General features: G+C 46.9%; 96 protein-coding genes, 6 tRNA genes, 1 other RNA gene, 2 pseudogenes and 1 riboswitch. Of the genes and pseudogenes, 57 read left to right on the top strand and 48 right to left on the bottom strand.

Annotation, left to right across the window (positions count from 1 at the left end):
- Nucleotides 1-46: 46 nt before the first annotated feature.
- From BQ5809_RS10150 to BQ5809_RS02030, 3 genes are all read right to left on the bottom strand, one after another.
- Nucleotides 47-178 (bottom strand): GpE family phage tail protein, encoded by a 132-nt coding sequence (locus BQ5809_RS10150; RefSeq protein ID WP_038320346.1) that lies wholly within the window; start codon nt 176-178, stop codon nt 47-49.
- A 34-nt stretch (nt 179-212) separates the two neighbouring features.
- Nucleotides 213-503, bottom strand: coding sequence for a phage tail assembly protein (locus BQ5809_RS02035; protein WP_003786198.1), 291 nt, complete (start codon nt 501-503; stop codon nt 213-215).
- Nucleotides 504-640: 137 nt separating this feature from the next.
- Nucleotides 641-1,156 carry a phage major tail tube protein gene (locus BQ5809_RS02030; RefSeq protein WP_032827647.1) on the bottom strand — a complete coding sequence of 172 codons (516 nt, stop codon included), beginning with the start codon at nt 1,154-1,156 and terminating at the stop codon, nt 641-643.
- Between the two features lie 51 nt (nt 1,157-1,207).
- Between BQ5809_RS02030 and BQ5809_RS02025 the strand changes: the two genes are divergently transcribed.
- The 4 genes from BQ5809_RS02025 to BQ5809_RS10650 are packed head-to-tail and all read left to right on the top strand — an operon-like array spanning nt 1,208 to nt 3,214.
- Nucleotides 1,208-1,417, top strand: coding sequence for a phage portal protein family protein (locus BQ5809_RS02025; protein ID WP_003786202.1), 210 nt, complete (start codon nt 1,208-1,210; stop codon nt 1,415-1,417).
- A 4-nt stretch (nt 1,418-1,421) separates the two neighbouring features.
- Nucleotides 1,422-2,324, top strand: coding sequence for a phage head morphogenesis protein (locus BQ5809_RS02020; protein ID WP_003786204.1), 903 nt, complete (start codon nt 1,422-1,424; stop codon nt 2,322-2,324).
- 1 nt (nt 2,325) lies between these two features.
- A complete protein-coding gene (locus BQ5809_RS02015; protein ID WP_003786206.1) occupies nt 2,326-2,769 on the top strand; it encodes a phage virion morphogenesis protein in 444 nt (147 codons plus the stop codon).
- The gene (locus tag BQ5809_RS10650) at nt 2,759-3,214 is read left to right on the top strand and encodes a hypothetical protein (RefSeq protein ID WP_143452381.1); all 456 of its coding nucleotides are present in this window, start codon (nt 2,759-2,761) and stop codon (nt 3,212-3,214) included. The genes BQ5809_RS02015 and BQ5809_RS10650 overlap by 11 nt, the downstream gene beginning before the upstream one ends.
- Nucleotides 3,215-3,341: 127 nt before the next feature.
- Here the strand turns inward: BQ5809_RS10650 and BQ5809_RS02005 are convergent.
- The 5 genes from BQ5809_RS02005 to BQ5809_RS01985 all read right to left on the bottom strand — a co-directional run bounded on the left by BQ5809_RS02005 (nt 3,342) and on the right by BQ5809_RS01985 (nt 6,621).
- A tRNA-Pro gene (locus BQ5809_RS02005) sits at nt 3,342-3,418 on the bottom strand.
- Between the two features lie 36 nt (nt 3,419-3,454).
- On the bottom strand, nt 3,455-3,775 hold the full coding sequence (locus BQ5809_RS02000) for a hypothetical protein (RefSeq protein ID WP_003788685.1): 321 nt from the start codon (nt 3,773-3,775) through the stop codon (nt 3,455-3,457).
- Complete coding sequence (locus tag BQ5809_RS01995) at nt 3,753-4,061, bottom strand: integration host factor subunit alpha (protein ID WP_003788688.1); 309 nt, start codon at nt 4,059-4,061, stop codon at nt 3,753-3,755. Before BQ5809_RS01995 ends, BQ5809_RS02000 begins: the two co-directional genes overlap by 23 nt.
- A 143-nt stretch (nt 4,062-4,204) precedes the next feature.
- Nucleotides 4,205-5,767 (bottom strand): TerC family protein, encoded by a 1,563-nt coding sequence (locus BQ5809_RS01990; RefSeq protein WP_003788691.1) that lies wholly within the window; start codon nt 5,765-5,767, stop codon nt 4,205-4,207.
- A gap of 80 nt (nt 5,768-5,847) precedes the next feature.
- Nucleotides 5,848-6,621 carry an amino acid ABC transporter permease gene (locus BQ5809_RS01985; protein ID WP_003788693.1) on the bottom strand — a complete coding sequence of 258 codons (774 nt, stop codon included), beginning with the start codon at nt 6,619-6,621 and terminating at the stop codon, nt 5,848-5,850.
- 155 nt (nt 6,622-6,776) lie between these two features.
- Here BQ5809_RS01985 and ribF point away from each other — a divergent pair, with 155 nt between their 5' ends.
- Genes ribF through rpiA form a run of 4 tightly spaced genes read left to right on the top strand, consistent with a single transcriptional unit; the run spans nt 6,777 to nt 9,212 of the window.
- Nucleotides 6,777-7,709, top strand: coding sequence for a bifunctional riboflavin kinase/FAD synthetase (gene ribF / locus BQ5809_RS01980; RefSeq protein WP_003788695.1), 933 nt, complete (start codon nt 6,777-6,779; stop codon nt 7,707-7,709).
- Nucleotides 7,710-7,751: 42 nt separating this feature from the next.
- Nucleotides 7,752-8,018 (top strand): hypothetical protein, encoded by a 267-nt coding sequence (locus BQ5809_RS01975; protein ID WP_003788697.1) that lies wholly within the window; start codon nt 7,752-7,754, stop codon nt 8,016-8,018.
- Nucleotides 8,015-8,497: a 2-C-methyl-D-erythritol 2,4-cyclodiphosphate synthase gene (gene ispF, locus BQ5809_RS01970; protein WP_003788699.1), complete on the top strand. Its 483-nt coding sequence runs from the start codon at nt 8,015-8,017 to the stop codon at nt 8,495-8,497. Before BQ5809_RS01975 ends, ispF begins: the two co-directional genes overlap by 4 nt.
- Before the next feature lie 46 nt (nt 8,498-8,543).
- Nucleotides 8,544-9,212, top strand: coding sequence for a ribose-5-phosphate isomerase RpiA (gene rpiA / locus BQ5809_RS01965; RefSeq protein WP_003788700.1), 669 nt, complete (start codon nt 8,544-8,546; stop codon nt 9,210-9,212).
- Between the two features lie 167 nt (nt 9,213-9,379).
- Here rpiA and prmC read toward each other — a convergent pair whose 3' ends face one another.
- Together prmC and obgE are read right to left on the bottom strand one after the other, a co-directional pair.
- Entirely contained in the window at nt 9,380-10,189 is an 810-nt protein-coding gene (gene prmC, locus BQ5809_RS01960; RefSeq protein WP_003788702.1) for a peptide chain release factor N(5)-glutamine methyltransferase, read from the bottom strand.
- A 79-nt stretch (nt 10,190-10,268) separates the two neighbouring features.
- Nucleotides 10,269-11,420 carry a GTPase ObgE gene (gene obgE / locus BQ5809_RS01955; RefSeq protein WP_003788703.1) on the bottom strand — a complete coding sequence of 384 codons (1,152 nt, stop codon included), beginning with the start codon at nt 11,418-11,420 and terminating at the stop codon, nt 10,269-10,271.
- Between the two features lie 294 nt (nt 11,421-11,714).
- Between obgE and BQ5809_RS01950 the strand changes: the two genes are divergently transcribed.
- From BQ5809_RS01950 to BQ5809_RS01935, 4 genes are all read left to right on the top strand, one after another.
- Nucleotides 11,715-12,725 (top strand): factor H binding protein domain-containing protein, encoded by a 1,011-nt coding sequence (locus BQ5809_RS01950; RefSeq protein WP_003788705.1) that lies wholly within the window; start codon nt 11,715-11,717, stop codon nt 12,723-12,725.
- A 94-nt stretch (nt 12,726-12,819) separates the two neighbouring features.
- Entirely contained in the window at nt 12,820-14,355 is a 1,536-nt protein-coding gene (locus BQ5809_RS01945) for a surface lipoprotein assembly modifier (RefSeq protein ID WP_111694414.1), read from the top strand.
- A gap of 232 nt (nt 14,356-14,587) precedes the next feature.
- Nucleotides 14,588-15,061, top strand: coding sequence for a preQ(1) synthase (gene queF, locus BQ5809_RS01940; RefSeq protein WP_003788708.1), 474 nt, complete (start codon nt 14,588-14,590; stop codon nt 15,059-15,061).
- Nucleotides 15,062-15,102: 41 nt separating this feature from the next.
- Nucleotides 15,103-15,148: riboswitch (PreQ1 riboswitch) on the top strand.
- Nucleotide 15,149: 1 nt separating this feature from the next.
- Nucleotides 15,150-15,833 (top strand): 7-cyano-7-deazaguanine/7-aminomethyl-7-deazaguanine transporter, encoded by a 684-nt coding sequence (locus tag BQ5809_RS01935; protein WP_003788710.1) that lies wholly within the window; start codon nt 15,150-15,152, stop codon nt 15,831-15,833.
- 63 nt (nt 15,834-15,896) lie between these two features.
- Here the strand turns inward: BQ5809_RS01935 and BQ5809_RS01930 are convergent, their stop codons facing one another.
- From BQ5809_RS01930 to BQ5809_RS01910, 5 genes are all read right to left on the bottom strand, one after another.
- On the bottom strand, nt 15,897-16,202 hold the full coding sequence (locus BQ5809_RS01930; protein ID WP_003788712.1) for an SPOR domain-containing protein: 306 nt from the start codon (nt 16,200-16,202) through the stop codon (nt 15,897-15,899).
- A gap of 102 nt (nt 16,203-16,304) precedes the next feature.
- The gene (gene xseA / locus BQ5809_RS01925; protein ID WP_003788714.1) at nt 16,305-17,654 is read right to left on the bottom strand and encodes an exodeoxyribonuclease VII large subunit; all 1,350 of its coding nucleotides are present in this window, start codon (nt 17,652-17,654) and stop codon (nt 16,305-16,307) included.
- Between the two features lie 69 nt (nt 17,655-17,723).
- Nucleotides 17,724-18,182 carry a protein-export chaperone SecB gene (gene secB, locus BQ5809_RS01920; RefSeq protein WP_032827885.1) on the bottom strand — a complete coding sequence of 153 codons (459 nt, stop codon included), beginning with the start codon at nt 18,180-18,182 and terminating at the stop codon, nt 17,724-17,726.
- Between the two features lie 32 nt (nt 18,183-18,214).
- Nucleotides 18,215-18,475 (bottom strand): glutaredoxin 3, encoded by a 261-nt coding sequence (gene grxC / locus BQ5809_RS01915; protein WP_003788717.1) that lies wholly within the window; start codon nt 18,473-18,475, stop codon nt 18,215-18,217.
- Nucleotides 18,476-18,583: 108 nt separating this feature from the next.
- Nucleotides 18,584-19,267 carry an OmpA family protein gene (locus BQ5809_RS01910; protein ID WP_003788718.1) on the bottom strand — a complete coding sequence of 228 codons (684 nt, stop codon included), beginning with the start codon at nt 19,265-19,267 and terminating at the stop codon, nt 18,584-18,586.
- A 336-nt stretch (nt 19,268-19,603) separates the two neighbouring features.
- Between BQ5809_RS01910 and BQ5809_RS01905 the strand changes: the two genes are divergently transcribed.
- From BQ5809_RS01905 to ruvB, 3 genes are read left to right on the top strand one after another with little or no spacing between them, the layout of a single operon-like run.
- On the top strand, nt 19,604-20,551 hold the full coding sequence (locus BQ5809_RS01905; RefSeq protein WP_003788720.1) for a LysR substrate-binding domain-containing protein: 948 nt from the start codon (nt 19,604-19,606) through the stop codon (nt 20,549-20,551).
- Nucleotides 20,551-21,783, top strand: coding sequence for a YihY family inner membrane protein (locus BQ5809_RS01900; protein WP_003788723.1), 1,233 nt, complete (start codon nt 20,551-20,553; stop codon nt 21,781-21,783). The genes BQ5809_RS01905 and BQ5809_RS01900 overlap by 1 nt, the downstream gene beginning before the upstream one ends.
- Nucleotides 21,784-21,840: 57 nt before the next feature.
- On the top strand, nt 21,841-22,875 hold the full coding sequence (ruvB, locus tag BQ5809_RS01895) for a Holliday junction branch migration DNA helicase RuvB (protein WP_003788725.1): 1,035 nt from the start codon (nt 21,841-21,843) through the stop codon (nt 22,873-22,875).
- A gap of 64 nt (nt 22,876-22,939) precedes the next feature.
- Here the strand turns inward: ruvB and BQ5809_RS01890 are convergent, their stop codons facing one another.
- Nucleotides 22,940-23,455, bottom strand: coding sequence for a hemerythrin domain-containing protein (locus BQ5809_RS01890; RefSeq protein ID WP_003788727.1), 516 nt, complete (start codon nt 23,453-23,455; stop codon nt 22,940-22,942).
- A gap of 267 nt (nt 23,456-23,722) precedes the next feature.
- On the opposite strand from BQ5809_RS01890, the gene rng reads away from it, so the two are divergent.
- Both rng and BQ5809_RS01880 read left to right on the top strand, forming a co-directional pair.
- Nucleotides 23,723-25,219 carry a ribonuclease G gene (gene rng / locus BQ5809_RS01885; protein WP_003788729.1) on the top strand — a complete coding sequence of 499 codons (1,497 nt, stop codon included), beginning with the start codon at nt 23,723-23,725 and terminating at the stop codon, nt 25,217-25,219.
- Nucleotides 25,220-25,538: 319 nt separating this feature from the next.
- The gene (locus BQ5809_RS01880) at nt 25,539-27,560 is read left to right on the top strand and encodes an OPT family oligopeptide transporter (RefSeq protein WP_003788731.1); all 2,022 of its coding nucleotides are present in this window, start codon (nt 25,539-25,541) and stop codon (nt 27,558-27,560) included.
- 111 nt (nt 27,561-27,671) lie between these two features.
- Here BQ5809_RS01880 and BQ5809_RS01875 read toward each other — a convergent pair whose 3' ends face one another.
- Entirely contained in the window at nt 27,672-28,979 is a 1,308-nt protein-coding gene (locus tag BQ5809_RS01875) for a replication-associated recombination protein A (RefSeq protein ID WP_003788735.1), read from the bottom strand.
- Between the two features lie 130 nt (nt 28,980-29,109).
- On the opposite strand from BQ5809_RS01875, the gene BQ5809_RS01870 reads away from it, so the two are divergent.
- The 3 genes from BQ5809_RS01870 (at nt 29,110) to BQ5809_RS01860 (ending at nt 31,626) form a co-directional block, all read left to right on the top strand.
- Entirely contained in the window at nt 29,110-29,484 is a 375-nt protein-coding gene (locus BQ5809_RS01870) for a hypothetical protein (RefSeq protein ID WP_003791490.1), read from the top strand.
- 68 nt (nt 29,485-29,552) lie between these two features.
- Nucleotides 29,553-30,965 carry a threonine synthase gene (gene thrC, locus BQ5809_RS01865; protein ID WP_003788740.1) on the top strand — a complete coding sequence of 471 codons (1,413 nt, stop codon included), beginning with the start codon at nt 29,553-29,555 and terminating at the stop codon, nt 30,963-30,965.
- 268 nt (nt 30,966-31,233) lie between these two features.
- Nucleotides 31,234-31,626 carry a YccF domain-containing protein gene (locus BQ5809_RS01860; RefSeq protein ID WP_003788741.1) on the top strand — a complete coding sequence of 131 codons (393 nt, stop codon included), beginning with the start codon at nt 31,234-31,236 and terminating at the stop codon, nt 31,624-31,626.
- Between the two features lie 135 nt (nt 31,627-31,761).
- On the opposite strand, the gene BQ5809_RS01855 is transcribed toward BQ5809_RS01860, so the two are convergent.
- Together BQ5809_RS01855 and dnaX are read right to left on the bottom strand one after the other, a co-directional pair.
- Nucleotides 31,762-33,594, bottom strand: a complete 1,833-nt coding sequence (locus BQ5809_RS01855) for an LTA synthase family protein (protein ID WP_003788742.1) — start codon at nt 33,592-33,594, stop codon at nt 31,762-31,764.
- Entirely contained in the window at nt 33,591-35,378 is a 1,788-nt protein-coding gene (gene dnaX / locus BQ5809_RS01850) for a DNA polymerase III subunit gamma/tau (protein WP_032827890.1), read from the bottom strand. Before dnaX ends, BQ5809_RS01855 begins: the two co-directional genes overlap by 4 nt.
- Before the next feature lie 315 nt (nt 35,379-35,693).
- On the opposite strand from dnaX, the gene BQ5809_RS01845 reads away from it, so the two are divergent.
- Both BQ5809_RS01845 and BQ5809_RS01840 read left to right on the top strand, forming a co-directional pair.
- Nucleotides 35,694-36,581 carry a substrate-binding periplasmic protein gene (locus tag BQ5809_RS01845; protein WP_003788747.1) on the top strand — a complete coding sequence of 296 codons (888 nt, stop codon included), beginning with the start codon at nt 35,694-35,696 and terminating at the stop codon, nt 36,579-36,581.
- Nucleotides 36,582-36,840: 259 nt separating this feature from the next.
- Entirely contained in the window at nt 36,841-37,032 is a 192-nt protein-coding gene (locus tag BQ5809_RS01840; RefSeq protein ID WP_019389842.1) for a type 2 periplasmic-binding domain-containing protein, read from the top strand.
- 129 nt (nt 37,033-37,161) lie between these two features.
- Here BQ5809_RS01840 and BQ5809_RS01835 read toward each other — a convergent pair whose 3' ends face one another.
- Nucleotides 37,162-37,599 (bottom strand): protein tyrosine phosphatase family protein, encoded by a 438-nt coding sequence (locus BQ5809_RS01835; protein ID WP_003791502.1) that lies wholly within the window; start codon nt 37,597-37,599, stop codon nt 37,162-37,164.
- 153 nt (nt 37,600-37,752) lie between these two features.
- A complete protein-coding gene (locus BQ5809_RS01830; RefSeq protein WP_003788751.1) occupies nt 37,753-39,498 on the bottom strand; it encodes a M61 family metallopeptidase in 1,746 nt (581 codons plus the stop codon).
- Between the two features lie 277 nt (nt 39,499-39,775).
- On the opposite strand from BQ5809_RS01830, the gene ccoN reads away from it, so the two are divergent.
- Genes ccoN through ccoP form a run of 4 tightly spaced genes read left to right on the top strand, consistent with a single transcriptional unit; the run spans nt 39,776 to nt 43,006 of the window.
- Nucleotides 39,776-41,224 (top strand): cytochrome-c oxidase, cbb3-type subunit I, encoded by a 1,449-nt coding sequence (gene ccoN / locus BQ5809_RS01825; RefSeq protein WP_032133264.1) that lies wholly within the window; start codon nt 39,776-39,778, stop codon nt 41,222-41,224.
- A 20-nt stretch (nt 41,225-41,244) separates the two neighbouring features.
- Nucleotides 41,245-41,856, top strand: coding sequence for a cytochrome-c oxidase, cbb3-type subunit II (gene ccoO / locus BQ5809_RS01820; RefSeq protein ID WP_003788755.1), 612 nt, complete (start codon nt 41,245-41,247; stop codon nt 41,854-41,856).
- Between the two features lie 6 nt (nt 41,857-41,862).
- Nucleotides 41,863-42,039, top strand: coding sequence for a cbb3-type cytochrome oxidase subunit 3 (locus BQ5809_RS01815; protein ID WP_003788757.1), 177 nt, complete (start codon nt 41,863-41,865; stop codon nt 42,037-42,039).
- A 1-nt stretch (nt 42,040) separates the two neighbouring features.
- On the top strand, nt 42,041-43,006 hold the full coding sequence (gene ccoP / locus BQ5809_RS01810; RefSeq protein ID WP_003788758.1) for a cytochrome-c oxidase, cbb3-type subunit III: 966 nt from the start codon (nt 42,041-42,043) through the stop codon (nt 43,004-43,006).
- Between the two features lie 169 nt (nt 43,007-43,175).
- Here the strand turns inward: ccoP and BQ5809_RS01805 are convergent, their stop codons facing one another.
- The 3 genes from BQ5809_RS01805 to BQ5809_RS01795 form a co-directional block, all read right to left on the bottom strand.
- Complete coding sequence (locus tag BQ5809_RS01805) at nt 43,176-45,113, bottom strand: MacB family efflux pump subunit (protein WP_003788760.1); 1,938 nt, start codon at nt 45,111-45,113, stop codon at nt 43,176-43,178.
- 78 nt (nt 45,114-45,191) lie between these two features.
- Nucleotides 45,192-45,524: a hypothetical protein gene (locus BQ5809_RS01800; RefSeq protein ID WP_003788763.1), complete on the bottom strand. Its 333-nt coding sequence runs from the start codon at nt 45,522-45,524 to the stop codon at nt 45,192-45,194.
- Nucleotides 45,525-45,552: 28 nt separating this feature from the next.
- Nucleotides 45,553-46,725, bottom strand: coding sequence for an efflux RND transporter periplasmic adaptor subunit (locus tag BQ5809_RS01795; RefSeq protein ID WP_003791514.1), 1,173 nt, complete (start codon nt 46,723-46,725; stop codon nt 45,553-45,555).
- Between the two features lie 316 nt (nt 46,726-47,041).
- Here BQ5809_RS01795 and BQ5809_RS01790 point away from each other — a divergent pair.
- Together BQ5809_RS01790 and BQ5809_RS01785 are read left to right on the top strand one after the other, a co-directional pair.
- Nucleotides 47,042-47,117 (top strand) — tRNA-Val (locus BQ5809_RS01790).
- Nucleotides 47,118-47,152: 35 nt separating this feature from the next.
- Nucleotides 47,153-47,229: transfer RNA gene (locus tag BQ5809_RS01785), tRNA-Asp, on the top strand.
- Nucleotides 47,230-47,384: 155 nt separating this feature from the next.
- Here the strand turns inward: BQ5809_RS01785 and BQ5809_RS01780 are convergent.
- From BQ5809_RS01780 to BQ5809_RS01755, 6 genes are all read right to left on the bottom strand, one after another.
- Nucleotides 47,385-47,936: a hypothetical protein gene (locus BQ5809_RS01780; RefSeq protein WP_003788770.1), complete on the bottom strand. Its 552-nt coding sequence runs from the start codon at nt 47,934-47,936 to the stop codon at nt 47,385-47,387.
- Nucleotides 47,937-47,994: 58 nt separating this feature from the next.
- Nucleotides 47,995-48,070, bottom strand: a tRNA-Ala gene (locus BQ5809_RS01775).
- Between the two features lie 45 nt (nt 48,071-48,115).
- Nucleotides 48,116-48,192: transfer RNA gene (locus tag BQ5809_RS01770), tRNA-Met, on the bottom strand.
- A gap of 20 nt (nt 48,193-48,212) precedes the next feature.
- Nucleotides 48,213-48,289 (bottom strand) — tRNA-Met (locus BQ5809_RS01765).
- A 63-nt stretch (nt 48,290-48,352) separates the two neighbouring features.
- Complete coding sequence (locus tag BQ5809_RS01760) at nt 48,353-49,714, bottom strand: FAD-binding oxidoreductase (RefSeq protein WP_003788772.1); 1,362 nt, start codon at nt 49,712-49,714, stop codon at nt 48,353-48,355.
- Nucleotides 49,715-49,716: 2 nt separating this feature from the next.
- Complete coding sequence (locus BQ5809_RS01755) at nt 49,717-50,175, bottom strand: low molecular weight protein-tyrosine-phosphatase (RefSeq protein ID WP_003788774.1); 459 nt, start codon at nt 50,173-50,175, stop codon at nt 49,717-49,719.
- A gap of 235 nt (nt 50,176-50,410) precedes the next feature.
- On the opposite strand from BQ5809_RS01755, the gene dapD reads away from it, so the two are divergent.
- The 13 genes and pseudogenes from dapD (at nt 50,411) to rpsI (ending at nt 62,292) form a co-directional block, all read left to right on the top strand.
- Entirely contained in the window at nt 50,411-51,232 is an 822-nt protein-coding gene (gene dapD / locus BQ5809_RS01750) for a 2,3,4,5-tetrahydropyridine-2,6-dicarboxylate N-succinyltransferase (protein ID WP_003788778.1), read from the top strand.
- 225 nt (nt 51,233-51,457) lie between these two features.
- A pseudogene (secA, locus tag BQ5809_RS01745) lies at nt 51,458-53,906 on the top strand (preprotein translocase subunit SecA); the annotation flags it as partial.
- Between the two features lie 119 nt (nt 53,907-54,025).
- Nucleotides 54,026-54,229, top strand: a pseudogene (locus BQ5809_RS11510) (SEC-C metal-binding domain-containing protein); the annotation flags it as partial.
- 79 nt (nt 54,230-54,308) lie between these two features.
- Nucleotides 54,309-55,391 carry a bifunctional diaminohydroxyphosphoribosylaminopyrimidine deaminase/5-amino-6-(5-phosphoribosylamino)uracil reductase RibD gene (gene ribD / locus BQ5809_RS01740; protein ID WP_003788782.1) on the top strand — a complete coding sequence of 361 codons (1,083 nt, stop codon included), beginning with the start codon at nt 54,309-54,311 and terminating at the stop codon, nt 55,389-55,391.
- 288 nt (nt 55,392-55,679) lie between these two features.
- The gene (locus BQ5809_RS01735) at nt 55,680-56,789 is read left to right on the top strand and encodes an ABC transporter ATP-binding protein (RefSeq protein ID WP_003788784.1); all 1,110 of its coding nucleotides are present in this window, start codon (nt 55,680-55,682) and stop codon (nt 56,787-56,789) included.
- 15 nt (nt 56,790-56,804) lie between these two features.
- On the top strand, nt 56,805-57,764 hold the full coding sequence (locus BQ5809_RS01730; protein WP_003788786.1) for an ABC transporter permease subunit: 960 nt from the start codon (nt 56,805-56,807) through the stop codon (nt 57,762-57,764).
- Nucleotides 57,764-58,636: an ABC transporter permease subunit gene (locus BQ5809_RS01725; protein ID WP_003788787.1), complete on the top strand. Its 873-nt coding sequence runs from the start codon at nt 57,764-57,766 to the stop codon at nt 58,634-58,636. The genes BQ5809_RS01730 and BQ5809_RS01725 overlap by 1 nt, the downstream gene beginning before the upstream one ends.
- Nucleotides 58,637-58,772: 136 nt before the next feature.
- The gene (locus tag BQ5809_RS01720) at nt 58,773-59,762 is read left to right on the top strand and encodes an NAD(P)H-dependent glycerol-3-phosphate dehydrogenase (protein ID WP_032827892.1); all 990 of its coding nucleotides are present in this window, start codon (nt 58,773-58,775) and stop codon (nt 59,760-59,762) included.
- A gap of 45 nt (nt 59,763-59,807) precedes the next feature.
- Nucleotides 59,808-60,809, top strand: coding sequence for a coiled-coil domain-containing protein (locus BQ5809_RS01715; RefSeq protein ID WP_111694464.1), 1,002 nt, complete (start codon nt 59,808-59,810; stop codon nt 60,807-60,809).
- Nucleotides 60,806-61,108 (top strand): cell division protein ZapA, encoded by a 303-nt coding sequence (locus tag BQ5809_RS01710; protein WP_003788793.1) that lies wholly within the window; start codon nt 60,806-60,808, stop codon nt 61,106-61,108. The genes BQ5809_RS01715 and BQ5809_RS01710 overlap by 4 nt, the downstream gene beginning before the upstream one ends.
- 9 nt (nt 61,109-61,117) lie before the next feature.
- Nucleotides 61,118-61,300: non-coding RNA, 6S RNA (gene ssrS, locus BQ5809_RS01705), on the top strand.
- A 153-nt stretch (nt 61,301-61,453) separates the two neighbouring features.
- Entirely contained in the window at nt 61,454-61,885 is a 432-nt protein-coding gene (gene rplM, locus BQ5809_RS01700; RefSeq protein ID WP_003788795.1) for a 50S ribosomal protein L13, read from the top strand.
- A 14-nt stretch (nt 61,886-61,899) separates the two neighbouring features.
- Nucleotides 61,900-62,292: a 30S ribosomal protein S9 gene (rpsI, locus tag BQ5809_RS01695; RefSeq protein ID WP_003788797.1), complete on the top strand. Its 393-nt coding sequence runs from the start codon at nt 61,900-61,902 to the stop codon at nt 62,290-62,292.
- 136 nt (nt 62,293-62,428) lie between these two features.
- Here the strand turns inward: rpsI and BQ5809_RS01690 are convergent, their stop codons facing one another.
- Both BQ5809_RS01690 and nadE read right to left on the bottom strand, forming a co-directional pair.
- Complete coding sequence (locus BQ5809_RS01690; protein ID WP_003788798.1) at nt 62,429-63,241, bottom strand: Cof-type HAD-IIB family hydrolase; 813 nt, start codon at nt 63,239-63,241, stop codon at nt 62,429-62,431.
- On the bottom strand, nt 63,238-64,029 hold the full coding sequence (gene nadE / locus BQ5809_RS01685) for an NAD(+) synthase (protein ID WP_003788800.1): 792 nt from the start codon (nt 64,027-64,029) through the stop codon (nt 63,238-63,240). The genes BQ5809_RS01690 and nadE overlap by 4 nt, the downstream gene beginning before the upstream one ends.
- A gap of 215 nt (nt 64,030-64,244) precedes the next feature.
- On the opposite strand from nadE, the gene BQ5809_RS01680 reads away from it, so the two are divergent.
- Nucleotides 64,245-65,156 carry a metal ABC transporter solute-binding protein, Zn/Mn family gene (locus BQ5809_RS01680; RefSeq protein ID WP_003788803.1) on the top strand — a complete coding sequence of 304 codons (912 nt, stop codon included), beginning with the start codon at nt 64,245-64,247 and terminating at the stop codon, nt 65,154-65,156.
- 59 nt (nt 65,157-65,215) lie between these two features.
- Here the strand turns inward: BQ5809_RS01680 and BQ5809_RS01675 are convergent, their stop codons facing one another.
- Complete coding sequence (locus BQ5809_RS01675; RefSeq protein WP_003788805.1) at nt 65,216-65,692, bottom strand: c-type cytochrome; 477 nt, start codon at nt 65,690-65,692, stop codon at nt 65,216-65,218.
- A 93-nt stretch (nt 65,693-65,785) separates the two neighbouring features.
- On the opposite strand from BQ5809_RS01675, the gene BQ5809_RS01670 reads away from it, so the two are divergent.
- From BQ5809_RS01670 to BQ5809_RS01640, 7 genes are all read left to right on the top strand, one after another.
- Nucleotides 65,786-66,643, top strand: a complete 858-nt coding sequence (locus BQ5809_RS01670) for an SDR family NAD(P)-dependent oxidoreductase (protein ID WP_003788807.1) — start codon at nt 65,786-65,788, stop codon at nt 66,641-66,643.
- Nucleotides 66,644-66,755: 112 nt separating this feature from the next.
- Nucleotides 66,756-67,022, top strand: coding sequence for an oxidative damage protection protein (locus BQ5809_RS01665; protein WP_003791548.1), 267 nt, complete (start codon nt 66,756-66,758; stop codon nt 67,020-67,022).
- A gap of 164 nt (nt 67,023-67,186) precedes the next feature.
- Nucleotides 67,187-67,420: an acyl carrier protein gene (gene acpP, locus BQ5809_RS01660; RefSeq protein WP_003788810.1), complete on the top strand. Its 234-nt coding sequence runs from the start codon at nt 67,187-67,189 to the stop codon at nt 67,418-67,420.
- A gap of 102 nt (nt 67,421-67,522) precedes the next feature.
- Entirely contained in the window at nt 67,523-68,770 is a 1,248-nt protein-coding gene (gene fabF, locus BQ5809_RS01655) for a beta-ketoacyl-ACP synthase II (protein ID WP_003788812.1), read from the top strand.
- Between the two features lie 202 nt (nt 68,771-68,972).
- Nucleotides 68,973-70,349 carry an MATE family efflux transporter gene (locus tag BQ5809_RS01650; protein ID WP_003788814.1) on the top strand — a complete coding sequence of 459 codons (1,377 nt, stop codon included), beginning with the start codon at nt 68,973-68,975 and terminating at the stop codon, nt 70,347-70,349.
- 23 nt (nt 70,350-70,372) lie between these two features.
- The gene (gene murB / locus BQ5809_RS01645; RefSeq protein ID WP_003788816.1) at nt 70,373-71,413 is read left to right on the top strand and encodes a UDP-N-acetylmuramate dehydrogenase; all 1,041 of its coding nucleotides are present in this window, start codon (nt 70,373-70,375) and stop codon (nt 71,411-71,413) included.
- Nucleotides 71,414-71,510: 97 nt separating this feature from the next.
- Nucleotides 71,511-72,704, top strand: coding sequence for an amino acid aminotransferase (locus BQ5809_RS01640; RefSeq protein WP_032827893.1), 1,194 nt, complete (start codon nt 71,511-71,513; stop codon nt 72,702-72,704).
- A 68-nt stretch (nt 72,705-72,772) separates the two neighbouring features.
- Here the strand turns inward: BQ5809_RS01640 and lpxA are convergent, their stop codons facing one another.
- From lpxA to rseP, 7 genes are all read right to left on the bottom strand, one after another.
- Complete coding sequence (gene lpxA / locus BQ5809_RS01635) at nt 72,773-73,549, bottom strand: acyl-ACP--UDP-N-acetylglucosamine O-acyltransferase (protein ID WP_003788820.1); 777 nt, start codon at nt 73,547-73,549, stop codon at nt 72,773-72,775.
- Nucleotides 73,550-73,797: 248 nt separating this feature from the next.
- Nucleotides 73,798-74,247: a 3-hydroxyacyl-ACP dehydratase FabZ gene (gene fabZ / locus BQ5809_RS01630; RefSeq protein WP_003788823.1), complete on the bottom strand. Its 450-nt coding sequence runs from the start codon at nt 74,245-74,247 to the stop codon at nt 73,798-73,800.
- Nucleotides 74,225-74,458 carry a hypothetical protein gene (locus tag BQ5809_RS01625; RefSeq protein WP_003788826.1) on the bottom strand — a complete coding sequence of 78 codons (234 nt, stop codon included), beginning with the start codon at nt 74,456-74,458 and terminating at the stop codon, nt 74,225-74,227. Before BQ5809_RS01625 ends, fabZ begins: the two co-directional genes overlap by 23 nt.
- A gap of 1 nt (nt 74,459) precedes the next feature.
- On the bottom strand, nt 74,460-75,494 hold the full coding sequence (lpxD, locus tag BQ5809_RS01620; RefSeq protein WP_080561243.1) for a UDP-3-O-(3-hydroxymyristoyl)glucosamine N-acyltransferase: 1,035 nt from the start codon (nt 75,492-75,494) through the stop codon (nt 74,460-74,462).
- 72 nt (nt 75,495-75,566) lie between these two features.
- The gene (locus BQ5809_RS01615; RefSeq protein WP_003788830.1) at nt 75,567-76,073 is read right to left on the bottom strand and encodes an OmpH/Skp family outer membrane protein; all 507 of its coding nucleotides are present in this window, start codon (nt 76,071-76,073) and stop codon (nt 75,567-75,569) included.
- 83 nt (nt 76,074-76,156) lie between these two features.
- Nucleotides 76,157-78,688: an outer membrane protein assembly factor BamA gene (gene bamA, locus BQ5809_RS01610; protein ID WP_038319086.1), complete on the bottom strand. Its 2,532-nt coding sequence runs from the start codon at nt 78,686-78,688 to the stop codon at nt 76,157-76,159.
- A 4-nt stretch (nt 78,689-78,692) separates the two neighbouring features.
- On the bottom strand, nt 78,693-80,051 hold the full coding sequence (gene rseP / locus BQ5809_RS01605; protein ID WP_003788834.1) for an RIP metalloprotease RseP: 1,359 nt from the start codon (nt 80,049-80,051) through the stop codon (nt 78,693-78,695).
- 210 nt (nt 80,052-80,261) lie between these two features.
- Between rseP and BQ5809_RS01600 the strand changes: the two genes are divergently transcribed.
- The 3 genes from BQ5809_RS01600 to frr all read left to right on the top strand — a co-directional run bounded on the left by BQ5809_RS01600 (nt 80,262) and on the right by frr (nt 83,651).
- Entirely contained in the window at nt 80,262-81,437 is a 1,176-nt protein-coding gene (locus BQ5809_RS01600; protein WP_032827895.1) for an HlyD/EmrA/EmrK family protein, read from the top strand.
- Between the two features lie 12 nt (nt 81,438-81,449).
- Nucleotides 81,450-82,976 (top strand): DHA2 family efflux MFS transporter permease subunit, encoded by a 1,527-nt coding sequence (locus tag BQ5809_RS01595; protein WP_003788839.1) that lies wholly within the window; start codon nt 81,450-81,452, stop codon nt 82,974-82,976.
- A gap of 117 nt (nt 82,977-83,093) precedes the next feature.
- Complete coding sequence (frr, locus tag BQ5809_RS01590; RefSeq protein WP_003788843.1) at nt 83,094-83,651, top strand: ribosome recycling factor; 558 nt, start codon at nt 83,094-83,096, stop codon at nt 83,649-83,651.
- Between the two features lie 168 nt (nt 83,652-83,819).
- On the opposite strand, the gene waaA is transcribed toward frr, so the two are convergent.
- The 3 genes from waaA to BQ5809_RS01575 form a co-directional block, all read right to left on the bottom strand.
- On the bottom strand, nt 83,820-85,082 hold the full coding sequence (waaA, locus tag BQ5809_RS01585) for a lipid IV(A) 3-deoxy-D-manno-octulosonic acid transferase (protein ID WP_003788845.1): 1,263 nt from the start codon (nt 85,080-85,082) through the stop codon (nt 83,820-83,822).
- A gap of 132 nt (nt 85,083-85,214) precedes the next feature.
- Nucleotides 85,215-85,853 carry an azurin gene (azu, locus tag BQ5809_RS01580; RefSeq protein ID WP_003788847.1) on the bottom strand — a complete coding sequence of 213 codons (639 nt, stop codon included), beginning with the start codon at nt 85,851-85,853 and terminating at the stop codon, nt 85,215-85,217.
- 153 nt (nt 85,854-86,006) lie between these two features.
- The gene (locus BQ5809_RS01575; protein WP_003788849.1) at nt 86,007-86,423 is read right to left on the bottom strand and encodes a DciA family protein; all 417 of its coding nucleotides are present in this window, start codon (nt 86,421-86,423) and stop codon (nt 86,007-86,009) included.
- Nucleotides 86,424-86,536: 113 nt separating this feature from the next.
- On the opposite strand from BQ5809_RS01575, the gene glmS reads away from it, so the two are divergent.
- Complete coding sequence (gene glmS / locus BQ5809_RS01570) at nt 86,537-88,381, top strand: glutamine--fructose-6-phosphate transaminase (isomerizing) (RefSeq protein ID WP_003788851.1); 1,845 nt, start codon at nt 86,537-86,539, stop codon at nt 88,379-88,381.
- A gap of 61 nt (nt 88,382-88,442) precedes the next feature.
- On the opposite strand, the gene BQ5809_RS01565 is transcribed toward glmS, so the two are convergent.
- Nucleotides 88,443-89,402: a glycosyl transferase family 90 gene (locus BQ5809_RS01565; RefSeq protein WP_003788854.1), complete on the bottom strand. Its 960-nt coding sequence runs from the start codon at nt 89,400-89,402 to the stop codon at nt 88,443-88,445.
- A gap of 185 nt (nt 89,403-89,587) precedes the next feature.
- Nucleotides 89,588-90,304: a UMP kinase gene (pyrH, locus tag BQ5809_RS01560; RefSeq protein ID WP_003788856.1), complete on the bottom strand. Its 717-nt coding sequence runs from the start codon at nt 90,302-90,304 to the stop codon at nt 89,588-89,590.
- A gap of 277 nt (nt 90,305-90,581) precedes the next feature.
- Here pyrH and uppS point away from each other — a divergent pair, with 277 nt between their 5' ends.
- The 4 genes from uppS to hemB all read left to right on the top strand — a co-directional run bounded on the left by uppS (nt 90,582) and on the right by hemB (nt 94,017).
- Entirely contained in the window at nt 90,582-91,334 is a 753-nt protein-coding gene (gene uppS / locus BQ5809_RS01555; RefSeq protein ID WP_003788861.1) for a polyprenyl diphosphate synthase, read from the top strand.
- Nucleotides 91,335-91,392: 58 nt separating this feature from the next.
- Nucleotides 91,393-92,187, top strand: a complete 795-nt coding sequence (locus BQ5809_RS01550; protein ID WP_003788864.1) for a phosphatidate cytidylyltransferase — start codon at nt 91,393-91,395, stop codon at nt 92,185-92,187.
- Between the two features lie 108 nt (nt 92,188-92,295).
- Nucleotides 92,296-92,937 (top strand): TetR/AcrR family transcriptional regulator, encoded by a 642-nt coding sequence (locus BQ5809_RS01545; protein WP_032827897.1) that lies wholly within the window; start codon nt 92,296-92,298, stop codon nt 92,935-92,937.
- A 75-nt stretch (nt 92,938-93,012) separates the two neighbouring features.
- Nucleotides 93,013-94,017 carry a porphobilinogen synthase gene (hemB, locus tag BQ5809_RS01540; RefSeq protein WP_032827899.1) on the top strand — a complete coding sequence of 335 codons (1,005 nt, stop codon included), beginning with the start codon at nt 93,013-93,015 and terminating at the stop codon, nt 94,015-94,017.
- A 265-nt stretch (nt 94,018-94,282) separates the two neighbouring features.
- On the opposite strand, the gene BQ5809_RS01535 is transcribed toward hemB, so the two are convergent.
- The 3 genes from BQ5809_RS01535 to BQ5809_RS01525 all read right to left on the bottom strand — a co-directional run.
- Nucleotides 94,283-95,149 carry a hypothetical protein gene (locus tag BQ5809_RS01535; protein WP_003788869.1) on the bottom strand — a complete coding sequence of 289 codons (867 nt, stop codon included), beginning with the start codon at nt 95,147-95,149 and terminating at the stop codon, nt 94,283-94,285.
- A 77-nt stretch (nt 95,150-95,226) separates the two neighbouring features.
- A complete protein-coding gene (locus BQ5809_RS01530; RefSeq protein ID WP_003788871.1) occupies nt 95,227-97,332 on the bottom strand; it encodes an HAD family hydrolase in 2,106 nt (701 codons plus the stop codon).
- Nucleotides 97,332-98,057: hypothetical protein (locus BQ5809_RS01525; RefSeq protein WP_234982864.1), on the bottom strand; the 726-nt coding region annotated here is incomplete at its 5' end. The genes BQ5809_RS01525 and BQ5809_RS01530, both read right to left, overlap by 1 nt.

The raw sequence follows: 98,057 nt of genomic DNA, 5'->3' as shown, positions 1-98,057 counted from the left end.
ATTTACAGCACGAAATTGCTGCCGAACGTGAGCGCAACGCCTAATCCTATTTCTGATACTTCGCCTTAATTTGCCGATTGACTTCATCTAGCCAGTCGGCAAATTCATCTAATGGCAAATCGTAAATTTCTTGAACGCTCCACCCAAACCACCACGCCACATCGGCACACGCTGCCAATAGCTGTTTGTGAAATAGCTGCTGACTGGGTGCGTTAAACTGCTTCTTCTTCGGTGCGAAAGGTGGCTTGCAATGCCTCCAAATCTTTCAAATCCAACTCGTCTAAATCTTCTGGCACTAAACCCGTTACACGCGATACCAACATCAAGCCTTGCTCGGCTTCATTTTCAATGTGCATCACAGCGCGTAAATCGCCTACTTTGGGACGGCGCACCGTTACTTTTTGCAGGGTTTCGCCTGTGGCAAGACGAACGGGGTATTTCAGGGTTACGATGGTTTGTACGCCTAAATCTTGTTTGATTTGCTGTGCTGGATTAACAGACATTTTGGTTCTCCTAAACGAGGTTGATGAAAGTGGCAGTTTAAGTGCAGGCTGCTTTGCTGACTTTTAACGCGCATTAAAAAACCAATCTTTGCCGATGTTGGGAAAGATTGGTTTTGTTGTTGCAGGCTAACCGAAAGTTATGCGCCGATGTTTTTGCGGAATTGGCTCAATGCGTCCGAACCGTTTACGCGATAAGTATTGGTAAAGGCGTTGTAATACAGATATTCGCGCCCATCAATCACGACACGGCATTCAGCTGATTGGAATGTGGTCGGATGCTCGGATTTCTCTTTCGGCTTAAACGTGCCAAGGGCATTTTTGCTGAACATCGCGCTGACTGTAATCACAACAGGCACTTCGGTTTTTAAGCCTTGCGCGTTAAAAGTTTGCAAATTGCCGCGCACCATCAACTGTGCGGCTTTGAATGGGTTGTACGCTTTGTTTGCCCATTCAGGGTTAATGCTGTTCCAAGTGATTTCGCCCTCCAATGCTTCCACGCCGCTTGGCAACTTGATTTGTCCCACCAAGCCCAAGCCGTCAAAGTCTTCTTGTTTGATTTCAATTTCAGGCATTTTGAACTCTCTTGCCTGACCCAATAAATTCACGCCGTCAATATAGACATTGGCGTTGTAAATCGCGTTTACTGAACTAATGTTTTATCTCTTTCTTTCAAGCTGCCTTGCCCTTTTGTCCAAATCTTTGATTTGGGTATAAAAGGGTATGCCGTAGGCGGTAAAGCTGATTTCACAAATACATTTGTTCAGAATTTACAAAACGGTGCAACGCCCGAAATCGTGTTACATCAATTAGCCGAAAATTATCCAAACATGAACGACCAAGCCCTACAAGATGAATTGGCACGACTGATTTTCTTGGCGGATTTAGTGGGGCGTTTGGAAGTGCAAGCGGAGTGAAATCATGACCGCCGAAGACATCAAAGTCATTTTTGGAATGCAGCCTGAAAATGCGATTGCCTATTTAAAGCAAAAGCGCGTGGACGTGTCGTGGGATTGGCAAGAGATGCTTGATGACGCACACGTTTCCGCGTTTACCGTTGCGAAAACGGCGGGCATGGACGTAGCGAACGACATTCATCAAGCGGTGGTTAAGGCAGCCGAACAAGGGCAAACATTCAAAGATTTTGAACGCGAACTCACGCCTGTATTACAAAGTAAAGGCTGGTGGGGCAAACAAGAACGTCCAAACCTCGACACAGGCGAAATTCAAAACGTACAACTTGGCAGCCCATACTGCCTGAAAACGATTCATTTAACCAATTTGCAATCCGCTTACATGGCAGCTCGATACGCGGAAATGGTTGCCGCAAAAGACACGCACCCCTATTGGCAATATGTCGCCATCAACGACAAACGCACACGCGAAACACACAGAAAATTGCACGGTCGCGTGTATTCGGCTGATGACGCTGTTTGGGGGAGTTTGTATCCGCCGTTGGATTTTCGTTGCCGTTGTCATGTTCGTCCTTTATCGCGTGAGCGTGGCGAAAGCCAAGTATTACCCAGCCCAAAACTGGAAACCATTACCGTAGATATTGGCGAAAACAAATCCACAGGTGAACAGCGTTACGCCCAACGCACAGGCATTCGCGTGGACAGACAGTTTAATGCAGGATTTAACGCCAATCAAGGCAAGACGTTTTTGCAACGCACCGCACAAATGGCGATAAACAAAGCGCAAAACGTACCACCCGAATTGGCTCGTGTGGCGGTCAAAGAAATGATGTTGCAGGAAAAATTCCGCAATGCTTTGACTTTGGCACAGCTGGCGTGGGTAGCTGAATTATTGGGATTGGGAGCGTAAGATGTTGCAAATCAGTTTAGACACAAGCGATTTTGACAGGGGCATGGCACGGTTGCTGCAAAACGTAGAAAACCGCCGCCCGATGATGTCTAGCATAGCGGTGGAATTGTTGAGCATGTCCGAAGACAATTTTGAAAGCGAAAGCTGGGGCGGTCAAAGTTGGCAGCAAAGCAAACGAGCTGCAAAAGACGGTGGCAAAACGCTACAATTAAGTGGTCAGCTTGCCGCGAGTTTGACTACGCAGTCGGGTAATGATTTTGCACGGATTGGGTCTAATAAACCGTATGCAGCAATTCATCACATAGGTGGGCAAGCAGGGCGTGGGCGTAAAGTTCACATTCCTGCTCGTCCTTATTTACCGATTGATGGTTCAGGGGTGTTGCAGTCTGGCGGCGAGAAGCGTTTGCTGGATATTGTGAAAGCGTCGTTGGCTCGTGGATTGTGATTTGCTCAAAAATGCGAAAAGCGGACGATGTTGTCCGCTTTGTTTTTTTGTTTCACTGTGTGAAATGGCGTTGCAGTTTTTAATCCCACTTTGTTTTGAATTGTCCCGTTTTATCCTGTTTATCTTGCTTGGGTGTGGGTATTTATATTGGTGGGGTTCAGTAACTGTTATGGATAAAATGACTCAAAAATTACAGTTCGCCGATCAATTAAAGGTTACAATGCAAGCAAAAGGCTATGCACCAAAGGCTTCGATTTTGGAACGTGAATTTAATTTACGCTACTTTGGTAAACCGATTACCTTGCACGCTGCTGGTAAATGGTTGCGTGGTGAAGCGATTCCGCACAATGATAAGGTGGTAAAGTTGGCTAAATGGCTTGAAGTGCAGCCTGCAAATTTGGTTTATGGCTTGGATTTGCGTGATGAAATTGACAGATTAAGTTAAGTATTCCATTTCCATTTAATAATGGCCAGATGGTAAGTAAAAAAAATCTTTTATACAAAGTTTTATACAATTTTGGCGCAAAAAGGAAAAGGACTTAACCGATAAATGGTTAAGTCCTTAAATCTATTGGTCGGAGTGAAAGGATTCGAACCTTCGACCCCTTGCACCCCATGCAAGTGCGCTACCAGGCTGCGCCACACTCCGACTCAAAGAAAGTCGCGAATTATAATTTTGTTTGCTTTAATTAGCAAGCGTCTTGTCTATTTGTGTCAGCAAGGCGGTTAGTCTGTCGCGCATTTCGTTGGCGCTAATCACTGGATTGCCTTCACTATCCAATGCTTCTCGCGCGAAATAATCGCTAATGCCATATTGCAACTGGCGCAATTTCAACACATCCAATCGGGTTAGAGTTTGGCCGCCTTTGCCCAAAATGCCGCCAGATTGGCGTTGCCATCCCAGCAGTTGCTCGGGTTGAACGCCAATTACATCGCAGGCTTCTTCCAGACTAAAATAACGCTTGGCTGGAATCGTCTGTGGGTTAGCGTGCTTGTTGTTTTTCATAATAATGTTCTACCATGCCCTTGAGTTTTTGGCTTGCATGGAACGTTACCACGCGACGTGCGGTAATGGCGACTTCTTCGCCTGTTTTAGGGTTGCGTCCTGGGCGTTGCGGTTTGTCGCGCAGTTGGAAATTGCCAAAACCTGAAATTTTAATCTCTTCGCCTTGTGCCAATGTGGTGCGAATTTCTTCAAAAAACAATTCTACAATCTCTTTTGCGTCATTTTTGCCAAGATTGCTGACTTTATCTACTAAAATATCGGCCAATTCTGCTTTTGTTAGTGTCATGTTTATATTACCTATTATTGATGAGAATTAAGGGTCGCTATTATCCCTAATAGTGCGTTTTAATTCAAGTGAATAGTAGAAAAATCATAACAAAATTAAGTGCAGGCTGCTTTTGAATGGTTAAAAAGCAGCCTGCACTTTGTTCACTCTTGCGATTCAGGCACGCACTCAATTTTGACACGCTCAATTTTGTGTCCGTCTTTTTCTAGCACTTCAAATCGCCAGCCGTGAAATTCAATCGCATCGCCCACTTCGGGCAAGTCGCCCATTTCTTCCAGCACCAAGCCTGCCACGGTGTGAAATTCCATGTCATCAGACGGTGCAGGCAAACCCAACTGCGGTGCGAGTTCGACATATTCCAACGCGCCATCAACGGTTACGCTGTTGTCTGACCATTCTTGCATGGTGGGCTCGTCTTGGCGTTCAAATTCTTCGGGGAACTCGCCTGCAATCGTTTCCAGCAAGTCTTTCATGGTTACCATGCCCAGCACTGCGCCAAATTCGTCCACCACCAAAGCGTAGTCCGCGCTGTGTTTGCGAAACAATTCAATCGCTTGCAAGGCGGTTGCGCTTTCTGGCAGCATTAGCGGTTGCTTCAAAGCAGCCTGCACATTGAGTTCGCCGTCTTTTAACACATGGTTGAGCAAATCTTTTTTGTTGATGTAGCCCAGCGGTTCGTCCACGCCTGCTTTGCCGACTACCAGCATTCGTGAATAGGGCGATTCCATTAACTTGGCGCGTTGTTCGTCTTTGCTTTGCGAAATGTCCAAGCGTTCGATGTCGCTGCGTGGAATCATCACGCCAAAAATCGGGCGTTCGGCAAGCGTGAGTACGCTGCGAATCATGGATTTTTCGTTTTCTTCAAAGTGTTCATTGTCGTCTGTGGGGGCGCCGTTGGTGGCGAGCAGGCTTTCGCGTATGCCCATCATGCCCAACACGTTTTCGGCGGTGCGTTGTCGCCACGAGCTGTTGATGTATTCGTTTTTCTTGCTGTTTTTTTGCGATACTTGGTTGAAAATTTCAATCAAAATAGAAAAACCAATCGCGGCATACAAATAGCCTTTTGGAATGTGGAAATGGAACGCTTCGGCAATTAAGCTAAATCCAATCATCAACAAAAAGCCCAAACACAACATCACGACTGTTGGGTGCTTGTCCACAAACTCGGTTAGCGGTTTGCTGGCGGTTATCATGACTGCCATGGCGACAACGACGGCTGCCATTGCCACGACAATATGTTCCACCATTGCTGCGGCGGTAATCACGCTATCAATGGAAAACACGGCATCGAGTACCAAAATTTGTCCAACCACGCCCCAAAATGCGGCGTGTTTTTTGTTGGTGTCGGCAACTTGAAAGTGGTTTACGCCTTCCAAGCGTTCGTGCAATTCGGTGGTGGCTTTGTAGAGCAGGAAAATACCGCCTGCAAACATAATCATGTCTTTGCCCGAAATCGCCATGCCAAATAATTGCATCAACGGCGATGTGAGCGTCATGATTTTTGCCATAGACGCGAGCATGATAATGCGAATAATCACTGCCAACGCCAAACCTGTGAGCCGTGCTTTGTCGCGCAATGACGGTTTGACTTTATTGGCTAAAATCGCGACAAAAACCAAGTTGTCTATGCCCAGTACGACTTCTAGTATGAACAAAGTTACAAAACCTATCCAAGTTTGTGGTTCGGCAAGCCAGCTTATGCCCATTGTGTTGTTTTCCTTGTGGGGTGAATGATGTGAGTAGAAAAAGCAGCCTGCACTCTATATTTGCAGGCTGCTTTGCCATTTTAACGATGATGTGCGGTGTTGTATTTCTTTTCCAAAGACGAGAATACCCAGCCCAGCACGATAGACATCACCAAATAAATCAGCGCAACAGTATAAAGCGGTGCTTCATAAATAGAATAACGCCCCGAAATCGTACTTTGTACATACGCCAATTCCGCCACTGCAATCGCCGACACCAGCGAGCTGTCTTTGAGCAGCGTGATAAATTCGTTTGCCAACGGCGGCAACATTCGGCGCAAGGCTTGCGGCAAAATCACATGGCGCATGGCTTGTGGATAAGTCAAACCCAGCGAGCGAGCGGCTTCCATTTGTCCTTTATCAATAGACTGAATGCCTGCGCGGAAAATTTCGGTGATGTACGCGCCTGCGTTTACGGTCAAAGCCAACGCGCCTGCCACCAACGCGGCGTGATTACGGCGGATTTCGCTTGCCAAGTCGCCACTAATCAACCAACCGTCTGTGGGATTAATCAGCGCGGTCGACCAAACAAAGTGCCAAATAAAAATCTGCACATACAACGGTGTGCCACGAAACAGGGTAACGTACAAGCCCGATAGCGTTCGCAATAACCACGCAATCGCTTTGGCAAACGCGCCGCCTTTTTCTACGCGCACAATGCGTGCCAATGCGCCAAATAAGCCCAGCACCACGCCGCCTGCAACCGCCCATGTTGTGAGTTTCAGCGTCATCCACGCGCCTTTCACAAACATTTCGCGATATTCCCAAATAATTTTTAATTGGCTGTGTTGCGCCAACCAGTCTTCAGAATTCATACTACTCTCTATCAAACAAATAAAGTGCAGGCTGCCTGCACAAAAAATAGGGCTATTCTACAATAAAATCACGTCATCATGTAGGCAAAAAACAAGGCAAGCAGCCTGCACTTTCGGTACAATACGCTCAATTTTTTCCCTATTTATCCCCGATTATGAAGATTTGGCTTGGACAATCCGCCCCCTATTTGCCGCAAGGCAGCGCAGTAACCATTGGCAATTTTGATGGCGTACACACAGGACATCGCCACATTTTGAACCGCTTGGCAACCGAAGCCGCAGCGCGAAATTTGCCTGCCATTGCCATTGTGTTCGAGCCACAGCCTGCCGAATTTTTTGCCCAACAAGCCCGCAAAACCGCACCCAGTCGCCTATCGCCCTTGCGCGATAAATTGCAACTTTTGGCGCAAACAAGCAGCCTGCACGGCGTTTGGGTGCAGCGATTCAACCCCACGTTTGCCAACACGCCAGCCGATGTATTCACTCAAACCGTGTTGCGCGAACGCTTGAATACGCGCTATTTACTGGTGGGTGACGATTTTCGTTTTGGCAAAGCGCGGGGCGGCGATTTTGATTTATTGTGTGCCCAAAGCGATTTTGTAACCGAAAACACGCCCAGCATTTTGATTGCAGGCGAACGCGCCAGTAGCACCGCTGTTCGCCAAGCCCTAGCCGCAGGCAATTTGCCACGCGCCGAACAAATTTTGGGACACGGCTACACATTAAGCGGCAGGGTCAAACATGGCGCGAAACTCGGTCGCACAATTGGCTGCCCCACGGCAAACATTCACTTGTCCAACCATGCGTATGCCTTGCAAGGCGTGTTTGTGGTGGAAGCGACTGGCGCATTTGGTCGCCGCGCAGGGGTAGCATCGTTTGGGCGCAATCCAACCGTATCGCACACGCCCGAAGCCAAGTTGGAAGTGCATTTGTTTGACTTTGCAGGCGATTTATATGGCGAACGCTTGCACATTCGCTTTTTGCACAAATTGCGCGATGAAGAGCGTTTTGCCGATTTAAGCAGCCTGCAAACGCAAATCGCTGCCGATATGCAGGCTGCCAAAATCTGGTACACGCAATCGCGGTAAACAGGATAAAATGAACATCTACCATACAGTACAGGATACATCATGGATTTATCTTCGCTGATTATCGTGTTTACCTGCGTACTCATACTCATCATTGCGATTCCCACGCTTTACACGCTACGCAAACGAGAGCGCGAACTCGGTTATCCAAAACAACACGAAACGCTGGCAGACGTACAATTTCTGCTTGAACAAAACGAAGAAATCTTGGCACAAAGCTGTTTTCGCCGCGTAACAGGTGGCAGCTATCATCAAGCCAAAGCCTATATCGCACACATCAAACGACAAAAATCACAGGAGCGGAAATGAATATTCGCATTGGACAAGGCTATGACGTACACCAACTGGTAGAACAACGCCCACTCATTTTAGGCGGCGTAACCATTCCGCATCACAAAGGTTTGCTGGGGCATTCCGATGCCGATGCGCTGCTGCACGCGATTACCGATGCCTTACTGGGCGCAGCCGCGTTGGGCGACATTGGCAAACTATTCCCCGATACCGCCGCCGAACACAAAGATGCCGACAGCCGTCATTTGTTGCGCGTGGCGTATCAAGCGGTGCAGGCTGCTGGCTGGCGCGTGGTCAATGTGGACAGCACGCTCATCGCGCAGCAACCGAAGTTGCGCCCACACATTGACGCAATGCGTGCCAACATTGCTGTTGATTTGAATTTGCCCATAGACGCAGTAAACATCAAAGGCAAAACCAACGAGAAATTAGGTTATTTGGGGCGCGAAGAAGCGATTGAAGCGCAAGCGATTGTGCTTTTGAGCGCGACAAAGTAAGTCGTGGGCTTAACCGCGACAATTCATTCAACAAAGGGAAATCATCATGACCAAACAAGACCAACTTAAACGTGCAGCCGCCGAAAAAGCGGTGGAATTTGTGCCAGAAAACGAATACATCGGCATTGGTACGGGCAGCACCATCAATTTTTTTATTGAAGCTTTGGGCAAAAGTGGTAAAAAAATCAAAGGTGCAGTAACCACGTCCAAAAAAAGCAGCGAATTGATGGCGCAATACGAAATCCCCGAAATCGCTGCCAACGAAGTCAGCCGTTTGTCTATTTATATTGATGGCGCGGACGAAATCAACCACACTTTGCAAATGATTAAAGGCGGCGGCGGCGCACATTTGCCCGAAAAAATCGTGGCAAAACTGGCTGACCAGTTTATTTGTATCGCCGATGAAAGCAAATATGTGAGCCGTTTGGGCAAGTTTCCTTTGCCGATTGAAGTGATTCCGATGGCGCGTTCTATGGTGGCGCGACAAATCGCCAAATTGGGCGGACAACCCGAATTGCGTATTGGCTACAAAAGCCTGCACGGCAACGACATTTTGGACGTAACGGGCTTGGATTTGAGCCAACCGCTGACAATGGAGCGCGAATTGAACCAAATCACAGGTTTGGTGGAAAACGGTTTGTTTGCCGAACGCGCTGCCGATTTGCTGATTTTGGCGCGTGAAGATGGGATTGAGTTGATTAAACCGCATGTTTAATCACGCGAAATATAGTGGATTAAAATAAAAGTGAGACAAGGCGACAACGTCCGCCGTGTACGAGTAGTACATAAGGACGTTGGCAACGCAGTATCATTGCAATTTTAATTCACTATAAAAAGCAGCCTGCACTTTTTGTTGATGAAAAGTGCAGGCTGCTTTTTTGTTTAACCCATTTGCCCCAACGTAACCCGTTCTAAGCCAGCCAAATCGCGCAAAGTTTCCACTTGCGTGTAACCGTGTTGCGCGAACAAATCTCGAATCGCCGCGCCTTGGTCATAGCCGTGTTCCAGCAGCAACCAACCTTGCGGCTGCAAATAGTCTGGCGCGCGGGCAACAATATGGCGAATGTGTGCCAAGCCGTCAGCAAAATCGGTCAGCGCGTGGGCAGGCTCAAAGCGCAAATCGCCCTGCTGCAAATGGGTGTCGTGCGAATTAATATAGGGTGGATTGGACGCAATCACGTCAAATTTATGTGCCGACACGGCGCAATCAAACCACGAACCTTGTGCGAATGCGACTGCTGCGCCCAAGCGTTGCGCGTTGTGTTGCGCGATGTTGAGCGCATCGGGGCTGATGTCGCTGGCAAATACGTTGGCATCGGTGCGTTCCAATTTGGCGGAAATGGCGATGATGCCACTGCCTGTTCCCATGTCCCACAAAAAACCACGCGCAGGCAGCCTGCACAATGCAGCTTCCAGCAGGTGTTCGGTTTCGGGGCGTGGAATCAACACGGCTGGCGACACGGTAAAACTGCGTCCGTAAAATTCGCGTTCGCCCAATAAATAGGCAATCGGTTCGCCTTGTTCGCGGCGTTGGCACAGCGCGTGCAGGCTGCTTTCGTGTTCGGGCGATAGAGTTTCGCTGTCGTGCGTAATCAACTGGCTACGCGACAAGCCTGTGATGTATTGCAGCAGCATTCGCGTTTCGTTGCGCGGCAAAGGGCTATTGGCGATGAATTGGGCAATGGTGGTCATGTGATGTGGTTTGAATCAACAAAGCAGCCTACACTTTTAGGCAACAAAATGTGCAGGCTGCTTTTTATGTTTTAAACAATTATTCCGCTTTGAAAACAGAAGTATCCGTTTGCACTTTTTCCATTTCAGGCAAAGCCGCCGCCGCTTTTGCTGCTTCGTCCGCTTCCGCTTGCAAACGCTTTTTCTCGTTCAAATATTGATTGATTTGTTGCACCAATTCTTGCGTGCCGTCATGCGTTAATGCACTGATTTTAAACAATCTTGGCGTTTCCATATCAAACGTAAAACGGTCGTCAGGCGCAGGATAATTCCAGCCAATCGCATTCAAAAAATCCGCCGTGCGTTGTTCCGCTTCTTCATCATCCAACATATCCAATTTGTTCAACACCAGCCAACGCTGTTTATCGTACAAATCTTCATCGTATTTACGCAATTCGTGGATAATCGCCAACGCTTCGCCAGCCGTGTCCGTTTCTTCGTCAAACGGTGCTAAATCCACAACGTGCAATAACAAACCCGTGCGCGACAAATGTTTCAAAAAGCGATGCCCCAAACCTGCGCCTTCTGCCGCACCTTCAATCAATCCCGGAATATCCGCCATCACAAAACTATTGTTTTCGTCCATGCGAACCACGCCCAAATTCGGGTGCAAAGTCGTAAACGGATAATCCGCCACTTTCGGACGCGCCGCAGAAACGGCACGAATCAGCGTAGATTTGCCCGCATTTGGCATACCCAGCAAACCCACATCTGCCAATACTTTCAGCTCTAATTGTAAAGTGCGTTGTTCACCGTCTTCACCGGGTGTGGATTGTTTCGGCGCACGGTTTACCGATGATTTGAAATGGATATTGCCCAAACCGCCTTTGCCGCCTTTCGCCACGCACACGCGCTGTCCGTGGAAAGTCAAATCCGCCACAATTTCATCGGTATCCACATCGCGGATTAACGTGCCAACTGGCATGTGCAATTCAATGTCGTCTGCGCCTGCACCATAGCGGTCTGCGCCGTGTCCTTTTTCGCCGTTTTTCGCTTGATAGCGTTTCACGAAACGGTATTCTACCAATGTGTTTACATTTTCATCGGCAACTGCCCACACGCTGCCGCCGCGTCCACCGTCGCCGCCATCTGGGCCGCCACGAGGTACGAATTTTTCACGGCGGAAACTGGCTGCACCATTGCCGCCTTTACCGCCGACTACTTCAATTTTGGCTTCGTCAATAAATTTCATGTTTTGCTTTCTAAAATGATGTTTTCAGGCAGCCTGCACGTTTTGATGCAGGCTGCCTGATGAAAATACGGTATAAAATTGGGCGTATTATAAAGGACAATACTCGGTTGGGTTTGATTTTGTGAAAATTATTCTGTCAACCCAAAATAAGCCCATAATCGTGTTCCGCGCTATTTACAACACTTTGTTGTAAATAACGAGAAAATGCTTGATAAATTGGGTTGCATTGTTAATAATCGTGAAATCGTTTAATAAGCATATCGTTTTATTTATTTATTCAAAAGGGATTTGAAAATGTATACAAATAAAAGCAAAACTTTATTGGCACTTTTGATTGCAACCGCATTATCTGCGTGCAGCGGTAGTGGTGGCGGTTCTGGTTTATCCGCAGCAGGAACAGGAAGCAATGGTTTGAATTCGGGTAGCACTTCTACTACACCTAACAATACAGGCAACAACGGTGGCTCTACAACTGACAATACAGGCACAAATACGAATACTACTACCGGATATTCTCCTGTACTAGATGCAGCAGCTATTAAAGATGCCTATACCAAAATTGCTGATAAGAACAAGGCAATAGTAACCGATCCCACTACTAGCGCAGTAGAAAGTTTAACAGTTTCCATTACCAAAGGTACTCAAACCGATACACATTTAACTGTGAGTGACATTAATCTTAACAAATATCTGCCACATAATGAACTCACAGATTTAACCATGCAGACTAAACATACCTTAACGTATAACGTAAGCCAACCAGACCAAAAGCAATACCGTTATGAAACAACTGAAAATGTGCGTGCTTATAACCAAAACTACTCGACTGTGATAGGCTTTGATACAACTGGTATCAAAACCACAATGATTGGTTACGATACAAAGAAATCTGAAGAAAAAACTTACCCTGACAAACTAATGAATAGCTATGCTGTTACAGGTGTATCTATTGAACAAGCTGCACTGCCAGCTACTGGTTCTTATACCTATACAGGTAAAGCATTCACTGCCACAGATAATGACGGTGTGTTGAACTACACCATTAATTTTGATAAAAAATCGGGCAGCGGTTCTATTACTGGTATTGATAAAACTGGTACGATTACTTTGGGAGAAGGTCGAATCGGCACTTACACTCATGGCACCAAGACAAGTACTGCGGGTATTGGTGAAACACAAGCAACCACTGCCAATGGCACTGCTGGTACTTACACATTAGGTATCTTTGGTGCTAATGCAGAAGAAGTAGCTGGTACAGTAAACTTCAAGGGCTTAGAGCACGTTGGTTTCGGTGGTAAACGCTAATTTATAATCTTGCGTCTTATTTTTGCAGGCTGCTTTTTTGCGTGAAAACACTCAAAAGCAGCCTGCAAAATATTTAACACTCTGGGTATATCAAATGAATAAACAGCATCTATTTTGGTTATGGTTAGCTGTGAGTCTGTCAGCAGTTGCAGCAGATGACGATGAACTGCCTGCTCCGTTTGTAGCAAAGCGTACGGACAATAATGCGGCAGAAGTTATCGCTATTGCAAAAGCCCCAACCACCACACACGCTGACCCACAAGTATTGCAACAACCGTTTGACGATGTGAATACACAACTGGAATATGTGTTAGAGCCACTGCCCAATTCAGCACAAACCGAGCCGTTGCCCGAATTAGCGCCATTGGAAATGCAGCCCAAAGTCAGCACGCAACAACAAATAGACGACCAAATCAATCAAGCGTTGTTGGCAAAAAAATGGGACGAACTAGAACGCTTATTAGCAACCGAGCCACAAGAAGGATACGATGAAATCTTGTGGGTTTATGCCAAAGGCACGTTGTTGCGTCAAAAGCAAAAATATTCACAGGCGATTGCCGAATACCGCAAAGTGGTTGCCACGCAGCCAGAATTGGGTTATCCGCGTTTGGATTTAGGCATTATGTTGTTTGAAAACAAGCAATATAACGAAGCGGAAGCCGAATTGACCCAAGCCAAAGCGGACATTAATCCAGAAGCTGGGGCGCAAAAAGTGGCAGATGCCTACTTATCGCGCATGGAAAACGAACAAAGTTGGCAGCCTAGTATGGGCTTGCAATACACGCAAACCGATAATGTAAACAACGCAGCCAATAGCACGGATTTATATTACAACGGCAGACATTTTGTAAAAAATACCGATGCTTTGCCCAAATCGGCGCACGGTTTTAACTATCATTTGGGCGTAGAAAAAGACACCAATTTAGCAGGTAATCATTATGTTAGATTGGGCGTGAGTGGTAGCGGTGTGCATTATTGGGATAACTCAGATTACGATGAGAACTCTGTGCAATTCAATGTGGGCTACCGTTTTCAAAGTTGGCGACATCAATTTGGCGTTATGCCTTTTTTCACGCAAAACTGGTTGGGCGGAGAACGCTACAATCAACGCTTTGGCGTAACCAGCAATTACCGCTATCGCTTTAATCCACAATGGTCTATTTCTGCCGCGCATACTTATTCCAACACGCAATATCATAACGACAGAGTTGCCCAATATTACGATGGTCATAACAACAACGTAGGCTTAACATTGATATGGAATCCCACGCCCAGTTGGTTGCTGTTTAGCGGTGTAAATGGCAGCTACGACAATTTGAACGACAAAGCAGAAAGCTCCAAACGCCGCAGCATTGTGAGCGGCATCGTGTACGATAACCAACAATGGGGCGGACGCGCTAATTTTAATTATGCCAATCGCCGCTTCCAAGGCGCACACTTTTTGTATGGCAATCATCGTGCCGACAAGGAATATCAAGTCAGCGCAGCGGTGTGGCACCATAAATTGTCGTGGCGCAATATTACGCCGCGTTTGAACTATCGCTATTTGAAGGTAGATAGCAATATGTCTGCGCTGTATTCACGCACCAGCGGCGAATGGTTTATTAGTGCGGAAAAAACGTTCCATTAAGGCTTCAAATAGCTTATAATGCGCGACTTTCGTTTCAGGCTGCTTTGTTATTAAAAAGCAGCCTGCACTTTTTTATTCAACCCATGCGGTTCGTAACCCTCCCGCAATATAGTGGATTCAATTCAAATTAGGACAAGGCGACAACGCCCGCCGTGTACGCGTGGTACATAAGGGCGTTGGTAACGCTGTACTAGTTTGAAGTGAATTCACTATAACAAAACTAGGTCTCAATATGTCCAGAAATCAACAAGAGCTAAACGGCATCACGCTGCTTGGCAATCAAAAAACGCAATATCCCAGCAACTACGCCCCCGAAGTCTTGGAATCGTTTGACAACAAACACCCCAGTAACGACTATTTCGTCAAATTCGTTTGCCCTGAATTTACCAGCCTCTGCCCGATTACAGGTCAGCCCGATTTCGCCACGATTGTGATTCGCTACATTCCCGACATCAAAATGGTGGAAAGCAAATCGCTCAAACTGTATTTGTTCAGCTTCCGCAATCACGGCGATTTTCATGAAGACTGCATCAACATCATCATGAAAGATTTAATCCAGCTAATGAACCCAAAATACATTGAAGTATTTGGCGAATTCACGCCACGCGGTGGCATTGCGATTCATCCTTTTGCCAACTATGGGCGTGAAAATACGCCATTTGAGCAACTGGCGCGAGAGCGTTTGTTTCAGCACGATATGCAGTAAAAAGCAGCCTGCACTTTGTTGTAAGCACTCATTTTTATCAACCAACCGCGGTTCGTAACCATCCCGCGATAACAAAACTAGGAAAATCATGCAAAACTTTATTTTTTCTAATCAACAACAATCCAAAGCCTTATTTTGGCTGATTATTTTCCACATTGCCGTGATTGCGTCCAGCAATTATTTGGTGCAATTTCCGTTTACTATCACGCTGCCCAACGGCTTTGAAGTACATTCCACTTGGGGCGCACTCACATTCCCGTTCATCTTTTTGGCAACCGATTTAACCGTGCGGATTTTCGGGCAAAGTTTGGCGCGAAAAATCATCTTTTTTGTAATGTTGCCTGCGCTGGTGTTGTCGTACGCGCTGTCGGTGTTGTTTACCAATGGCGAATGGACGGGCTGGCAAGCGTTGGCGGAATTTAATCTATTTGTGTTCCGCATTGCACTGGCAAGTTTTTCGGCTTATGCGTTTGGGCAGATTATGGATATTTTTGTATTCAATAAGTTACGTCAGCTCAAATCATGGTGGATTGCGCCCACCACGTCTATGTTTATTGGCAATGCAATGGACACGCTGCTGTTTTTTGCGATTGCGTTTTACGCCAGCTCCGACCCATTTATGGCGGCAAACTGGACACACATCGCGTTTGTGGATTACCTGTTTAAACTGACGATTTGCTTGTTGCTATTTGTTCCAGCTTATGGCGTATTGCTCAGTTGGATTAGCCGTAAATTAATGGCATGGCAGCAAAAACAAGCCGCTGCGTATTAAGCATACAATCAAAAGCAGCCTGCACTTTTATATTCAAAGTGCAGGCTGCTTTTTGGTGCGATTTTATTGATTGGTAATAAACGCTTCAATTTTTTCTTGTTGCAAGCGTTTGATTGCCGTTTCAGCTTGTGCGCGAGTCATCGGCTCGCTGCGAACGCGATACATAACCACCCCTTGCGCCGTTGTGATTTGCTGAATTTGTGCGCGAACACCCAACAACGCCGCGCTCGCCACTTGTTGTTGCGCCCCTGCTTGGTTTTGGTACGCACCCATTTGCACACGAACCTGATGCGTAGCGGTAGTGCTATTTGCCGCCAAAGTTACTTGACTCATCGCCAATACCAACAGCCCTAATGCAAATTTTTTCATAATTTTCGTCCTTCTGGTTGTATTAAAAATGCCCCTTTAATGCAGCCAATACTACGATTTTGCTCACACATCGTCAAGGCGAACATGCAAAAAACTATCTTTTTAATCAAATAAATCTGCCTGATTTTGCTGCTTTGCTACTTGCACATCAACCGCGCCATCTGCCAAACGAATCGCCAATTTTTGTCCCAAACGCAAGTCGTTCGCATCGCGTACCACTTGTCCGCGCCCAGTTTGCACAATCGCATAACCGCGCTGCAAAATATTCAACGGCGACATGGCATTTAATATTTGATTTTGCTTATCTATTTGCTGCCTACGCGATTCAATCAAGCCAAACATAGCACGTTGCAAAGCAGCCTGCATCCAGTCTAGCTGCTGCTTTTTATTTTGGATATTCGGGCGACGATGTTGCAATATCTGCACTTGTTGCGCCACACGGTATTGCTGTTTGGCAAGCAAGTGCAGGCTGCTTGTGTGTAGCTTTTGTGCCAAAAAATCCAACTGTTTGGCTTGTTCGGCTAACTTTTGCTGCGGATGTTTTAAGTTTTGCGCCAAAAAATCCACTTTTTGCGCGGCATAGCGATAACGCTGCGTCATATTTTGCTGCGCTCGCGACCACAACTGCTGCACATGGCGCAACTGCTCGGCACGATTGGGGCTAACCAGTTCCGCCGCTGCGGTGGGCGTGGGTGCACGAACATCGGCAACAAAATCCGCCAGTGTGAAATCGGTTTCATGCCCTACTCCGCTGACCACAGGTAAAGTGCAGGCTGCTATGGCGCAGACGGTGGCTTCTTCGTTAAACGCCCACAAATCTTCCAAACTACCGCCGCCGCGACACACAATCAACACATCAACCTCGCGGCGTTGGTGGGCACGCATAATGGCTTGGGCAATGTGCTGTTCGCTGCCCGCGCCCTGAACAGGCGTAGGGTAAACAATGATAGGAATTTGCGGCGCACGGCGTTTGAGCGTGCTGACCACATCGCGCAAAGCTGCCGCCGCCAAACTGGTTACAATGCCAATCGCCTTGGGGTGTTCGGGCAAGGTTTGTTTGCGCGATTCATCAAACAGCCCTTCGGCTTGCAATCGCGCTTTTAGGCGTTCGTATCGCTCAAACAGCTGCCCCAAACCGAGCGAACGCACTTCGTTTATCGTAATCTGAAATTCGCCACGCGCACCGTAAATGCCGATTTTGCCGCGCACTTCTACCGCATCACCTTCTTTGAGTGGCACAGCCAATCGCGCTGCCGTGAACTTGAACAGCGCACAACGCACCTGCGCGTGGTCATCTTTGAGCGCGAAATAATAATGCCCACTGGCAGCGCGGGTTAAATTAGAAATTTCGCCGCTAATCCACACATCGGAAAACTCGTTGTCCAGCAAAGCATCAGCCGCTTGATTGAGTTCCGACACAGATAAGGTTTGTGCAAATAAATCCATTGTCATCGTATCGTTCAACACATCAAAAAGCAGCCTGCACTTTAATCCAAAATGCAGGCTGCTTTAAATAAGCCATTAAACCGCAGGTTGTTCTTGTTGCGATTGATACAGCGCGTCAAAATTGATTGGCGCAAGCAACACAGGTGGGAAGCCCGCACGAGAAATCGTAGAAGACACCGCTTCACGCGCATAAGGGAACAAAATGTTCGGGCAAGCCACGCCCAACAACACTTTCATATCTTCTTCTGGAATGTTTTCCAAACGGAAAATACCTGCTTGGGTTACTTCATTCAAGAATACCACGCGATTGTCTGCCAATTTCGCAGTTAAAGTAACCGTAACCGAACATTCGTAAAAGTTCGCTTCAATTTGGCTAGATTCGGTGCTAATACGCATATCTACTTCTGGCGTTTCGCTTTCCAAGAAAATTTTGGGCGCATGTGGCACTTCCAAAGACAAATCTTTTACATACAATTTTTCAACAGAAAACACAGGTTGTGTTGCTTCGGTTGCTTGAACTTCTTTATCGCTCATCGTCATTCTTTCTATAAAAAACAAAGGGAAATCTACGCATCAGACAAAAGCGGCATCAGCTCGCCTTTTTGATGCAAAGCATACAAATCGGTAAACCCACCCACATGAGTATCGCCGATAAAAATTTGTGGCACACTACGCTGCCCTGTGATTTGCTGCATATTGGCAAATTCGTCAGGATTTTTGTCCACGCGAATTTCTTCAATTTGCTGCACACCCAGTTGCGACAAAAACTGTTTTGCCATCGTGCAATAAGGGCAAAATGCGCCTGTGTACATTTTGATTTCGGGCATGATGATTCCTATCGCTGCGCTGTGTCGTCATAAAACAAAAAACCAAATTCCAATGCAATCAGAACCTGGTTTTTTATTTCAATTATAAAGCCCCAGAGAGCCTATAAATTATTGTACTGGACGAGTGATTTCGCGAGTTACCAAAGAGCGAATTTGAACATCTACGCGACGATCAGGCTCGATACAAGCAATCAAAGCAGCGCGTTTTTTCGCACGAGATACACGGTTACCCAATTTAGCTACTTCTGCTTGGCAAGACTCAGTCATGCGCGCTTGGCTTTCGCCCAAGCCAACAGCAGAAACACGCTCAGCAGGAACACCTTGACTCACCAAGTAGTTCGCTACCGCAGTCGCACGACGCTCTGACAGAGCTTGGTTGTACTGTTCAGCACCCATAAAGTCTGTATGACCTTCAACACGAACAGCTTGTACGTTAGTACCATTTACACGTGCAACTAATTGGTTCAAAGTCTCAACTGCTTCTGGGCGCAATTTGTCTTTGTCAAAACCGAACAAGAAGTTAGAACCAAAAGATACAGTTTCGTTTTGCTCAACTGTTTCCATACGTGGAGCAGGTGCAGGTGCAGGTGCAGCCGCTTCGCGGTCGCCACATTCAACCAATCCGTTTTCAGCTTTGTTCAAGTAGTTGTTTTCCCAGCATTCGCCAAAATTATTGCGAACCACTTCGCCAGAACCTTGGCTAGTAGTGTAACCATGGATATCGTGCGCCATTGCACCAGTAGAAGCCATCAAAGCAACAATCAGTGCGCTCAATTTAACTTGTTTAGTCATTTATTATTCCCTCATCAAAAAAAATGATTGAGTGGCGGATAAGAAATCTGCCACCTTTAAGATTCAGGCTTTTGCCAAAAAAGCAGCCACAAACCTAAATACAAACGTTGCTTACTATAAGAATTTGCAGCGATGCTGTCAATACAAAGACTGTTTTTCTGCCTATTCTTTGTGTTGGCATAATGCCCAAGATACTGTTATTTGTCATATATTATTTATTCGTTGCTGTTCTTTTGTTGCACAAAAACAACAATATGGAAATTGCAGGCTGCTTTGCTTTATTGGTGTGTGCGTGCTACATTTCGTCTGTTTTTTGGTTCATAAGCATAACCTATTATGAAATTACAGCAATTACGCTATGCGGTAGAAGTGTATCGCCGCAATTTAAACGTGTCCGATGCTGCCGATGCGTTGTTTACTTCGCAACCTGGTGTGTCCAAGCAAATCCGTTTGTTGGAAGATGAATTGGGCGTGTCTATTTTTATTCGCAGCGGCAAGCGGATTGTGGCGGTTACACCAGCAGGTTTGGCAGTTTTGGAAGCGGCGGAACAAATGTTGCGCTTGGCACAAAATATCAAAAACATTGGACACGAGTTTACCGACACGCACAGCGGCGCACTCACGATTGCTGCAACACATCATTGGGCGCATTATCAGTTGCCGCGCATGATGCCCGATTTTATGCAACACTATCCTGATGTACGCTTGATTTTGCGCCAAGGTTCGCCCAGCGAGTTGGCAGAAATGGTACGCAATGGCGATGTGGATTTGGCGGTGGGTGCGGACATTCCGTCTGGCGCAGGTGATTTGAAATTTCTTCCTTGTGGAACATGGCGTTATGCTTTGTGTGTACCCAATCAGCATGATTTAACCAAGCAGCCTGCACTTTCTTTGGGCGATGTGTTGCGCTATCCATTATTGACTTACGATTTTACTTGGCACACAGGCTCGGCAGCATCTCGCGCATTGGCAAAAACAGCACACGCAACGGTGCAGGCTGCTTTGCAATCGGACGATGCCGAAATCTTAAAACAATATGTTCGCTTGGGATTGGGTGTGGCTTTGTTGGACAAATCGGCATACGACATCAACCGTGATGCGGATTTGACCTTGCTGGACATTGGGCATTGCTTTGAGCCGAGCCACTATCAAATCGCGCTACACAAAGACATTTTGATGCGAAATTATTTGTATGATTTTATTGCCTTATTGCATTCCGATTTAACCCACGAGCGCGTTCAACAATTATTGTTTGCGCCAGCCATTGAGGACTTTTCAATTTAATGTGGTTATCACTCAAAAGCAGCCTGCACCGTATCGCCCAAACCAAAAGCAGCCGATTTTTGCTGTTTTTAGTGCACCGATTTGGTGAAGCAGGCATCTCACAAACCGCAGGTAGTTTGACATTTACCACGTTGCTTGCGCTGATTCCGTTGCTGACTGTGATGCTGGTGGTCATTACCGCCTTTCCCATGTTTGGCGATGTGTCGGCATCGTTCATGGATTTTGTACATCGCACGATTGTGCCGAGCGGTGCGAGCGCGGTGGCGTCTTATTTGGACGAATTCAAAATGCAGGCAGGCAAAATGACTACCATTGGCGTGCTTGCCATGATGGTTACGTCTATCATGCTGATTCATACCATAGACGCGACTTTTAACCGCATTTGGCGCGTGCAAAAACAGCGTTCCATGTTGGTGCGCCTGCCTGTTTATTGGGGATTGCTCACGCTAGGCCCGATTTTTGTGGGCGTTAGTTTATCGGCATCGGCATCTTTGCTGCATTTTGGGCAAGCGGTTGAGCCAAACTGGTTCACAAGCAGCCTGCAATCGCTGGGGCAAATTGTGCTGAATGCGTTGATATTATTACTGTTTTACTATGGCGTACCCAACTGCTACGTTCCGTTGCGAGACGCGGCGATTGGCGCATCGGTGGCGAGTGTGTTGTTTACGTTGGCAAAATACGGCTTTGGTTTGTATATTAGCAATTTCAACAGCTATGCCTTGATTTATGGCGCGTTTGCCGCGATTCCGATTTTCTTGATTTGGCTGAATTTGGTGTGGACGATTATTCTGGGCGGTGCATTGATTGCAGCCAGCATTGGCGATTGGCAAAGTGTGCCGCCAGAGCAGCAGCCCAATCACAGCTTTAATTATGCGGTGGATTTATTGCTGCTGCTGACCCAAGCGCAAACACAAGGTAAAGCGTTGAAAATACGAGAATTGCAGCAACAAACCGCGCTGAATCGTCCGCAATTAACGCACTTGCTCAACCAACTGGCGCAGCGCGATTATGTGGCGCACAGCGAAAAGGGCTGGCTGCTGCAAACCGCGCCCAATCGGATTTTGCTGTCGGATTTGTTTCCGCTGTTTGTGTATGACCACGCCCACGCCAGCCATACTGAATTGCAGCGTGTCATGGCGCAATGCACGCAACCGCTGAACATGAGTCTGGCAGACTTGCACCGTGCAGCAACCGAAAAGAGTGGGTATGGCGGCGATACGCCATGCTCGTGAACATGATGCAAACGCAAAAGCAGCCTGCACTTTTATTTTATTCAACTCAAAAACACTATGATTCAAACCGATAATTTAAGCACAACTGCTGCACCGCGCATGGTGTCGGCACAAAAAATGTCCAGCCAAGAAGAACAACTGGAACGTGCGCTGCGCCCCAAATTGTTGAGCGATTACATTGGTCAGCGCAAAGCCAAAGAGCAGCTCGGCATTTTTATTGAAGCCGCCAAAAAGCGTGGCGAAGCCCTTGACCACACGCTGCTGTTTGGCCCACCAGGTTTGGGCAAAACCACGCTGGCGAACATTGTGGCGCGAGAATTGGGCGTGAATTTACGTCAGACTTCGGGCCCTGTGTTGGAACGCGCTGGCGATTTGGCAGCGTTGCTCACCAATCTTGAACCGCACGATGTGTTGTTTATTGACGAAATTCATCGTTTAAGCCCCGTGGTGGAAGAGATTTTGTATCCAGCCATGGAAGATTATCAGCTAGACATCATGATTGGCGAAGGCCCTGCCGCACGGTCAGTTAAAATTGATTTGCCGCCGTTTACGCTGATTGGCGCGACCACACGCGCAGGTATGCTGACCAACCCATTGCGCGACCGTTTTGGCATTGTGGCGCGATTGGAGTTTTATGAAACGGCAGATTTGGCAACCATTGTGCGCCGTTCTGCCCAACTGTTGAACATGACTTTGGACAAACAAGGCGCGTGGGAAGTGGCTCGGCGCAGTCGTGGCACACCGCGCATTGCCAACCGTTTGCTACGCCGCGTGCGCGATTATGCCGAAGTCAAACACGCAGGCAAAATTGATGCCAACGTGGCAGACGCGGCTTTGTCTATGCTTGATGTAGATAAAATTGGCTTGGATATGATGGACAGAAAATTCTTGGAAGCGGTGTTGCACAAGTTTTCGGGCGGGCCAGTGGGCTTAGACAACGTAGCCGCCGCGATTGGCGAAAGCACCGACACGATTGAAGATGTGATTGAGCCGTATTTGATTCAACAAGGATTTTTGCAACGCACACCACGCGGACGCATGGCAACGGCAAGCGCGTTTGAGCATTTTGGGTTGATGCCAAATGATGCGTGAATATGAATAAAAGTGCAGGCTGCTTTTTAAATCATCAAAGAGCAGCCTGCACTATATTTATCCATTATTTTGGCAATCGACGCGCCGCCATAATCTTGCCAATCGCCTGACGTTGCGCCACAGGAATGCACGCGCGTCCCAAATCAAATAACGACTCTTCAATCGCGATGTGTTTATCGTAGCCCGACACAAATCGCGCAATCAAATCGGCAGACAAATGCTGTTGCTTGCCTTGCAACAAGGCGCCCAATTCTTCGCGTAATGCGTCCCAATTGGCGTGCAGGCTGCCATGTTGGCGCAATAATTCGTTTACATCGTCTTGCGCTTGTGGCGCGTATTGCAATAAAGCTGGGAAAAAATCCTGTTCTTCGTCTTCGTGATGCAAGGGCGCGGCTTGATTAAAATAGGTGCAGATTTGTTTGATAGCGGTGCAGGCTGCTTCGTTTGCGCCGTTTTGCGCCAAATAATCGGGCAGCAGCGTTAATTGTTGGCAAAACTTTTTGACCTTACCATGACAGGCAAACAGCATATCAATCGGCTCGTCCCAAGTGGGCGCGGATTGGTTGGTAAACGATAGCATGAGTGTGATTCCTTATTTATGAATAAGCCAAATTGTAGCAAAAAGCGTGTATCTAATAAATTGCAGGCTGAGACCTTTATAAAATCCCAGATTTGAGCGCAGTTCAAAGTAATAGCATCGCAGAACGCGCAGATAATATTGAAATATTTTCAAGCGTCCGAGAAGCACATCACGAAGAAATGTGCCAAAGATGGGGTTTATAAAGGTATCAGGCTGCTTTTGGCGATATAATACCGCTCGTCTAAATCAAACCAAAAGGTCAAACCCATGGGCTTTGAAACCATACCGCTTCCCAAAGATATGCCCCGTCCGCCCGAAACCGTGCTGGTGAACATCACGCCACAAGAAACGCGTGTTGCCGTGTTGGAAGAAAACAATATTTGCGAATTGCACATCGAACGCAACAGCGACCACAGCCTAGTCGGCAATATTTATCTGGGCATTGTGCGCCGCGTGCTGCCAGGTATGCAAAGCGCGTTTATTGACATTGGCTTGGAACGCGCCGCCTTTTTGCACATTATGGACGTGATTGAACAACGTCAAAATCCCGATAGCCATCACCGCATTGAACACGTTTTGTTTGAAGGACAAACCATTTTGGTGCAAGTGATTAAAGACCCCATCAACAGTAAAGGCGCACGACTTTCCACACAGATTTCGTTGGCTGGGCGATTTTTGGTTCACTTGCCACAAGACGAACACATTGGCATTTCGCAGCGAATCGAAAACGAAGACGACCGAAGCAGCCTGCGCCAACGGCTCAACGCGCTCTTGCCCGAGCAAGCCTGTCATGGCTACATTATTCGCACCAGTGCCGAAACCGCGTCCGATGCCGAATTGCAAGCCGACATCAATTATCTAACTCGCGTGTGGAACGACATCTGCAACCAAGCCAAATTGTGTCCGCCCGAAACCTTGTTGTATCAAGATTTACCGCTCGCCAAACGCGTTTTGCGCGATTTATTCAACGACAACACGCGCGAAATTTTGGTTGATTCGCGACTAAATTTCGACAAAATGCTCGCCTTTGCCCAGCAATATGTGCAAGATGCCGCCGACAAACTGCATCGATTTAAAGGCGAACGCCCCTTGTTTGAAACCTATGGCATTGAAGCCGAAATCAGTCGCGCCTTGCAACCGCGCGTAAACCTAAATTTTGGCAGCTATCTCATCATCGAAACTACCGAAGCGATGACCACGATTGACGTAAACACAGGCGGTTTTGTCGGCGCGCGCAATTTTGACGAAACCATTTTCAAAACCAATTTGGAAGCCTGCCACGCCATTGCACGCGAGCTGCGTTTACGCAATTTGGGTGGCATCATCATCATCGATTTTATTGATATGGAATTGCCCGAACACCGCGAAGCCGTATTGCAAGAATTGGCAAAAGCGTTGAGCTTTGACCGCACAAGGGTAACGCTCAATGGTTTTACCACGCTTGGTTTGGTGGAATTGACGCGCAAACGCAGCCGCGAAAGTTTGCAACACGTTTTGTGCGAACCCTGCCCCACTTGTCAAGGCAGGGGCAGCCTAAAAACTGCGCAAACCATTTGCTACGAAATCCAACGCGAAGTGGTACGCGAAAGTCGCCGCTTTGAAGCCAAAGAATTCCGCATCATCGCATCGCCCAGCGTGATTGATTTGTTTTTGGACGAAGAATCGCAATCGCTCGCCATGTTGATTGATTTTATTGGCAAGCCGATTTCGTTGGCAGTAGAAAGTTTGTATTCGCAAGAGCAATACGATATTGTGTTGATGTAAAAAAATAGCTGTGTTCAAATTTTGAATATTCAGCCATTTAATTCCCTCTCCTGTGGGAGAGGGTTAGGGAGAAGAAAATCTTTCAACTGTAACCAATATTCGTTAAATACAGAGATTTTCCCTCTCCCCAGCCCTCTCCCACAAGGAGAGGGAGTAAAATTGCATCATGCAAATATGCTAAAACACAGCTAAAAAACAAACAAAAGCAGCCTGCACTTTGATTTATATTAAGTGCAGGCTGCTTTTTATTAAAAACTGTTATCATTTGTAAATTTATGGTTATAATGTATGCTTTCGTAACACAGGAAGCAATATCCAAATGGCTACAAAAGACCCTTATGCTCAATACCGCGAATTAACTTGGCGCGGCATGATTTTGGGCGCACTCATTACCGTGATTTTTACGGCATCTAACGTTTACTTGGGGCTAAAAGTCGGTTTGACTTTTGCCTCGTCTATTCCTGCTGCGGTCATTTCTATGGCTGTGATGAAGTTTTTCCCAGATAGCAATATCTTGGAAAACAATATGGTGCAAACACAAGCATCGGCAGCAGGCACATTATCGGCAGTGATTTTTGTTTTGCCTGCTTTGCTGATGTTGGGCTACTGGCAAGGTTTTCCATTTTGGCAAACCATGTTGCTGTGCGCGACAGGCGGTATTTTGGGCGTGATTTTTACCATTCCATTGCGTCATGTTATGGTGGTGAAAAGCGAATTGCCTTATCCAGAAGGCGTGGCAGCAGCGGAAATTTTAAAAGCGGGCAACCCAGACGAAAGCACAGGCAAAACCAGTAGCACTGGCGCAAAAGAAATTGCCGCAGGAGGTCTTTTGGCTGGCGTATTGAGCTTTGCCATGAGCGGTTTGCGCGTGGTGGCAGACAGCGCGAGCTTGTGGTTCAAAGCAGGCAATGCCATTTTCCAAATTCCAATGGGTTTTTCGCTCGCGCTGTTGGGTGCTGGCTACTTGGTTGGCATTGTGGGCGGCATCGCTATTTTAACAGGGCTGATTTTTGCTTGGTTTGTTGCCGTACCTTATTTTTCGGCAACCGCACCACAACCTGCCGACATGGAAATGGCTGCATATGCCATGGGTTTGTGGAAAACCAAAGTGCGCTTTATTGGCGTGGGCGTGATTGGTATTGCCGCCATTTGGACGTTGATTAGCCTAATGAAGCCGATGATGGAAGGCATGCGTCAATCGTTTGCTGCGCTCAAAAATCCCGATGCAGCAACCAACGAGCGCACCGCACAAGATATGTCGCCCAAAACCATGATTGCCATCACATTGACAACCATTGTTCTGATTGCAGGCATTGTGTTCTATTTTGTGCAGGCTGCTCCTATTTCGGCAGGCGTTGCCATTTTGTTGGTATTGGTTTGCACGATTTTAGCTGTGGGCATTGGCTTTTTTGTTGCCGCCGCTTGTGGTTACATGGCAGGTTTGGTTGGCTCATCGTCTAGCCCGATTTCTGGCATTGGCATTATTTCGGTGGTGCTGACTTCATTGGTATTGTATGTCATCGGCAAAGGCACAGGTATTTTGGCAATGGAAAATGGCGAAGCGTTTTTAACCGCGCTCACCATGTTTACCGCATCTATTGTGTTGGCGATTGCCGCCATTTCCAACGATAACTTGCAAGACTTGAAAGCAGGTTATTTGGTTAAAGCAACTCCATGGCGACAACAAGTGGCTTTGTTGGTTGGTTGCGTAGTGGGCGCAGCAGTGATTGCCCCCGTATTGGAAATGCTGTATCACGCCTACGGCTTTACAGGTGCTATGCCGCGCCCAGATATGGACGCAGAACAAGCCTTGTCTGCACCGCAAGCCACGTTAATGGCAACCATTGCCAAAGGTATTTTTTCTAACAACTTGGAATGGGGCTATATTTTTACAGGCATTGTGATTGGCATCGCCTTGATTATTTTAAACAGCGTTTTGCAAAAGCGTAGCCAATACAGCCTGCCTGCTTTGGCAGTGGGCATGGGTATTTACTTGCCGCCAGCCGTGAATATGCCGCTGGTGATTGGTACGCTGGTATCTTGGTGGGTGATGAAACGAGTGGCACAACGCGCCAGCCAAAATCAACAATCGGTTGAACAAGCGCAAGGCACAGCAGAACGCCACGCCACTTTGTTGGCAGCAGGTTTGATTGTGGGCGAAAGCCTAGTTGGTGTCGTGATGGCGTTTATCATTGCCGCATCGGTTACATCGGGCGGTTCAGATGCGCCGTTGGCAATCAAATTGAGCAACTGGGGCACGGCAAGCGAATTGTTGGGTTTAGCCGCCTTTGTGTTTGGTGCGATTTGGTTTGCTCGCCGCGTATTGAGTGCGCGAGATTAATCGCAATATAAAAAGGCTGTGCCATAGGCTAGCACAACCTTTAAATACAAAAAGTGCAGGCTGCTTTTTCGGCAAAAAACGCTAGAAAAAGCAGCCTGCACTTTATTGTGTTTACTCACTATCTGCCGCATCGTCCAAACCACGCAACCACGCCAATTTTTCGCCAATTTTAATTTCCAGCCCACGCGGTACAGGCTGATAAAAATCGGGTTCGCTCAACGAATCAGGCATATAGCTTTCGCCAGCCGCATAAGCGTGTGGTTCATCGTGAGCATAGCGATAATCGCGTCCGTAGCCCAATTCTGCCATGAGCTTGGTGGGCGCGTTGCACAAATGTACAGGCACAGGCTCGCTGCCGTGTTCGCGTACAAATTGGCGCATTTGCTTGTATGCCACATAGCCTGCATTGGATTTGGCTGCGCTGGCTAAATACAACACCGCTTGCGCCAACGCCAATTCGCCTTCGGGCGAACCCAAGCGTTCATAAGTGCTGGCGGCATCGTTGGCAATTTGCAAGGCGCGTGGGTCTGCCAAACCAATGTCTTCCCACGCCATACGAACAATGCGCCGCGACAAATAACGTGGGTCTGCGCCGCCGTCCAACATTCGGCACAACCAATACAACGCTGCGTTGGGGTGTGAACCGCGCACCGATTTGTGCAAGGCGGAAATTTGGTTGTAGAACTGCTCGCCGCCTTTGTCAAAACGGCGTACTTGCTCGCCTAGCGTTTGGGCGATAAATTGGGCGGTTATCGTGTTTTGTTGGCGCATGGTGGCGGCGCGTCCAATTTGTTCTGCGTTATTCAAAAACCGCCGCGCATCGCCGTCTGCGCTTTCAATCAACAAAGATGGCGCGTCATCGTCCCAATGAAAAGCTGAAAATTCGGGCAGAGCGCGTACTTTGTCCAACAACAAGTGCAGGCTGCTTTTGTCCAGCGATTTGAGTACATAAACTTGCGCCCGCGACAACAAAGCGGGATTGACTTCAAAAGACGGATTTTCTGTGGTCGCGCCAATAAACGTAATCAAGCCGTTTTCCACATACGGCAAAAACGCATCTTGTTGCGATTTATTGAAGCGGTGCACTTCGTCCACAAACAAAATGGTGCGCTGACCGTGTTGCCACGCGATTTCGGCTTTTTGTATGGCTTCGCGAATGTCTTTCACGCCCGAAAACACGGCAGAGAGCGGCAAAAATTGTGCGCCAAAACCTTGTGCCACAATTCGTGCCAAAGTGGTTTTGCCAATGCCGGGGCTGCCCCACAGCAACATGGAATGCGGCTCGCCACTTGCCAATGCCACGCGCAGGGGTTTGCCTTCGCCTGTTAAATGTTCTTGCCCGATAACTTCGTCTAATGTGCGCGGACGCAAGCGTTCGGCAAGCGGTGCGCTGGGTGGGGTGGAGAATAAATCGTTCATAAAATGCAGGCTGCTTTGTACAAAAAATAACGTATTTTAGACGATTTATGTGCAGGCTGCCTTGTTTGCTTACACCGTTTACACGATAATAGCCACCTTTCTTAACCTGTTTTATCACAAGGACAGCATCATGAAAAAAATCGCTTTAACTTTGGCAACGGCTTTGATTTTGAGCGCGTGTAGCGCAGGCGGCAACGGCTTGGCAGGCATGGGCGGCAACGCAACACAAATGGGCTCAAACCTGTTTGGTATGTATGTACAAAACCAATGCACCACCGAATTGCAATCGCGCAACGAATGGCGTTTGGCAGCACTTGCCATGACTCAAGCGCAACAAACCGAGTGGGAGAATAAAATTTGCGGTTGCGTGGGACAAGAAGCACCCAATCAAATGACAATGGCTGATACGACACAACTGCTGACAGCAGAAGGACGCACCAAAGTCATCGCCGAAGTGGGCGCAAGAACCGTAACTGCTTGCTATAAGCGTTTGTTTACAAAATAAATCATTAAACCAAAGCAGCCTGCACCCGTTTATTTGCAGGCTGCTTTCTCTACACGAAAGAATCCATCATGAAGTACATCAGCACACGCGGACAAACCGAGCGCAAACAATTCAGCGAAATTTTGTTAATGGGTTTAGCCCCAGACGGCGGTTTAATGCTGCCTGAACGCTATCCAGTCGTTACCGAAACCATGTTGGCGAATTGGCGCAATTTGAGTTACAAAAATTTGGCATTTGAAATCATTAGCTTATTCGCGACCGATATTCCAGCCGAAGATTTACACGACATCATTGAACGCACCTACACCGAAGAAGTATTTGGCAGCAAAGAAATCACGCCCGTTCGCACCTTAAAAGACGGCATCAAAATTCAAGCCTTGTCTAATGGTCCAACTTTGGCGTTTAAAGACATGGCAATGCAATTTTTGGGCAATATGTTTGAATATGTATTAACCAAACAAAACAAGCAGTTAAATATTTTGGGCGCAACAAGCGGCGACACAGGTTCGGCGGCGGAATACGCATTACGCGGCAAAAAAGGCGTAAATGTGTTTATGTTGTCGCCCGAAGGCAAAATGTCGGCATTCCAACGCGCTCAAATGTTCAGCTTGCAAGACGAAAACATCATCAACATCGCCGTGAAAGGTATGTTTGACGATTGCCAAGACATCGTCAAAGCCGCGCAAAACGACCACGCATTCAAAGAAAAATACCACATCGGCACGGTAAACAGCATTAACTGGGGACGCATTGTCGCGCAAGTGGTTTACTATTTCGCAGGCTATTTCCGCGCAACAGAAAACAATCGCCAAGAAGTAAGTTTTTGCGTACCAAGCGGCAACTTCGGCAACGTGTGTGCAGGTCATATTGCCAAACAAATGGGCTTGCCAATCAAACGCTTAATTGTCGCAACCAACGAAAATGATGTATTAGACCAATTCTTCAAAACAGGCGAATACCGTCCGCGCAACACCGAGCATACCTATGTAACGTCTAGCCCAAGTATGGATATTTCCAAAGCGTCTAATTTTGAGCGTTTTGTGTTTGATTTGATGGAACGCGACAGCAGCGAAGTGGAAACTTTGTGGGCGGAAGTGGCGACTGGCAAAGGCTTCAATTTGCATTACAAGCTGCCTGAAATTCACGAAAAATACGGTTTTGTATCGGGTCGCAGCTTGCATAAAGACCGTTTGGCAACCATTAAACAAGTGTACGAAACAGACGGCGAATTGATTGACCCACACACCGCCGACGGCGTGAAAGTGGCGCGTGAAGTGCGTTTGCCTGATGAAACGATTGTTTGTTTGGAAACCGCGTTGGCGGCGAAATTTGATGTAACCATTCGCGAAACGGTTGGCGCGGTAGAAATTCCGCGTCCTGCAAAATTGGCTGGTTTGGAAGATTTGCCACAGCGCGTGCAAGTTGTGCCGAATAATGCGGAAATTGTGAAATCGATTATTCGTGAGAAGTTGGATAAATAAGCAATAGATATCTACATAGCACAATCGTTCAAAATTGCTTAAAGTAATTCGATAACCGCGAATCTACTCCCTCCCCTTTGGGGGATTGAATCGCTGAGCATTTAAAATTTGCACAATAACAAGTCAATAATTTTATGTAGATACCTATAATAGAGCAGCCTGCACTTTTGTTTACATAAAGTGCAGGCTGCTTTTGTATTTATCTGCTTGAAAATTCGCTTGTTTACCCAATATCCTTGCTTATTCACATCAACAAAAGGAAAACAAAATGAGCTTAATCCTGAATATTTTATGGTTTATCTGCGGCGGTTTTATGGCGATAGGCTGGTTTTTGGCAGGCATCATTATGGCGATAACCATTATCGGCTTGCCTTGGGCAAAAGCCTGCTTTGTGATGGGACAATTCGCACTGTGGCCGTTTGGGCGTGAAGCCGTGCCGCGCGACAAACTGACGGGAGAAGAAGACATTGGCACAGGCGTATTGGGCTTGTTGGGCAACATCATTTGGTTTGTATTTGGCGGTGTGTGGCTGGCGATTGCACATTTGAGCGCGGCGTTGACATGTTTTGTAACCATTATCGGCATTCCGTTTGGCGTGCAACATATCAAATTGGCGATGTTGTCGCTCGCGCCAATTGGTAAGACGATTGTGTTGAAATGAATCTGAAAATCTAAAAAAGCAGCCTGCATTTTTTATCAAACAAAAAGTGCAGGCTGCTTTTTATAGTGAAATGAAATAAAAACGAGACAAGGCAACACAGTACTGTTGCGATTTCATTTCACTATATTAACCAAACTATTTCGCCCACGCATTGTCGCGCAATAATTTATCGGCTTGCTGCATTCGCCATTGCAACCATTGCAGCGATTTGGGTTCGCCCGATAGCGCGTTTTTGCCTTCAAATTCTGCGGTGTCGCCATTAGGTAAAATGCTGGCGGTGCGGCTGCCTTGGTTGAGCATCAGCGGCACGACTTCGCTGTTTGGATTGAGCAAACTGCGCCCAAACGTACTAACAGGTTGAGCAATGCCTAGCCAATCGGCAAAAGTGGGCAGCAAATCGTATTGGCTTGCCAGTTGTGAATGACGCGCTGGATTGGGATTTTGTGGGTCAAACACAATCAGCGGAATGTGAAAACGCTCGCGCACGGTTGCAGGCTGCTTGCCACTGTTGAGCGTGTGGTCGGCAGTAAACACAAAAATGGTGTTGCGATACCACGTTTGCTTGGCGGCGTATTGCATAAATTCGTGTACCGCCCAATCGCTGTATGCCAGCGCGTTTAAAAAGCCGTTTTCGCCTTTGGCATCGTGTGGATAGAGTGCAAATTCTGCGCCTGCGTTGGCAAACGGTTCGTGTGTTGTGCCTGTAAACAAAAATGCAAAAAATGGACGTGCAGGCTGCTGGCTAATTTGTTGCCCTAAAAATTGCAGCGTGTCGTAATCCCAACCATAAGGCGGTATGTCTTGTGGATAAGTTCGGCGCAGCGGCACGTCTTCTTGCCCGTAATATTCTTGAAAACCCAAGGCGCGAGCAATGCCGTCCATGTGAAACGAGCGGCGTTTGGACGATTGTGCCATGAGCGTGCGATAACCTTGTTTGCCTGCCAATTCGGCAATGCGGCTCATGTTGTTCAGCTCCAAGCCAAAGCCTAGTGGCTGGCGATTGGGCAAGGCTGGCACAGAAGTCAGCGCGGCTTGTATGCCCACAATACTGCGTTGTCCTGCGGCATAAAAGTTATCCCAAACTTGGCTTTGGGCAATGAGCTTATCCATGTGGGGCGTGGCGCGATAATGTCCACCTGCTAATGCATCAATGTAACGATATGACCAGCTTTCTAGCAAAATAAACACAATGTTTCTGCCCGATGCAGGCTGCTTGCTTTGGTAGGAAAATGGCTGCGGATAGCGTTGTGCAAAGGATTGTGCGGTGGCGTTGTCCACATACACCAGCGGTTGTTGTTGCTGGCGTTCGCGCACCGCGTCTAGCGTAACCAATGCACCGTTGAGCGTAAGATTGGCTTGCGCTTGTCCGTTGCCCATAAACGCATCAACTGAATTGAGCGGTTTGCCCGATAGCACCCAACCGCGTGCTGCCAAAATCAACAAAATCAATGTTAATGTGCTGCTGGCAATCCGTTGCCACACGCTGCCCGACACAGGCAAAGCAGCCTGCACAATCCATTTGCGCCACAAAAAAGTGCAGGCTGCCAGCGCAATCGCTCCGCACAAAGTGTAAAGCCAACGTGTGCCGAACGCGGTTTGCACAATAAAACCGATGTCGCCTGCAATGTTGAGCAAATCGCTGCCAATGTGGCGTTGCACTTCGCCAAAATAGGCAATGTCTGCCACGCCCAATCCCAGCAACAGGCTGATAATTAGCCAGCAAAACCACGCACACGCACGGCGAAAACGCGCTTGGTTGAGCTTGCCAAACGGCAACAGCAATAGCAATAAAAAAGGCGACAACGCCAATACCACCAATTTGCTATCAAAACGTGCGCCCTGCCCCAAAGCAGCCTGCACATTTACATCGGCAAAATAATCGCCATAAACCGCCCACAATGCCAAACGCAAACCTGCGGACAGCAGCAAAAATAAGCCTACTATCTTAAAAACTATCGTATTTTTCATTTTGTTGATTCACTATCGGTCAAAACTTCCAGCGTGCTTTCCACCCAACGCGCATTCAATAATTGCTGAATTTTTTGTACTGCTGGGTCAGCTTCCATTTGGTGTCGCGCCCAATCGCGTTGTTCTTGTGCGATACGCGCGTGTGCCATGTTCGGCGTTTCACCATGTTCGCCAGCGTGGTAATCCATCACTTGCACGCGGATTGCTGTACCATACCATTGCGATAAGGCTTGCTCAATTCGCGTCAAATATTCGGGCGTGAGCGTGTGTTGCGTTTTGTCGCGCAGGACTGCCAAAGTCAAAACACCGTTGGCGTAATCCACCCAAGCCATGTGGCTGAGCGACATTTGCGCGGCGGCAATGCTGGGCAACTCGCTTAAACCGTCTGCAATGCGCGTCCAGTTTTCGGCGGTTAATTCAGGCACATCTGCTTGAATGGGCGCGATTTCTTCATCTGGGGCGACTTCGTTTTGCGGTTCATCGTCCCAAGTTTCGGCTGGCATGGGCGTGTCGTCATACGCTGGTTCAACTTTAACGTGCAGGCTGCTTTCTGTTTCGGGCGTGATTTTGGTGTCGGGTGCGACTTCGGTTTCAGGTGCAGGCTGCTTGGTTTCGGCTAATTCACGGCTTTTTTTTTCAGGCGGATTGTGTAGCTGCGTACCTTCAATCACGCTATCGCTTGGCGTGTTTTTTGCCGCAAATGGCGCAAATGCCAGCATCCGCAGCAAAGTCATCACAAAGCCTGCGTATTCATCGGGCGCGAGTGGCAAGTCTTGTTTGCCGTGAATCACACATTGGTAATACAACTGAATTTGTTCATCGCTAAAATAATTTGCCAAATGCACCAAACGCTCGCGTTCTGAGTCGTCTGTGGCAACGGCACTCGGCACGGTTTTGATTAACGCCAATCGCTGTAACCACATCGCCAAATCGTTTAACGCGCTGTCAAAACCAATCGCGTTGGCTGCCATTTCTTGCGCTTTGACAAGCAAGCGTTCGCCGTCTTGTTCCATTAAAAAGGTCAATAAATCATATAAATAACGCTTATCCACCGCGCCAATCATTTGTCGCACGTCCAGCTCTTTTACGCCGCCCGAACCCATGGCAATGGCTTGGTCTAGCAAACTCAACGCATCGCGCATTGAGCCATTTGCCGCACGCCCCAATAACGCCAGCGCATTGGGTTCGTACATGATTTGTTCAGTTTTCAAAACGTGGGTCAAGTGGTCGGTGACTTGTTGCGGTGTCATGTTGCGTAACACAAATTGCAGGCAACGGCTCAACACCGTAATCGGCACTTTGTGTGGGTCAGTGGTTGCCAAGATAAATTTGACGTGTTCGGGCGGCTCTTCCAGCGTTTTGAGCATGGCATTGAACGCGGATTTGGACAGCATATGCACTTCGTCAATGATATAGACTTTGTATTTGCCGACTGTGGGCGCGTATTGGGCGTTTTCCAGCACTTCGCGGATATTGTCGATGCCTGTGTTGCTGGCGGCGTCAATTTCCAGCAAGTCCACAAAACGTCCTGCGTCAATATCGCAGCAGGTTTGGCATTGTCCGCATGGGTCGCCGTGCAGGGTGTTTTCGCAGTTTAGGCTTTTTGCCAAAATTCGCGCAATGGTGGTTTTGCCCACACCGCGTGTGCCTGTGAGCAAGTAGGCATGGTGCAATCGCCCTTTGTCGAGCGCGTTTTGCAGGGCTTTGACAACGTGTTGTTGTCCGACTAAATCGGCAAAAGTTTTGGGGCGCCATTTGCGAGCGAGAACTTGGTAAGCAGTCATGATATTGGTTGTTTGTAAACAAAAGTGGCTGGATTTTAACATGATAGTTGATACAATTATTTTTTAATACAAGGCGACAACGCCTGCCGTGTTAAGTGCATTAACTATAATTGTGTGCAGGCTGCTTTGACGGATTAAAAAAGCAGCCTGCATATTAAATATATATATAATTCTATTGACAATAGCCGCCATAATATATATATTATAGATAAACAGCATATCCTAATAAATATTCTTTATCGCCCTATGCAACAACCACAGCTTCGTGACAGGATTTATACTGTTTTTTAACAAATACTCTAAAAAGGTGTCCAAATGCAACTTTCAACTAAAAAAATCTTATTATCTAGCGCATTGTGCCTGATGCTATCTGCTTGTGGCGGCGAAAGCCAAACTGCCGCACCTGCTGCCCCAGCCGATACTAAACCTACTGCTGCGGCATCTAGCGTTCCCGCCACCGAAAACAAAAATTTAGTGGACGACTACGTTAGCCCTTTGCCAGCCAACGCGCCCGTTATCAACGTTGCCACCACAAGTAAAACACTACCTTTCTCATTCTCGGCAACCAACGGTGGAGTTGTGGGTATGGACGCAGATGTAATCCGTAAAATTGGCGAAGCAGAAGGCTTTAAAGTGCAATTCCACAAACGCAATTGGCAAACTCTGTTTACCGATGTGGACGAAGGCACATATGATTTGGCGATTTCGGGCATTTCCTATTCAGATGACCGCGCTGCCAAATACGCCCTGTCTGACTCATACGCTACCAATGCCAGCGTAATGATGTTCAAAGACGAAGCCTTGGTTAGCAAACTCAAAACCTTGGGCGATACCGCGGGCTTGCGCGTTGGCACATTGGACGGCTCGAAACACGCCACGCAAATCAAAGAAGCTGGCGTAGCAAAAGAGATCTTGCCCTACAAAACCACATTCTTGCTGTTTGGCGGCTTGATGAAAAACGAAGTTGATGTGATTTTGCAAGATAGATTGTTGCTGCAACAATATGTGAAAAACAATCCAAATGAAAAATTACATATCGTTGCCTATGAAGCAGACAATTTGCCAGAGGCCCAACTGGTTATGGTCATGAAAAAAGGCAATACCGAATTACAAGCACGTGTAAACAAAGGCTTGGCAACCATCAAACAAAATGGCGAATTGGACAAAATCCGCGACAAATGGTTGGGAACGAACAGCAAGTAAAGCATAAGCAAACAGCTGTTTCAACCAAAATACAACAAAGCCAAACATTAGGGCGTGCAAATATTTATATTTTCGTTGCTTTTAGTTAAAATAAGTAAATATAGGCATAACCAAAGTACTCATTGTTTATTGTATTCAAACTCTACAATATGAATAATTGGCACGCTCTATTATTTTTTATAATATTTACCAACATAAGGCTTTATTATATGTTTTCAAATCAATCAAAATTATTGGGTTTGTTGGGCTGCTTCCTATATTGAGCAAAGACAAAACCAATATTCAAAACTGGAACGAATTAAAAGATAAACCGATTGCGGTTCAAGGCGATAGCTTGTCGCAAACGCAATTGGCTGCAACCAATATTACCAGCAAACCGATTCCCGTAAAAACGGTGTACTTGGGCGTAACACAAGTAGCAGATGGTAATGCCGTTGCCATGTATATTTAATGCACTTATGTGCTGCAGGCGTTGTCGCCTTGTCCTAATCTAAATTTAATCCACTATAATTTAAGCTAAAAAAGCAGCCTGCACTTTAAATCAAAAAGTGCAGGCTGCTTTGTTTGTGTTTTGTGCGATTTAACCGCGTTTTTGATATGCCGCGTTCAAACGTTCACGTTGTGGTTCAAGGTTAATACCAGCTAATTCTGCCGCTTTGATTAAGCTGTTCACTTCCACACCACGTTTGGTTTGGTTCAACGCCCACATCATTGCCGAGCGCGTACCCGTGCGGCAATACGCCAAAATGGGTGCTGGCGATTTAGCAATGGTTTCTTGAAATTCGGTCAAAGCCGCATCGTCGATACCGTCCATCACAATCGGCATATACACCACGTTTTCAATACCATTTGCTTCCAACCAACCTTTAACCGTTTCAAAATCGGGTTGGTTTGGCTCTTCGCCGTCTGGGCGGTTGCAAATCACGGTTTTAATGCCTGTTAACGCTGCACGTTTGGCAAAACGCTCGTCCAACTGTTTAGACACATACAAATAATCGGCAATTTTTTCAATAGCCATTTTTTTATACTCCATTTATTTAGGCGATGCAGCGCAGCAATCAACTATCCTGCGCATTGTGAAAAATAAAAGTTGCTATTCTAAACTTTTCGCGCCAATCCGAAAAGTTTGTAAGCAAGTTAGGTTTTGTAAAAAGTTAGAGTCTATATGCAATTACGCGCTCAACCATTTTGCCAACAAATCTTCATCGCGCACACACAAATACGCCGTGTGCGGCAAAGCAGCCTGCACCGTAATCTGCGCTTGCTGCAACACGCCATCGCGGAAATAATGCAAAACGTGCGTATCGCCCACTTTGGTTTGCGTTTGTGCAACCCAATTGGTGCAGGCAAATTGGTTCACTGCAATGATTTTGTCTTTCGATTTTAGCCCAGCTTGTTCGGCAGCACCGTTGGCAAAAACGTGGCTCAACACCGCACCATCGGCTTGTTGATTGGCTCGACAGCCCAAATCGGCTTGTGGTGTGGCAGATGGAAATTCGGCAACCAACGCACCATCGCATTGGCGATTGTGTGGCAAAAAGCGCAATTCCAAGCCCAACGATTGCAGGCTGCCTTGCAAGGGCAATTCATCGGTTGAGTGCAAAATTTGTTCAAAAAAATCATGCAGATTTAATTGCGTGAATGCTTGCGCCAACGCTTGCCATTGGTTTTCGTCTGTGCCTTTGCCTGTGGATAAAAATCGCGCATACAAGTTTTGCATCACAAAATCCAACGAGTGCAGGCTGCTTTGGCGGATTTGCGCGTCCAAACACAATGCTGCCAATGCGCCTTGTTGGTAGTAGCTCACAATCGCGTTGGGCGAATTTTCGTCTTGTTTGTAGTATTTATGCCACGCGGCAAAGCTAGATTGCGCCAGCGTTTGCCAATGTCGTCCCGCTTGTCGGGTTACGCGCGTGATGTTTTTCGCCAACAAATTCAAATAGTTTTGCCAACTAATCACGCCGCTGCGTACCAAAATCAAATCGTCATAATAAGACGTGATGCCTTCGTATGCCCACAGTTGCTCGGTGTAGCATTCTTGGTCTAAATCATACGGTTGGAACTGGCTCGGTTTGATGGATTTGACGTTCCATGCGTGAAAATATTCGTGCGAAATCAAGCCTAGCAATTCGGTGTATGCTGCGTTTGGCTCATCGCCCATATTGTGTGGTGGCAGCGCGTTGCGGTCGGCATGAAGCGCGGTGCTGCTGATGTGTTCCAATCCGCCATAAATTTTGTCGCCCAAATACAACAAAAACAAATATTCGCCAAACGGTGCAAGCTGCTTGAACAAATCGATTTCGTATTCGCAAATCGCTTGGCAATCGGCAAGCAAACGTTCGCGGTCAAAGTCGGAATAATGTCCGCTTAACGCGATTCGGTGGGCAATACCACAGGCGGTAAAGTGCAGCACTTCTATGTTTGCGCCCAATTCAAACGGGTGGTCGGTTAATTCGGTGTAGTTTTTGGCGCGAAATTCGTGGGCGGACAAGGCTGGCAGCGTGGTTTGCACTTGCCATGTTGCAGGCAAATCACGCAATTGCACGCGGCATTCTTCATCGTGCCGATTGGGTTGATACAAAAACAGGCACGCGCCGTCAAAAAAACCGCGTTCGTTGTCCAACAAACTGGCTCGGCAAGATAAATCGTTGGCATACACGACATAATCAATTTGGTATTCGCCAGCTTGGTCGGGCAGCTGCCAAGTGTTTTTGTTGATTTGCGTGATAGCAATTGGCTCGCCATTGCAAGCAGCCTGCACGCGCATAATGTGGCGTGAAAAATCGCGAATCATATAGCTACCAGCCGTCCAGTTTGCCAATTTAAGTTGGTGCAGGCTGCTTTTTTCGTGCGAATAAGTCAAAGAAATATGCCATTGGTGGCTGTGTGGGTGCGGAGTAATGGTGTAATTCAGCATAATGTTAAGAATGTTAAAATTTGTTTGTTTAAGTTATGTTGATGTGAGTCAAATACAAAGACGCTACTTTTGGATAACCTTACGAAAACTGTGACTATCTCACAATGATGTTGCTGTTTTACCATTATTTGACTTGGTAGAAAAGACGGTTTTGTTTTAAAATGCTAAATTAAGTTGCTGCGTGTATGGTTTATGCACACAGTGTTAAGTTAAGACAAGCAATAAAACGTGCAGGCTGCCTGCGCTATTTTATTGCACCAACAATCCTGCCATGTATTTGGAGACTTTCATGGAAACGCAAACTTATAACTACAAAGTGGTGCGCCAATTTGCCATCATGACAGTAGTTTGGGGCATTATCGGTATGCTGGTCGGTGTGATTGCCGCTGCACAGCTACGCTGGCCTGCCCTAAACCTGACAGATATTGCACCTTGGTTTCACTTCGGTCGTATTCGTCCACTGCATACTAATGCAGTGATTTTCGCATTTGGCGGTAGTGGCTTATTCGCTACATCATATTACGTTGTGCAGCGCACGTGTAACGTTCGCCTGTTTGGTGGCAACTGGTTGCCTGCATTTACCTTTTGGGGCTGGCAACTGGTCATCGTACTTGCCGTTATCACCCTGCCTTTGGGCTACACCCAAGCTAAAGAATATGCCGAATTGGAATGGCCAATCGACATTTTGATTACTTTGGTGTGGGTGGCTTATGCCGTGGTGTTCTTTGGCACAATCGCCACACGCAAAATCAAACACATTTATGTTGCCAACTGGTTCTATGGCGCGTTTATCTTAGCGGTTGCCTTGCTGCACATTGTAAACAGCATGGCTGTACCAGCAGGCGCAATGAAGTCTTACTCTGTTTACCACGGCGCAATTGATGCCATGGTGCAATGGTGGTATGGACACAATGCCGTAGGCTTCTTCTTGACCGCTGCATTCTTGGGCATGATGTATTACTTCGTACCCAAACAAGCAGGTCGTCCTGTTTACTCATACCGTTTGTCGGTGGTGCACTTCTGGGCATTGATTTTTACCTATATGTGGGCAGGCCCGCACCACTTGCACTACACTGCATTGCCTGACTGGACGCAATCTTTGGGCATGGTGTTGTCGCTGATTCTGTTTGCACCGTCTTGGGGCGGCATGATTAACGGTATCATGACTTTGTCTGGCGCGTGGCACAAACTGCGTACCGACCCAATCTTGAAATTCTTGGTGGTATCGTTGTCATTCTACGGTATGTCCACTTTTGAAGGTCCGATGATGTCGATTAAAACCGTAAATGCATTGAGCCACTACACCGACTGGACAGTAGGTCACGTTCACTCTGGCGCATTAGGTTGGGTAGGCTTTGTAACCATTGGTTCGATTTACTACTTGATTCCACGCTTGTTTGGTCAAAAAGAAATGTATAGCACCAAACTGATTGACGTACACTTCTGGATCGCCACCATTGGCGTGGTGTTGTACATCACTTCCATGTGGATTTCAGGCGTGATGCAAGGTTTGATGTGGGCGCAATTAAACCCAGATGGTACATTGACGCACTCATTCGTGGCATCGGTGGCGCGTTCTATGCCTTACTATGCAATTCGTTTTACAGGTGGCGCATTGTATTTGAGCGGTATGTGCTTAATGGCATACAACGTATATCGCACCATTGCAAACGGCAAACCAGTTGATGCGGAAATTCCCGCACTGCCACAAACGCAACATCATTAAGAAAAGGCAGGCTACCAAAAATGAAATTACAAGCATTAGTTGAAGAAAAAGTCGGCTTCTTGATTGTCTTTACATTCATTACCATCAGCATTGGTTTGTTGGTACAAGTCGTGCCCTTGTTTTTTAGTAAAGAAGTAATAACCGCAACCGAAGGGGTCAAACCCTACACCGCATTGCAAGTGGCTGGACGCGACATTTTTGTACGCGAAGGTTGCTACAACTGCCACTCGCAACAAATTCGTCCATTCCGCGCCGAAACCGAACGCTACGGACACTATTCCGTAGCAGGCGAATCGGTGTATGACCACCCATTCCAATGGGGTTCAAAACGCACAGGTCCAGACTTGGCGCGTGTGGGCGGTCGTTATTCGGACGAATGGCATCGCATTCACTTGTTGAATCCGCGTGAAGTTGTTCCAGAGTCTAATATGCCAGCATTCCCATGGTTGGCGCGTAACAAGGTTGACCCAGTTGAAGTGGTTGCACACATGCGTGCGCTGAAAAAAGTGGGAACGCCTTATACAGACGAAGATTTTGCCAAAGCTCCAGAAGAGCTAAAAGACAAGTCTGAATTGGACGCTGTGGTTGCCTATCTGCAAGGTTTAGGCTTGGCATTGAAAAACAAAAGGTAAAAAATCATGGATTTGAATTGGGCGCGGGTGTTGTTTACCGTATGTGTATTTATCAGTTTTATGACGGTGTTGCTGATTGTGTTCAACAAACGCAATAAGAGCAATTATGACGATGCGGCAAACAGCATTGTTGATGACGAAGACACGCCAACCGCCCAATCCAACCGTGAGAACGGAGCATAAAATGGAATCACAATTCACTTCCCCGTTTTGGAGTTACTACATTATTACAATTGTCGTGTGTAGCTTTATTTTCGTCATTTGGCTGCTGTTGTCGCAAGATAAAGTCAGACTCAAAAAAGATGAAGACGCCAAAACCATGGGACATTCATGGGACGGTATCGATGAATACAACAATCCCTTGCCACGTTGGTGGTATTGGATGTTTGTTGGCACAATCGTATTCAGCATTGGTTATTTGACGTTCTACCCAGGTTTGGGCGACTTTAAAGGTATTGGCTTCAACGGCAAACCTTGGTCACAAGTTAGCCAATATCAAGACGAAGTGCAGGCTGCCGAACAAGAAACGGGCGCACTGTATGCCAAATACAAAGGCATGAGCATTCCTGATGTGGCAAAAGACCCAGCGGCAATGACAATCGGTAAAAACTTGTTTGATACTTATTGCATTCAATGCCACGGTTCAGATGCCAAAGGTTCACGCGGCTTTCCTAACTTGACCGACACCGACTGGATTTATGGCGGCGCACCCGAAAAAATCCACGAAACCATCAACAAAGGTCGTACAGGTATCATGGCAGCTTGGGGTCCTGTATTGGGCGAAGAAGGCGTTCGTGATGCAGCCAACTACGTGATGTCTTTGTCTCGCAAAGAAGGTTTTGACGAAACCCGCGCTGCTCGCGGTAAAGAAATCTTTACAGCAAACTGCGTAGCGTGTCATGGTGATAAAGGTCAAGGCACATTGGGCATAGCACCGAATTTGACCGATGACACTTGGTTGTGGGGTCGCTCAGAAAAAGCGATTATGGAAACCATTACAGGTGGTCGCCATAACCAAATGCCAGCATGGGAAGGCTTCTTGACCGAAGAAAAAATCCACTTGCTGACAGCATTTGTGTGGGGTACTTCTCACCCAAGCAACAAAGCATTACCAACCGATACCGAAAATGCGGTGGGTTCGCCTAAATAATTAGCGACAATACCAAAGCAGCCTGCACTTTGAATCATTCAAACAAGTGCAGGCTGCTTTTTTTTCGTCTATTTATGCCTACTGTATACCCTTTGTCTAAATCAAAGATTTGAATACAAAAGCAGCCTGCACTTTCTATCTACAAAAGTGCAGGCTGCTTTGCTATACGTTAATCATGTGCCAACGCATCAATCGGATTGAGTTTAGACGCATTCTTCGCTGGCATATAACCAAACACAACACCAATCGCGGTTGAGCAAACCACCGCGCCCACAATAGACGCAGTAGAAAACGACATCGCAAAATCGGTAACAAAATGGTTAAACACCGCCGCCAATCCAAACGAAATCAACACGCCCGACACACCACCAATCAAACACAATAAAATCGCTTCAATCAAAAACTGCTGCAAAATATTGCTCTGACGTGCGCCAATCGCCATACGAACGCCAATTTCTTTGGTGCGCTCCGTAACCGACACCAGCATGATATTCATCACACCAATACCGCCTACTACCAACGAAATCAACGCGATACACGAAATCAACATCGTCATCGTGCCAGTTGTCGATTCAATCGTTTGCTTAATACTGTCGCTGTTTAGCATAAAAAAGTCTTCCGTACCGTGTCGCGCCAACAACAGCTCGGTAATGCCCTTCTCTGCCACCTGTGAATCCACATTGTCTTTGACTTTAACCGCCAAGCTGCTAATGAATTTATCGCCGCTAATTTGGCTCATCACCGTGGTATAAGGCGAATATAAATTCAGGCTGTCCGAACCGCCCATCATATTGTCTTCTTTTTGCAAAACCCCAATCACAGTGAGCGGTCGCTTGCGGAACAAAATGGTTTTGCCCAGCGGATTAGTGCCAGCAGGAAACAATTTTTCCGCCGTGTTATTGTCAATCACGACTACTTGCGCGTTGTCCTTCACATCGCTGGCATCAAACAATCTGCCTGTTCCCAGCTTCAAACCACGCACATCAAAATAGCCCTCACCCGAGCCATACAAACTAGCGGTTAAATCGGTATTCTGATAAGTTAAAGTGCCGCTGGTACTGGTAGATGGCGTGGTCGCTTCCACATAACTCAATTTCGCAATCGCCTGTCCATCGGCAACGGTGAGCGTTTTAATGCGACTTCGGTTGCGGTCGCCAAAGCCTTTACCAGGGAAAATAGAAATCGTGTTCGTCCCCATGCTATTGATGTCCGCCAAAATCTTCTCTTGCGAACCCTTGCCCAGCGCAACCACCGACACCACCGCCGCAATACCAATAATAATCCCCAACATCGTCAGCAACGAGCGCATTTTGTGCGCCACAATCGCTTGCACCGACATCGTGCAGGCTTCTTGGAACTGGTCTTTGTAAAACGCCAAACCGTGTTTTTCTTGAATACTTTTTACATTACTTGGCGCGATTTCGGTCGTTTTGCTCGAGTCGGAAATAATTTCGCCGTCTTTGATTTCAATCACGCGATTGGCTTGCGCGGCGATTTTTGGGTCGTGCGTTACCATGATAATCGTATGCCCTTCGGCGTACAGCTCGTGGATAATTTCCATCACGTTTTCGCCGCTGCCCGAATCCAACGCACCAGTTGGTTCATCGGCAAAAATAATTTCGCCGCCATTCATCAACGCACGCGCAATAGACACGCGCTGCTGCTGACCGCCTGATAATTCGCTCGGCTTGTTTTTTTCTTTGCCTTTCAAGCCCAACTTATCCAACAAACTATCCGCACGCTCGCTGCGTTCCGCATAATCCAAACCTGCGTACACAGACGGTAACGCCACATTATCACGCGCCGAAATGGAGCTTAACAAATTGTATCGCTGGAAAATAAAACCAAAACGCTTACGGCGCATTGCCGCCAATTCGTCCGCCGACATTTTGGACGTTTCCGTGCCAGCGATGGAATACGCGCCAGATGTGGGCGTGTCCAACAAACCCAAGATATTCATCAGCGTAGATTTGCCCGAACCCGATTGCCCGATAATCGCGACAAAATCGCCTTTTTGAATCGTTAGGTTGATGTTTTTTAACACATGGACGCGGTTTTCGCCCTCGCCAAAATAGCGGTTGATATTTTTACATTCAATTAATGACATCGTTATGCCTTTGATACGGTGCAGGCTGCTTGAACACTCAAAGCAGCCTGCACTTTAACTATTTAATTTACTTGTGATTTATTCTACTGCACTAAACACGCGAAACCCCAACTTCTCCGCAGCGGCTTGGTCTTGTTTAGCAATCGTGTACACATTAACATCACCAGTCGCGCCACCGCACACAGACGGAAACGCCACGCCACGCAAATAATCTTTACGCGCGACAAATACCTGAATATCGCCTAATTCGCGCTGCATGGTTTCAGGAGCGACACCTGCGCCACCGCATTGCGTAGAATTATCCGAACGATACACCTCTACTTTTTCAATGTGCAGGCTGCTTTTTGCCGCGCCTGCGCCGTTTGCCTGACACGACATCAAACCCAATAAAATAAAACGCTTAAACTGCATGATTTCTCTCCCCAAAAGCAGCCTGCACTTACATACGTGACGGGCCCATATTCTGATTGGCTGCATTAGCCTTATCGCTCGCGCTCATTTCCGACATAATCACTTTATCGTTTTCGTTTAAGCCCGATTGAATTTCCGTGTTCATGCTGTCTTTCAAACCAGCCTGCACTTCTTTTTCCACCGCCTGATTGTTCTCCAACACGCGCACAAAGTGTTTGCCATCACGCGATTTAATCGCCACCGTTGGCACAATCAACACATTGTCCGCACTTTTGATTTCAATCGTATTTTGCGTGGTCATACCAATCGCCAACTTGCCGTCAGGATTCGGCACGGTTGCACGCGCATAGTAATAAATCGCGCTCGTGGTCGTGTCGGTGGTGCGACTGTATGAGCCTTGCGACATCGTAGTCAAACCTGGGTCAATGCTATCCAAAGTCGTGCTAATCGGCGCATCGGGTTCAGACAAAATCGTAAAATTCACTTTTTGCCCAGCGCGAACTTTGGTCGCATCGCCCTCGGCAATTTGCATTTTGTTCAACATCATCGTCAAATCCGCAATCTGCACCACCGTAGGCGAAGTTTGACTGGAATTGATGGTCTGCCCTTCTTGCACCACCAACGCCACCACCGTGCCGTCTGCAGGGGCAGTAATGCGCGTGTAGCCCAAATTCGTTTCCGCGGTGTTAATCGCAATTTGCGTTTGTTTGATAGACGCTTGCAGCTCTTTGATGCGAGAACGCGCCGAAGCCAAAGCATCTTCGGTGGCTTCAAATTCCTCTTTGGACACCGCGTCCGCACCCGACAGCGTTTTATAGCGACTGTGTTTACGCTGCGCCGTTCGCAACGCAATTTGCGCCGATTCCAACTGCGCCTGATACGCCACCAACTGCGCCCTGTTACGGTCTAACTCATTGGTTTGCGACACATTATCAATTTCCGCAATCAAATCGCCTTTTTTGACCACATCGCCAATCTTAACGTGCATACGCTTGATTTGACCCGACACCTGCGCCCCCACATCAACCAAATGCGAAGACGAAATCTCGCCCGTTGCCGACACCGTTTGAGCAATCGTGCCACGCTTGACCACCTCGGTAATATAAGAAACCTCGTTTTTGGGTTGGAAATATTGGTAGCCGCCCCAAGCCAAGCCACCAGCCACCGCCAATGCCACTACTGTTTTTAGCGCAAATTTCATCGGAAATTCCAAAATCTGTTGTTTATTAAAATAAAAGACCGTGATTGTAGTGCAAAACACCATTCACACCAATACCACACCAAGCAGCCTGCACTTATAACCACATCAAAATAAACCTTTTTTTTGATTTTTGTTTACATAATTTTGTGTGTAGTTGAAAGAAAATAACATTTAATTCGCCATTACAATGGCTAAACACAATTTTAAAAATAGGCAAATCAAACAATGTTTTATTAAATTACTTAAAATTTATGTAAGAATTTGCTTGCAGAACAGCGCAAATTTTGGTTTAATTCTCACTTCGCAACAGCGACACGGGTGATTAGCTCAGTTGGTAGAGCGTCTGCCTTACAAGCAGAATGTCGGCGGTTCGACTCCGTCATCACCCACCAGTTTTTATCGGTTGCTTTTACGGCGATTGATACGCGCGGTGGTAGCTCAGTTGGTTAGAGTACTGGCCTGTCACGCCAGTGGTCGCGGGTTCGAGCCCCGTCCACCGCGCCAAAGTTTAATCATTCATCTCCTTTTTAATCCTTTGGTTTTTATATTAAACCCTTGTTGCTCTTTGGTAGTCATATCAGAGAGTGTTTTTTTATCTGCACTATTAAAAAGCAGCCTGCACTTTTGTTTTCCAAGTGCAGGCTGCTTTGTATTTCAGATTATTTAGCTGCCGTTTTATGCCACGCTTCCAACGCTTGCCAAACTTCATTTTGCAGGCGTTCGGCATCAGCCAGTTGTGTGGCATAGCGCGTATCGCTTTTGGCTTGAGGATTGGTCAGCAAGGCTTCAATCGCACCAGCAGACAATTCACGACTTTGCGTCATTTTGTCGCGCAATGCCGCCGCTTGTCCGTCCAATTTCAAATCGCGCAAACGAGCGGTTTGCTGTTTAAAAAACGCCAATTCTTTTAACGCAGCAGCCTGCACTTGGGCTGGTTCTTGCACGCTTGCTGCTTGTTGGCTGTTTTGTGCGACTTCGTCTTCAAAAGTTTTCAGCAATTTAATCAACGCCGCCATATCGCCAACAGGCATGGTTTGGGCGACTTCGCTGGCTGGCATCGCCGCACTTGCTGCAACCACCGAAGCAGCCTGCACAGGTTCAGATGCTGACGATGCGCTTTGAACTACGGGTGCAGAAGCTGCTATTTGATTGGTTTCCGATGTGCAGGCTGCCTGTCCTGCCAGCAGCATCAAAATAAGCCATTTTTTCATGGGATTTCCTTGTAAATAAACAAAAAGAGTTCAGCAATTAAACTGAACTCTTTTATTTTGGTGGAGGTAAGCGGGATCGAACCGCTGACCTCTTGCATGCCATGCAAGCGCTCTACCAACTGAGCTATACCCCCGTAAACAAAATCAGTTGAAATTTAGCATCTCAACTGATTTAAATCTGGTGGCGAATCAGGGATTCGAACCCCGGACACAAGGATTATGATTCCTCTGCTCTAACCGACTGAGCTAATTCGCCAAGTGTTCAAGAAACCTAGTTGGTGGCGAATCAGGGATTCGAACCCCGGACACAAGGATTATGATTCCTCTGCTCTAACCGACTGAGCTAATTCGCCACTAGATTTGATGAAAGACGGCACTATACCGATTGAGTGGTTAGTCGTCAAGCAAAATCGCGTTTAATCAGGCAACAATTTGTGTGGATTAAACAACTGTTGCGGGTCTAGCTGGGCTTTAATCGCTTTCATGAGTGCGATTTCGGCTGGGCTGCGAACGCTGGGCAACCAATGGCGTTTTAGGCTGCCAATGCCGTGTTCGGCGGCGATTGTGCCGTTTTGTTGCAGCGTGTGGCGGTACACAATTTGGTTAATTGTGTCTTCGTGTTGATAGACATCGTTGCTTAACACGTTGGGCAAAAAGGTGTTGTAATGCAGGCTGCCATCGCCCAAATGTCCAAACACGACAATATCCATATCGGGATAATGTTGGATTAGTTCTGCGCCACATTGTTCTACAAAATCGGCAACCGCCACAATCGGCATGGCGATGTCGTGTTTAATGCTTGCGCCTAATGCGCGTTGGCTGGCGGAAATGTTTTCGCGCAATGTCCATAAATCTTGGCGTTCTTGTTCGGATTGGGCTAGCACGCTGTTTTCATAGCCGTTTGTGTACAAGAAGTCTGCCAATAAATCGCCCAAATCGTCTCGCGCAAGGCTATCGGTTAATTCAATCAAAACGTGCCAAGCAGCCTGCACGGATGGGACGATGTGGCTGTGTTGGGCGGACAAGTTGAGTGCGAATTGGCTCACTAATTCAAAGCTGCACAAGCGTTCGGCAAATTGATTTTTGACCAGCGATAGCAGTTGCACCGCCGATTGTATGCTGTTTATACCCACCCACGCGGTTTCGGTGGATTGCGGTGGTGCGAACAATTTGAGCGTTGCGCCTGTGATGATGCCGAGCGTGCCTTCGCTGCCGATGAATAGGTGTTTGAGTTCGTAGGCGGTGGTATTTTTGTGTAGCGGATTCAGGTGCGACAACAGTTCGCCGTTGGGCAACACGACTTCCAATCCCACGACTAAATCGCGCATGGTGCCGTAGCGCAACACGTTGAGTCCGCCTGCATTGCACGCGATGTTGCCGCCAATTTGACAACTGCCTTCGCTGGCTAAACTGAGTGGAAAAAAGCGGTTGGCTTCGGCTGCGGCAGCCTGCACGTTGTGCAAAATGCAGCCTGCATCAACGGTTATCGTGTTGTCTGCCAAATTGACGTGGCGAATGCGATTGAGCTTGCTTAAATTAAGCAACACGCCGCCTTGTGCCACGCTGCCGCCCACCAAGCCTGTGTTACCACCTTGCGGGGTAATCGTAATGTCACGCGCGGCGCAAAATCGCACAATTTTTTGTACGCTTTGCACGCTATTGGGCTGCACCACAAGGCAATCGGTGCTGGTGTAGCGTTTGCGTTGGTCTAGCAAAAAAGGGGCGGTGTCGCTGGGCAATTCGTTGGGCGACAATAGAGCGCGAAGTTCGGTGTACATGGTTACAATCGTCCGTCTGATAATCGGTTGAGCAATTCTTGGCAGCACGCGGTTAAAATATCGCGCGTTTCGTTGAAATTGCCTGTGTACCAAGGGTCTGGCACATGGTCGTGCAGGCTGCTTTTGCCCAGTAAATCGGTAATTTTGAAGATTTTATCGTGTTTGCCAAACAGTTTTTGCACATCGCGCAAATTGTTATCGTCCATCACGATTAAGTAATCGTAGTCCAAAAAATCGCTTTTTTTGAGTTTTTGGCTAACAAAAGCGCGCGAATCAATGTTCAAGCCGTCCAAAATATCGGCTGTGCCACAGTGCATGAACTCGCCATCGTGCCAACCGCTTGTGCCTGCGCTGGCGGTCTGCACCACGATGCCTCGCTGTTGCGCCATATCGCGGAAAATGTATTCTGCCATGGGCGAGCGGCAAATGTTGCCCAAACAAATAAATAGGATTTTTTTCATGATGACGATTCCTTGTCTGCAAAATGAGAGTGAAGCGAAATAAAAATGGGACAAGGCGATAACGCTCGCCGTGTGCAAATAGCACTTAAGAGCGTTATCAACGCCGTACCATTGCGATTTCACCTCACTATCGGCATTTTAGCGCGTCCAAGCAGCCTGCACCTATTTTTTTGAGTACAGGCTGCTTTTTGCGCTACAATCGCCATTTTTACCACTTTGATTGATAGGAAAAATCATGTCATTACAACAAATCATTGAAACCGCATTTGAAAACCGCGCCGACATCACGCCAGCAACGGTAACGCCCGAAGTTAAAGAAGCCGTGTTGGAAACCTTGCGCCAGTTGGACAACGGCACTTTGCGCGTTGCCGAACGTGAAAGCGTGGGCAAATGGAAAGTAAACGAATGGGCGAAAAAAGCCGTATTGTTGTCGTTCCGCATTCAAGACAACGTGATTTTGGGTGATGGCGTAAACCAATTCTTTGATAAAGTGCCAACCAAATTCGCCAACTGGACACAAGCCGATTTCCAAGCGGCAGGTTTCCGCGCTGTTCCTGGTGCGGTGGCGCGTCGTGGTAGTTTTGTCGCAAAAAACGTGGTGTTGATGCCGTCTTATGTAAACATTGGCGCGTATGTGGACGAAGGCGCAATGGTGGACACTTGGGCGACTGTGGGTTCGTGCGCGCAAATCGGTAAAAACGTGCATTTGTCGGGCGGCGTGGGCATTGGTGGCGTGTTAGAGCCATTGCAAGCTGCACCTACGATTATTGAAGACAACTGCTTCATCGGTGCGCGTTCCGAAATCGTAGAAGGCGTAGTCGTGGAAGAAGGCAGCGTGATTTCTATGGGCGTGTACATTGGTCAATCTACCAAAATTTATGACCGCGAAACGGGCGAAATTCATTACGGTCGCGTGCCAGCAGGTTCGGTAGTGGTGTCAGGCAGCTTGCCAAGCAAAGACGGCTCGCACAGCTTGTATTGCGCGGTCATCGTGAAAAAAGTGGACGCGCAAACACGCAGCAAAACCAGCGTAAACGAATTGTTGCGTGGCGTTTAATTGGATAGTTTGATGGATTGAAAGTGCAGGCTGCTTTTGGCGTAACAAAAGCAGCCTGCACTTTTTTGCCCCCAAATTGCTTACACAAACAGCGTAAAAACACGTTAAATGCAACACGCAAGCAGCCTGCACCCTTGTAATTGATGCAAGCAGCCTGCATCTTGCCAGCCACTATGGTAAAATCGCGCCCGTTTGCCGTTTATGAACACGGCACAAGGATAAATTATGCTTACAACTATTGCTAAAAAAATCTTCGGCAGTCGCAACGACCGACTGCTCAAACAATACAAAAAAACCGTCTCCAAAATCAACGACATGGAAGAGGCTATACAAGCCCTGTCCGATGAAGAATTACGCGCCAAAACCGCCGAATTCAAACAAAAATTGGCAGACGGCGCAACGCTAGATGCCATTTTACCCGAAGCGTTTGCCGTGTGCCGTGAAGCATCACGCCGTGTGTTGGGTATGCGCCATTTTGACGTGCAACTGATTGGTGGCATGGTGCTGCACGACGGCAAAATCGCCGAAATGCGTACAGGCGAGGGCAAAACGCTGGTTGGCACATTGCCTGTTTACTTGAACGCGCTGGCTGGCAAAGGCGCACACGTGGTTACCGTAAACGACTATTTGGCAGAGCGCGATGCCAACATCATGCGCCCTTTGTACAACTTTTTGGGCTTGGAAGTGGGCGTGATTTTGAGCAATCAAGAGCCAATTGAACGCCAAACCGCCTATGCTGCCGACATCACTTATGGCACAAACAACGAATTTGGTTTTGATTATCTGCGCGACAATATGGTGGACGACCCATACAGCAAAGTGCAGCGCGAACTGAATTTTGCCGTTGTGGACGAAGTGGACAGCATTTTGATTGACGAAGCGCGTACACCGTTGATTATTTCGGGTCAGGCAGACGACAATATTGAGCTGTATCAAGTCATGAACCAAGTGCCAAGCTATTTGGCACGTCAAGCGACCGAAGATGGCGAGGGCGATTATTGGGTTGATGAAAAAAATCATCAAGTTATCTTGTCAGAAGCAGGGCATGAACACGCCGAGCAAGTGTTGGCGCAATTGGGTTTGTTGCGCGATGGCGAATCGCTATACGACCGCAACAATATCATGTTAATGCATCACTTAATGGCAGCCTTACGCGCCCACAGCTTGTTCCACCTAGACCAGCATTATGTGATTAAAGACGGCGAAATCGTGATTGTGGACGAACACACAGGTCGTTTAATGGACGGTCGCCGTTGGTCAGACGGCTTACATCAAGCGGTAGAAGCCAAAGAAGGCGTGGAAATCAAAAAAGAAAACCAAACGCTGGCGAGCATTACGTTCCAAAACTACTTCCGTTTGTATACCAAATTATCGGGAATGACGGGTACAGCAGACACAGAAGCCTTTGAGTTCCAAAGCATTTATGGCTTGGAAACGGTGATTATTCCAACCAATAAGCCAATCCAACGCAAAGACTTCAACGACCAAATTTTCCGCACCGCCGAAGAAAAATTTGAAGCCGTAGTCAAAGACATTAAAGAATGCTACGACAAAGGTCAGCCTGTTTTGGTTGGTACAACCACGATTGAAAACTCAGAATTGGTGTCGCATTTGCTAACGCAGGCTGGTTTGCCGCACAACGTGTTGAACGCGAAAGAGCACCACCGCGAAGCCTTAATCGTGGCGCAAGCAGGCAAGCCAAGCATGATTACCGTTGCCACCAATATGGCAGGGCGTGGTACAGACATCGTGCTGGGCGGCAATGTGAAACATCAAGCCGATGCGATTCGTGCCGATGAATCGTTGTCAGACGCGGAAAAAGACGCGCAAATTCAGGCTTTGGAGCAAAACTGGGAACTCGAGCATCAACGCGTGATGGAAGCAGGTGGTTTGCACATTATTGGTACAGAACGCCACGAAAGCCGCCGCATTGACAACCAGTTGCGTGGTCGTGCAGGTCGTCAGGGCGACCCAGGTTCAAGCCGATTCTATTTGTCGTTTGAAGACCCATTGTTGCGCTTGTTTGCGTTAGACCGTGCCGCGGCGATTTTGGATAAACTCGCACCAGAGCGCGGTGTGGCGATTGAAGCAGGCATTTTGACGCGTCAAATTGAAAACGCACAACGCAAAGTGGAAGGTCGCAACTTTGATATGCGTAAACAAGTGTTGGAATACGATGACGTGGCAAACGACCAACGCAAAGTGTTGTATCGTTGGCGCAACGACATCTTGCAAAGCACCGATATCGGCGACATTGTCAAAGAAATCCGCGAAGCGATTGTGAGCGACTTGGTGGACAGATACATTCCGCCAGCCAGCATGGAAGAGCAATGGGATATTCCTGCACTAACACGCGTGTTGGCAGAAGAATTCAATGTTCATGTGGACATTGCAGGCTGGTTGAAAAAAGACAGCAGCTTGGAAAACGAAAACATTAAAGAGCAACTGTTGGCGCAAATTGAAAAAGATTATGCCGACAAGATTGCGCGTTTACCCGAAGCCAAAATCTTCCACGATTACGAACGCAATGTGTTGATGAGCTGGATTGACCAAAGCTGGCGCGAACATTTGGCAGCGATGGATTATTTGCGTCAAGGGATTCATTTGCGCGGTTATGCACAAAAAAATCCGAAACAGGAATATAAACGCGAAGCCTTTGAAATGTTCCAAGCCATGCTGCACAACATTCGCAGCAATGCAACCAAACAGCTGATTTATGTTCACGTTCAAACGCAGGAAGAAATACAGGCGGAACAAGAAGCGCGTGCGTTAGCAATGCAAGCCGTTCACGCTGCTGCGCCCGACATGGAAGCGGTTTTAGCGCAATCGCGCGATGGCTTGGCGCGTGGTGCGTTTGACCCGAATGCCGTATCCGAAGAAGACGCGCAATATTTGCCCGATGCGTTGGAAGCGGCTGGCAAAGTGGTACACCGCAACGACCCTTGCCCTTGTGGTAGCGGTTTGAAATACAAACAATGCCACGGACGTTTGGCATAAAACACAAAAGCAGCCTGCACTTTTTGTTGATTTAAAGTGCAGGCTGCTTTTTATCCACGCAATCATTCAGGTAAACAAAATGACAACATTCAATCCACAAGACACTCAACACATGCAACGCGCTTTGGAACTGGCGTGGCAAGGGCGGTTTTCCACATCGCCCAATCCGCGTGTTGGCTGCGTTATCGCGCACGGCAGTCAAATTATTGGACAAGGTTTTCATGTACAGGCTGGTTCGCCGCACGCCGAAGTCCACGCTATTCGTCAAGCAGGCGAATTGGCGCGTGGTGCAACCGCCTACGTTACGCTAGAACCGTGTTCGCATTATGGACGCACGCCGCCCTGTGCCGAAGGTTTGATTGCGGCAGGCGTGTCGCGCGTGGTTGCCGCCATGACCGACCCCAATCCGCTGGTTGCAGGCAAGGGTTTGGCAATGTTGCAAGCGGCTGGCATTATGGTAGAACAAGGCTTGCTGGAACACGAAGCACGACAGCTTAATCGCGGATTTTTGTCGCGCATAGAACGCAATCGCCCGTTTGTATCGCTCAAAATCGCCGCCAGTTTGGACGGCAAAACCGCGCTGTCTAACGGTCAAAGCCAATGGATAACAGGTGCAGCCGCTCGTGCCGATGTGCAAATTCAACGCGCTCAAAGTTGTGCCGTGCTAACAGGCATTGGCACGGTGTTGGCGGACAATCCACGCTTGAATGTGCGCGATTTCCCAACCGTACGCCAACCTTTGCGCGTGGTGCTGGACAGCCAGTTGCGAACGCCCAAGTCCAGCCACATCATTCAAGACGGACAACGCACACTCATCATCACCACATCGCCCGATACGCAAAAATTTGCCACTTATGCCAACGTAGAAATCAGCAAGCAGCCTGCACCCATTTCCTTGCCCGAAGTCTTGCACGAACTGGCACAGCGTGGCATAGGCGAATTGATGATTGAAGCAGGCAGCCACTTGGCAAGTGCGTTTTTGCAACAAGATTTACTTGATGAAATCGTGTATTATCAAGCACCTAAATTATTGGGCGACACGGCGCGTGGTGCGTTTTTGTTACCCGAAAATGACGATATGTTGCGCCAAAATCCTGCGTGGCAAACGGTTAGCCTTGACCGCGTGGGCGATGACATCAAATGGGTATTGCAAAAACGGTAAAAAGTGCAGGCTGCTTGATATTTATGCTTGCAGCGTAACCGTGATTACCCTAAAATTCCGCGTTTTTTATTTTCACTGCTGCCCGAACGCCGCTAAACAGCCCCAGAGATTTTTAAGTTTAGCGGATTGAATTCAAATCAGAACAAGGCGACAACGTCCGCCGTGTACACATAGTACATAAGGACGTTGGCAACGCGGTTATGGTTTGAAGTCAATTCGCTATAAATCAAAAGACAAACTGTCCAAAGCAATCAAAACAGCCCTGTTTTTATTTCATTGGAGTATGCCATGACTCAAACCGCACCTTATTTGCAAATCAAAGGATTAGCAAAAAAATACGGTGATAATCTCGCTGTCAAACCTCTTGACCTAGAAATCAATCAACACGAAATTTTCGCGCTGCTGGGCAGTTCGGGTAGTGGTAAATCCACATTGTTGCGTATGCTCGCTGGCATGGAAACGCCAAGCGAAGGGAAAATTCTGCTGGACGGTCAAGACATTACCAAACTCGCACCCTATGACCGTCCTATCAACATGATGTTCCAAAGCTATGCGCTGTTCCCCCACATGACGGTGGAAGACAACATCGCATTCGGCTTAAAACAAGACAAATTGCCCAAAGACGAAATCGCCGCGCGTGTAGAAGAAATGCTGCGCTTGGTGCAAATGCCGCAATACGCCAAACGCAAACCGCACCAATTATCGGGCGGTCAGCAACAGCGCGTGGCGTTGGCGCGTTCGTTGGCAAAACGCCCTAAATTGTTGTTGCTGGACGAACCACTCGGCGCGTTGGACAAAAAATTGCGCCAACAAACGCAATTTGAATTGGTAAACACGCTGGAAAAAGTGGGCGTAACCTGCATTATGGTAACGCACGACCAAGAAGAAGCGATGACGATGGCACACCGTGTGGCAATTATGTCGCACGGTCAGTTGGAACAAGTAGGCACGCCAGCCGATGTGTACGATTACCCCAACAGCAAATTCACGGCAGAATTTATTGGCGAAACCAATATTTTTGAAGGCAAACTGGTACACAAAGACGATGCTCACGCCTTGATTGATTGCCCAGAATTGCCCGCCAAAGTTTATACCGACCAAAAATTTGAAGCGCAAAACGGTCAAACCATTTGGATTTCTATCCGTCCAGAAGACATTGATTTACATAAAGAAAAACCAGCTCATCGCGACACGCACAACTGGGCAAAAGGCAAGGTTAAAGAAATTGCCTATTTGGGCAGCTTTGCGATTTACCACGTTGAAATGGAAAACGGGCGCATTATCAAAAGCCAAGTGCCTGCGCCGTATTGGTATGTGCGCGGCATTGAACCGCCAACTTGGGGCGATGAAGTGTATTTGGATTGGCCAGAAAACCAACCCACGCCTTTAACTCGATAAGAAAGGCAGCCTGCAATGTCTGATACTTCCACTACAAAACGCCGTGCGCGTCATGGAGCGCGTTGGGTGATTGGTGTGCCGTTTTTTTGGCTGTTTTTGCTGGTGTTGATACCGTTTTTTATCGTGTTCAAAATCAGTTTTGCCGAACAAGCATTGAGCATTCCACCGTTTACGCCTTTGTTTAACGAACAAGGCAGCCTGCACATTATCACGCAGAATTACAAAGATATTTTTGCTGATTTTGGTTCATCGCTGTTGGCATTGTTGAACCCATTTTCCGAAGACAACGGCAGCAGCATTTATCTTCGTGCTTATTGGTTGTCGGTTAAAACCGCGCTGACTACTACGCTGATTTGCTTGCTGCTGGGCTACCCAATGGCATACGCGATTGCGCGCGCCAAACCGTCTATTCGTAACGCGCTGCTCATGGCAGTGATGTTGCCGTTTTGGACATCATTTTTGTTGCGCGTGTATGCGTGGATGGGCTTGCTCACCACCAACGGCATCATCAACAATTTTTTAATCAAAATCGGCTTGATTCAAGAACCGTTAGACTTGTTTTATAACGCGTTTTCGTTGAATTTGGTTATGGTGTACGCCTATTTGCCGTTTATGATTTTGCCGCTCTACACGCAACTGGTTAAGCTAGACAACCGCTTGCTAGAAGCCGCTGCCGACTTGGGCGCACACCCGATTAAAGCCTTTTTCACGATTACTTTGCCATTGTCTAAATCGGGCATTATCGCAGGCAGTATGCTAGTGTTTATCCCATCGGTAGGCGAATATGTGATTCCCGAATTGGTGGGCGGCCCAGACAATTTGATGATTGGTAAAGTGATGTGGCAAGCCTTCTTTGACCAAAACAACTGGCCACTTGCCGCAGCCATTGCGGTGATTATGGTCTTGCTGTTGGTTGTGCCGATTGCCCTGCAACAATATTTTGACAACCGCGAAGCCGCGAAAGGGGGTAAATAATGCACTCTGGAAAATTGTCTCCTTTTTTGAAAGTCATGCTGTTTTTGGGATTGGCGTTTTTATATATCCCATTGGTTATGCTGATTATTTATTCGTTCAACGAATCCAAATTGGTAACGGTTTGGGGCGGTTTCTCAACCAAATGGTATGGCAAATTGCTAGACAACCGCCAAATCCTAAACGCCGCATGGTTGTCGCTTAAAATTGCAGTTGTGTCGTCTTTGGCGGCGGTTGCGCTTGGCACAATGGCTGGTTACGCGCTGGCACGAATCAAGCGTTTTCGTGGTAGCACCTTGTTTGCAGGTATGGTGTCTGCGCCGATGGTGATGCCTGATGTGATTACAGGCTTATCCATGCTGCTACTGATTATCCAAGTGCAAGGCTTGCTGCAAGGCGCATTGGGCAACGATGTATCGTGGTTAGACCGTGGCTTTTTTACGATTTTCTTGGGACACACCACGCTGTGTATGGCATACATCACCGTTGTGATTCGTTCGCGCTTGGTTGAGCTAGACCAATCGCTAGAAGAGGCCGCCATGGACTTGGGCGCACGTCCCATGAAAATCTTTTTTGTGATTACGTTGCCGCTGATTATGCCCGCCATTGCGTCAGGATTTTTGCTCGGCATTACCCTGTCGCTGGACGATTTGGTGATTACGTCATTCTTGTCGGGGCCTGGTTCATCTACCTTGCCGCAAGTGATTTTCTCCAAAATCCGCTTGGGGCTAGACCCGCAAATGAACGTGTTGGCAACCATTATGATTGCTGCCGTTGGCACATTGGTTTTGGCGATGAATTATGTTGTAATGCGTCAAACCACCAAACGCGAGCGCGAAATGCAGGCTGCTTATAAAGCCGAAGCCAGCGTGTAAACCATACAAAAAAGCACGGTTTAACACAGTAGCACTCTGTTAAGCCGTGTTTTTTTGTGTAAAGTGCAGGCTGCTTTGTGCTAGAATGCGCCCAACTAACCGTTTGCTACACCAAACCACAGTAGGGGAGAAAACCATGAACATCACAATTTTAGGCACAGGCGCATGGGGTACAGCATTGGGCATACATTTTGCCTTGTACGGACATCGCATACAAATGTGGTCGCACAACCGCGAACACGCACAAACCATGCAAACCAGCCGCCTAAACGACCGCTATTTGGCAGGCTTTACCTTGCCCGACAATTTAAGCGTTCATGCCGACATGAGCGAAGCCTTACGCGATAGCGAACTCGTTTTGGTAGTAACGCCTGTGGTTGGCTTGCGTAGCAGCGTAGAACAGCTCAAAGAACACAGTGCAGGCTGCTTGCCGATTTTAACCGCCTGCAAAGGCTTTGAATTAGACACAGGTTTACTCACATTCCAAGTCGTCAAAGAAATCCTGCCCGACAACGACAAAATTGGCGTATTGTCTGGCCCCAGCTTCGCGCAAGAATTGGCAAAACAACTGCCTTGCGCCGTGTGTTTAGCATCGGAAAACAGCGCGTGGATTAACCAATTAACCCACAATTTAAACAGCAACATCATGCGCTTATATGCCAACGATGACGTGATTGGCGTATCAGTTGGCGGCGCAGTCAAAAATGTCATGGCGATTGCCACAGGCTTATCAGACGGTTTGGGCTACGGCTTGAACGCTCGTGCCGCCTTGGTAACACGCGGTTTAGCCGAAATCACACGCTTGGCAACCGCCATGGGTGCACAACAAAAAACCATGATGGGCTTGGCAGGCATGGGTGATTTGATTTTGACTTGCACAGGCGCATTGTCGCGCAACCGCAAAGTCGGTTTGGGCTTGGCAGAAGGCAAAAGCCTACATCAAGTGCTCAAAGAAATCGGACACGTTGCCGAAGGTGTGCCAACCATTGAAGAAGTTCACAACACCGCCGTTAAACACCAAATCGATATGCCGATTACCAGCATGCTCTATCAACTAATTCGCAACGAATTAGCCGTGAGTGATGTGATGGAACGCCTAATGCAGCGCGAACCCAAACACGAATAAAGCAGCCTGCACTTCATTTTCCTTTTATTTTTTATGGATAAAAATATGAACCAAACGATTGAACAACTAGAAAGCAAAATCCAAGCCCTTATTGCCCAACTTCATACACTGAACATGGAAAATAATCGCATTACCGATGAGCTCAAACTAGCGCGCCAAGATTTTGAACAACAAGCACAAGAATTAAACGAAGAGCGTATCAAACACAATGATATCGCCCTATTGGCTGCCAATCAAAATTCAGGTAATGAAGAATTAAGCAGCAAAATTGAACACCAAGAACAACAAATCCAACTGCTCGAAAAAGAGCGATTGAATTTGCGTGATCAAATTGCGTTCCTACAAAACACCATTCAAAACAAAGAAAAAGACTGGCAAGGCAAAATTGAGCAATGCCGCAACGAATTAGGCGAGCAAGCACTCAAAAACCAAGAAAGCCATGCAGAACAACAACAACGCATCGAAACCCTGCAACAAACCCTGCACGATGCAGAAAGCCAAATAAGCAGCCTGCGCCAACAACTAGACAGCCAAGCGCAGCAAATCCAAGAGCAAACCGCGCAAAGTGAAAGCCAAATCAATCAACTGCACGACAAAATCAATGAAAAAGACAAACAAATCATTGAATTGCAAAAAAATTTAGACCAGTCCCAAAACGACGCGCGAGAAGCCCAAACCAAATTGCAGGCTGCTTTGGCAGAAATAGACGAACAACGCCAAAGCCACAACCTTGCCCTGCAAGAACAACAAGCCCAAGCACAAGACGAATTTTTGCGCGAAGTAGAGCGTCAAAAGTCCGCCATTCAAATGCTGGAAGAAGCCCATAGCGACACCGTAAAAAAATTAAATCAACAACTTGAACAAGAAAAACAAAATTGGGAAAACGAAAAAAATCAGCTGCGTGAACAAATTTCTCAGCTTAACACACAAAACCAAGCATACCGTAGCCTGTTGCAGCAAAGCGCGTCAGAATTACACACCTTGCTCAATCGCCTACCCGTCCAAGATGAAACACAACCCATTCAACAAGATGGAGAAACAGCATGAGCATCGAACAAATTAGCGTAGAAATTCTTAATCGCCAATTTACCATTGGCACACCCAATTCCGAACGCCCTACCCTGCTCAAAGCCGTTGAATTGCTTAACCAAAAAATTCACGCCATTCAAAACGCCAGCCGCAATATGGAAACCGAAAAAGTCGTGATTATGGCAGCACTCAACCTAACACACGACTTGCTCAAACTCATAGAAGAAAGCAACAAAAAAGCCTTGTCAAATGACGAATACAAACATAAAATAACCGAATTGATTGCGCTGTGCGACGATGCACTTAAAGCGCAATAAACCAGTTAAATTTCCCTGCGGTGCTCGTAACGGCACATATTTTTCTTGAACCAATAAGCGTTTGCTCGGTTGTCGGGAGATGTGGTAGGCGCGAGTGTTCTCTCTGTTAGAACGCACCCGAAGCCACCCGAGATGACCACCTTGTATCAAGGTTCAAGCAGACTTCGCCCGAGCGACATCTGCGGGGTTCTCTTCTAAAACCGTCCAAATACACATTTGGACGGTTTTTTTACGCCTTGCACGATTACATTCCCACATCAAAAATAGCCCAAACAAGCATTGACACACAAACAGAAAACATCTAAAATTAGCGGTTTCTATTACCTATTTATTGGACTAAATTTTATGAAAACCTTTTCAGCGAAACCGCATGAAGTGCAACGCGAATGGTTTGTAATTGACGCAGAAGACAAAGTTCTGGGTCGTGTTGCAGCCGAAGTTGCAAGCCGCTTGCGTGGCAAACATAAACCTGAATACACGCCACACGTTGATACTGGTGATTACATCATCGTTATCAATGCAGACAAATTGCGTGTGACAGGTAACAAATTTGAAGGCAAAAAATACTACCGTCACTCTGGCTTCCCAGGTGGTATTTACGAGCGTACTTTCCGCGAAATGCAAGACAAATTCCCAGGTCGCGCATTGGAAAAAGCTGTAAAAGGTATGTTGCCAAAAGGTCCTTTGGGCTATGCAATGATTAAAAAACTGAAAGTGTATGCTGGTGCAGAACATCAACACGCTGCTCAACAACCCAAAGTTTTGGAAATTAAATAATAAGGACACGACAAATGAACGGTAAATATTACTACGGCACAGGTCGCCGCAAAAGCTCAGTAGCTCGAGTGTTCTTGCAAAAAGGCACAGGTCAAATCATCGTAAACGGTCGCCCTGTTGATGAATTTTTCGCTCGCGAAACCAGCCGCATGGTGGTTCGCCAACCTTTGGTTTTGACTGAAAACGTAGAAGCGTTTGACATCAAAGTAAACGTTGTAGGTGGCGGTGAAACGGGTCAATCTGGCGCGGTTCGTCATGGCATTACTCGTGCATTGATTGACTACGATGCAGCTTTGAAACCTGCTTTGTCTGCTGCTGGCTTCGTTACTCGCGATGCTCGTGAAGTGGAACGTAAAAAAGCTGGTTTGCGTAAAGCACGTCGCGCTAAACAATTCTCTAAACGTTAATTCGTTTATGCATACAAAAAAGCACTTTCTGTTTTAGAAAGTGCTTTTTTGTATGCAGGCTGCTTTTTATAGTGAAGTGAAATCGCAATAGCACATAAGAGCGTTGGCAACGCCGTACTATTGCGATTTCACTTTATTAAATTACGCCCAATTCTTGTAAACCACGATAAATACCATCTTCTTCAATTCGTGGGCAAACGTATTGGGCAAGGGCTTTGATTTCGGGTTCAGCATTGCCCATTGCCACGCCAAAACCAACGGCTTGCAGCATTTCTACATCGTTGTGGGCATCGCCAAACGCCATCGCATCGTGCATGGTCAAACCAAAATAGTCTAGTGCGGCTTGTATGCCTCGCGCTTTTGAGCCTGCTTTATCTAGCCAGTCTGTGCCTGATTCGTGCCAACGTATGATTTTGATATTGTTGGGAATAATGGATTGAACCAGCGCGTCTTGGTCTGCCGAATAAAAACCTAAAATTTGATAGATTTCATGTTTTTGATAGGCAAGTGGGTCGTAGGTAAACGGCAAGCCCAGCGATGCCAAAGCAGCCTGCGAATGTTGGTTGTCCAACGCGGTAAACAAACCCGAACGAGCAACCAAGGCGTGCGAAATTTGGTGTTGTTGCAAGGTGTTAGATAATTGCTCGATTTCTTGCTGGGCAAACGGAAAACTTGCCAACGGCTTGCCTTGATATTCCACATATTGACCATTGGCGGACACAATTAAATCCATGCCGCATTCATCAACCACCGACAAAATCGCGTCAGGCAACACAGCAATGGTGCGTCCTGTGGCGATGGCGGTGATGATGCCTTTTTGTTTAAGCAAACGCAGCGCGGTTTTGGTGCTTTCTGGCACGCCACCTCGGTCGCCGTGTTTGCTGTGGTTCATGTATAGGGTTTCGTCAATGTCAAAAAAGACGATTTTGGGATTGGGTTTCGGTGTCATTGGAATAACGCTTTCGGAATGGTACAAACGGGAATAGGTTGGATTTTGTGTTGCGTAGCGCGATTAAGTCGCACAAAAATATCAAAAACTTCTTGTTCTCTGCCGCTAAATTGCTCTCGGGTGCTGCCTGCTGCGTGTTGCTCCATTGCCCATTCTAGCTCGGGATAGGTCGCGCCCATTTGTTGTTCATCGGTACGTTCGCCGTCCCATAAGCCATCGGTTGGTGCGGCTTGTTGAATGGCGGCATCAATATTCAATGTTTGGGCGATTTCATAGACTTGGGTTTTGAGCAAATCGGCAATCGGGCTAATATCTACGCCGCCATCGCCGTATTTGGTAAAAAAGCCGACACCAAAATCTTCTACTTTGTTGCCTGTGCCTGCAACCAATAAGCCGTTGATTTGTCCGTAATAATACAAAGTGGTCATACGCAAACGTGAGCGTGTGTTCGCCATTGCCAATTCGTGATTGGGTTGCAGGCTGCTTTTTTGCGTGGTTTGTTCAAATTGTTCAAACGTGGGGGTTAAATCCACCGTTAAACCTTGCACGTTGGCATATTGCTGGCACAGCGTTTGAATGTGTTTGGCGGCGCGGTCAAATTGGTCAGGCTTTTGGCGGATAGGCATATTCAGGCACAACACGGGCAAGTCTGTTTGGGCGCATAAAGTAGAAACCACTGCCGAATCAATACCGCCCGACACGCCAACCACAAAGCCGCGAGCGTGAGCGCATTGGGCGTAATCTTGCAGCCACGCGACAATGTGCGCGATGATTTTTTGCGTTTGCATGGCAATCCTTTCGGGTAAAGGGCTAAACTATACGTGGTTTTACAGACAAAAGCAGCCTGCACTTTCCATAAACAGAAAGTGCAGGTTAGCATGGTTTACTCTAATCCAATGTTTCTTATCAAGAAAAACAGTATTGTATAACTTACATTCAGAACACTTTGTTACATTATAACAAATGCGTTACAATCCCATTTTTCTACAACAAGGAGCGCGTAATGAACACTCGTTTAACTTTTTTAACCGTAGCCCTATTGTCCGCAAGCAGCCTGCACGCACAAAGTTTAGAAATCGTTAGCAGTTTTAGCATTTTGGGTGATGTGGCAAAACAAATCGGCGGCGAGCGCGTATCGGTGAGCAATCTTGTCCCAGCCGATGGCGATGCCCATGCCTATCAACTGACTAGCGGCGATATTCGCAAAATCACATCAGCCAAATTAATTTTAATCAATGGTTTAGGTTTGGAAAGTGGCGACGTGGTTCGCGCCGTACAGCAAAGCAAAGTGCCATATGCCGAAGCCGCCAAAGGCATTGAACCGCTCAAAAACGATGAAAACGCCCACCACCATCATCACGATGAAGCAGAACACGCCCACCACGACCACGGCGAATTTGACCCCCACGTTTGGCACGACCCTGTGTTGATGCAAAAATACGCCGCCAACGTTGCCGCCGCGCTCATCAAAGCCGACCCAGCAGGCAGCAGCTATTATCAAGCGCGATTCAAAGCCTATTCCACCGAACTAACGCGCTTGGACGCTTACGCACGCCAGCAATTCAACGCCGTGCCACGCGAACACCGCAAAGTGCTAACAGGGCATCATTCGTTTGGTTATTTGGGTAAACGCTATGGCGTCACTTTCCTTGCACCACAAGGGGTGAGCACCGAAGCACAACCGTCTGCGCGTACCGTTGCCTCGATTATTCGTCAAATCAAACAGCAAGGCATCAAAGCCGTGTTTACCGAAAACATCAAAGACGGGCGCATGGTGCAACGCATTTCGCAAGAAACAGGCGTGAAAGTGGGCGGCAAATTATATTCAGACGCGCTGTCCAAAGACAGCAACGCCAAGACTTATACCGATTTATTCCGCTACAACGTGCGTGTGATGAGCGGCGCGATGAAATAATCAGCCTGCACTTTCCACCAACGAAAAGTGCAGGCTGCTTTTTATTCTATTTACGCGATTTATTTAGGACGGCGATAAGTACTATGACAAGATTTACAGCTTGCGCCTGCATCGCCATACGCCGCTTTAATTTGCTCCAAATTGCCGCTTTGCGCTGCTGTGTTCAATTTATCCACCGCTGCCAAAAATTTGTCTTGTTCAGCTTTGAAGTCCGCCGCATTTTGCCAAATCACTGGCAACGCATCGCCATTGCCTTGTGGGTCATTTTGGAAATATTCGAACGGCACTTTGGCTTCTTCGGCAAACTGCGCCGCCTGCGCCTTGAATTTTTCTACGTCATACGCTTCATCGCCTTTAACGACTTTGCCCATGCCTGAAAAAGTCGGCATAAACGATTTGAATGCGGTGGAGCGGTTTTGCGAAATATCGCCTTTGCCACCCATTGCTGCGCCATTTGCACCCATTGCGCCACCCGAGTCGCCACACGCGCTCAAAGTCAGCAAAACACAAGTGGCTAAAATCGTGATTTTTTTCATGATGGTTGTTCCTATTTAAATAAAAAATGTTATAGTTTGTGCTTACGGTTTGGCAGCATAATACTAAAACTTCAACATAAAGGACAATAAAAAATGGCTATTCTGATTACAGGTGCATCGGTTGGTTTTGGCGCGGCAATGGCAACGGCTTTTGTGCAGGCTGGTTATTTGGTCATCGGCACGGCGCGTCGTAGCGACAAATTGGCAGAACTCAAAGCCAAATTGGGCGACCGTTTTCAACCCATTACCATGGACGTGTGCGATAAAAATTCGATGCAGGCTGCTTTGGCACACATTCAAACCCTGCCCGAAGCGTTCCGCCAAATCGATTGCTTAATCAACAATGCAGGCTTGGCTCTGGGTTTGGACAAAGCCTACGAAGCCAATTTTGACGATTGGGAAACCATGATTCACACCAACATCATTGGTTTAACCTATCTGACACGCCAAGTGTTGCCCCAAATGGTTGCCAACCAACGCGGCTACATCATCAATATTGGCTCAATCGCAGGCAATTATGTTTACCCAGGTAGCAACGTGTATGGCGCAAGCAAAGCCTATGTGCGCCAGTTTAGCCACAATTTACGCGCCGATTTACACGGCACAGGCGTTCGTGTCAGCAATGTTGAACCTGGTTTAGTGAGCGGTTCAGAATTTTCCAATGTCCGCTTCAAAGGCGACAACGACCGCGCCGCGCAGTTATACGAAAACGCCAACGCGCTCATGCCCAATGACATCGCCCAAACCGTGTTGTGGCTATACCAAACGCCAGCGCACATGAACGTGAACAGCATTGAAGTGATGCCTACCACGCAAAGCTGGGCAGCGTTGAACGTGTATAAAGGCGAAGCAGCACCCGACAACGCCGCGCAAACCGAAGTAAGCAATCCAAGCGATGCCAATGCACCCGAATTGAAATTGTTTAGCAAATTGGCGCAATGGTTTAAATGATGCACGACAAAGCAGCCTGCACATCAAAGATATATAAATTTGCGATATTTTGCAGGCTGCTTTAAATTTTGCTACCATAGCGACTTTCTTTTACCACATAAAGGAACACACCATGACACGCATGGTAAACTGCATCAAATTGGGCAAAGAAGCCCCAGGTATGAAGTTTGCCCCCCTGCCAAACGCACTGGGCAAACGCATTTTTGAAAACGTATCACAAGAAGCATGGGAAGGCTGGACACGTCATCAAACCATGTTGATTAACGAAAACCGCCTATCGCTTGCCGACCCACGCGCTCGCGAATACTTGGCGCAACAAATGGAAAACTACTTTTTTGGTGACGGTGCAGACCAAGTTCAGGGTTACACGCCACAATAATTTGGCAAGCAGCCTGCAATATTTAACAATATTTTGCAGCAAACACTAGCCAAAATCACCGAAAAACAGATAAAATCACTCAATCTTAAATTTAGGTGGAAAACTCTAAAACACCATCTTATTCATTCATCTTGCCATGTGGCATTTTTTTTAAGGAATTATTTATGTCTATCGAACAAAAAGTAAAAAGCATCGTTGCCGAACAATTAGGCGTTAACGAAACCGAAGTAAAAAACGAATCTTCTTTCCAAGACGACTTGGGTGCAGATTCTTTGGACACCGTTGAATTGGTTATGGCTTTGGAAGAAGCATTTGGCTGCGAAATCCCTGACGAAGACGCAGAAAAAATCACAACCGTTCAAGCAGCGATTGACTATGTAAATTCAAAACAAGGTTAATCTTGATTGATAAATCTTGTTGATAAAAATACAGCCTCTGATTAACGGCACACGCTGTCAATCAGAGGCTTTGTTACAAAACGCTTTCAAGAGTAAACACTTATGAATAAAAGACGAGTAGTCATCACAGGTTTAGGGCAAATTTCGCCTGTGGGCAACGATGTAGAAAGTGCATGGAAAAATTTGTTGGCAGGCAAAAGTGGCATCAGCAAAATCACGCGCTTTGACGCATCGGAACTGGCTTGCCAAATCGCTGGCGAAGTGAAAGACTTTGATATTACACAATATATTCCAGCCAAAGAAGCGCGCCGCATGGATACGTTTATCCACTACGGCATTGCAGGCGCGTTGCAAGCGATTGCCGATGCCAAATTGGACGATTTTGCCGATTTGGACAAAGACCGCGTGGGCGTGAACATTGGCTCGGGCGTTGGCGGTTTGCCGCTGATTGAAGAAACCGTACGCAATGTTGTGGCTGGTGGTGCGCGTAAAATCAATCCGTTTTTTATCCCAGGTTGTTTAATCAATTTAATCACAGGACACGTTACCATTTTAAAAGGCTATCGCGGACACAATTATGGCATCGTGTCTGCCTGTGCATCGGGTACGCACGCGATTGGCGATTCATTCCGCAAAATCCAATACGGCGAAGTAGATGTCATGGTGGCAGGTGGTGCTGAAAGTGCGGTTTGCACGGCTGGTATTGGTGGTTTTGCGGCAATGAAGGCCCTATCCACCCGCAACGACGCCCCCGAAGCGGCATCACGCCCATGGGACAAAGACCGCGACGGCTTTATTATGGGCGAAGGCTCTGGCATGTTGATTTTGGAAGAATTGGAACACGCTAAACATCGTGGCGCAAAAATTTATGCCGAAATCGTGGGCTTTGGCGCAAGTTCCGATGCCTATCACATTACCGCGCCCAATGCTGAAGGCCCTGCGCTAGCATTGTCTCGCGCGATTGCCGACAGCGGTTTGCCTGTAAGCGAAATTGATTATGTGAACGCACACGGCACTTCTACGCCTTTGGGCGATGCCAACGAAACCAACGCCACCAAAGCGGTGTTTGGCGAGCACGCGAAAAAATTAGTGGTTAGCTCAACCAAATCCATGACAGGTCATTTGCTGGGTGCAGCAGGCGGCGTGGAAGCGGTGTACAGCGTGTTGGCAATTCGCGACCAAATCGCACCGCCAACGATTAACTTGGTTAATCAAGATTTTGACGCTGGCTGCGATTTGGATTATTGCGCCAACGAAGCGCGTAAAATGAACATTCGCGCCGTTGCGTCTAACTCGTTTGGATTTGGCGGTACGAATGGGACGTTGGTGTTCAAGCAGTTTGAAGACTAATCGCAATAGTACGGCGTTGCCAACGCCCTTATGTGCTACTTGCACACGGTGGGCGTTGTCGCCTTGTCCTATTTTTATTTCATTTCGCTATAAAATACAAAAGCAGCCTGCACTTTTTGTTGATTTAAAGTGCAGGCTGCTTTGTTGTTTACACTCATTTTTGTTATACAATCCCCCTTTTCCCTATGCAGGCTGCTTTGCCATGATTTTTGACTTAAACCGCTATTCCTTTTCCGATTTTCGCCGCGAAGCCAAGCAACTGATGAGCTTGGCTTTGCCCATGATGTCGGCACAAATTGCATCGGTGGCGATTGGCGTAGTGGATACGGCAATGGCAGGTGCAGCAGGCAAAAGCGACCTAACCGCAGTCGGTTTGGGTAACGCCGTGTTTGCCACCGTGTTCATCACATTCATCGGCATTATGACCGCGCTGAACCCGACCATCGCCCAACTACACGGCTCAGGCGAGCGCGAAAAAGTTGGCGAAAGTGGACGACAAGGCTTATGGTTTGGCGCGTTTTTGGGCGTGTTGGGCATGATTTTGTTGCTCGCACTCATCGCGCCGCTCAAAAATTATTTGGACATGAACGACTACATTGAACACATGTTCGGGCAATATTTGCTGTTTACCGCGCTCGGCATGCCAGCCGCCATGCTCTATCGCAGCCTGCACGCCTATGCCAGCAGCCTAAACAAACCCAGCGCGATTATGTGGATAAGCTGGGCGGCGTTGCTACTGAATATCCCATTGAATTACCTGTTTATTTACGGCAAATTCGGCTTCCCACAACTGGGCGGCGCAGGTGCAGGTGTCGCAACCGCCATCGTGTTTTGGTTCAACGCCATTGCGCTATGGATTTATGTTGCCAAAACGCCGTATTTTCACACTTTTGGCTTAACGCAAACCTTTACACTACCCCACTGGCACACCCAATGGCAACTGCTCAAACTCGGTTTACCGATTGGTTTTTCCTATTTTTTAGAAGCCAGTTTGTTTACCTTTATCGTGTGGCTGATTGCCGATTTAGGCAATGATTACGTTGCCGCGCAGCAAATCGTTCTCAGCCTAACCAGCGTGATTTACATGATTCCGCAAGCGATTGGCACGGCGGCAACCGTTCGCATTGGCTATTCGCTGGGCAAACGCCATTTTGCACGCGCACGGTATATTTCGGGCGTATCGTTGAGCGTGGGCGCGGTTTTAGCGGTTTGCACCCTAACAGGCTTGCTATTTGGGCGCGAATTTTTCGTGAGCTTGTACAACAAAGACCCGAATGTGATTCGCATTGCCGTCCAAATTTGTCTGTTTGCCGCTATTTTTCAAGTGTTTGATTTTATGCAATGTATCGCGTCTTATGCTTTGCGTGGCTACAAAATCACGCGCGTACCGATGATTATCCACGCCATTGCCTTTTGGCTGCTGGGCTTACTCCCAGGTTACGTGCTGGCGTACGGGCTAGACATGGGCATTTATGGCTTTTGGGTTGCACTGATTGTTTCGCTGTGTGCGGCAGCGGTTGCGCTGGTTTGGTATTTGGAAAAATGCAGCGCGTGGGCGCAAAACAATCGCGGTTTGTAAAAGCAGCCTGCACTTTTTATTTAATGGATAACCCCATGTTAAACCTACATAAAAACCATATCATCACACCTTACACCACTTTTGGCTTACCAGCACGTGCTGCCTATTTTGTAGAACTGACACACAACGAAGACTTGCCAACCCTGTGCAAACTACCCGAATTTGACGCGCAAACCGTGTGCTGGCTCGGCGGTGGCAGCAATGTTTTGTTTATGCGCGACTACCCTGCCCTAGTCGTTCGCATGGCAACACGCGGCATTCGCGAAGTGACACGACACGGCTCACAAGTGCAAGTGGAAGCACAAGCAGGCGAAGTGTGGCACGATTTTGTGCAAGCAACTTTGCGTATGGGCTTATCGGGACTGGAAAATTTGAGCTTAATCCCTGGCACAGTCGGCGCATCGCCCGTGCAAAACATTGGCGCGTATGGCGTGGAAGTGAAAGATTTAATCCACAGCGTAAACTGTTTTGACTTGGAACAGCAGGCATTTGTGTCGCTATCCAACGCGCAATGCCAGTTCGCCTATCGCGACAGCCTGTTCAAACACGCAGGCAAAAAGCGTTATGTGATTGTGTCAGTCGTATTCAACTTATCCACAGATTTTGTTGCCAAAACCCAATACGGCGACGTTGCCAGCGTGTTGGCAAACCAAGTGGCAAACCGTCCGATTACCGCGCAAGACGTTTCCAATGCAGTATGCCAAATCCGCCAACAAAAATTGCCCGACCCTGCTGTGTTGGGCAATGTGGGCAGTTTTTACAAGAACCCGATTGTGTCTGCCGAACACGCGCACACATTGCAGGCTGCTTTTGCCAATATGCCGACTTATCCACAAGCCAATAGCGATGTGAAGCTGGCAGCAGGCTGGTTGATTGACCAATGTGGCTTAAAAGGCTTTGCGATAGGCGGTGCGGCGGTGCATGACAAACAGGCTTTGGTACTGGTTAATCGCCAAAACGCAACGGCTAATGATGTTCGTGCGCTGTCGGATTACATTGTGCAGCAAGTCGCGCAAAAATTTGACGTGCAGCTGCACCCCGAGCCGATTTGGTTGCCAGAGTAAATTGCAGGCTGCTTTTTTTAATCAAATATATTGCCAGCACGACACGTTAGCAGTATAACCACATTTTTTACCCACTTTTATGTTGAAGGAGCAAGCGATGTTTTTTGATAAGATTCAAGCCGCGCCAGCCGACCCTATTTTGGGTTTGGGCGAAGCGTTCAAAGCCGAAACCCGTGCCGAAAAAGTGAACTTGGGCATTGGCGTGTACAAAGACGCGCAAGGTCAAACGCCAATTTTGAAATCGGTTAAAGAAGCCGAAACCCGTTTGTTGGCGCAAGAAAACACCAAAAACTACCTGACCATTGACGGCGTGGCAGCCTACAATGCCGCAACGCAAGAATTGCTGTTTGGTGCAGAACACGAAATCATCGCCAATCAACGCGCCAAAACCGCACAAAGTTTGGGTGGCACAGGCGCATTGCGTGTGGCAGCCGAATTCATCAAACGCCAAACCAACGCGCAAAACGTGTGGATTTCTGCCCCAACTTGGCCAAATCACAACGCCATTTTCAACGCAGTGGGCATCAATATCCGCGACTATCGCTACTACGACAAACAAGCGCACGGCTTGGATTGGGCAGGCTTAATTGAAGATTTGAGCCAAGCACAACAAGGCGATGTTGTCTTGTTGCACGGCTGCTGCCACAACCCAACAGGCATTGACCCCACGCCCGAACAATGGGAAACGCTGGCAAAAATGTCCGCCGAAAAAGGCTGGTTGCCTTTGTTTGACTTTGCCTATCAAGGCTTTGCCAACGGTTTGGAACAAGACGCATACGGATTGCGTGCGTTTGCCAAACAAAACCGCGAATTGTTGATTGCCAGCTCCTATTCCAAAAACTTTGGTATGTATAACGAACGTGTGGGCGCGTTTACCGTGGTTGCAGACGATGCCGACACCGCCAATCGTGCATTTAGCCAAATCAAAACCATTATCCGCACCTTGTATTCCAACCCAGCTTCGCACGGTGGCGCAACGGTGGCAATGGTATTGCAAGACGCACAATTAAAAGCGCAATGGATTGCCGAATTGGACGAAATGCGCGACCGTATCAAAACCATGCGTCAAAAATTTGTAGACACGCTCAAAGAGTGTGGTGCAACGCAAGATTTTGATTTTATTGTGCAACAAAATGGCATGTTCTCGTTTAGCGGTTTAACGCCCGAGCAAGTGGATAGATTGCGCGATGAATTTGCGATTTATGCGGTGCGCTCTGGACGCATTAACGTGGCTGGGATTACCGAAGCGAATATTCGCTATTTGTGTGAAAGTATTGTGAAAGTACTGTAATCCAATCCATAAACATAACAAAGCAGCCTGCACTTTTTGTTGATTTAAAGTGCAGGCTGCTTTTTGGTTTACCGAATAATCCCACGCGATGAGGTTGCCAAAAAGTCGCGCAAAATTTGCAATTCGCTGTGTTGCTCGGCGTTTTGAGCGATTTGGGCTTTGGCTTCTTCCAGCGGTAAATCGCGCAGATAAATGTCTTTGTAGGCATTTTTGACGGTGGCGATTTGTTCGGCAGAAAAGCCGTTGCGGCGCATGCCTTCGCTGTTTAAGCCAGCAGGCTCGGCACGATAGCCCGATGCCATAAAATACGGCGGCACGTCTTTGTGTATGCCTGCAGCAAAGGCGGTCATGGCGTAGTTGCCGATGCGACAGAATTGGAACACCAGCGTGTAGCCGCCCAGCACGACATAATCGCCAATTTCAACATGTCCTGCCAAGCTGGAATTGTTGGCAAAAATGGTGTGATTGCCAACCACGCAATCGTGCGCCAAATGGCAATATGCCATAATCCAGTTGTCATCGCCCAAGCGTGTTTCGCCAATGCCTGTTACCGTGCCTGTGTTGAAGGTGGTGAACTCGCGAATGGTGTTGCCGTTGCCGATGATGAGTTTAGTGGGTTCATCGCGGTATTTTTTGTCTTGCGGCTGTGCGCCCAAGCTGGCGAATTGGAAAATTTTGTTGTCGCTGCCAATGGTGGTATGCCCGTCAATCACGACGTGCGGCCCGATGTCGGTGTTCGCGCCAATTTGCACGTTTGCGCCAATAATGCTGTATGCGCCCACTTTGACGCTGCTATCTAGTTCGGCTTTAGGGTCAATGATGGCGGTGGGGTGGATTAGAGTCATGACTGTCCTTTCGGGAGTTGGTTTTTGTACACGACAAAATGGATTGAGTCGTTATGTTGGATTACAACTATAGTGGATTAAATTTAGATTAGAACAAGGCGACAACGACCGCCGTGTACAGCTAGTACATAAGGGAGTTGGCAACGCTGTACTAATCTAAATTTAATTCACTATAAATCTACATAACGATATTTTTGTGCAGGCTGCTTTGATATATCACAAAAAAGCAGCCTGCACTTTTATGTGGTTTACACTTTACGTTTGGCGCACATAATCTCGGCTTCCACCGCCAATTCATCGCCCACAAACGCTTTGGCGGCGAATTTGCCAATGCCGCGTTTGCTTTGCAGCAGCTCAATTTGGAATGTGAGTTGGTCGCCTGGAATCACTTGGCGTTTGAATCGCGCGTTGTCAATGCCTGCAAAAAAGTAGATTTCATCGGGGTTGCGTCCGCCTTCGGTCAAAATTGCTAATGCGCCACACGCTTGCGCCATCGCTTCAATAATCAACACGCCTGGCATAACGGGGAAATCGGGGAAATGTCCTGTAAATTGCGGTTCGTTCATGCTCACGTTTTTAAGCGCGGTTAGACTTTTGCCGCTTTCAAACGCGGTGATTCTGTCCAACAGCATAAACGGATAGCGGTGTGGAATCAGTTTTTGAATGTCTTTGGCTTCAATCGGTAGTGTGATGTTCATGTGAATGTTCCTGTTGTTGAATAAGAGTTTGGTTTTGCTCCATGCGTTTCATGCGTTGATTGCGACGGCGAATCATCACCACCCAAAACATAAACACGGTGGGTAAAATCGTCCAAAAAACCAAGTAAATCAGCATTCTTGCTAAACTGGGCTGGGCGATGGAAAACATAAGCGTAACAAAAATATAGCCTATTGCCACAATGTGCCACATATTAGCTTTCCTGTTCGCTGCTTTGGGCAAGCTGTTTTTCCAAGGCTTTGATGCGTTTGTGCATTTCGTTTAAGTGATTGATATGCACGGCGTTTCGCGCCCATTCTTTGTAGGTTTGCATGGGGAAAATGCTGGCGTAATGCGTGCCACTTTCTTTAATGCTGTGCGTTACCAATGTGCCGCCGCCAATCGTGGTTTTGTCGGCAATCTCAATATGTCCAACTGTGCCAACGCCACCGCCAATCACGCAAAAACTGCCAATGCTGGTACTGCCCGAAATGCCTGTCATGGCAGCAATCACGGTGTGTTCACCCACTTTGCAGTTGTGTGCCAGTTGGATTTGGTTGTCGATTTTTGTGCCGCGCCCTACGGTGGTATCGCTCATCGCGCCGCGGTCTATGGTGGTGTTCGCGCCCACTTCCACGTCATCGCCCAGCGTAACCGCACCTGTTTGCGGAATTTTGAACCAACTGTCGCCTGCAAACGCCAAGCCAAAGCCGTCTGCGCCAATCACTGCGCCCGAATGAATTTCTACGCGCTTACCCAAAGTGCAGCCATAATAAACGGTTACATTGGGGTGCAACACGGTGTCATCGCCCAAAGTGCAATCGTGTTCAACCACGCTGTTTGCCAAAATGCGACAACGCTCGCCCAACACGGTGTTTGCGCCAATATAAACATTCGCGCCGATTTCGCAACTGGCTGGCACAGTGGCAGACGCTTCAATCACGGCGGTGGGGTGAACGCCTGCACAAGCAGCCTGCACAGGGTGGAACAATCGCGCCACTTGGGCAAAATACAAATACGCATCGGGCGCGATAATCAGATTACGGTCGGGAAATAAATCGGCATTTTTGGCGGACACGATAACCGCGCCTGCTTGGCTATCGCTCACTTCTTGCTTGTATTTTGGGTTTGCCAAAAACGTGATGTGTTGCGATTGGGCGCGAGCGGCTGGGGCAATCGCATCAACCGTAATATCTTGTCCACGCCATTCGCCGCCCAGTTTTGCCACGATTTGAGATAAAGTAAACACTTGAATTTTCCTTATATCGCAAAAGTGCAGGCTGCTTTTTTCGTACACAAAGCAGCCTGCACTTCAAAAACATTATTTCATTTGGTCGAGCAACTGAATCACGCGGTCGGTGATGTCGTATCTGCCATTCACAAACACCGCTTCTTGCACGATTAAATCAAACTTTTCGCTTTCGGCAATATTGTGAATAATGCTATTGGCATTGTTTTGCAACGCGGCAAATTCTTCGTTGCGGCGCAAGCTGTATTCTTCGGTTAAACGCATTGCTGCCACGCGGTATTTTTGTCCTGCTTCCAGCAATTTGGCTTCGGCTTCTTTTTGTGCCGTTGCACTTAATTTGCCCGATGCCACTTCTTGCTGCAATTTCAAACCTGCATCGCGCATATTGGACAACTCTTTTTGCTGTTGACCAAATTCGCGCTGCAAAGTCGCTTCAATGCGTTTGGCGGCTTGGGTTTCGGTATAAACGCGTTCGGGGTTTACATAGCCAAACTTCATTTCTGCCCAAGCTGGCGTTGCCAATAAAAAGCAGCCTGCAACAGTCGTCGCCTTCAATGCCGAAAAAATCGTGGTTTTCATGATTAAAACTTTCTTATGATGAGTTTATGAAAGTGCAGGCTGCTTTTTTATTTCACGCAACCTGCCCACTTTATCCAATATGATTAAAACACCGTACCCAACTGGAATTGGAAGCGTTGAATCAAATCGGTATCGCGCTTACGCAATGGATACGCATAGCTCAATTTGATTGGGCCCACAGGCGAAATCCAAGTTAGCGCACCACCTGCCGAATAGCGCAATTCTTCACGGAATGTTGAGCGATAGTCGGAAGAATAATAGCCATTTGAGCCATTTGGATTGCTGGCACTATAACGATTTGGATTATACGTTTTACCGTCCCACACGCTACCTGCATCGGCAAACAAGCTCAAACGCACGGTACGGCTGTCTTTAACACCTGGGAATGGGAACAGCAATTCGGCGTTCACATTTGCCGCAAATTTACCGCCATAGGTTTCGGTATCGCGAGAGCCGTCAATCGGGTCAATGTCGTACACTTTAGGGCCCAACGAACCACTTTCAAAGCCACGCACCGAACCCAAACCACCACCTGTTTGATTGAACATAAACGGTACTTCGCTGGTCTTGCCATAACGACCACTAATACCAAATTGTCCATTCAGCATCAAAGTAAACGCTTTGTTCAATGGGAAATACCACGTTTGTTGATGACCCAGTTGATAATATTGAATACCGCTACCCGGCAAAGCAACTTCGCCTGTTACATTGGCTTGATAGCCTTTGGTTGGCCAATACGCATCATCGGTGGTATTGCGATACCAGCTCAACAAACCTTTGTACAACCAGTTGCGCTCACCGTGTTGGTTCACAAAACGTTGATAGCGATACGGCGGATTATCACGTAATTTAACCTGCATATTTTCCACGCCTAAACCAATATTGACACGGTCATATTCCGTAATCGGAACACCCATTACCATTGTGCCGCCATAACGCAACATGCGGTAATTACGCGCACTGGTATTGAGTTTATAGGGCACATAATTTGAGCCAAACAGCGTGTAAGTCATGCTCACACCGTCTGGCGTGAAATATGGGTCGGTAAACGAAATATTGGCATTTTGGCGCACTTTACTGCGCGACACGCTCAACGATGCCGATTTGCCCGTACCAAACAAATTGTCTTGCGACACGCTACCCGAAATTACCAAACCATCGTCTTGCGACCAGCCTGCACTCGCATTCAAGCTACCTGTGGCGCGTTCTTTAACCGCTACCGACAAATCGACTTGCTGTTCGTTTTCAGGCACAACGGCAGATTGCATATTCACGTCTTCAAAATAGCCCAACTGGCGCAAGCGTTCCATAGAACGGTTGATTTTGGCTTGGTCAAACGTTGCGCCTTCCATTTGACGCAATTCGCGGCGAATCACTTCATCGCGGGTTTTGTTGTTGCCGCTCACGGTAATGTGGCGCACGGCAATGCGGTTACCTGGTGCAATTTGCACGGTAATATCCACAAAATTTTTGCCTTTGCCATTTTCAGCCAAGCGACGGTTGGCATCGGCGGTTACTTGCGCGTGGGCATAGCCTGCCGATTGCAATTCCAGTTTAATTTGCGCCAAAGCAGCCTGCAACGTTTCCATATTGCTCAAACGACCTTCTTTGAGTTTAGACAAATGGCGCGTTAAATTGTCCATTGACACGTCTTTGGAATCGCCCACAATATTGGCTTTACCCCAATGATAGCGTTCGCCTTCATAAACTTTAATGGTTACGCTTTCACTGGTTTTGTCTTCGGATAATTGACGCTGTAAGCCTTCTTCATCAACACGAAAATCAAAATAACCTTTGTCGTGATAAAACGCTTCCAAACGCGCTTTATCTTGGGCAAATTTTTCCCACGAGAACACGTCTGATTTGGTTGCCCACGAGAACAATGTGCCGTCTGTTAAGCTCACAACACGGCTCAAACGGAAGTCAGAGAAATTCTCGTTGCCTTCAAAGTTCAGCTCATCAACACGCGTGGTTTCGCCCTCTTTGATGTCAATGGTAATAGCAACACGGTTACGCGCCAATTCTTGAATTTCTGGCTTGATTTCTACGCTGTTTTTACCCTGTTCACGATACGCGCCATACAGAGCTTGTAAAGCACGTTGCAAGGCTTCTTGGCTAAAAAAATCGCCTTTCGCCAAGCCTGCCGATGCCAAAGCCTGAGCGGTATCAAATTTAGATTGCGTTTCAAATTCTGCTAATTTTTCGTCATGCGATTTTTCGCCGTTTCGCAGTACCAAATCGGCATCGCTGGCGGTGGTGCTGCCGCGCACTTGCGACATTTGTTTCAAAATCGCATCGTTGGGCAACACTTTTGCGCCACGAATGGTTAAATCGCTAATAATTGGGCGTTCTTTTACCGTGATGATGAGTTGCTCACCGTTTTGTTCCAACATCACGTTTTCATAAAAACCGCTGGCATACAAAGAGCGGATAATGTTTTCGCCCACAGTTTCAGTATAAATATCGCCCACTTTAATCGGCAACAAACTGCGAACAGTCGCTTCTGATGTGTGCTGTTCGCCCTCTATGCGAAAATCGCCCACAGTAAAATCTGCCCAAACGGGGCTTGCCATACCAACGGCAATAAGTGTTGCAACCAGTTTATTTAATTTCATGTTGTTATCCAAAAAATACACGAGTTATATCGTTAAAAAAAGCCAAAATCATCATGGTGAGCATGGCTGCCAAACCCAAACGCAAGCCCATGTCTTGCACGGCTTTGCTCAATGGGCGGCCGCGAATCCATTCGGCGGTATAGTAAACCAAATGTCCGCCATCTAAAACAGGAATCGGCAATAAATTCATCGCGCCCAAGCTAATGCTAACCAATGCCAAAAATTCAATATAGGGCTGCCAACCAATTTTGGCGGTTTCGCCTGCCACTTCGGCAATGGTTATCGGCCCTGATATGTGCGACAACGATGCGTTGCCTGTTACCAATTTGCCAAAAAAGGAAAATGTCATGCTGGTGTAGTCCACCATTTTTTGCCAACCCAGTTGCAAGGCGTGCAGGCTGCTTGGATAGTAGTGATGACGCACTTGTTTTGCCCACGCTTCGTCTGCGCCCACACCTACGCCGACACGTCCGACAATTTGGCTTTTATCGGGCAGTTCTACGGGTTCGGGCATGAGTTTGGTTTGCAAGGTTTGTTCGCCACGTTTGAAGCTAACCGATAAATTTGCGCCTGCGTTTTCGCGCACGATTTTTGTCCAGTCGTCCCAAGTTGGGGTAGCTGTACCGTTAATGGCGATGATTTGGTCGCCTTTTTGCAAGCCCGCTTTGGCGGCTGGGCTGTTTTCGCCCACGATGCCGATTTTTTCGCTGGATTTGAATGCGGATAAGCCCAAGCTGGCTTGTCGTTTGGCAATGGCTTCGGCTTCGGGTGTGCCTGCTGCATCAATGATGCGCTGTGCAGGCTGCTTTTGCGCGGTTTCTACATCTACCAACACTTTGCCTGCTTCTAAATCCAGTACGATTTGGGTTTGCACATCAGCAAAGGTTCGCACCACTTCGCCATTAACGCGCACAATTTGGTCGCCGACTTGAAAACCAGCCTGCGCAGCAAGGGTGTTGGGGTGAACCGTGCCAACAATCGGGCGAACTTCGTGTACACCGCCCAACACAAAGCTAACCCAATAGAGCAGCACCGCCAGCACTAAATTGGTTAAAGGCCCTGCGACAACGGTGGCGATACGTTTGAATGGGTGTTGTTTATCAAAGGCATAGGGCAAGTCTTCATCGCTGACATTGCCCTCGCGCGTATCCACCATTTTAACGTAGCCACCCAGCGGAATGGGCGCAAGACACCATTCTATGTTGCGCCAGCGTTTGGTGTAAAACGGCGTACCAAAGCCCACGGAAAAGCGCAAAACTTTGATGCCACACCAGCGCGCTACCAGCAAATGACCCAATTCGTGCAGGCTAACCAGTAGCAAAATGGCAATTAAAAAGGCGACTAGGGTTTGTAGAAAAGACAAGGTAACTCCAAGAATTTAGAAAAAGTGCAGGCTGCTTTGCCCATAAAAAACGGCAAGAATAACAGCTTTATTTGGTTTTGTGTATGATTATATAACAAGTTACGTCCATGCTATAATGTATGTAAATAAACTACACGCGGCGCAGCGTGTTTTTCGTATCCCTAATATCACAAAGCAGCCTGCACTTTGAATTCAACCAGAAAGACCACCATGACAAACAGTAAACCAAGTAAACAACGCAATAAAAAGCCCCTGCTGGCGATGACGATTATTTTTGCTGCCATTGGCGCAGGCTGGGCGGCTTTTCATTTTGGTTCGTGGCAGCATTTGGAAGAATCGGAAAATGCCTATGTAAACGGACACACAGTGCAAATTTCGGCGCAACTGCACGGCAGAGTCAGCCAAATTTTGGTGGACGACACCGACACGGTGCAAGCTGGACAAGTGCTACTCACATTGGATAACAACGATGCGACTTTGGCATTAGAAAAAGCCAAAAGTCAGCTCGTGTTGGCGGTGCGACAAAATGCGCGATTGAATTCGGGCATCAACGCGGCACAAGCGCAAGCGGCGGCACAAGCTGCCGAAGTCAAACGCGCCCAAGTTGCCGTACAAAAAGCCGAAGCCGATTGGAAACGCCGCGAGTCGTTACGTGGCAGCGATGCGGTGTCGGCAGAAGAACTCAGCCACGTTAAAGTTGCGCTAGACAATGCCAGAGCCACTTTGCAAGCGGCACAAGCGGCGGTGCAGGCGGCAAAAGCGCAAGAACAAGCCCAGCGCGATGCGGTTGGCAAAGATATTCCGTTGGAACAGCAACCCGAAGTCATGGCGGCGGCAAGCGCGTTTAAAGAAGCGTGGCTGGCGGTGCAGCGTACCCAAGTTCGTGCGCCTGTGTCGGGGCAAGTGGCAAAACGCAATGTGCAACTTGGGCAACAAATTGGGGCAGGTGCGCCGTTAATGGCGATTGTGCCAATGAACGATTTGTGGGTAGATGTCAATTTCAAGGAAACGCAGTTGGCAAAACTCAAAGCAGGGCAAGAAGTGGAATTGACTTCGGACTTTTATGGCAGCGATGTGAAATTTAAAGGCACAATTCAAGGCTTGTCGGCTGGCACGGGCAGCGCGTTTTCCTTGTTGCCTGCACAAAACGCCACAGGCAACTGGATTAAAGTGGTGCAACGCGTTCCAGTGCGTGTGCGCTTAAATCCACAAGAACTGGCTGCACACCCATTGCGAATTGGTTTATCTATGCACGCAACGGTGGACACGCGCAATCAATCGGGCGACAACATGACCAACGTAGCCAATCCAAAGCAGCCTGCACTTTCCGAAGACTTATCGCAAGCCGATAAATTGGTTGCCGACATCATCGCCAACAGCCGCTAAACGAGTGTTGCCATGACTGCTCAACCAAAATATTTAAGCGGATTGCCCTTGGTGCTGCTCACGGCGGCATTGGCGTTATCCGTGTTTATGGAAGTACTGGACACCACCATCGCCAACGTGGCATTGCCGCATATTTCGGGCGACTTGGGTGCAGCCACATCGCAAGGAACGTGGGTCATCACATCGTTTGCGGTTGCCAACGCCATTTCCGTGCCGCTTACAGGCTGGGTGGCGCGGCGTTTTGGCGAAGTGCGTTTGTTTTTAACCGCCGTGTTGATGTTTGTGATTACATCGTGGCTGTGTGGCATTGCGCCCAATTTGCCTTTGTTGATTTTATTTCGCACGCTGCAAGGTTTGTTCACAGGGCCGCTGATTCCGTTATCGCAAAGTCTATTGTTGGCAGCCTATCCGCCCCATCGCCGCCATTTGGCATTGGCATTTTGGGGCATGACCGTGATTACCGCGCCGATTCTTGGACCGATTATTGGCGGCTACATCAGCGATCGCATACATTGGGGCTGGATTTTCTTCATCAACATACCAATTGGCGCATTCGCCTTTTTGCTGTCGCGCCACTATTTGCGCGGACGCGAAACCGAAACCGTCAAAAATCCAATCGACACAGTTGGCTTGATTTTAATGGTGCTGGGCGTAGGCAGCCTGCAATTTGTGTTAGACCACGGGCGTGAAGTAGATTGGTTTTCGTCCAACGTGATTGTTACCGCGTCCGTTATCGCCTTTGTGGCTTTGTCCTACTTCATCATATGGGAGTTGGGGCGCGATAACCCGATTGTGGATTTAACGCTGTTCAAAGACCGCAATTTCACCGTTGGCACATTGTGTTTGAGCTTAGCATTTTTCTTGTATATGGGAACGGTGATGCTGTTGCCCATGTTGCTGCAAACCCAGCTTGGCTACACCGCCACATGGTCAGGGCTTGCCGTTGCTCCAGTCGGGATTATGCCCGTGTTGCTCGCCCCCATTATCGGCAAACTGGGCGACCGCTTGGATATGCGCTGGGTGGTAACATTCAGCTTTATTATGTATGCCATATGCTTTTGGTGGCGTTCCGAGCTAACCGCGCAAATTCATTTTTGGGGGATTGTGTTGCCGCAATTCTTTCTAGGCTTTGCCATGGGAACGTTCTTTTTGCCCTTATCGGCGATTACCTTGGCAGGCATGGAAGGACACCAAGTTGCCAGCGCAGGCAGCTTGTCCAACTTCTGTCGCGTGTTGGCAGGCGCAATGGGTTCGTCTTTGGCGATTACGCTGTGGGAAAAGCGCGAAGCCTTTCATCATGTGCGCCTAACCGAACACTTTACGCCATATAGCCCACAAGCCACCATGTTGCAGCAAATGCAAGCCGCAGGCATGACCGAAGCACAAAGCTACGGCATGGCAGCCATGCAAATCACCCAGCAAGGGTTTATTTTGTCGGCAGCCGAATTGTTTTATGTGTCGGCAGGCTTGTTTTTGTTTTTGATTGCATTGGTATGGCAAGCCAAGCCACCGTTTGGTGCGCCGACTGGTGGGCATTGAAAAAGCAGCCTGCACTTTCAATCCACAAAAAGTGCAGGCTGCTTTTTCCACAAAATCACTTGTCGCCAACACCCAAACACTTTACCATTCTTTCTTTTTTGCCAACTAGGTAACCCTATGACTAACGACATTCAAAAAACCGCCGAAAACAAAATGCAACGCTCACTAGAAGTATTGGGCGACAATCTATCCAAAGTCCGCACAGGTCGCGCCCACACAGGCTTGCTTGACCAAGTGTCGGTAGAATACTGGGGCAGCGAAGTGCCTATAAGCCAAGTTGCCAACGTAACCTTGCTGGACGCGCGTACCATTGGCGTAAAACCGTTTGAAAGCAACATGGCAAGCAAAATTGAAAAAGCCATTCGCGATTCCAATTTGGGTTTGAACCCTGCTGCGGTGGGCGATTTGATTCGCGTGCCCATGCCCATGCTGACCGAAGAACGCCGCAAAGACTTGATTAAAGTGGTGCGTGGCGAAGCAGAAGACGGACGCGTTTCTATCCGCAACGTGCGCCGCGATGCCAATGACCACATCAAAAAATTGTTGAAAGACAAAGAAATTTCGGAAGATGAAGCACGTCGTGGCGAAGAAGCCGTGCAAAAATTGACCGACAAATACATTGCCGATGTTGATAAAATGTTGGCAGCAAAAGAAGAAGATTTGATGGCAATTTAAGCCGTATTCGCAATATAGCGAATTAAATTCAAACTAGTACAGCGTTGCCAACTCCCTTATGTACTAGCTGTACACGGCGGTCGTTGTCGCCTTGTCCTAGTTTGAATTTAATCCACTATACAAAGCAGCCTGCACTTTATTGTAAACGAAAGTGCAGGCTGCTTTTTTCTATTGTTTAACCACATCAACAATCTGCTTGGCAATCCGCTCGCTCGCGCCCTGATGTTGCGCCACAAACGCCACACCCTGTTGCGCCAACGGCAAACATTCGCTCGGATTAGCCAACCAATCACGCGCCACACGAACCACTTCTGCCGCGCTAGCACATTGTTTTGCCGCGCCTGCCGCTATCGCCAAATCGCAAGCCGCCTGAAAATTATAAGTCGATTGCCCAAACAGCACAGGCTTGGCGCACGACATCGGCTCAATCACATTCTGGCAACCCGTGTCCACCAAACTGCCGCCCACAAACACCACATCTGCCGCCCCGTAATAGGCAAACATTTCGCCCATGCTATCGCCAATCCACACTTGCGTATCGGGCACAATCGCTTGATTTTCGCTGCGTTTTTGCGTACGCAAACCATATTGTTGCGCCAAAGTGCAGGCTGCTTCAAAACGCTCGGGGTGGCGTGGCACAATTATCAACAAATCTTCGGCTTGGCACACATTTTTCCATTCGCGCAACAGCAAATCGGCTTCATCAACGCCGTCTTTTTCACGTGTGCTGGCGGCTAAAAACACACGACGATTGCCCATTTTTTGGCGAAATTGTGCTGCCAATTCGTGCATGTGTTCGGGCGGTGCAATGTCAAATTTGGTGTTGCCACACACAATCGGCGCGGTTACGCCAATCTGTTCCAAGCGTTCTGCGTCTTCAATCGTTTGCGCGTAACAGACTGATAATTTGGATAAAGCTGGAGCAATCAAACCGTGAATTTTGGCATAGCCCGTTTGCGATTTTTCCGACAATCGCGCATTGGCTAAAAACAGCGGAATTTGCTCATCGTGGCAGCCTGCAATCAAGTTTACCCAAATTTCGGTTTCCATTAACACGCCAAACATCGGGCGATGCTCACGCAAAAATTGGTGTACCCAATCGGGGCGGTCATACGGCAAATAACGGCATTGCGCGTTGGGATAGAGCTGCTGGGCGGTGGCGCGTCCTGTGGGTGTCATTTGTGTTAAGAGCAAGGGCGCATCGGGAAAATGCTGTTGCAATGCCGAAATCAACGGCTGGGCTGCGCGGGTTTCGCCCACCGACACGGCGTGAATCCAAATCGCGTTTTGGGTAGGATTGGGATACGCTGCGCCAAAACGCTCGCCCCAATGCAGCAAATAATCGGGATTTTTTTGCGCTCGTTTACGCAAATAATGGCGAATAATCGGCGGCGCAACAAGCCATAATGCTGAATACAAAAATGACCACATAAACTTATTCCAAAAAAGCAACAATGCCTACGGCATACTCTTTTATACCCAAATCAAAGATTTGGACAAAAGAGCAAAGCAGCCTGCACAATCTAAAAACCGTGCAGGCTGCTTATTTTAGGGTTTAGCTAATTATTTAGCCACGCTAATTTTGCCGTTCATCATTGCGTAGTGACCTGGGAATGAGCAGTAGTATTCGTACGCTTCGCCAGCTGCCAATTTAGACACGTCAAATGTCAAAGTATCTTCTTCGCCGCCACCAATCAATTTGGTATGTGCAACCACGCGCTCATCGTTTGGTTTAACAAAGTTGTTTTCGATTTTAGCGGTTGCGCCGTCAGCCAAAACACCGTCTTTGTCAGACGTTTTGCTAACCACAACGTTATGTCCCATTGCCATAGCTGGCATTTTGCCAACGTGTTTCAACGTGATGCTGAACTGTTTGCAGCTTGCAGGTACGCTGATTTCTTTTGGATCAAATTTCATTGCGTCGTCGCTGGTAATCGCAGCAGCACATTCGCCTGCCGCAGCAGCTGGGGCAGCGGTTTCAGTGGCGGCTGGTGCAGCAGGTGCAGTTTCAGACGCAGCAGCAGGAGCGGCTTCAGCTGCCGCAGGGGCAGCTTCCGATGCAACTGGCGCAGTTTCAGATGCAGCAGGAGCAACCTCTGACGCAGCTGGTGCAGGAGCCACCGCAGGTGCTGCTGGTTTGTTGTCGCCACACGCTGCCAAAGACAAAGCCGCTGCTGCGATTAAAGACAAATACATTTTCATAATAAAATTCCTTATACATTAAAAACAATGGAGTCATCTTACAAGAAACAAAAATATTTACATAAATTTCTTGTTAAGAACTGTGAAATTATGCGCGGTTTTTAATACGCTGTCTTTGTTTTTTTGTTGATGTATGTGTAATTTTTTGTAAACCTATTGCTGATGCTGAATTAAATCGCGCAGAGCTTGTGCCAATTCTGGGTATTGTTCTACTTTTTGCGCGGTGCGTTCAAATGACGGCAACGCATCACTGGGGATACTGTGCGTTTTGTTACGCTCAGGCGATGGATTGCGCGGCTGGGTATAAACCCGAATGTGTCGCACCCAATCGCAATGCTGCTGAATTTGCGGCAACAACGCAGGCAACATCATTTTAAGGCGTGATGCTGCCATAGGAATATAGGCATGAATCACCAAATCGCTCTCTTCCACGCACACCACGCGGCAATGTTCGCGCAAATTGGGTGGCAGCAGGCGTTTAACCAGTTGGTCTAGCTGATTAAAATATTGTGCTTGACGCAATAGCCCTGTTAAATTGCCATCGGGCGCAAGAAGTTTGTCCAATTCCATTGTTATGTTGTCAGTGAAGTAAAAATTAATATTATAATGCGCGATTTCAAGTGCAGGCTGCTTTGAGAGTCAAACGGCTTGTTTTTTTATCAACTAGATACTAAGGAACAATTATGTGCGGTATCGTCGGCGCCATTCGTAGCGCAAACAACAATGTAGTGGATTTTTTAACAGACGGCTTAAAACGCTTGGAATATCGTGGTTACGATTCATCGGGCATCGCCGTATTGAACGACGACAAAATCAAGCGCGTTCGCCGCGTGGGTCGCGTTGCCAATATGGAAGACGCAGCCAAAGAAAAAGGCGTATTCGGGCAAATCGGCATTGGACACACGCGCTGGGCAACACACGGCGGCGTAACCGAACCGAACGCGCACCCCCACATTTCGGGCGGCAAAATCGCAGTTGTCCACAACGGCATTATTGAGAATTTTGAAGCGGAACGCGCTCGTTTGCAGGGTTTGGGCTACGAATTTGAATCGCAAACCGACACAGAAGTGATTTCCCACAGTGTTCGCCACGAATACGACCAAAACGGCGGCGATTTGTTTGCGGCGGTTCAGGCTGCCTGTAAACATTTCCACGGCGCGTATGCGATTGCCGTGATTGCCCAAGATAATCATGAAAATATGGTTGTGGCGCGTATGGGTTGTCCGTTGTTGGTGGCGTTGGGCGATAATGAGACGTTTATCGCGTCTGACGTGTCGGCTGTGATTGCATTCACACGCAAAATCAGCTACTTGGAGGACGGTGACATTGCGTTGTTGAACGCTGGCGATATCGTGAAACTGGTGGATAAGTCGGGCGAACAAGTGGAACGTGCGATTAAAAATTCTGAATTGTCGTTGGCTTCGTTGGAATTGGGCGCGTATAACCATTTCATGCAAAAAGAAATTCACGAACAACCACGCGCTGTGGCGGATACCGCAGAAGTGTTTTTGGACGGCGGTTTTATTCCTGAAAATTTTGGTGCGAACGCGAAACAAGTTTTTGAAGACATTGACAGCATTAAAATTTTGGCGTGTGGCACGTCTTACTACGCAGCTTTGACGGGCAAATATTGGCTGGAAAGCGTGGCGCGGATTCCGTGCAATGTGGAAATCGCCAGCGAATACCGTTACCGCGATGTGATTGCCAATCCAAAACAACTGATTATCACGATTTCGCAATCGGGCGAGACTTTGGACACAATGGAAGCGTTGAAATTCGCGCAATCGTTGGGGCATGAACACAGCTTGTCTATTTGTAATGTGATGGAATCGGCGTTACCGCGCAATAGTGAGCTGGTGTTGTACACTCGCGCGGGGGCGGAAATTGGCGTGGCTTCTACCAAAGCATTTACGACACAACTGGTTGTATTATTTGGCTTATCGGTAACTTTGGGACGTTTGCGCGGCAAGGTTTCGGACGAGCAATTAGCAAGTTATACACAAGAATTGCGCGAACTTTCAGGCAGCATTCAACACGCCTTGAACCTTGAACCGCAAATCGCAGCTTGGGCACAAAAGTTTGCCAAAAAACCGAGCGCGTTGTTCTTGGGTCGCGGCATTCACTACCCAATCGCATTGGAAGGCGCGTTGAAATTGAAAGAAATCACTTATATCCATGCAGAAGCCTATCCTGCTGGCGAATTGAAACACGGCCCGTTGGCTTTGGTGGACGAAAATATGCCTGTGGTGGTCATCGCGCCAAAAGACGGTTTGCTGGACAAAGTCAAAGCAAATATGCAAGAAGTGTCGGCGCGTGGTGGCGAGCTGTTTGTGTTTACCGATTTGGATAGCGAATACGAAAGCGATGCCGACAATATTCATGTGATTCGCACACCGCGTCATATTGGCACGTTGTCGCCGATTATTCACACGATTCCTGTGCAACTGTTGTCGTATCACTCGGCATTGGCGCGTGGCACGGATGTGGACAAACCGCGCAATTTGGCGAAATCGGTTACGGTGGAATAAGCGTATCAACTTAAAAAGCAGCCTGCACTTTTCATAAACAGAAAGTGCAGGCTGCTTTGCCCTATTTTTGGCAACAATCAAAATACTTCTGCATCACCATCAAGCTAACAATGCGTTCCAATTTGGCATCAAAAAACGGCTGCATCCATTGTTGCGCTTGCTGAACGATTTTTTCGGCAGCTTGCGGATTGGCTTTGTAAAAACGCAATTTTTCGTCCAAGTCCGAATAATCGTCTTCCAAACCAATGTAATGCACTTCGGGCTGCAATCGCCCTTCCATGAGCCATGTTTCGTATTTGGGGTGCGTCATCAAACACACCGATTGCGATGCCATTATCCATTTGAGATTGGTGGCGACATCGTTGCCCTCTATGCTCAATATGTATTTGTAGCGCAACTGCTCTGGCACGCTCATATAGGAGCGATGATACGGCTGATTTTGCGATTTACGATGCACGCAACCGACATCGCACAAAGGGTGGTTGTGGTATTGCTGCACAAATTTCAATCGCCATGGTTGATGCGCCGCCCCACGCCACACCAGCTGATTGCGCTTTTGGGAAAATGTGAGCGCGTCTGGGTACACATAAAAATGCCGAAAGCTGTCTAATTTGAGCAAAACGGAATGTTGATTGTCGTCTTGAATCGGTCGACTTTTGACAAATGCAGGCTGCTTTGGCACATGAATCACATCGCCAAACTCGCAATCAAACGCATAATCGGCTGGAAAATAGCGCACCAAATCGGCAAGGTCATAAAAATAGCTGGAATTCCAATCGGGGCAGCGATGGTATGCGCCAACGGTTTCTTGTGGTGCGTGGGTCAAAGCGGTGTTGAGCGATAGTTTGTTGTAGTAATCCACGCGGCTTTGAACGTGTTGTTGCTGTTCGGCTGGCAGCAGGCGAAATTCACGCAAAGCAGCCTGCACGTCTTTCTCTTTAAGTGCATAGGGCAACACGCCTAAATGTATGTGGCGCAAGTAAAACGAGAGTTTGTGCAAACGGCGGTGGAGGTCGTTCATCGTATTTTCCTTTGCGTGATTTAAAAAGCAGCCTGCATTTTCTGTTTACAAAAAGTGCAGGCTGCTTTTTATTCTAATACCAATTCAGAAAAGTAAGCTAACAAGGCGACAATGTCCGCCGTGTACGACAAATACATAAGGACGTTGGCAACGCGGTTAGATTAGTTTTATGGATTGGTATGGTATTAGTTGTGTACCAACGTACCTTCATCTGCGCCCAAAATCACGTTTTTGAGTGCGCCTTCTTTGTTGATGCCAAACACCACAATATTCAAATTGCGCTCGCGGCACAAGGTAAACGCAGTCGCGTCCATCACTTTTAAGTTTTTCTCAATCGCTTCATCAAAAGTAACGGTTTGATAGCGAGTCGCGCTTGGGTCTTTTTTCGGGTCGGCGGTGTAGATGCCGTCCACATTGGTCGCTTTGAGCATCACATCACAACACATTTCTGCGCCACGCAACGCCGCTGCCGTGTCGGTTGTGAAGAATGGATTGCCCGTACCTGCGGCAAAAATCACGATTTTATTTTCTTCCAAATACTGAATCGCTTTGGGACGCGTATAAGTTTCGGCGATTTGCTGCATGGCAAGTGCCGATTGCACACGCGCTTTTGCACCAATGCTTTCCAACGCTTCTTTAAGTGCCAGCGCATTCATCACGGTTGCCAGCATGCCCATGTAATCGGCAGTGGCTCTGTCCATATTGCCAGCTTGTGCCGACACGCCGCGGAAAATGTTGCCGCCGCCCACTACAATGGCGACTTCTACGCCTAAATCGGAAATTTCTTTCACTTGGCGCACGGTTTGCATAATCGTGTCGCGGTTGATACCGAATGGGTCGTTGCCCATTAGCGATTCGCCCGATAATTTTAGTAACACACGTTTGTATTTGATATTGCTCATTTGGAGTACCTTTACTTGGAGAAAACCGCGCGGATTATACGCCTAATCGTGGATTATCTTCAAACTAGTACTGCGTTGCCAACGCCCTTATGTACTAGATGTACACGGCGGGCGTTGTCGCCTTGTCCTAGTTTGAATCTAATCCACGATATATTTCGCAAGCAGCCTGCATTTTCTATCAAACAAATAAGGCAAGATTGATTGTTTTGCCCCAAAACACACTCAAGCAGCCTGCACTTGCTATAATGCGCGTTTTTTCCAATCCCGAAAGCCCAATATGAACACCAGCAGCACACAAGGCATTCCGCCGCATCACATCGTGCCACATCACGTTGCCATCATCATGGACGGCAATGGGCGTTGGGCAAAAAAACGCTTTTTACCGCGTGTGATGGGACACAAAAAAGGCTTGGACGTGTTGGAAGAACAATGCCGTATTTGCAATAAAGCTGGCGTTAAGTTTTTGACTGTGTTTGCTTTTTCAACCGAAAACTGGCGTAGACCTGCCGAAGAAGTCTCGTTTTTAATGGGCTTATTCTTGACCGCGCTGCAAAAGAAAATCGTCAATATGCACAAAAACAATATGCGCTTGCGTGTGATTGGCGATAGAACGCGCTTTAATGCCGAAATCCAACGCAGCATTGACAAAGCCGAACAGCTCACCGCGCAAAACACAGGACTAACGCTAACCATTGCCGCCGATTATGGCGGACGTTGGGACATTTTGCAGGCGGCAAACGCGCTCATTGCCGAAGGCAAAACGCACATTAGCGAAAGCGATTTAGCCAGCAAATTGATGTTGGGCGACGCACCCGAACCCGATTTATTTATTCGCACAGGCGGCGAAACGCGCATTAGCAATTTTATGTTGTGGCAAATGGCGTATGCCGAATTTTATTTTACCGATGTGCTGTGGCCTGACTTCAACGAAAGCGATATGCACCAAGCCTTGCTGTCGTTCACGCAACGCGAACGCCGCTTTGGTCGCACGTCCGAACAGTTGCCTGCCGAACAACAACGCTCGGCATAAAAAGCAGCCTGCACTTTTTATTACCAATCACACAAATTATTTATTCCAATCAATCATCATGCTAAAACAAAGAATCTTAACCGCGCTGGTTTTAATCCCACTCATGCTGCTGATGCTATTTGGCGCAGGCAACGTATTGTGGGCGATGTTCACCGCGCTCATCACACTGGTCGCCTTGTGGGAATACAGCCGCTTGGCAGGTTTTTCTATCGCCCAACAAACCCCATATTTGAGTGGCACAGCCTTATTTTTATTGCTGGCGTATTCAGGCGGCTGGCAGTTGCCCTCGTGGTTTTGGGGCGTGATTTTGCTGTTTTGGTTGGTTGTGATGCCAGCTTGGTTGCAACAAAAATGGCGCGTTCAAGCCAACGCACGTGGCATGGCTGTTGGCTGGTTGCTCATGTTGCCGTTTTGGTTTGCCTTGATTAGTTTGCGCGAAAGCCACGGCGCAGGCAGCCTGCTCGCGCTGATGGCATTGGTTTGGATTGCCGACACCGCCGCCTATTTTGCAGGACGCGCATTGGGTAAACGCAAACTCTCCCCTGTGTTAAGCCCGAAAAAAAGCTGGGAAGGTGCGTATGGCGGATTGACAGCCGTGTTGCTTTACGCCTTGTGGACGCGCAGTGCAGGCTGGTTGTTTGCCGATTTAGGCGTACTAACCACTTTGATTGCAGCCTGCATTTTGACTTTTGTGAGCATTGGTGGCGACTTGCTAGAAAGCTGGCTCAAACGCGCAGTCGGCATAAAAGACAGCAGCCAGTTGTTGCCAGGACACGGCGGCGTGTTTGACCGTATCGACAGCCTAATCGCTGCTGTGAGCGTATATGCCGCCGTACAAATTTTGTGTGCCTAATACAAAATAATTTGAATAAATCAAAGCTATTATTCTAAAATAGCCCCTTTAAACCGAACAAATACGATGCAGCTAGCCTGCCCCAATGATAGAGAGGGAAAAATCATCATGAGTAAAGACTCACGTAAAAATACCTATACCCGTATTGTAGAAAGCAGTTTGCAACTGTTCAACGAACACGGCGAGCGCAACATCAGCACCAACCACATCGCCAACCATTTGAACATTAGCCCAGGCAATTTGTATTACCACTTTGCCAACAAAGACGAAATTATTGTGCAACTGTTCAAGCAATACAGCCGTGACTTATTGGATTATTTGACACACACCACCCTACCCATCAACATGAGTCAAACGACCGAATACATGGCTGGCGTGTATGATGTGATGTGGAATTATCGCTTCTTATTTAGCGATGTAAACACCCTACTCACACGCAGTGCCGAATTATTGGGCGCACACAACGATTTTACGCACGAAAAAGTATCGCCTTTAACCGTAAAATTGCTGACCAAATTACAAGATAATCAAATCATTACCATTGACGAAGTCGGCATACACGACTTGGCAATTAATATGTGGCTCACCACCAAATATTGGTTTGACTTTGACCGCAGTTTAACCAAAAACAACACACTAGACGAACGCACCAAATTACGCGGTATCTATCGCACATTAAGCCTGATTCGCCCCTATATTCGTGCCGACCATTTGGCAGAATTTGACAAACAAATGGTTAATTTTAAATAAACCAAAAAAGCAGCCTGCACTTTGTTTGCGACAAAAATGCAGGCTGCTTTGCTTATCCCAACAAAGGAAAATACCATGAACTTCCCACCACGCCACGCCCCAACCACCCGATTGCGCCGTATGCGCCGCGATGATTTTTCACGCCGTTTAATACGTGAAAATATTTTAACGCCCAACGATTTGATTTACCCCGTTTTCGTGTTGGAAGGGCAAAACCAAGAACAAGAAATCGCGTCCATGCCCAAAATCAAACGTCAAAGCGTGGATCTGCTGCTCAAAACCGCAGAACGCGCTTGCAAATTGGGTATCCCAATGCTTGCCCTATTCCCCGTTGTAACGCAAAACAAAACCATCGATGCGCGTGAAGCCTACAATCCAGACGGATTGGTGCAAACCGCAGTTCGCGCCTTGCGAAAAGAGTTTCCCGAATTAGGCATTATGACCGATGTCGCGCTAGACCCCTACACTTTGAGCGGACAAGACGGTTTGACAGACGAAACAGGCTATGTGTTGAACGATGAAACGATTGAAGTGCTGGTCAAACAAGCGTTGAGCCACGCCGAAGCAGGCGCACAAGTGGTCGCCCCGTCCGACATGATGGACGGACGCATTGGCGCAATCCGTCAGGCTTTGGAAGCCAACGGACACATTCACACGCGCATTATGGCGTATTCGGCAAAATACGCATCGGCGTTTTATGGCCCATTCCGAGACGCAGTCGGCAGCGCAGGCAATTTGGGCAAATCCACCAAAGACCAATATCAGCAAGACCCAGCCAACTCCAACGAAGCCTTGCACGAAGTCGCATTGGACATTCAAGAAGGCGCGGACATGGTGATGGTGAAACCAGGTATGCCGTATTTGGACGTGGTGCGCCGCGTTAAAGACGAATTTGGTGTGCCGACTTTTGCCTATCAAGTGTCGGGCGAATACGCGATGTTGCAGGCTGCTATTCAAAATGGCTGGCTGGACGGCGACAAAGTGATTTTAGAAAGCCTGTTGGCATTTAAACGCGCTGGCGCAGACGGTATTTTGACGTATTTTGCGATGGAAGCGGCGGAATTGTTACGCGCGAAGTAAATCGCACAAATAAATAAAAAGCAGCCTGAAACCTTTGCAAAACTACCATGCCGTAATTCCTGCGTAGGCAGGAATCCAACGGGAAATGTAGGCAACTTAAAATAAATCCAAATAACTGAATAAGTTAGATGGATTCCCGCCTACGCGGAAATGACGACCATTGTCAAATTTTAGATACATTTGCGTTTTGCAAAGGTGTCAGCCTGCACTTTTTGTTGATTTAAAGTGCAGGCTGCTTTTAATTAAAATTTAATTCAGTTTAATACTATTTTTTATTAGCTATAATTTGCTCATTTAATTCGTAATAATCTTTTAGCAACTCACTATAATAAGAAAAATTCTTTCTCATAACTTCATTAGGTAACTCATTAAAAAAAACTTGTTCAATAGGTAAAAGCATACCAAAAGTAGGAAATACGTTATGTGGGTTATTTTTTTCAGTAAATATAGAATATAACCATATATAAATATTATTTCTCTGAAAAATACCATCTTGCAATATATCTGTTATTCCCATATATGAAAATAGTTGTTGTGCTTGTATTCTATCTGAATCACTACCTATATTAAATGAAATAAAAATTTTAGATTTAGTATTATTAATAATACTTTTTATGAAAAATGGTAATTGTAAGTCAGTATTCTGTAAAATAGAGCATGTGGATTTATAAGTCGACCACAAACTAATATCAATTTGCGGATTAGATGCAATAGAAATAGAATTTAAAAAATAACTACTTACACATATTGCAGCTGTCCCACCTGTTGATGAGCCAAAAAATCTTAAATTAGAACTATTGATATTTTGATTTTGTATATACTCAGTTAAAAGTTGAGCAATTAGTTGATAATAAGTTTTTTCACCTGTTCCCAAATACCAACCATCTTGAATACCCTTATTATAATAATAAGATGGATCTTCAAAAATAAGGCATTCTCCCTGAAATTTACCTTTTGCCCATGAAACTCTATCAAATGTTGGATAAGCTAGATTATTTTTTCTTCTTGGACCACCTGCGGAAAATAAAATCCAAAGAACTCTACTATTTTTATTCTTGGCGGGCGAATAGAAAATGGGCAATTCGATATTTTCTATTTGAACAAAATTTACACCCTCTTTTAATACAACCATTTGATTTTATTCCTTATAAAATTAAAAGCCATGTTTAATACCAGTATTAAACATGGCTCAACTATGATATCTAGTGTTTAACGTTTAGCCAATTTTGATGCAGCTTTCAATAAAATATTAGGAGAATCAGCTAAAAATTGTTTAGGACTTTTTTTCCATTTGTTTGCTTTCTTTTCTCCAGCTAAAACATAAACTAGCCTTTCTAAAGGCGTACTAAATTGCTCATTATTCACAACTGCTTGTACCTGTTGTTCATTGGATTGCGACTTATAATTCAGGGCTTCATTCCAAAGTGAAATATATTTTCCGCTAGAAGAGAAAATTGCTTTATCTTTCCAGCCTGAAAAGTTATTTTCAAAATACACTTCGTCCCAAATAAAACGATCTATATCCGCAGGGTTTTTGAAATGCTTATTCAAAATCATACTACTAACCACAGGATTTAATTTAAAAATATCGTAATCAGTATCGCGTGCCGCACAATATTCGCGTACAAAATCCAACGCTCCTTGTTGTACATCAGTAACCATACGCTTTTTAGCATCTAACATGCTGGAATCTTCTTCCATAAAAATAGGTGTTACTTGCCCATTCTCTTCTCTAAATTTTACAAATTGTTGCTGGTCTGAACTAAATAAAGTTTCCAATAATGGTACATGACTATGCAGATTATACTTCTCTACAATAAAAGGTAAAGAATCAAGTAAATAACCACGTACATTTAATCCATAAGGAATTTGATAAATATCTTGAGAAGATTTAACCGATAAAATATTGTATGCTACAACATCAGATTGAGTGAGCTCACGATAACAGTAAGGGATAGTCCCTGTATGTCCTAAATCAACCAAACCTAATTTTTCATTTTTAAAATCAGCCAAATAATCTAATAATAATCTTTTTTCCTCACTTGCATTAGCCAATATTTCTGTACGAATAGTTTCAATAATTCGATTGATGACTATTAAACCTTCGGCATTTAATTGAACTTTTTCATTTAAATTAAAATCTTTTAATTTATATTCAATTTCTTTGGTAATTTCCAGTCCAAGCCTATGCTCAATAAATACTCGCAATGTGCTGTGGAAATTAGATGAAAACACAAAATTCCAAGATTTGTCCGATGCTAATAATGGAATATTAAATGCACGACGCGATGCTAAAATATAATTTGATTTAGGGACATCTGTTCTATTTTCAGTAACAATATCCCATGCTTGTTTAATAATAAACCCATCTCTCGCTAAAAAAAGCAATCTATCTACTTTGTCTTGTTTTGCCGATGAAATCAACCAATCACAAGTTGCCAATAATAAAGGTCCCAAAGCAGAATAACCAAGATTATAAGCACTACCATTAAACAATGATTCTGGATTTAAATATGCTTTTGGTGTAACTGCATCATAAAATTTATGTGTAATTAATGAAGTCATTAGACTTACACCTAAATCAAATGAAATATTTTCTAAATAAGGATGAAATGAATCCTTAATCGGTGGATGTTTAGCAACCAGCTTATGTACATTTTCAATATAAATGGCATTCAAACCATTTTCTCGTGCGCTTTTTACATCTGCATGAAAATTATCGCCAATATGCAAAATTCTTTGCGCTTGACCTGTTTCATTTCGTACCTTTTCTTTCAATACTTCAAATAAAGCCCCATTTCCTTTTGTGGCAGCATAATCACCAGAGACTAATAAATTACTATCTACTGTATAACCACATTTAGTTAGTAATTGAGCAATAACATTCGTTGGTAAATACATATCTGATACAAAATACACTTTTTTCCCTTTGGATAAAGCATATTGGTAGATGTTGAACATCTCTTCGCGTGGAACAGTAAATTTAAGCTCTGCTGCAATTTCCTCTTCTTTAATTTTTTGCAATTCTGCCTTACTTAATTGTAGCATTTGCCCCAGCCGTTCATAAATGGCATCAATGCTAATGTCATCTAATCCTGAATCTTTTCTTGCCGATAATTCTGCAGCTTGTCGAATAGGCATAAAACGTTGCGGATATAAAGTAATTCCATGTTTTCTTGCTGCTTGAATAGCAATATAGAAAAAAATATCTCGTGGGGTAAATACATTGCGTGTGATTAATGTATCAAAAACATCAAATGAAATAATTGGAAATTTTTCAATTTCAGTCATCAACATTGAAGTAATATCTTGCATTATCTTTGCTCCAAAATAGTATATGAGTAGTAGGCATTTAAAATATCACGAACTTGATTATTCTTATTAAAAATAAATTTTTTATTCGTTATATTTTTAACTTCTAAATTAAATAAGTTATTCCAAAATTGTGGGGAAAATATGATTTTATCAACAGAATATGAATCACTTGTCTTAATATCACAAACAGGTTTATTAAAAAATAAAACATTTTTATTAAAATAATATGCTTCAGAACAAACAGAAGAACTGATCGCTGCAACCAAAGATAAGTTTTTTGATGAAAGCACAGAATAGGCATTGGCTTCAATCATATTGATTCTTCCAAATGATTGAATATATTGGTTTATTTGCGTATTATTTTTTTCTAACGGATGAGCAATAAAATATATATTCCTAAATTTTTGACATAAAAAATCAATATCTTTTCTATAGTGCTGCAAAGTTAATCTTTTATTATTTGTGCGCAAAGTTTTGTCGTTACTGGTCTGTCCAAAAATCACACAAGATTCTGGTGGTAAATCATATACTTTCTTTTTATTTAACAAAGAAATTCTAACAAATTCGGCATTAATATAAAAACTAGATTCATCAATTTCATAATGCTTTAATTTTTTTTCCAAATTCTTATTATTACTTTGAATTAGAAAAATTTCATCTTCCATATATCGAATTGGATGCAACCAAATATTGATATATGTAATACCTTTTGCATTCAAAATATC

Source organism: Kingella kingae ATCC 23330, from assembly GCF_900111845.1.
Lineage (GTDB): Bacteria > Pseudomonadota > Gammaproteobacteria > Burkholderiales > Neisseriaceae > Kingella > Kingella kingae.
Note: the sequence above shows the minus strand (reverse complement) of the source record. Positions and strands in the feature narration are given on the sequence as shown.

Coding starts and splice junctions, on each gene's coding strand:
- BQ5809_RS02035 (WP_003786198.1), bottom strand. CDS start 503: ATGTCTGTTAATCCAGCACAGCAAATCAAACAAGATTTAGGCGTACAA.
- BQ5809_RS02020 (WP_003786204.1), top strand. CDS start 1,422: ATGACCGCCGAAGACATCAAAGTCATTTTTGGAATGCAGCCTGAAAAT.
- BQ5809_RS02015 (WP_003786206.1), top strand. CDS start 2,326: ATGTTGCAAATCAGTTTAGACACAAGCGATTTTGACAGGGGCATGGCA.
- BQ5809_RS02000 (WP_003788685.1), bottom strand. CDS start 3,775: ATGAAAAACAACAAGCACGCTAACCCACAGACGATTCCAGCCAAGCGT.
- BQ5809_RS01995 (WP_003788688.1), bottom strand. CDS start 4,061: ATGACACTAACAAAAGCAGAATTGGCCGATATTTTAGTAGATAAAGTC.
- BQ5809_RS01990 (WP_003788691.1), bottom strand. CDS start 5,767: ATGGGCATAAGCTGGCTTGCCGAACCACAAACTTGGATAGGTTTTGTA.
- BQ5809_RS01985 (WP_003788693.1), bottom strand. CDS start 6,621: ATGAATTCTGAAGACTGGTTGGCGCAACACAGCCAATTAAAAATTATT.
- ribF (WP_003788695.1), top strand. CDS start 6,777: ATGAAGATTTGGCTTGGACAATCCGCCCCCTATTTGCCGCAAGGCAGC.
- BQ5809_RS01975 (WP_003788697.1), top strand. CDS start 7,752: ATGGATTTATCTTCGCTGATTATCGTGTTTACCTGCGTACTCATACTC.
- ispF (WP_003788699.1), top strand. CDS start 8,015: ATGAATATTCGCATTGGACAAGGCTATGACGTACACCAACTGGTAGAA.
- rpiA (WP_003788700.1), top strand. CDS start 8,544: ATGACCAAACAAGACCAACTTAAACGTGCAGCCGCCGAAAAAGCGGTG.
- prmC (WP_003788702.1), bottom strand. CDS start 10,189: ATGACCACCATTGCCCAATTCATCGCCAATAGCCCTTTGCCGCGCAAC.
- obgE (WP_003788703.1), bottom strand. CDS start 11,420: ATGAAATTTATTGACGAAGCCAAAATTGAAGTAGTCGGCGGTAAAGGC.
- BQ5809_RS01950 (WP_003788705.1), top strand. CDS start 11,715: ATGTATACAAATAAAAGCAAAACTTTATTGGCACTTTTGATTGCAACC.
- BQ5809_RS01945 (WP_111694414.1), top strand. CDS start 12,820: ATGAATAAACAGCATCTATTTTGGTTATGGTTAGCTGTGAGTCTGTCA.
- queF (WP_003788708.1), top strand. CDS start 14,588: ATGTCCAGAAATCAACAAGAGCTAAACGGCATCACGCTGCTTGGCAAT.
- BQ5809_RS01935 (WP_003788710.1), top strand. CDS start 15,150: ATGCAAAACTTTATTTTTTCTAATCAACAACAATCCAAAGCCTTATTT.
- BQ5809_RS01930 (WP_003788712.1), bottom strand. CDS start 16,202: ATGAAAAAATTTGCATTAGGGCTGTTGGTATTGGCGATGAGTCAAGTA.
- xseA (WP_003788714.1), bottom strand. CDS start 17,654: ATGACAATGGATTTATTTGCACAAACCTTATCTGTGTCGGAACTCAAT.
- secB (WP_032827885.1), bottom strand. CDS start 18,182: ATGAGCGATAAAGAAGTTCAAGCAACCGAAGCAACACAACCTGTGTTT.
- grxC (WP_003788717.1), bottom strand. CDS start 18,475: ATGCCCGAAATCAAAATGTACACAGGCGCATTTTGCCCTTATTGCACG.
- BQ5809_RS01910 (WP_003788718.1), bottom strand. CDS start 19,267: ATGACTAAACAAGTTAAATTGAGCGCACTGATTGTTGCTTTGATGGCT.
- BQ5809_RS01905 (WP_003788720.1), top strand. CDS start 19,604: ATGAAATTACAGCAATTACGCTATGCGGTAGAAGTGTATCGCCGCAAT.
- BQ5809_RS01900 (WP_003788723.1), top strand. CDS start 20,551: ATGTGGTTATCACTCAAAAGCAGCCTGCACCGTATCGCCCAAACCAAA.
- ruvB (WP_003788725.1), top strand. CDS start 21,841: ATGATTCAAACCGATAATTTAAGCACAACTGCTGCACCGCGCATGGTG.
- BQ5809_RS01890 (WP_003788727.1), bottom strand. CDS start 23,455: ATGCTATCGTTTACCAACCAATCCGCGCCCACTTGGGACGAGCCGATT.
- rng (WP_003788729.1), top strand. CDS start 23,723: ATGGGCTTTGAAACCATACCGCTTCCCAAAGATATGCCCCGTCCGCCC.
- BQ5809_RS01880 (WP_003788731.1), top strand. CDS start 25,539: ATGGCTACAAAAGACCCTTATGCTCAATACCGCGAATTAACTTGGCGC.
- BQ5809_RS01875 (WP_003788735.1), bottom strand. CDS start 28,979: ATGAACGATTTATTCTCCACCCCACCCAGCGCACCGCTTGCCGAACGC.
- BQ5809_RS01870 (WP_003791490.1), top strand. CDS start 29,110: ATGAAAAAAATCGCTTTAACTTTGGCAACGGCTTTGATTTTGAGCGCG.
- thrC (WP_003788740.1), top strand. CDS start 29,553: ATGAAGTACATCAGCACACGCGGACAAACCGAGCGCAAACAATTCAGC.
- BQ5809_RS01860 (WP_003788741.1), top strand. CDS start 31,234: ATGAGCTTAATCCTGAATATTTTATGGTTTATCTGCGGCGGTTTTATG.
- BQ5809_RS01855 (WP_003788742.1), bottom strand. CDS start 33,594: ATGAAAAATACGATAGTTTTTAAGATAGTAGGCTTATTTTTGCTGCTG.
- dnaX (WP_032827890.1), bottom strand. CDS start 35,378: ATGACTGCTTACCAAGTTCTCGCTCGCAAATGGCGCCCCAAAACTTTT.
- BQ5809_RS01845 (WP_003788747.1), top strand. CDS start 35,694: ATGCAACTTTCAACTAAAAAAATCTTATTATCTAGCGCATTGTGCCTG.
- BQ5809_RS01835 (WP_003791502.1), bottom strand. CDS start 37,599: ATGGCTATTGAAAAAATTGCCGATTATTTGTATGTGTCTAAACAGTTG.
- BQ5809_RS01830 (WP_003788751.1), bottom strand. CDS start 39,498: ATGCTGAATTACACCATTACTCCGCACCCACACAGCCACCAATGGCAT.
- ccoO (WP_003788755.1), top strand. CDS start 41,245: ATGAAATTACAAGCATTAGTTGAAGAAAAAGTCGGCTTCTTGATTGTC.
- BQ5809_RS01815 (WP_003788757.1), top strand. CDS start 41,863: ATGGATTTGAATTGGGCGCGGGTGTTGTTTACCGTATGTGTATTTATC.
- ccoP (WP_003788758.1), top strand. CDS start 42,041: ATGGAATCACAATTCACTTCCCCGTTTTGGAGTTACTACATTATTACA.
- BQ5809_RS01805 (WP_003788760.1), bottom strand. CDS start 45,113: ATGTCATTAATTGAATGTAAAAATATCAACCGCTATTTTGGCGAGGGC.
- BQ5809_RS01800 (WP_003788763.1), bottom strand. CDS start 45,524: ATGCAGTTTAAGCGTTTTATTTTATTGGGTTTGATGTCGTGTCAGGCA.
- BQ5809_RS01795 (WP_003791514.1), bottom strand. CDS start 46,725: ATGAAATTTGCGCTAAAAACAGTAGTGGCATTGGCGGTGGCTGGTGGC.
- BQ5809_RS01780 (WP_003788770.1), bottom strand. CDS start 47,936: ATGAAAAAATGGCTTATTTTGATGCTGCTGGCAGGACAGGCAGCCTGC.
- BQ5809_RS01760 (WP_003788772.1), bottom strand. CDS start 49,714: ATGTACACCGAACTTCGCGCTCTATTGTCGCCCAACGAATTGCCCAGC.
- BQ5809_RS01755 (WP_003788774.1), bottom strand. CDS start 50,175: ATGAAAAAAATCCTATTTATTTGTTTGGGCAACATTTGCCGCTCGCCC.
- dapD (WP_003788778.1), top strand. CDS start 50,411: ATGTCATTACAACAAATCATTGAAACCGCATTTGAAAACCGCGCCGAC.
- ribD (WP_003788782.1), top strand. CDS start 54,309: ATGACAACATTCAATCCACAAGACACTCAACACATGCAACGCGCTTTG.
- BQ5809_RS01735 (WP_003788784.1), top strand. CDS start 55,680: ATGACTCAAACCGCACCTTATTTGCAAATCAAAGGATTAGCAAAAAAA.
- BQ5809_RS01730 (WP_003788786.1), top strand. CDS start 56,805: ATGTCTGATACTTCCACTACAAAACGCCGTGCGCGTCATGGAGCGCGT.
- BQ5809_RS01725 (WP_003788787.1), top strand. CDS start 57,764: ATGCACTCTGGAAAATTGTCTCCTTTTTTGAAAGTCATGCTGTTTTTG.
- BQ5809_RS01720 (WP_032827892.1), top strand. CDS start 58,773: ATGAACATCACAATTTTAGGCACAGGCGCATGGGGTACAGCATTGGGC.
- BQ5809_RS01715 (WP_111694464.1), top strand. CDS start 59,808: ATGAACCAAACGATTGAACAACTAGAAAGCAAAATCCAAGCCCTTATT.
- BQ5809_RS01710 (WP_003788793.1), top strand. CDS start 60,806: ATGAGCATCGAACAAATTAGCGTAGAAATTCTTAATCGCCAATTTACC.
- rplM (WP_003788795.1), top strand. CDS start 61,454: ATGAAAACCTTTTCAGCGAAACCGCATGAAGTGCAACGCGAATGGTTT.
- rpsI (WP_003788797.1), top strand. CDS start 61,900: ATGAACGGTAAATATTACTACGGCACAGGTCGCCGCAAAAGCTCAGTA.
- BQ5809_RS01690 (WP_003788798.1), bottom strand. CDS start 63,241: ATGACACCGAAACCCAATCCCAAAATCGTCTTTTTTGACATTGACGAA.
- nadE (WP_003788800.1), bottom strand. CDS start 64,029: ATGCAAACGCAAAAAATCATCGCGCACATTGTCGCGTGGCTGCAAGAT.
- BQ5809_RS01680 (WP_003788803.1), top strand. CDS start 64,245: ATGAACACTCGTTTAACTTTTTTAACCGTAGCCCTATTGTCCGCAAGC.
- BQ5809_RS01675 (WP_003788805.1), bottom strand. CDS start 65,692: ATGAAAAAAATCACGATTTTAGCCACTTGTGTTTTGCTGACTTTGAGC.
- BQ5809_RS01670 (WP_003788807.1), top strand. CDS start 65,786: ATGGCTATTCTGATTACAGGTGCATCGGTTGGTTTTGGCGCGGCAATG.
- BQ5809_RS01665 (WP_003791548.1), top strand. CDS start 66,756: ATGACACGCATGGTAAACTGCATCAAATTGGGCAAAGAAGCCCCAGGT.
- acpP (WP_003788810.1), top strand. CDS start 67,187: ATGTCTATCGAACAAAAAGTAAAAAGCATCGTTGCCGAACAATTAGGC.
- fabF (WP_003788812.1), top strand. CDS start 67,523: ATGAATAAAAGACGAGTAGTCATCACAGGTTTAGGGCAAATTTCGCCT.
- BQ5809_RS01650 (WP_003788814.1), top strand. CDS start 68,973: ATGATTTTTGACTTAAACCGCTATTCCTTTTCCGATTTTCGCCGCGAA.
- murB (WP_003788816.1), top strand. CDS start 70,373: ATGGATAACCCCATGTTAAACCTACATAAAAACCATATCATCACACCT.
- BQ5809_RS01640 (WP_032827893.1), top strand. CDS start 71,511: ATGTTTTTTGATAAGATTCAAGCCGCGCCAGCCGACCCTATTTTGGGT.
- lpxA (WP_003788820.1), bottom strand. CDS start 73,549: ATGACTCTAATCCACCCCACCGCCATCATTGACCCTAAAGCCGAACTA.
- fabZ (WP_003788823.1), bottom strand. CDS start 74,247: ATGAACATCACACTACCGATTGAAGCCAAAGACATTCAAAAACTGATT.
- BQ5809_RS01625 (WP_003788826.1), bottom strand. CDS start 74,458: ATGTGGCACATTGTGGCAATAGGCTATATTTTTGTTACGCTTATGTTT.
- BQ5809_RS01615 (WP_003788830.1), bottom strand. CDS start 76,073: ATGAAAACCACGATTTTTTCGGCATTGAAGGCGACGACTGTTGCAGGC.
- bamA (WP_038319086.1), bottom strand. CDS start 78,688: ATGAAATTAAATAAACTGGTTGCAACACTTATTGCCGTTGGTATGGCA.
- BQ5809_RS01600 (WP_032827895.1), top strand. CDS start 80,262: ATGACAAACAGTAAACCAAGTAAACAACGCAATAAAAAGCCCCTGCTG.
- BQ5809_RS01595 (WP_003788839.1), top strand. CDS start 81,450: ATGACTGCTCAACCAAAATATTTAAGCGGATTGCCCTTGGTGCTGCTC.
- frr (WP_003788843.1), top strand. CDS start 83,094: ATGACTAACGACATTCAAAAAACCGCCGAAAACAAAATGCAACGCTCA.
- waaA (WP_003788845.1), bottom strand. CDS start 85,082: ATGTGGTCATTTTTGTATTCAGCATTATGGCTTGTTGCGCCGCCGATT.
- azu (WP_003788847.1), bottom strand. CDS start 85,853: ATGAAAATGTATTTGTCTTTAATCGCAGCAGCGGCTTTGTCTTTGGCA.
- BQ5809_RS01575 (WP_003788849.1), bottom strand. CDS start 86,423: ATGGAATTGGACAAACTTCTTGCGCCCGATGGCAATTTAACAGGGCTA.
- glmS (WP_003788851.1), top strand. CDS start 86,537: ATGTGCGGTATCGTCGGCGCCATTCGTAGCGCAAACAACAATGTAGTG.
- BQ5809_RS01565 (WP_003788854.1), bottom strand. CDS start 89,402: ATGAACGACCTCCACCGCCGTTTGCACAAACTCTCGTTTTACTTGCGC.
- pyrH (WP_003788856.1), bottom strand. CDS start 90,304: ATGAGCAATATCAAATACAAACGTGTGTTACTAAAATTATCGGGCGAA.
- uppS (WP_003788861.1), top strand. CDS start 90,582: ATGAACACCAGCAGCACACAAGGCATTCCGCCGCATCACATCGTGCCA.
- BQ5809_RS01550 (WP_003788864.1), top strand. CDS start 91,393: ATGCTAAAACAAAGAATCTTAACCGCGCTGGTTTTAATCCCACTCATG.
- BQ5809_RS01545 (WP_032827897.1), top strand. CDS start 92,296: ATGAGTAAAGACTCACGTAAAAATACCTATACCCGTATTGTAGAAAGC.
- hemB (WP_032827899.1), top strand. CDS start 93,013: ATGAACTTCCCACCACGCCACGCCCCAACCACCCGATTGCGCCGTATG.
- BQ5809_RS01535 (WP_003788869.1), bottom strand. CDS start 95,149: ATGGTTGTATTAAAAGAGGGTGTAAATTTTGTTCAAATAGAAAATATC.
- BQ5809_RS01530 (WP_003788871.1), bottom strand. CDS start 97,332: ATGCAAGATATTACTTCAATGTTGATGACTGAAATTGAAAAATTTCCA.